Here is a 108749-nt window from a genome sequence, read left to right on the forward strand (position 1 = left end):
GCGGCCCAGGGCAAGGATGGCAAGCCATGCTCGACAGCAGTGCGCATCAACTGGTGATAGGCCGGATGAAATTCGACCAGGTCGATGCGATGGCCATAGCGGTCGTGGCTGTGGAACTCGGGCTTGTGCGCGTTGGCCAGAAACCCCGCCGCCATCAGCGGCCCACCGGCCAGCGCGCCATAGCTGTCCAGCTGCGCCTGCGCCCAGCCCGCGCCAAAGCGCTGTGACCATTGCTGCAACGGCAGATCGAGCCGGTACAGGTTGGCGCCATCCAATGAAGGCGGCTGGTTGCTGACCTGGTGAGTCTCGGCGTACTGGTGCAGGTTCATGGGCGCGCTCCTCGTGCCGTGCTGGCCTTGGACTGCCAGTGAAGCACCGTTGCGCGGTCAGTCAAAGTGACGAATCGGCCTATCGCGGCGGCGCTTTACGACAACGCCGTGCACTCAGAACCTGGCAACGCGGCCCGGCGGCGCCTGTACCTGGGCCGCGCTCAGGTTCAGGGTAAGTTCGAAACGGCTGCCCAGTCCGCGGGTCGACTCATGCGACAGGCTCGCTTCAAGCAAATCGCCCAACTGCCGGCAGATCGACAGGCCGATGCCCAGCCCGCCATAGCGCCGGGTCATCGAGCCATCGACCTGGAAGAAGCGCTGATAAAGCGTGGCCTGATCAAGGTCATCAAAACCAATGCCGCTGTCACTGACGATAAACGACAGCGCCAGGCTGTGCGGGCCAACCCGGCGGCCACGGACCTTGATCATCACCCCACCCTGCTCGGTGAACTTCAAGCCGTTGTCGACCAGGCAACGCAGGCAGCGCATCAGCTTTGGCGCATCGCCGACCAGCTCGTCGGGCAGGTCGGCCGGGATATCCAAACTCAGGTACAGGCCTTTGCTCAAGGCCAGCCCGGCAAAGCTGGCGCGCAGTTCCTGCAACTCGCGGCGCAGGTTGAACGGCAAGGGATGCGCACGCAGCCGGCCCGCCTGCAGTTCGCTCAGGATGAGGATGTCGTCGACCATCACCATCATGTCTTGGGCGGAGCGTGTGGCAGTGTGTTGGTACTGGCTGAGTTCGCTGTCCATCGGCAGGGTCTGCATCAGCTGCAGCGAGCCGATCACGCCATTCATCGGGGTGCGCAGCTCGTGGGTCACGGTCGACAGGAACTCGTCCTTCAAACGGTTGCTGCGGGCCAGTTGCTGGTTGAGCTGCTCCAAGGCCTGGCCGGTGTCGCGCAGGGTCTGCGCCTGCTGCTCGCGCAAGCTGTTGATGCGATCGGCCAGAGCCAGCGACAGCAAGGCAACTTCCAGCGCGGAGCCGAGCTGGCTGGCGTACATGGTGATGAACACGTTGGGCAGATAGCCCAGCACCATCAAGGTATTGACCAGCCCGCCGAGCAAAAACGCCGACCAGGCGATGATGAACCAGCGCGCCACCCGCAGCCCGCGCCACCAGGCATACAGCCCGGCGCTGAAGATACTCACGGTGAACAGCAGCGCCAGCACCGTGGCCATGCGCAGAGCCACGCCGTAGCGCAGGGTCACCGCCAGCACCATGACCAGCGCGCCGCCGAGCATCAGCACTTGCAGCAGCCGGTCGAAGCCGCGGCTGAGCAGGCCCATCTGCAGGAAGTGGCGGGCAAACTGGCAGCCGAACAAGCCGGCGGCACCGATGAACAGCGGTGTCGCCGCGTTTGCCCACCACGGGCTGTCCGGCCAGAAATACGCCACTCCGGCGCCGTTGACCGACACCTGGTACAAGCCGAACGAGGCTATATAGAGGATGTAATAGAGGTAGCTGACGTCGCGCACACTGATGTAGATGAACAGGTTGTACACCAGCATCACCAGCAACACGCCGTAGATCATCCCCAGCACATACAGGCGGGTAGGCTGATCCTCCATGTAGGCATTCACCGACCATAGCGTCAGCGGCGCCTGAACCGAGCCTTCGCTCTGCAGGCGCAGATACACCGTGGTCGGCTGGCCGGGCTGCAGCGGTAGTTCGAACAGGTAGTTGTTCTGCTGGATCTGCCGGCTGGCATACGGCAGGGCATCACCGGTGCGCTGCGCCAGCTTGAAATGGCCGCGGGCGTCGGCCAGGTATAGCTCGAGGTGATCGAGCGGCGGGTAGGCGAGTTCCAGCAGCCATTGCCGGGCGGCCTGGCTGGCCGGCGCGACGTAGCGCAGATCAAGGCGCAGCCAGAACACCGAGTTGGAATAACCGGCGTTGAGCACGTCTTCTTTATGGGTGACAAAACGCTCGGCAAATTCCGCCGAGCTGACCTCGGCAATGGTCGCACTGGCCGTGCGGTCCTCATACACCTGCATGATTTTGCCTAGCGGCAGATGCCGGGTCGCGTCGTCAAAATCCACAGCTGCGGCGAGCGCGGGCAAGCAGCCCAGCAAGATGATCAGCAAATAGCGCATTACAGCCCCAGCATGGCCCTTTCGGTTGCGTCGCGTTGGCCCCCTTTCCCTTTGAGGCGACGTAATCCGGTAGAGCCCGTTATCGAATTATTTGTGCACTCTAGCATAGCCATCAGTGATGGCGATCAAGTCCGCATTATTTTGACTGAACAGCTCTAGCACGCCATTTACAGGCGAAATAACCGTCCCATCCCGAGCAACGCCCTGCACTATCGACACGCGGGGCGCTTCGCCGAAATAGGTTTGGTGGTAAGCTCGCCGACCATGAATATCTACAGCTCCCGCCCCGTTGTCCTCTGTCTCTCCGGCCACGACCCCAGTGGCGGCGCCGGCCTGCAGGCAGATATCGAAGCCCTGATCGCCCAAGGCTGTCACGCCGCGCCCGCCGTGACCGCTCTGACCGTGCAGGATACCGTCAACGTCTCCGACTTCCGCGTGCTCGACCGCGAGTGGGTGCTGGCCCAGGCCAACGCCGTACTCAACGACTCGCAGGTGGCGGCGGTGAAGCTGGGCATGCTCGGCTCGATCGAAATGGTCGACACCGTGGCCGAGCTGCTGGCAGCGCACCCGCACCTGCCGCTGGTCTGTGACCCGGTACTGCGCGCTGGCGGCGGTGGTCGGCTGGGCAAGGATGAGGTCGGCTATGCCGTGCGCGAACGGCTGTTGCCGCTGGCGACCATCGCCACGCCCAACCTGCCCGAGGCACGCATTCTCGCCGAGCTGCCCGAAGGCACTGCCGACGAGTGCGCAGCCAAGCTGCTGCCGTTCTGCAAAAACCTGTTGATTACCGGCGGCCACGGTGACGAAGACGCCATTCATAACCGCCTGTACAGCCGCGATGGCAGCAGCCAGACCTGGCTCTGCCAGCGCTTGCCGGGCAGCTATCACGGTTCCGGTTGCACCGTGGCCAGCGCCCTGGCCGGTCGCCTGGCCCTTGGCGAAGAACTGCAAAGCGCCGTACGCAGCGCCCTCGACTACACCTGGCGGACTCTGCGCGACGCCGAACAACTGGGCCGTGGCCAATTCGTGCCGCGCCGCCTGCCGCTGGATTTCTGCTCCTGAGCTACGCACACGAGGCCTGACATGAAGCTACGCGGTCTGTACGCGATCACCGACAGCCAGCTGCTCGCTGGCCGCTTTGAATCCCATGTAGAAGCGGCGCTGGCCGGCGGTGTGCGCCTGCTGCAGTACCGCGACAAGAGCGACGATGCGGCCAAGCGCCTGCGCGAAGCGGAAGCCTTGAAGGTGCTCTGCGAGCGTTACGGCACCCAACTGATCATCAACGACGACGCCGAGCTGGCCGCGCGCCTGGGCGTCGGCGTGCACCTGGGCCAGACCGACGGCCCGCTGACACCTGCCAGAGCCTTGCTCGGGCGCAATGCAATCATCGGCTCGACCTGTCACGCTCAACTCGACCTGGCCGAGCAGGCCGCCCGTGAAGGCGCCAACTATGTCGCTTTCGGGCGCTTTTTCAACTCCGTGACCAAACCCGGCGCGCCGGCTGCCAGCCTGGAGTTGCTGGCCCAGGCCCGCGCCACGGTGAAACTGCCGATCGCCGTGATCGGCGGCGTCACCCTCGACAACGCCTCGGCATTGATCGACCACGGCGCCGACCTGCTGGCCGTCATTCATGGCCTGTTTGCGGCTGACGACGCCCACGAAGTCACCCGCCGGGCCCGCGCGTTCAACGCGCTGTTCGCTTCCTGAATTCGAGAGAAAACCATGTCCCGTTCCGAACTCCTTTTTGCCCAGGCCCAGAAGCACATCCCCGGTGGCGTCAACTCGCCGGTGCGTGCCTTCAAGAGCGTCGGTGGCACGCCGCTGTTCTTCAAGCACGCCCAGGGCGCCTACGTCATCGATGAAGACGACAAGCGCTACGTCGACTATGTCGGCTCGTGGGGGCCGATGATTCTCGGCCACAGCCACCCGGACGTGCTCGACTCGGTGCGCAAGCAGCTCGAACACGGCTTGTCGTACGGCGCGCCGACCGCGATGGAAACCGAGATGGCCGACCTGGTCTGCTCGCTGGTGCCGTCGATGGAGATGGTGCGTATGGTCAGCTCCGGCACCGAAGCGACCATGAGCGCCATTCGCCTGGCTCGTGGCTACACCGGCCGCGACGCTATCATCAAGTTCGAAGGCTGCTACCACGGCCACTCCGACAGCCTGCTGGTCAAGGCCGGCTCCGGCCTGCTGACCCAGGGCGTGCCGAGTTCGGCCGGGGTCCCGGCAGACTTTGCCAAGCACACCCTGACCCTGCCGTTCAACGACCTCGCCGAAGTCGAAAAGACCCTCGCCGAAGTCGGCCAGAGTGTCGCCTGTATCATCGTCGAGCCGGTTGCCGGCAACATGAACTGCGTACCGCCGGCGCCGGGCTTTCTTGAAGGCCTGCGCGAGCAGTGCGACAAGCATGGCGTGGTGTTGATCTTCGACGAAGTGATGACTGGCTTCCGGGTATCGCTGGGCGGCGCCCAGGGTCATTACGGCATCACCCCGGACCTGTCTACCTTCGGCAAGATCGTCGGTGGCGGCATGCCGGTCGGCTGCTTCGGCGGCAAGCGCGCGATCATGGAATGCATCGCCCCGCTCGGCCCGGTCTACCAGGCCGGTACCCTGTCGGGTAACCCACTGGCCATGGCCGCCGGCCTGACTACCCTCAAGCTGATCAGCCGTCCGGGCTTCCACGATGAGCTGAGCCGCTTCACCAGCAACCTGCTCGACGGCCTGCAACAGCGCGCCGATGCTGCGGGCGTGCCGTTTGTCACCACTCAAGCGGGTGGTATGTTTGGCCTGTACTTCACCGGCGCGGACGATATCGTCACCTTCGACGACGTCATGGCCAGCGACACCGAGCGCTTCAAGCGCTTCTTCCACCTGATGCTGGAAGGCGGTGTGTACCTGGCGCCAAGCGCGTATGAGGCTGGTTTCACCTCGATCGTGCATGGCGATACCGAGCTGAAAATCACTTTGGATGCGGCCGAGCGGGCGTTTGCCAAGCTGAAGTAAATCAGCGCGGCTGAGGGCCTTTTCGCGGCGGTCCGCCGCGAAAAGGCCCCCGCAGACCCACCTTCAACAGAAAATCGAGTAAAACTTTGTAAGGTTGGCGCTGCTTATCCCATAATGTGCCACCAGAGACATCGGACAGCTTGCAGAGGTAAGTCGATCCCCATGAACCGCACCGGCCGCGCCCTGACCCTGGGCTGCCTGTTGCTCCTTCAGCCCCTGCTGGCCTTGGCAGAGGGCGGTAACTCGTTGCTGATTCCAGCGACGGGCCGCTGCACTCTCAACGTTCAGCCAGAGGACCTGCAGAACGCCATCAAGGCGTGCGAGCACACTGCCGAGTCTGGGGATGCCCAGGCGCAGTACGAGCTGGGCGAGTTCTACTACAGCGGTAACGGCGAGCAAGCCGCACGCGACCTCAACAAAGCCCTCAACTGGTTCCAGCAAGCCTCGTTGCAAGGCCATGCTCAGGCCCAGTATCGGCTTGGCTCGATGTTCTTCCATGGTGAAGGGGTCAAAGCCAACAATGTCCAGGCGTACATTCTGCTGAAGATGGCCGCGGTCAACGGTGCCGAGGATGCCCTCGACCTGGCTGACGAAGTCACCGAGCAGATGCCCCGCGACGAACTCGAGCACGCCACCCAGGTGCTCGGCCAGATCTTCCGCAAATACCTGCTCGAACTGCAGAACGCCGAGGGCCGCAGCCCTTTCGCCCCGCTGCCGTAAGGATTATTTGGTAGGTATTGGCATCGGGAACGGCATCACGTTGCCGGTGATCTTGGCTTCGCTGATCTTCGCCGTACCCAACCGCTCGACTTCATCGATGCGCACGATCGAGTGCATCGGCACGAAGCTGCGGATCACTCCCTCAAACTGGGCCTTGAGCTTTTCTTCGCTCGGATCGACCACCACCTGGGTGCGCTCGCCGAAGACGAACTCTTCGATTTCGAGAAAACCCCAGAGGTCGCTCTGGAAGATCTGCTTGGCGTACATTTCAAAGACCTGCCCCTGATTGAGGAAGATCACTTTGTAGATCGCGGGTTCGCTTTTGCTCATGATCGGCGTATAGGCACACTGGTCTGAAAATGGCCCGCATCATAGCAGAGCCCGGCTCACTACGAGGCCTCACATGGCACCGACGGCGGGTCAATTGGTCGGCAAAAGCGCCTGCACCGACCCTTGATCGTTTCAGTGCTTTCGCCACTGTCAGACAAGGGTTATTCTTGAGTTCACCTCTATAGCCGGCGAGCGGCCTAAAACGACCTTGAACGCACCCATAGAACCCCATCGTTTCATCCTCGAACCCTTCGAGGCCCATCGTTTCGCCAACCTGTGTGGCCAGTTCGACGAGCACCTGCGGCTCATCGAGCAGCGTCTGTCCATCCAGATCCGCAACCGCGGCAACCAGTTCGAACTGGTCGGCGAACCCAAGACCACCTCCGCTGCCGAACAGCTGCTGCGCCGTCTCTATCGTGAGACCAAGGCCACCGAGCTGTCGCCGGAAACGGTCCACCTGTATCTGCAGGAGTCGGCGGTCGAACACATCGCCAACCCGGCGGTCAACGAGGTCAGCGTTTCGCTGCGCACGCGCAAGGGCAAGATCACCCCGCGCGGTGCCAACCAGCAACGCTACGTCAAAGAGATCCTCGCCAACGACATCAACTTCGGTGTTGGCCCGGCCGGTACCGGCAAGACCTACCTGGCCGTAGCCTGCGCAGTCGATGCGCTGGAGCGCGAACAGGTGCGGCGCATCCTGCTGGTGCGTCCGGCGGTCGAAGCGGGCGAAAAGCTCGGTTTCCTGCCCGGCGACCTGTCGCAGAAGATCGACCCGTATCTGCGTCCGCTGTACGACGCTCTTTACGAAATGCTCGGTTTCGAGCATGTGGCCAAGCTGATCGAGCGTCAGGTCATCGAGATCGCGCCGCTGGCGTACATGCGCGGTCGCACCTTGAACAACAGCTTCATCATCCTCGACGAAAGCCAGAACACCACGCTCGAGCAGATGAAGATGTTCCTCACCCGGATCGGCTTCGGCTCGACCGCGGTGATCACCGGTGACATCACCCAGGTCGACCTGCCACGCGGCACCAAGTCGGGCCTGACCCATGTCATCGATGTGCTCAAGGACGTGCAGGGCATCAGCTTTACCCACTTCCAGTCCAAGGACGTCGTGCGTCACCCATTGGTGCAGCGCATCGTCGAGGCCTACGACCGTTTCGAGAGCCGCCAGGCCGAGGCACCCGCACGCGATGCTTGAACTCGACCTGCAACGGGCTACCGATGCGGCCAGCCCTGATGACGCCGACTTCCGCCGCTGGTGTGAGCTGGCCTTGCGCCAGCGCACTGCCGATTCGGAAATGACCATTCGCCTGGTCGATGAAAGCGAAGGCCGTGAGCTCAATCACACCTACCGTCATAAAGATTACGCAACCAATGTGTTGTCATTTCCTGCCGACGTCCCCGACGAACTGCTCGATATTCCCCTGCTGGGCGATCTGGTGATCTGCGTGGCCGTGGTCGAGCGCGAAGCGGCCGAACAGGGCAAGGCACTTGAAGCACACTGGGCACACCTGGTTATCCATGGTTGCCTGCATCTGCTTGGCTACGATCACATCGATGATGACGAAGCCGAAGAGATGGAAGCACTGGAACGAACATTGCTGGCAGAACTGGGTCACCCTGACCCGTATGCCGACGACCACCTCCCTACTACCGACATCAGCAAGGAACACGAGTAACCGCCATGAGCGAAGACCGATCGAGCAACGGGCAAAAGTCCTGGCTGGGCAAACTGACCCAGGCTTTTGCCCATGAGCCGAAAAACCGCCAGGAGCTCCTCGAGCTGCTGCGCGAAGCCCATCAGAACAAGCTGCTCGACAGCGAAGCGCTGACTATCGTCGAAGGTGCAATTCAGGTCGCCGACCTGCAGGTACGCGACATCATGGTGCCGCGCTCGCAGATGATCAGCATCAAGGCCAGCCAGACCCCGCGCGAGTTTCTGCCGTCGGTGATCGATGCCGCGCACTCGCGTTATCCGGTGGTCGGCGAAAGCCATGACGATGTGCTCGGGATCCTCCTGGCCAAGGATCTGCTGCCGCTGATCCTTCAGGAGAACGGCGACAGCTTCAACATCAAGGACCTGCTGCGCCCGGCCACTTTCGTGCCGGAGTCCAAGCGCCTGAATGTGCTGCTGCGCGAGTTTCGCGCCAACCACAACCACATGGCCGTGGTGATCGACGAATACGGCGGCGTCGCCGGCCTGGTCACCATCGAAGACGTGCTTGAGCAGATCGTCGGCGACATCGAAGACGAACACGATGTCGAAGAAGACAGCTACATCAAGCCGCTGCCAAGTGGCGACTTCCTGGTCAAGGCGCTGACGCCGATCGAGAACTTCAACGAGTTCTTCGACAGCGAGTTCTCCGATGACGAGTTCGACACCGTCGGCGGCCTGGTGATGAGCGCCTTCGGTCACCTGCCCAAGCGCAACGAAACCACCGAAATCGGCGCGTATCGCTTCCGCGTGCTCAACGCCGACAGCCGCCGCGTGCACTTGCTGCGCCTGACCCCGATTAGCCGTTAAGGAACACCATGCGTTGGATCACCCGCCCCGGCTGGCGCGGTAACCTGCTGGCCATGGCGGCCGGCGCGTCTACCCTGCTGGCCCTGTCGCCGTTCGACCTGTGGCCGCTGGCCCTGCTTGCCGTCGGCCTGTTCTACGCTGGCCTGCGCGAGCTGAGCCCACGCCAGGCCATGGGTCGCGGCTGGTGCTTCGGCTTCGGCCTGTACGGCGCCGGCACCAGCTGGATCTACATCAGCATGACCACCTACGGCGGCGCCTCGCCGTTGTTGGCGGTACTGCTGCTGGTGGCATTCTTTGCCGCCATTGCCTGGTTCTTTGCCCTGCCCGCCTGGCTCTGGGCGCGCTGGCTGCGCCGTAACGAAGCGCCGCTAGCCGACGCCTTGTGCTTTGCCGCGCTGTGGCTGCTGCAAGAGGCCTTCCGCGGCTGGTTCCTGACCGGCTTCCCGTGGCTGTACTCCGGTTACAGCCAGCTGCATGGCCCGCTAGCCGGCCTCGCGCCGCTCGGCGGGGTGTGGCTGATCTCGTTTGCCCTGGCCCTCAGCGCTGCATTGCTGTGCAACCTGCACCGGCTGCGCGCACGCCCGGCATTCATGGCAGTTGGCGCACTGTTGCTGGTGGCGCCATGGGTACTCGGCATGGCCCTCAAGGACCACGCCTGGACGCGCCCTGCCGGCGAGCCGCTGAGCGTCGCCGCCGTGCAAGGCAATGTCGAGCAGGACCTGAAGTGGGACCCAGCACACATCGACGCGCAACTGGCGCTGTACCGCGACATGAGCTTTACCTCCAAGCGAGTGGATCTGCTGGTCTGGCCCGAGACGGCCGTGCCGGTCCTCAAGGATCAGGCCCAGGGCTACATCGACGTGATGGGACGCTTTGCCGCCGAGCGCAACTCGGCCTTGATTACCGGGGTACCGGTGCGCGAAGTGGTGCATCAGCAACGGCGCTACTTCAACGGCATCACCGTGACCGGTGAAGGCGATGGCACCTACCTCAAGCAGAAGCTGGTGCCGTTTGGCGAGTACGTGCCGCTGCAGGACATGCTGCGCGGGGCGATCGAGTTCTTCAACCTGCCGATGTCGGACTTCGCCCGCGGCCCGGATGACCAGCCGCTGCTGCAGGCCAAGGGTTATCAGATCGCCCCGTACATCTGCTACGAAGTGGTCTACCCCGAGTTTGCCGCCAGCCTGGCGGCGCGCAGCGATCTGCTCCTGACCATCAGCAACGACACCTGGTTCGGCACCTCGATCGGCCCGCTGCAGCACCTGCAGATGGCGCAGATGCGTGCGCTTGAAGCGGGGCGCTGGATGATCCGTGCGACCAACAATGGCGTTACCGCGCTGATCGACCCGTTTGGCCGCATCACCACGCAGATCCCGCAGTTCCAGCAGGCGATCCTGTATGGCGAAGTGGTGCCGATGCAGCAACTGACGCCCTACCTGCAATGGCGCTCGTGGCCGCTGGCGATTGTTTGTCTGTTGCTGATGGGCTGGGCGTTGGCCGCCAGGCGCATAGCCAAAACCGTGTGAGCAAACCGCGCAACACCTGCCTGCGCGGTCCCCTGTAGGAGCGGCCTTGTGTCGCGAAAGGCCCGCAAAGCGGGCCCGGGGATCTCGGCGGCGAAGCTGAAATCTGGGGCCGCTACGCAGCCCTTTCGCGACACAAGGCCGCTCCTACAAGGGGCGGTGTAATGAGCGGAAGGCGCATTGCCTCAGTAGAACAGCCGATAACCGATCATACCCGCCACCTCATTGAGCAATTGCCCGCTCTGCCAGACTGCTCTGCTTTCAGGCAGCAGCCCGGCAAACGGCCGCGCATGATCCTGGCCGAGGAAGCCCACCGGCGCCGGCACTACCTCGAAGCCCGCCTGCTCGAAGCTCCAGCGCGAGCGCTGCATGTGCCAGGCCTGGGTCACTACCACCACCCGGCGAATGCCCAACGGCTGCAACAGTTGCGCGCTCATCTGGGCGTTTTCCCAGGTGGTACGGCTGGCCTGCTCCTGCCACTTCACCGTAACGCCAAAGTCATCGCGCAGCCGATCGGCCATCAACTGCGCCTCGCTGGGCGGGGTACCGTAGTGCAAGCCACCGCTGGTCAATACCGGCAAACCAGAGGCCTTGGCCAATTGCGCGGCATAGCGCATGCGCTCCAGCGCGTGCCCGGTAGGTTGATCCTGACCACCCCAGGCAGGATCGCCGCGCTCGCGGCCGGCGCCGAGTACCACGATCGCATCTGCCCGCTGGGCCAGCCCCGACCACTGCGCCAGACTCAGCGGCGTTTCGGTTTCCAGCTGGCGCGCGACCTGCTCCACCACCAGCGGCAGGCTCATCAGCCATAAACCGCCCAGCCCCAACGTAAAGCAGGCAAATGCCAGCCGCGGCCGGCGCTTGCGCAACCACCACGCGGCCAGCAGCAAGATGAACAGCAAGCCAGGCGGCATCAGCCACTGCTTGATAAAGAATCGAATAGGCATTGCCTGCACCTCCTGTGAAGGCGTGCAGACTAAGAGGATCGACACCGAGCGACAAGTAGCGCCCGGCGCCGATCATGCTATGTAGATGATTGAACCGGCGCGCGGCGTTTTGCGCGCCAGCAGGCCAGCACGGCTACCGATGCGGCAGCGTCCTGGATCCGACCGGGGCGACGGAGCGCTTCCTGTCCTTGAGCCAGATGATCTTGGCTGAGCTCGGCTCCGCTGGTTTGACCGCAGCGGCGCTGGCAATGCGGCTCTCTGGAAAGATCTCCAGATAGGCCTTGATCACTTCGAACTCTGCGGGGCTCAGGCCACGCAACTCAAGTTCCGCTGGCATCTCGTCGCGCAATCGCACCGCCGTGCGGGCAGCTTCCAAGGCCAGCCCAAGGCGGTCGATCAAGCGTTCATACAGCTCCGGTTTGCTTGCGGGTAACTGCGACTCTCCCATCCGTTCACCTCATTGAAGATAACGATATCTCCCCCCACACCTGAGCTTAGCGGCGTTGTGCAAAGCAGCAGAGCGCTGCGACCAACGGCCCCCGGCACCGCTGCGGGCCAATTGGGTTTCCCACGATACACAGCGCTCATGTATGCTACGGCGTTCACTCTCACCGACACCGGAGTGCCGGATGCAGCGAGGTTCCGCTGCCGGGAACAAGGTCTTCTCTCTCTCAGCCAAAAGTAGCCATGCACGAACAATACACGCCCCGTGACATAGAAGCCGCCGCCCAGAAATCCTGGGACGAGCAACAATCGTTCGCTGTTACCGAACAGCTAGGCAAAGACACTTTCTATTGCCTATCGATGTTCCCGTACCCGAGCGGCAAGCTACACATGGGCCACGTGCGCAACTACACCATTGGTGACGTGATCGCGCGCTACCAGCGCATGCTCGGCAAGAACGTGCTGCAGCCGATGGGCTGGGACGCCTTCGGCATGCCGGCGGAAAACGCCGCGATGAAGAACAACGTCGCCCCGGCCAAGTGGACCTACGAAAACATCGACTACATGAAGACCCAGCTCAAGAGCCTGGGTCTGGCCATCGACTGGTCGCGTGAAGTCACCACCTGCAAGCCGGACTACTACCGCTGGGAACAGTGGCTGTTCACTCGTCTGTTCGAAAAAGGCGTCATCTACCGCAAGAACGGTACGGTCAACTGGGACCCTGTCGATCAGACGGTACTGGCCAACGAACAGGTTATCGACGGCCGTGGCTGGCGTTCGGGCGCGCTGATCGAAAAGCGCGAAATCCCGATGTACTACTTCCGCATCACCGCATACGCAGACGAGCTGCTGGAAAGCCTCGACGAGTTGCCGGGCTGGCCTGAACAGGTCAAGACCATGCAGCGCAACTGGATCGGCAAGTCGCGCGGGATGGAAGTGCAGTTCCCCTATGACCAGGCAAGCATTGGTCATGCCGGTGCACTTAAAGTCTTCACTACCCGCCCCGACACGCTGATGGGCGCGACCTACGTCGCCGTCGCCGCCGAGCACCCGCTGGCTACCCAGGCTGCCCAAGGCAACCCGGCGCTGCAGGCGTTCATCGACGAATGCAAAGGCGGCAGCGTTGCCGAGGCCGACATGGCCACCCAGGAAAAGAAAGGCCTCGCCACGTCGCTGTTCGTCGAGCACCCACTGACCGGTGAGAAACTGCCGGTCTGGGTCGCCAACTATGTGCTGATGCACTACGGCGACGGCGCTGTCATGGCGGTGCCGGCCCACGACGAGCGTGACTTCGAGTTCGCCCAGAAGTACTCGCTGCCGATCAAGGCCGTGGTGCGCACCAGCGCTGGCGACGAAGTCGGCAGCACCTGGGAAGCCGCCTACGGCGAGCACGGCACCCTGATCAACTCCGGCGCCTTTGACGGCCTCGACTTCGCTGGCGCGTTCGACGCCATCGAAGCCGCGCTGATCAGCAAGGAGCTGGGCAAATCGCGCACGCAGTTCCGTCTGCGCGACTGGGGCATCAGCCGCCAGCGCTACTGGGGCTGCCCGATCCCGATCATCCACTGCCCATCGTGCGGCGACGTGCCGGTGCCGGAAGACCAACTGCCAGTCACCCTGCCAGAGAACGTCGTACCCGATGGCGCCGGCTCGCCACTGGCACGCCTGCCTGAGTTCTATGAATGCAGCTGCCCCAAGTGCGGCGCTGCGGCCAAGCGCGAAACCGACACCATGGACACCTTTGTCGAGTCGTCCTGGTACTTCGCCCGTTACGCCTCGCCGAACTACGAAGGTGGCATGGTCGACCCGAAAGCGGCCAACCACTGGCTGCCAGTCGATCAGTACATCGGTGGTATCGAGCACGCCATTCTGCACCTGCTGTATGCGCGCTTCTTCCACAAGCTGATGCGCGATGAAGGCCTGGTCACATCTAACGAGCCGTTCAAGAACCTGCTGACCCAGGGCATGGTCGTTGCCGAAACCTACTACCGTGTAGCCAGCAATGGCGGCAAGGACTGGTTCAACCCGGCTGATGTCGAGCTGGAGCGCGACAGCAAGGCCAAGGTCATCAGTGCTCGCCTCAAGACCGACGGCCTGCCGGTGGAAATCGGCGGCACCGAGAAGATGTCCAAGTCGAAGAACAACGGCGTCGACCCACAGTCGATGATCGACGTCTACGGCGCCGACACCTGCCGCCTGTTCATGATGTTCGCCTCGCCGCCGGACATGAGCCTGGAATGGTCCGATTCCGGCGTTGAAGGCGCAAGCCGCTTCCTGCGTCGCGTCTGGCGCCTGGCCCAGGCCCATGTGAGCCTCGGCTTGCCGGGCAAGCTGGACACTGCGGCACTGGATGACGGGCAAAAGGCGATCCGCCGCGCGATTCACGTGGCGATCAAGCAAGCCAGCAGCGATGTTGGCCTGCACCATAAATTCAACACTGCCATCGCCCAGGTGATGACCGTGATGAACGTGCTGGAAAAAGCCCCGACCGCTACCGCCCAGGACCGTGCCCTGCTGCAGGAAGGCCTGGAAGCAGTCACCCTGCTGCTGGCACCGATCACCCCGCACATCAGTCATTCGCTGTGGCAGCACCTGGGCCACAGCGAGGCGGTGATCGACGCCACCTGGCCGAGCGTGGATGAAAGCGCCCTGGTGCAAGACAGCGTGACACTGGTGGTACAGGTCAACGGCAAGCTGCGTGGTCAGGTCGAAATGCCCGCCACTGCCAGCCGCGAAGAAGTCGAAGCTGCGGCGCGCGCCAACGAAAACGTGGTGCGCTTCACCGACGGCCTGACCATTCGCAAGGTCATCGTGGTTCCAGGCAAACTGGTCAACATCGTCGCCAACTGATGGCAACGCTCGCCCGCAGGCACTGCGGGCGAGCGGAATCGGCCCACAAGGGAGCTTCAACATGATCAAACGCAATCTGCTGGTAATGGGCCTGGCCGTCATGCTCAGCGCCTGCGGTTTCCAGCTGCGCGGCACCGGCACTACCGAGCTGACCATCAAGGAACTTGATGTCAGCGCGCGTGACGCCTACGGCCAGACCGTTACCCAACTGCGCCAGGTACTTGAGCGCAGCGGCGTCAGCCTGCGCAGCGGTGCGCCGTATCGCCTGTCGCTCGACAACGAGCAGCAGACCCAGCGCGCAGTCACCTACAGCAGCGGCAGTCGCTCGGCCGAGTACGAACTCACCACCGTGCTCAACTACAGCATCAACGGCCTGAACAACGTGCCGCTGCTAAGCGACAAGCTCGAAGTGCGCAAGATCTACGTGCGTGACGGCGACAACATCACCGGTTCCGACCAGGAAGGCACCCAGACCCGCGACGAGATGCGCCGTGATCTGGTCCAGGCCATGGTCGTACGCCTGCAGATGCTGACCCCAGCTCACCTCGACGAACTGCAGCAGCAAGCGGATCAACGTGCCAAGGCTGAAGCCGAAGCCGCCGAAGCCGCGCAGCGCTATCGTGACGAAACCCCGCAGCAGTCGCCACTGGAAATCCCGGGCACCTAAGCCCGTGCGGGGCACCGCCAGGTGCCCCGACCTCTGCTCATGAAGCTCGCCCCCGCCCAACTCAACAAGCATCTGCAAGGTACTCTTGCGCCTGTCTATATCGTCAGCGGCGATGACCCGCTGCTGTGCCAGGAGGCCGCCGACGCGATTCGCGCCGCCGCCCGCCAGCAGGGTTTTGACGAGCGCCAGGTGTTCAGTGCCGATGCCAACTTCGACTGGGGTACGCTGCTGCAAGCCGGTGCCAGCCTGTCGCTGTTCGCCCAGCGGCGCCTGCTCGAGCTGCGCCTGCCCTCGGGCAAGCCTGGTGACAAGGGCGCGGCGGCGCTGATCGAGTACTGCTCGCGGCCCGCTGAAGACACTTTGCTGTTGATCAGCCTGCCCAAGCTCGACGGCAGTGCGCAGAAAACCAAATGGGGCAAGGCGCTGGTCGAGGGCAGTCAGTGCCAGTTCATCCAGATCTGGCCGATCGATGCGCAGCAGTTGCCGCAGTGGATCAATCAGCGCTTGGCCCAGGCCGGGCTGTCGGCCCAGCGGGATGCGGTCGACCTGATTGCGGCGCGGGTCGAGGGCAACCTGCTCGCAGCCGCCCAAGAGATCGAAAAGCTCAAGCTGCTCGCCGAAGGCAACCAGATCACCGTCGAAACCGTGCAGAGCGCGGTGGCCGACAGTGCTCGCTTCGATGTGTTTGGCCTGGTCGATGCCATTCTCAAAGGCGATGCGACCCATGCCCTGCGCATGCTTGAAGGCCTGCGCGGCGAGGGCGTCGAGCCCCCGGTGATTCTCTGGGCGCTGGCCCGCGAGCTGCGCCTGCTGGCGGGTATCGCCTTGCAGTTCAGCCAGGGCATCCCGCTCGACAAAGCCTTCAGCCAGGCGCGTCCGCCGGTATGGGACAAGCGCCGGCCACTGGTCAGCAAGGCCCTGCAACGGCTGTCGGCGCAGCGCTGGGCGCAGTTGCTGCAGGATGCTCAGCGTATCGATGCGCAGATCAAGGGCCAGGCGCCTGGTTCGCCCTGGACGGGGTTGACGCGGTTGGCGCTGTTGATGGCTGGGCAGCGATTGGTATTGCCTTCGGAATAGCCAGGGCCGCTTTGCGCCCCTTCGCGGGTGAACCCGCTCCCACAGTGTTTTGCAGCGCCGCCGTACCTGTGGGAGCGGGTTCACCCGCGAAGGGGCGCAAAGCGGCCCCAACAATCTCGACCATATACACAATCAATTGGCCCCACCCCGCGCCAAGCCCTAAAGTCCGCCCCGCACACCCACCCAAGCCGGGGAACCCCGCCATGAGCAAAAAGCCGCAAAAGCACCGCCCCAACAAAGCCAAGTCGATCATTGCCCAGCCGCTGTTTCGCAGCCGCCAGGAGCAACCAGACAAGGGCAAAGGCAGCTACCGCCGCGAAGCCTTCCAATCGAGAGATTGGGAGGTTTCTTACTTTTTGGCCGCATGAAAGCATCCAGCGCGCAGGCATGATATGGTCGCTACCTGACCTGTAATTCCTGGATCTGTGCATGTCCCTCAGTCTGTTCCCACGCTGGCAGCCACGCCAGCTGATCGCGGCCTCCAGCCTTATCCTGCTGGTCGCCTGTGCGGAAAAACCTACCGCCGCCGACGCCGTGCCACTGGCTCCTGCCCAGCCCGCACCGGTGGTTACCCTGCCCACCAGCAACGCCGACATCAACGCTGAAATCCAGCCAGTGCAGAGCTTTGCCCAGTGGCAGGCCGGTTTCCGTCAACAAGCGTTGCAGGCCGGCATTGATGCCGGGCTGTTCGACCGCGTGTTTGCCGGTGTCACGCCGGACATGGACGTGATCAAGGCCGATCGCAGCCAGCCCGAGTTCAGCCGCCCGGTGTGGGAATACCTCGACGGCGCGCTGTCGCCGCTGCGGGTACGCAACGGCAAGAAGCTGCTGGAACAGAACGCCGAGCTGCTCACGCGCCTGGAACAACGCTATGGCGTGGACCGCCAGGTGCTGGTGTCGGTGTGGGGCATGGAGAGCAACTTCGGCCAGTTCCAGGGCAGCAAATCGGTAATCCGCTCGCTGGCGACCTTGGCCTATGAGGGCCGCCGCCCACAGTTTGCCCAGGACCAGCTGATCGCGGCGTTGCAGATCCTGCAGAACGGCGACATTCAGCCTGAGGCCATGCGTGGTTCGTGGGCCGGGGCGATGGGCCAGACTCAGTTCATCCCGACCACCTACAACACCCATGCCGTCGACTTCGACGGCGACGGCCGCCGCGACATCTGGAACAGCACAGCCGATGCCCTCGCATCGACCGCACATTACCTGCAAAGCTCGGGCTGGAAGCGTGGCCAACCGTGGGGCTTCGAAGTCCAGGTGCCGGCCGATTTCGACTTCTGGATCGCCGATGGCGCCCAGCGCAAGACCGTCAGTGAATGGCTGCAACTGGGCGTCAAGCTGCCCAATGGCACCCAGCTGCCAGCGGGCAGCAATCAACTCTCGGCGGCGCTGCTGCTGCCGGCCGGCGCACGTGGCCCGGCGTTCCTGGTGCTGGACAACTTCCGCGCCATTCTCAAGTACAACAACTCGTCGTCCTACGCGCTGGCGGTAAGCCTGCTGGGCGATCGCTTCTCCGGTTGGGGCTTCATTGCCGGCAGCTGGCCCAAGGATGACTTGCCACTGAGCCGCAGCGAGCGCATCGAACTGCAGAACCTGCTCAATGCCCGCGGCTATGACGCGGGCAATGCCGACGGCATCATCGGCGCCAATACCCGCAAGGCCATCCGTACCGCTCAGCAGGCGCAGAACATGCCCGCTGACGGCTACCCGACGCACAAGCTGCTCGAGAGTTTGCGTCAGTAGTGAGATTGCCGGGGGCTGCTTCGCAGCCCTTTCGCGACACAAGGCCGCTCCTACAGGGACCGCGTAAAATTGACGTGCGCGGCCAACTGTAGGAGCGGCCTTGTGTCGCGATAGGGGCGCAAAGCGCCCCCGGCAATCTCAAGCCCTGAACAAATCCTGCTGCAGCACCAGTGTCTGCATGTCGCTGTCGAGCCGCACCTGAGCGCCCAGCGGCAGGCACAGGTTCGGATCGCAATGGCCACTGCGCCAACCGGCCAGTACCGGCACCCCCAGCGGCGCAAAAATGTCCTGCAACAGCGGGGTCATGGCGGCTACGGTAATCCCGGCGAAATCCCCCACCAACACCCCACGCACGCCCCGCAGCTTGCCTGCCAGGCGCAATTGCGTGAGCAGTCGGTCAACCCGGTACAACGGCTCGTTGACGTCTTCGATAAACAGAATGGCGCCGTCGGTGTCGATCTCCCCAAGCGTACTCAGCGTCGCGCCGAGCATCGACAGATTGCCGCCCAGCAGGCGCCCGCTGGCAACGCCTGGCAGCACTGTGGTCAAGGGATATGCATGGGGATGGACGAGTGCATCGCCCTGCCCCACTTCACCGCGCAATTGCCGCAGCAGCGAGCTGACTGTCGGTTCAAGCTTGCCGCCCAGCAGGTCGGCGTTGAGCATGCCACCGTGAAAACTGACCAACCCGCAGTAGCGGTTGATCGCGGTGTGTAGCGCGGTGATGTCGCTGTAGCCAATCAAGGCTTTGGGGTTGCGGGCAATCAGCTCGAAATCGATCTGGTCGAGCAGGCGCATGCTGCCGTAGCCACCGCGCATGCACAGGATCGCATCCACCTGCGGATCGGCGAATGCAGCATGCAGGTCATCCAGCCTTTGCTGGTCAGTACCGGCCAGATAACCCTGGCTGCTGCTCACGCTGGGATATAGCCGGCACCGATAGCCACGCTCGTTGAACCACTGCTGGGCCTTGTCGGCATCCAGCCGCGCCGGCCCTGCCGGGGCAATCACCGCAAAACAGGCATCCGCTGCCAGCTTTCGCGGCAATAGTGAACCTAGGTGTTCAGCACAGTCCATCCAGCAACTCCTTGAAAGCATTTGCAGATCAATGGGCAGCAACAATGGGCCAGCCCGAGATCGTTGCCCACAGGGTACACATCCCCCAACAAAAATGCCGATGGCACCTCCCGGCGCGCATCGGCATTGGCCCAGCGGATCAGCTTACAGCTTGATCTTGGCTTCGTGCGCCTGCTGGTCAGCGTGGTACGAGGAACGCACCAGCGGCCCGGAGGCGACGTTCTTGAAGCCCATCTTGTGGCCTTCTTCAGCGAACCAGGCAAAGGTGTCCGGGTGCACGAAACGCTGCACCGGCAAGTGGCTGCGCGATGGCTGCAGGTACTGGCCGAGGGTCAGCATGTCGATGTCATGCTCGCGCATGCGCTGCATCACTTCGATCACTTCTTCGTCGGTTTCGCCCAGGCCGAGCATCAGGCCAGACTTGGTCGGTACGTGCGGCACCAGTTGCTTGAACTTCTGCAGCAGGTCCAGCGACCAGTCGTAGTCCGAACCCGGACGCGCGGCCTTGTACAGGCGCGGTACCGTTTCCAGGTTGTGGTTGAACACATCTGGCGGCTCTTGAGCGGTGATCGCCAGGGCCACGTCCATGCGCCCGCGGTAGTCCGGCACCAGGGTCTCGAGCTGCACGCCCGGGGACAGCTTGCGGATCTCGCGAATGCAGTCGGCGAAGTGCTGGGCACCGCCGTCACGCAGGTCGTCGCGGTCTACCGAGGTGATCACCACGTACTTCAGACGCAGGTCGGCGATGGCTACGGCAAGGTTCATCGGCTCGTCGGCATCCAGTGCTTTCGGCCGGCCATGGCCAACGTCGCAGAACGGGCAACGACGGGTGCAGATGTCACCCATGATCATGAAGGTGGCGGTACCACCCGAGAAGCACTCACCCAGGTTCGGGCACGAGGCTTCTTCGCAGACGCTGTGCAGCTTGTGCTTGCGCAGCAGTTGCTTGATACGGTCGACTTCCGGCGAAACCGGGATGCGCACGCGGATCCAGTCAGGCTTCTTCGGCAGCTCGTCGGTAGGGATGATCTTTACCGGGATGCGCGCGACCTTGTCGGCGCCACGCAGCTTGACCCCGGCTTCGACCTTCTTCGGCGCCGGGCGCGGGGTCACGTCATGGGTGGTGATCAGGTTCGGCACGGCTTCTTGCACAGTTGTCATATTCAGTCGATTCCGCCCGTAAGGGTCGTCTGCTCAGCATAGTCGAGGTGCTTGACCAGCTGTCCACGCAGCCTTGTCCTGACCTCGGTGAGTTCGATCGGACCTGCCAGATCACGCAGCTGGGTCATCGCCAGCCCCGCATAGCCGCAGGGATTGATTCGGCGGAATGGCGCAAGGTCCATGTCCACGTTCAGAGCAAGGCCGTGAAAGGTACGGCCGTTGCGGATTCGCAAGCCGAGCGAGGCGATCTTGGCCCCGTCAACATAGACTCCGGGCGCATCGGCCTTGGCCGCCGCCACAACGTCATAACTGGCCAGCAGATCGATCAGGCTGTTTTCGATCCGGGTAACCAGTTCACGCACGCCAAAACCAAGCCGGCGCACATCAAGCAACAGGTAAGCCACCAACTGCCCGGGGCCATGGTAGGTCACCTGGCCACCGCGGTCGCTCTGCACCACCGGGATATCACCCGGCACCAGCAGGTGCTCGGCCTTGCCAGCCTGGCCCTGGGTGAACACCGGCGGGTGCTCGACCAGCCAGACTTCGTCCAGGCTGTCGGCACCACGCTGCTCGGTAAAACGCCGCATGGCCTCCAGCACCGGTTCATAGGGCTGCAGGCCAAGCTCGCGGATACCGAGGCTGGCCGGCATCAGAGCACCATTTTCACAATGCCGGTAGCACGCAGGGCGCTGTTGATGTCGTGCAACTGGTCTTCGCTGGTCGCCACGATGTGCAATTGCACGGTGGTGTACTTGCCTTCCTTGCTCTGGCGCTCGGCCAGGGTCGACATGTCGACCTCAGCGTGTTTCTTCAAAATCTCGATGACCGTGTTCTTGAAATTGACCACGGTATCGCCGATCACCTTGATTGGGTAATCAGCGCAGGGGAATTCGATCTTGTGCGACTTGACGTCAGCTTCGCTCATGCGGAAACGGCCTCGTAAGCCGTGGCAACAACAACGCTCCCGCCGGATTGGCGGGAGCGTGGCAGGTCACGTTATCAGTTGAACAACCCGTAGAAGAATAGACGAATGCTATCCCACATACGGCGCAAGATACCACCTTCCTCAACGCCGTCGAGGGCGATCAGGTCGGCGCTGTGAACCACTTTCTCGTCAAGTTTGACTTCGACTTTACCGATCACGTCACCTTTGGCGATGGGCGCGGTCAGCTGTGGGTTCATGGTCATCGAGGCGGCCAGGCGCTTCAATTGGCCTTTAGGCATGGTCATGGTCAGGTCGTTGGCCAGACCGGCCTTGACCTGGTTGGTCGCGCCTTTCCATACCGGCGCCTGAGTCAGCTCGGTGCCCTTCTGGTAGAAGGTCTGGGTCTCGAAAAAGCGGAAGCCATAGGTCAGCAGCTTTTGCGTTTCGGCGGCACGCGATTGCTCGCTGTTGGTACCGAACACCACGGCGATCAGGCGCTGGCCATCACGTACGGCGGAGGCGACCATGCAGTAGCCGGCTTCGTCGGTGTGGCCGGTTTTCAGGCCATCGACGGTCTTGTCACGCCACAGCAGCAGGTTGCGGTTGGGCTGCTTGATGTTGTTCCAGAAGAATTCTTTCTGCGAGTAGATCGCATAATGAGCCGGGTCTTCGTTGATGATCGCGCGAGCCAGCAGGGCCATGTCGTGGGCCGACGAGTAATGCTCGGGGTGCGGCAGACCGGTCGGGTTCATGAAGTGGCTGTTGCTCATGCCCAGATCGGCAGCAGTCTTGTTCATCATGTCGGCGAAGGCATCTTCGCTGCCGGCGATGTGTTCGGACAGAGCGACCGAGGCATCGTTGCCCGACTGGATGATGATGCCGTGCAGCAGGTCGCTGACGGTGACCTGGCTGCCTACCTTGATGAACATCCGCGAACCGCCGGTACGCCAGGCGTTTTCACTGACGGTAACCGGGTCGTTCTCGCCGATCTGGCCACGACGAATGTCGAGGGTAGCGATGTAGGCGGTCATCAGCTTGGTCAGGCTGGCTGGCGGCAGGCGCTCGTCACCGTTGTTTTCGACCAGCACGTTGCCGCTGGACGCGTCCATGAGTACGTAGGACTTGGCTGCCAGCTGTGGTGGGGCTGGCATCATCTGCTCTGCTGCAAAGGCAGCAGGGGTGATCATCAGCAGGACAGGCAGGCAAAGTCGTTTGGCAAGGTTGGTGATGTTCATCCGTCTCTCGAAAATCGCTAATGGTCTGATGTTCCGTGGGCTCGAAGCCCAACGCCCAGTCAGTCTAGTTATGTGAGCTGCGTGGCAGCCCAGGAGCCTGGCGCGGGGCCTGGCGGGGCAAAAACGGCCATTGTACATGGCCGCGCCGGGCAATTCATGACAAAACGGACAGCCCGGCGCCCACTTCAGGCCGCAGCGGGCGCCGTGAGTTCCGCGTTCAGTCGGTGACCAGCTTGGCCTGGCCGAGATTGGCCAGGCGCACGCTGTCTTGAGTCTGCTGCACTTCACCCTGGCTGCTCATCGGCCCCAGGCGCACGCGGTGCAGGGTCTGCTGGTTACGCACGATCGAGCTGATGAACACCGGTGCGCTGACCATGGTGCTCAGTTTCGAGCGCAGCAGCTCGGCGGCATCCGGGTTGGCGAAGGCGCCGACCTGGAGGAACATGCCGCCGGTGTTGCTCGGCACGCTGTTGCTGGCGATCTGCACCGGCACCACGGCAGCGGCATGCTGCTGCGCTGGCGGTGTCCACTGCTCGACCTTGCCGGTGCTGGCGGGCAGCGGCTGCGTCTGCGCGACCTGCGGCTCTTTCAGCACCAACGGCGCCTGCTGGCCGCGCTGGGCCCACCACTGCTGCGGGTCGATGCCTTCAACGCGCACCCGCGCGGTGCCGGTTTCGGCGTAACCGAGCTTCTTGGCGGCGGCGTACGACAGGTCGATGATCCGGTCCGAATAGAACGGGCCGCGGTCGTTGACCCGCAGGATCACGCTGCGCTGGTTGTCGAGGTTGGTCACCTTGACGTAGGCCGGCAACGGCAGGGTCTTGTGCGCCGCGCTCATGCCGTACAGGTCATAGACCTCGCCGTTGGCGGTGTTCTGACCGTGGAACTTGGTGCCGTACCACGATGCAGTACCCTCGGCGCGGTAGTTGCGCGATTCCTGGATCGGGTAATAAGTCTTGCCCAGCACCGTGTACGGGTTGGCCTTGTAGTTGCCGGTGTGCACGGTCGGGGTGGCGTCGGGGATCTTGTTGACGTCGACATCCCACCATGGTGCGCCGTCTTTATGCGCGCGGTTGATGTCCAGGCCCGGCTGCGAGCGGATGACGTTGCCACCCGCACCGCTGCTCTTGGGTGCAGGCCGGCTCGATGAGCAACTGACCAGGACCGCACTGATGGCGATGCAGGTCAGCAGTTTGAAGGAATGAGTAGTAAACAATCCGCGCATTACTTGACGCCCCGTGCAATGACCAGCTGTTGCGAAAGCTGATGCACGGCCATGGCGTACATCACACTGCGGTTGTAACGCGTGATCGCATAAAAGTTCTTCTGGCCCATCCAGTATTCAGGGCCGTTGTCGCCTTCCAGTTTGAAGGCGGTGACCGGCAGATCATCGCGCAGCGCATCATTGCTCGACCAGCCCAATGCGCGCAATTCGGCGACGGTCTTGACCGGCTCGATGCCGCTGGTCAGGCCTTCGTCGGCACGCTCGCCGCGCACCTGGGCGCGGCTGACCACGCCTTCCCCGGCAACCCAGCCGTGGCGCTTGAAGTAGCTGGCGACACTGCCGATGGCGTCATCCGGGTTGTTCCAGATATTGATATGGCCGTCACCGTCGAAGTCCACTGCGTAGGCGCGAAAGCTGCTCGGCATGAATTGCGGCAGGCCCATGGCGCCGGCGTACGAGCCTTTCAGGGTCAGCGGGTCGAGCTGCTCTTCACGGGCCAGCAGCAGGTACTCGCGCAGCTCCTTGCGGAAGAATTCAGCCCGCGGCGGGTAGTCGAAACCCAGCGTCGACAGGGCATCGATCACCCGGTAGTTGCCGGTGTTGCGACCAAAGAAGGTTTCCACGCCAATGATCGCCACGATCACCTGGGCCGGCACGCCGTATTCCTGCTCGGCACGCGCCAGGGTTGCCTCGTGCTGGCGCCAGAAGTCGACACCACGGGCGATGCGCGCATCGGTGAGGAACATCGGCCGGTATTCTTTCCACGGCTTGACCCGCTCCGCCGGACGCGAAATCGCGTCAAGAATCGACTGCTTGCGCTGCACCTCGCGGAACACGCCCATCAGCTGTTCGCCGGCAAAGCCGTGGTCGCGGGTCATTTCGCCGACAAACTCGGCCACCTGCGGCGAGCCGTCGTAGTCGCCGGCACTGGCCTGCTGGACTGCGCCGAGCAGGCCCATTGCGCCGATCCACGGCGCCCAACGGGCCGCCCAGCTACGCACTGCTTGCATGAAATTGTTCACCTTATTCAAACTTGCGCGATCCATTTGCGGTGGGTGTGGATCGACATCAGAACGCCAAACGCTGACAGCAGCGTCACCAACGAAGTTCCGCCATAGCTAATGAAGGGCAGCGGCACCCCCACCACCGGGAGCAAGCCACTGACCATACCAATATTGACGAACACATAAACAAAGAAGGTCATCGTCAGGCTGCCCGCGAGCAGCTTGCCGAACAGGGTCTGCGCCTGTGCGGTGATGACCAGGCCGCGGCCGATCAGCAGCAGATAAACGATCAGCAGCATGCAGATGCCGACCAGGCCGAATTCCTCGCCGAGCACGGCGATGATGAAGTCGGTGTGGCTCTCCGGCAAAAAGTCCAGGTGCGACTGCGTACCGAGCAACCAGCCCTTGCCGAATACCCCGCCAGAGCCGATCGCGGCCTTGGACTGGATGATGTTCCAGCCAGTGCCGAGCGGGTCGCTCTCAGGATCGAGGAAGGTCAGCACGCGCTGTTTCTGGTAGTCGTGCATGACAAAGAACCACATCGCCACCGCCACCGGCACTGCCGCGGCGATCACACTGATGATCCAGCGCCAGCGCAGGCCACCCATGAACAGCACGAACGCGCCGGAAGCCAGAATCAGCAGCGCAGTACCCAGGTCCGGCTGGCGCACGATAAGAATGAACGGCACGCCGATCAGCACCAGGCTGATCGCCACATGCTTGAGATCAGGCGGCAAGGTGCGCTTGGACAGGTACCAGGCCAGGGTTGCCGGCATGATGATCTTCATGAATTCCGAAGGCTGGAAGCGGATCACTCCGGGAATGTTGATCCAGCGCGTGGCGCCCATGGCGTTGTGACCCATGACGTCGACCACCACCAGCAGCAACACCCCGGTCAGGTACGCCAGCGGCACCCAGCGGGCCATGAAGCGTGGCTCGAGCTGGGCAATGATGAACATCGAGACCAGGCCGATGCCGAACGAGGTCGCCTGCTTGCTCAGCAGGTCCCAGTTCTTGCCGCTGGCCGAATACAGCACGAACAGGCTGCCGGCGGCGAGGGTCAGCAGAATGATCAGCAGCGGGCCGTCGATGTGGATGCGCTGAAGAAAGCTCGCGCGCCGACGCATGACGTCTTCGCTGGAGAGCATGCGATCAAAATTGTTAATCACTGGGCCTTTTCCTGAGCGACGGTGGCGGGAGCAAACTCGGTTTTCAACTGGCCGTTGGCGTCGAGCAGCCAGGCGTCCATGATCTGGCGCATCACCGGCGCCGCCACGCGGCCACCAGCCTCGCCGTTCTCGATCATCACCGAGACGACGATCTTCGGATCGTCAGCCGGGGCGAAACCGACGAACAGGGCGTGGTCACGGTGACGCTCCTGGACTTTGTTGCGGTCATACTTCTCGCCCTGCTTGATCGCCACCACCTGAGCAGTACCGCTCTTGCCGGCGATGCGGTACTGCGCGCCGGTGGCAGCCGCGCGGGCGGTGCCGCGGGCGTTGTGCATCACCTGCTCCATGCCGTGGGTGACCTTGGCCCAATCGGACGGGTCACGCAGGACGATGTCCTCGATCGGGTTTTCGTCGACCGGCGGCTGGCCCTCGATGGTCTTGGCCAGGTGCGGGCGGAACCACTTGCCCTTGCTGGCGATCAGCGCGGTAGCCTGGGCCATCTGCAACGGCGTGGTCTGCATGTAGCCCTGGCCGATGCCGAGGATCAGCGTTTCGCCCGGGAACCACGCCTGGCGGCGGGTGGCGCGCTTCCACTCACGGGTCGGCATCAACCCGGAGGATTCCTCGAACATGTCCAGCGACACGCGCTGGCCGAGGCCGAACTTGTTCATGTAGGTCGACAGGCGATCGATGCCCATCTTGTGCGCAAGATCGTAGAAGTAGGTGTCATTGGAACGCATGATCGCCAGGTCAAGATCAACCCAGCCGTCACCGGTGCGGTTCCAGTTACGGTATTTGTGGTCGTAGTTGGGCAACTGGTAATAGCCCGGGTCGAACACCCGGCTGCCGGCTGTCACGACACCGCTGTCGAGGCCGGCGATGGCCACTGCGGGCTTGATCGTCGAACCGGGTGGATACAGCCCGCGCAGGACCCGGTTGAACAGCGGCCGGTCGATCGAATCGCGCAGGTCAGCATAGGCCTGAAAGCCAATGCCGGTGACGAACAGGTTGGGGTCGAAGCTTGGCTGGCTGACCATCGCCAGTACTTCACCCGAGCGTGGATCAAGCGCCACGATAGCGCCACGCCGACCACCCAGAGCCAGCTCGGCGGCTTCCTGCAGTTTGATGTCCAGGCCCAGCACGATGTCCTTGCCGGGGATCGGGTCGGTGCGTTTGAGCACGCGCAGCACGCGGCCGCGGGCGTTGGTCTCGACCTCCTCGTAACCGACCTGACCGTGCAGGGCATCTTCATAGAAGCGCTCGACGCCGGTCTTGCCGATATGGTGGGTGCCGCTGTAGTTGACCGGATCAAGGGTCTTCAGCTCTTTCTCGTTGATCCGCCCGACATAACCGACCGAGTGGGCAAAGTGCGCACCTTGCGGGTAATGCCTGACCAACTGCGCAGCCACTTCCACGCCCGGCAACCGGAACTGGTTGACGGCGATCCGGGCGATCTGGTCTTCGCTGAGCTCGAACAGGATCGGCACGGGCTCGAACGGCCGCCGACCCTGCTTCATGCGCTTCTCGAAGAGGGCACGGTCGTCCGCTGTGAGCCCCAGCACCTCAACGATGGCGTCCAGCACCTCTGGCCATTTGCCGGCACGTTCGCGGGTCATGGTCAGGCTGAAGCTGGGCCGGTTGTCGGCGATGATCACCCCGTTGCGGTCGAAGATCAGCCCGCGGGTCGGCGGGATCGGCTGCACATGCACCCGGTTGTTCTCCGACAGCGTCGAGTGATAGTCGTACTGGATGATCTGCAGGTAGTACAGCCGAGCAATCAGCACGCACACCAACAACATGATCGCCACAGCGCCGACCACGACGCGGTTGCGCACCAGACGGGCGTCTTTCTCGTGGTCTTTGAGGCGGATCGGCTGCGACATCGGGCGGGCTTACAGGCTCATTTGTGGTAGGGATGCCCGGACAACACGGTCCAGGCGCGGTAGATCTGTTCGCCGATCAGTATCCTTACCAACGGGTGCGGCAAGGTCAGCGGCGACAGCGACCAGCGCTGTTCGCTGCGCGCACACACCTCAGGCGCCAGGCCTTCCGGCCCACCCACCATCAAATTCACCGTCCGCGCATCCAGGCGCCAGCGATCCAGCTCGACCGCCAACTGCTCGGTGCTCCACGGCTTGCCGTGGACTTCGAGGGTGACGATGCGTTCGCCGGGCTGAACCTTGGCCAGCATGGCCTCCCCCTCCTGACGAATCAGGCGAGCCACGTCGGCGTTCTTGCCCCGGGTGTTCAGCGGGATTTCCACCAGCTCGAGCGGCAACTCAGCAGGGAGGCGCTTGGCATATTCATGCCAGCCTTCCTCGACCCACTTGGGCATGCGCGAGCCGACCGCGATCAATCGCAGACGCACGGCGCTTCCTTATTGCTTGTTGAGCTTGTCGAAGTACTCGTTGGCGCCGTTCTCGGAGCTGTGGTGCTTGCCATCGGCAGCACGGCTCTGCTCGGCACCCATCCACAGGCGCTCGAGGTCGTAGAACTGACGCGCAGCGGCGGTCATCATGTGCACGATGACGTCGTTCAGGTCGAGCAGCACCCAATCGCTTTCGCCTTTGCCTTCTTCGCCCAGCGGCATGACGCCCTTGGCTTTGACCAGCTCGCGAACCTTGTCCAGCATCGCGTTGATCTGGCGATTGGAGGTACCGGTAGCGATGATCATGTAGTCGGTCAGGCTGTGCTTGTCACGCACGTCGATCACCTGGATATCCAGGGCCTTGACCTCTCCCAGCGCTTCCTTGGCCACTTCGACCAGTTCTTCGGCAGTGATGTCGTTTTGCTTCTTCATAGTTACTCGTTCAACTCGTTTTGAATGAGGCGCCCCAACGGCGCCCTCAGTTGGACCCACGATATAGATCGTGCGCCTCTATGTAGGCCAGTACTGCATCCGGCACCAGAAACCGTACCGACTTGCCGCTGGCCAGCAGCTGTCGGATTTGCGTGGCCGACACCGCAAGCGGGGTCTGCCAGACGAACGAAATGTGACCCGCCGGGCCGGACATGGCAGTGGGATCGCTTTGCGAGCGCGCAGCCAGCAGGTTGCGCAGCTCGTCTGGTGGTTCGACATCCGCATCCGGGCGTTGCAGCACCAGGATGTGGCAATGTTGGAGCAATTCTTCCCAGCGGTGCCAGCCCGGCAGGCCGCAGAACGCGTCCCAGCCCAGGACCAGAAACAACTGGTCATCGCCGCTCAGCTCGGCCCGGATCGATTCCAGGCTGTCGATGGTATACGACGGTTTGTCACGGCCCAGCTCGCGCGCATCGACGCTCAGGCAGTCAACCCCGCTGACCGCGCTCTGCACCATCGCCAGGCGCGCCTGAGCGTCTACCTGTGGCGTGTCGCGGTGCGGCGGGCGGGCGTTGGGCAGCAGGCGCAGCTCGTCCAGGCCCATCAGCTCGGTCACTTCCAGCGCACTGCGCAGGTGGCCGATATGAACCGGGTCGAAGGTACCGCCGAAAATGCCGACGCGCCGCACTGCAGGGGCCTGATTCAACTCAGCTCGGCTCCTGGCCGCGCAGCTGGCCATCGCCAATCACTACGTATTTTTCGCAGGTCAGGCCTTCGAGGCCGACCGGACCACGCGCATGCAGCTTGTCGGTGGAAATACCGATCTCGGCACCCAGGCCATACTCGAAGCCGTCGGCAAAGCAGGTCGGGGTGTTGAGCATGACCGACGCCGAGTCGACCTCGGCGATGAAGCGCCGGGCCTGACCCTGGTGTTCGGTAATGATCGAGTCGGTGTGGTGCGAGCCGTAGTGATTGATGTGCTCGATGGCCTGCTCGAGGCCGTCGACCACGCGAATCGACAGGATCGCGTCGAGGTATTCGGTGTGCCAGTCGTCTTCGCTGGCAGGTGCTGCCTGGATGATCGCCCGGGCGCGCTCGCAGCCGCGCAGCTCGACGCCGTGTTCCTGGAAGCGCCGGGCCATTTCCGGCAGGAAGTCTGCAGCAATGGCCTGGTCGACCAGCAAGGTCTCCATGGCGCCGCAGATACCGTAGCGGTAAGTCTTGGCGTTGAAAGCAACGCGCCAGCCCTTGTCGAGGTCGGCGTGCACGTCGATGTACACATGGCAGATGCCATCGAGGTGCTTGATCACCGGTACGCGGGCATCGCGGCTGATCCGCTCGATCAGGCCACGGCCGCCACGCGGGACGATTACGTCGACGTACTCGGGCATGCTGATCAGTGCACCGACCGCTTCACGGTCGGTAGTTTCCACAACCTGCACCACTGCCGCTGGCAAACCTGCGGCAGCCAGGCCGCGCTGGATGCAGGTGGCAATCGCGCGATTGGAATGAATCGCCTCGGAGCCGCCACGCAGAATGGTCGCGTTACCCGACTTCAGGCACAGGCTGGCAGCATCGATGGTCACGTTCGGCCGCGACTCGTAGATGATCCCGATCACGCCCAGCGGCACGCGCATCTTGCCGACCTGAATGCCCGACGGGCGGTAGCTCATATCACGCACGGCGCCGACTGGATCGGGCAGGCTGGCCACCTGGCGCAGGCCGGTGATCATGCCGTCGATACGAGCAGGAGTCAGCGCCAAACGATCGAGCAGCGCCGCTTCCAAACCATTGCTGCGGCCATTGGCGAGGTCCTGCTCATTGGCGGCAGTGAGCTCGGCGCGGGCGGCGTCCAGCGCATCGGCAGCAGCCTGCAAGGCACGGTTCTTCTGTGCGGTGCTGGCGCGGGCGATCACGCGCGAGGCCTGGCGGGCAGCGCGACCCAGGCGGGTCATGTAGTCAAGAACGGACTCAGTCATGGGCTCGGTGTCTTGGCGAAAGGGGAAATCGGCTGATTATAACTGGCGGGCACCAGTACGCCCAGCGGCGGGTGGCGGATGGTAGAAGATGACGAGGTTAATGGACAGGAAAGATGTAACCTGGCTTGACCAAAATGCTACGTGCGAGGTCTGAAGGCCCCGTGGTTACTGGGCGCCAGCGGTTCGCGCCGGCAGGCAGCCATCTGCAGCAGCGTTCAGCCTCGATTAAGCGATTAATTGCTATGATCGCGCCATTCAATCACGAACAGCCAGCATGCCAGACCCAGCCCCCTGCCCGGCCCGCGCCCTGCCAGACAGCTTTTTCGACCGTGATGCCCAGACCCTGGCCAAGGCGCTGCTGGGCAAAGTCATTCGCCACCGTCAGGGCGACCTGTGGCTGGCTGCGCGGATCATCGAAACCGAAGCCTATTACCTGACCGACAAGGGCAGCCACGCCTCGCTGGGCTATACCGAAAAGCGCAAGGCGCTGTTTCTCGACGGCGGGCACATCTATATGTACTACGCCCGCGGCGGCGATTCGCTGAACTTCAGTGCCCACGGCCCGGGCAATGCGGTGCTGATCAAGTCAGCCTACCCGTTCACCGACGCGCTCTCGGACGCCAATAGCCTGGCCCGGATGCAACTGAACAACCCCGATGCCAGCGGCCAGTTGCGCCCACCCGAGCGCCTTTGCGCCGGGCAGACCCTGCTCTGCCGCGCGCTGGGCCTGAAGGTGCCGCACTGGGACGGCCAGCGCTTCGATCCGCAGGCGCTGTATGTCGAGGATTGTGCGCTGGCAGTGCCGCAGATCATCCAGTGCGCTCGCCTGGGCATTCCCCATGGCCGCGACGAGCACCTGCCGTACCGCTTCGTCGATGCTCAATTCGCCCGTTTCTGCACACGGAACCCGCTGCGTCGGGGCCAAGTCGAAGGCCGGGACTACTCAACTCTCGTACAAGGAAGCTGACCATGGGCCAATGGCTCGACAGCCTGACCGGCTGGCTCAGCGCCAATCCACAATGGCTTGGCGTGGCAATCTTCGTGGTGGCCTGTGTCGAATGCCTGGCGATTGCCGGGATCATCGTGCCGGGCACGGTATTGCTGTTTGCCGTTGCGGTGCTGGCCGGCAGTGGCGCATTCACCCTGGGCGAAACACTGCTGCTGGGCTTTGCCGGCGGCTTGCTCGGGGATGCGATGTCCTATGCCATCGGCAAGTATTTCCACCAGAACATCCGGCGCTTGCCGCTGATCCGCCATCACCCGGAGTGGATCGGCCGCGCCGAGACCTACTTCCAGCGCTATGGCATCGCCAGCCTGCTGGTGGGGCGCTTTATCGGGCCGTTGCGGCCGATGCTGCCGATGGTCGCCGGCATGTTCGACATGCCGTTGCCGCGCTTCATTGCGGTGAGCCTGGTGGCCGGCGCCGGCTGGTCGGTGGCTTATCTGCTGCCTGGCTGGGCGACCGGCGCGGCCATGCGCCTGCCGCTGCCGGAAGGTTTCTGGCTGGATGCAGGGATCATCGCCGGCACCTTGGCCGTGTTGATCGGCCTGAGCCTGAGCAGCAGCATTCGCGACCAGCGCCACGGGACCCGGCTGATCGCCGGGATGAGTTTTCTGGCGTTGGCCGGGGTGTTTCTCGGCTGGCCGTTCCTGCATGAGTTCGATCAGGGCGTGATGACTCTGGTGCAGGAGCACCGCAGCCAGGCGTTCGACGGCATCGTGGTGATCGTCACCCGCCTGGGCGACTTCCGCACTCAACTGTTCCTCGGCGGCTTGCTGACCGGCCTGCTGTTGCTGGCCCGGCAATGGCGCCATGCGGTCTTCGCCGGCAGCGCCCTGATGGGCACCGCGATTGCCAATGGCACGCTGAAGTGGCTGTTTGCCCGAGCCCGACCAGAAGTGCTCAGCGACCCGCTGACCACTTACAGCATGCCCAGCGGGCACAGTTCGGCCTCGTTTGCGTTCTTCCTGGTGATGGCGGTACTGGCCGGCCGCGGGCAACCGCCGCGGATGCGCCTGACCTGGATCATGCTCGGCTGCATCCCGGCGCTGTCCATCGCCCTGTCGCGGGTCTACCTGGGCGCGCACTGGCCGACCGATATCCTTGCCGGGGCCCTGCTGGCCTGCTGTATCTGTGCCCTCAGCCTGACCCTGGTGCAGTGGCGCCAGCCTTTGACGGCGCTACCGCTGCGGGTGTGGTGGCTGATCCTCCCGGCGTGCGTGGCACTGCTGGCGTTTTTTGCCCTGTACGCCCTGCCCCACGCACTACTGCGCTATCAGTACTGAGTGTGAAGGAGCGCCTGGCCAGGCGCTCCTGATCAGGCAAACAGCTCGCCTTGCATGCGCTCGAGCAGCGATTGAATCGCGGCCAGGCGCTGCTGCGGCGAGTCCATCGCCAGCAGCTCGAGCTTGTCTTCTTCGATAAACGGCAGCAGGTAGGCCAACTGGTTGGCCAACGCCTGGCGCCCCTCGGCGCGCGGCATATCCAGCGCCGCGACCATTGGATGCTCACCAAGGGCCAGCAGCAGCGCCACCAGGTCATCATCTTCCTCGCTCAAGGCGCTGTCGGCGCTGTCGGCCAGCCAGTTCACCTCGGCCAGCAGCAGTTGGTCTTTCTGCACGTTGGTCTGGCCGACCTCAAAGCGACGCACGCCCTCGACGCGAATGCCCAGCAGGCCGTTGTCCTGCTGTTCGAAGTCGCGGATCAGCGCTTCGCAGCCAATCGGCGCAACACCCATTGGCGCCTTGCCGACCTGCTCGCCCTCGAGGATGCACACCACGCCAAAGCCAGCGCCCTGCTTCATGCAGCGGCCGATCATGTCCAGGTAACGCGCCTCGAAGATCTGCAGATCGAGCATGCACCCGGGAAACAGCACGGTGTTGAGCGGAAACAGCGGTAGCGTCATGTTCAATCCTCAAGCCACCAGGCTAACCGCCAACGGCAGGAATACCGCCGTGGCCACACCCATCAAACTCATCGCCAGCGCCGCAAAGGCGCCGCATTCGTCACTTTCCTGCAGGGCCACCGAGGTGCCTACCGCATGTGCGGTAATCCCCAGCGACATCCCCCGCGCCTCGGCGCTGTGCACACCACAACGGCTGAGCAGCGCCGGGCCGAAAATCGCCCCGATCACCCCGGTGATCAACACGAACACCGCCGCCAGCGCGGCCACGCCGCCGATCTGCTCGGCCACCAGCATGGCAATCGGCGAGGTCACCGACTTGGGCGCCATGGTCATCAGGATCATGTGCTCGGCACCGAACCACCAACCCAGCAGCACACAGGCACCAGTGGCGAACACCCCTCCGATTACCAGCGTAGTAAAGGTGGGCCAGAACAACTGGCGAATCCGCCGCAGGTTCAGATACAGCGGCACCGCCAGCGCGACCGTGGCCGGGCCAAGCAGGATATTCATGATCTCGGTGCTCTTGCGGTACTCGCTGTAATCGATGCCGCACAGCAGCAGGATAGTAATCACCACCACCATCGAGACCAGCACCGGCTGCAAAAAGATCCAACGGGTCTTCTCGAAGGCCGCCAGCACCAACTGGTAAGCACCCAGGGTGATGCCGATGCCAAACAGCGGATGGTGCACTACGGCATCCAGTGCGCCTTGCCAATCGAGGATCATGGGTGCTCCTCCGGCTTGCTCTGGCGCTGGATCAGCTTCTGCATCAAGACGCCGACGAATACCAGGGTCAGCAGGCAAGACAGCACCAACGCGCCGACGATGGCCCAGAAGTCAGCAGCAATGTCTTTGGCATAGACCATCACCCCAACGGCAGGCGGCACCAGCAGCAACGGCAGGTAACGCAACAGGCTGGAGGCCGCTTCGTTCAACGGTTTGCCGACTTCGCCGCGGGCGATGAGAAATACCAGCAGCAGCAACAGGCCGATGATCGGCCCAGGCAGAATCGGCACCAGCAGGTGATTGAGTGCCGTACCCAGCAACTGAAACAACACCAGCCAGGTCAATCCACGCAACAGCATAAGCTTCTCCTTGGGGCATGGCGGCCATTATAAACACGCGTGGCCGGGCGCGTGGCCAGCACATGGTTGCTTGACCGCGCGCTGCCAACATGATGATCTTGCACGCGCGTACCACTTGAGCAGACACGACAACCTGGAGAGTCACGATGCCCTATGTACCTGTTGCAGCGCTTTCGCAGTATGTTGGTAAGGAACTGGGACGTTCCGCCTGGCTGACCATCGATCAGCAACGCATCAGCCTGTTCGCCGAAGCCACTGGCGATTTCCAGTTCATCCACGTCGACCCGGAACAAGCCAGCAAGACTCCGTTCGGCTGCACCATCGCCCATGGCTTTCTGACCCTGTCGCTGATCCCCAAGCTGATGGAAGACATCCTCGTGCTGCCCGAGGGCATGAAGATGATCGTCAACTATGGCCTGGACAGCGTGCGCTTCATCCAGCCAGTCAAGGTCGACAGCAATGTCCGTCTCAAGGTCGAGCTGAAGGAAGCGACCGAGAAAAAGCCTGGCCAGTGGCTGCTGAAGATCCTCGCTACCCTGGAAATCGAAGGCGAAGACAAGCCGGCTTATATCGCCGAGCCGTTGACCCTGTGTTTCGTCTGAGCCACTGACGGGGCTGCCACGCGGCCCTGCGATTGCCGGCTGGGCACTGTCTCAGCCCACGCATTGTGCGGCATACTCGGCACATCTATCGCCGAGATCCGCCATGCGTGTACTGCTGCCCCTCGCCCTCACCGTTCTGCTTGCTGCCTGTGGCGATGGCGAACCACTGTCGCCGCCAGACGCCCGCCTGCCTGACGGTGGCCGCTACCGTGGCCAGGTGGTCAATGGCCTGCTGCAGGGCGAGGGCCGCATCGACTACCCCAATGGCAGTTGGTACGCCGGCACCTTCGCCAACGGCCAGTGGCATGGCCAGGGCGAATGGCATGGCAGCAACGGCGAGGTCTACCGCGGCCAGTTCGCCAGCGGCCTGTTCGAGGGCCTGGGCGAGCTGACCACGCCCGGCAGCCACTACTCAGGCACCTTCAAGCATGGCCGGCGCGACGGTGAAGGCACCCTCAAGCAGAACGATCAGGTCTACCGTGGCCAGTTCAAGGACGACCAGTACCATGGCGCCGGCGAGCTCAAGTTGACCGACGGCAGCCAGTACCAGGGCCTGTTCGCCAAGGGCCAGCCGAACGGCGCCGGGGTGCGCAGCGATGCCAGCGGCAATCAGTTCAGTGGCTACTTCGTCGATGGCCAGCTGCAAGGCAGCGGCACTTACGACAGCGCCGATGGCGAGCAGTACATCGGCGAGTTCAAGGACAACCGCCTGCAAGGCCGCGGCCGCTTCGAAAACGCCGACGGCGACGTCTGGATCGGTGAGTTCAGCGATGGCTCGCTGGACGGCCAGGGCGAGCTGCTGGGCAGCGATGGCAGCCGCTACAAGGGCGGCTTTCGCAACTGGCGGTTCTCGGGCGAAGGCCGCCTGCACCTGGCGGACGGCAGCCAGTACATCGGCGGTTTTGCCGACGACGCCTACCAGGGCCATGGCCGCCTGATCCACGCCGACGGCCGCATCGAGGGCGGCTACTGGGTCAAGGGCGTGCGTGTGCGCGACGAACAGAGCAAGCTGCTGCCCGACCCGCTCGACCTTGCCCTGCTCAATCAGGGCAAGCTGCTCAAGGATGCGCTGGCCCAGGTGCCGCCATCCAAGGCGCCGATCCAGCTGTACAGCCTGGTGCTGGCCGGTGATGGCCAGCAAAGTGTGTTCATGCGTGAAGCCGACTATGTCAGCAACATGCTCAAGGTGCGCTTTGGTGCCAGCGGCCAGATCACCCTGGTCAACCACCGCGATCACCTGGCCGATCGGCCAATGGCCACCCGCCAGAACCTCACCCGCGCCGCCACAACCCTGGCCGAGCGCAGCGGCCCGGAAGACCTGATCTTCATCTACCTGACCAGCCACGGCAGCGCCGATCACCAGCTGGTGCTCGACCAGCCGCGCCTGCAACTGGCCGATCTCTCCGCCGATGAGCTGGCCAGCGCCCTCGCGCCGCTCAAAGACCGCGACAAGGTGGTGGTGATCTCGGCCTGCTACTCCGGCGGTTATATCCCGCCACTGAAAGATGAGCGGACCCTGATCATGACCGCCGCGCGCCCGGACAGGGTGTCATTTGGCTGTTCGGAAGAGGCCGACTTCACCTATTTCGGCGACGCCCTGTTCGCTGAAGCCCTGAATCAGACCGACGACTTGAAACAGGCGTTTGAACTGGCGCGCGCCAGCGTTGCCGAACGGGAACGTAGGGAAGGTTTCGAGGCCTCTGAACCGCAGCTGTGGGCGCCGCCCGCAGTACTGGCACACTGGCAACGGCTGCGCCAGCAGCAGGCCGAAGAAGCCTTGCGCAATGAAGCTCAGACAGCCGTACCGCCGCAGGCAAAACCACCTGCCAGGCGCTAAGCTGTGTGTAACAAGGGAGAGACATCATGTACTTGACGCCTCAGCATGTCCTGATCGCCGGCGCAACTGGCCTGACAGGTGAACACCTGCTTGACCGGCTGCTCAATGAACCCACCATCAGCCGCGTGCTGGCGCCAACGCGCCGGCCGCTGGCAGAGCATCCACACCTGGAAAACCCGGTCGGCGACCCTGCGGTGTTTCTGCCGCAACTGGGCGGCCGAGTCGATATCGCCTTCTGCTGCCTGGGCACTACCATCAAACAGGCGGGCTCGGAGTCGGCGTTTCGCGCTGTCGATCTGGACATGGTGGTGGCCTTCAGCAAACGTGCGCGGGAAATGGGTGCACGCCATCTGCTGGTGGTCAGCGCCATTGGCGCAGACCCCAAGTCGTCGGTGTTCTACAACCGGGTCAAAGGCGAAATGGAAGAGGCGCTGAAAGCGCAGGACTGGCCACAGCTGACCATCGTGCGGCCATCGCTGTTGCTCGGTGAGCGGATTGAACCGCGCCTCGCCGAGCGCCTGGCCGCGCCGATTGCCCGGCTGCTGCCTGGCAAGTACGGTGGCATCGAAGCGTGTACCCTGGCCCGGGCATTGTGGCGCCTGGCGCTGGAAGAAGAAGACGGTATCCGCGTGATCGAGTCGGACGAACTGCGCAAACTGGGTAAAAACTAAGCAATTGCCGGGGGCTGCCCCGGCAATCTCACAGCCCACCTGATGCGTTGAAGCCCACGCCAAGTGCAGTCAGCAACGACAGCGGCAGCAACAGGGTATCGAGCAGCGCGCTGCCGGGCAGGTCCAGCGCCGGATAAGCCGGGGCTTGCGCTCCAAAGCGATCCGCAGGGCAGCAGCCACCCTTCATCACATACCAATCCAGACGGGTGCCGGCGTATACCACCGGCGCCCCAGGCTTGTTCGCATCCAGCGTACGCACGGTGGCGCAGCCGCCCAGCGAAGTAGCGACCAGCAAGGCCAGCAGAGCCCGCCTCAATCATCCACTCCGTAGTGATGCTCGCCCCAGCGCGGCAGCATGTCCTGAGGGATGTTCAGCAGGTTGAGAATCCGCGCGACGACAAAGTCGACCAGGTCATCGATGGTCTGCGGCTGATGGTAGAACCCAGGCGCTGCAGGCAGAATCACCGCGCCCATCTGCGACAGCTTGAGCATGTTCTCCAGGTGAATGGTCGAGAACGGCGCCTCACGCGGCACCAGAATCAGCTGGCGGCGCTCCTTCAAAGTGACGTCGGCGGCACGCTCGATCAGATTGTTGCAGGCACCTGTGGCAATCGCCGACAAGCTCCCGGTCGAGCACGGCACCACGACCATGGCCGCAGGCGCGCCGGAGCCGGACGCAACCGGCGACATCCAGTCTTCCTTGCCGTACACGCGAATCTGCCCGGCGGCAGCGCCGGTGTATTCGGTGAGGAAGGTCTGCATCGCCTGCGCCTTGGGCGGCAGTTGCACATCGGTCTCGGTGGCCATTACCAGCTGGGCGGCCTTCGAGATCAGAAAATGCACCTCGCGGTCTTCCCGTACCAGGCAATCGAGCAGGCGCAGGCCGTATTGCGCGCCGGAGGCGCCGGTCATGGCCAGGGTAATGCGCTGCGGGCCGTTCACTTCAAGGCCTCGGCCAGCTTGCCGTGCAGGCCGCCAAAGCCGCCGTTGCTCATGATCACCACATGGGTCCCGGGGCGCGCCTGGCCCTTGACCCGCTCGATGATCGCCTCAAGGCTGTCGGCGACAATCGCCGGCACCTTGCACTGCGCGGCAGTCGCGGCGAGATCCCAACCGAGGTTGGCCGGGGCATACCAGATCACCTGGTCGGCATCGTTGACGCTCTCGGGCAGGCCGTCGCGGTGCGCACCGAGCTTCATCGAATTGGAACGGGGCTCGATCACGGCGATCACCGGCGCCTCACCGACCTGCTTGCGCAGGCCATCGAGGGTGGTGGCAATCGCGGTCGGGTGATGAGCGAAGTCATCGTAGATGGTCACGCCCTGTACTTCAGCAACCTTCTCCATGCGCCGCTTGACGCTCTTGAAGGCATTCAGTCCGTCGATGGCCATCGCCGGGACGACGCCGACATGACGCGCCGCAGCCAGCGTCGCGAGGGCATTGGCAACGTTGTGCTGGCCAGTCATCGGCCAATTGACGGTGCCCTGCACCACGCCTTCGAACAGCACTTCAAACTGCGAGCCGTCGGCGCTGAGCAGGCGCGCCTGCCACTGCCCGCCAGCACCGGTGGTCTGCACCGGCGTCCAGCAGCCCATGCCGATCACCCGCTCCAGGGCTTGCTCGGTGGTCGGATGAATGACCAGCCCTTCACTCGGGATGGTCCGCACCAGGTGATGGAACTGACGCTCGATGGCGGCCAGGTCGGGGAAGATATCGGCGTGGTCGAACTCAAGGTTGTTGAGGATCGCGGTACGCGGGTGGTAATGGACGAACTTCGAGCGCTTGTCGAAGAAGGCGCTGTCGTATTCGTCGGCTTCGATCACGAAGAACGGCGTATCGCCGAGACGCGCCGACACCGAGAAGTTCTGCGGCACGCCACCAATGAGGAAGCCCGGGCTCATCCCCGCATGCTCCAGCACCCAGGCGAGCATGCTGCTGGTAGTGGTCTTGCCATGGGTGCCGGCGACAGCCAGGACCCAGCGGCCTTGCAGCACATGGTCGGCCAGCCACTGCGGGCCGGAAACATACGGCAGGCCTTTGTTCAGCACATATTCGACTGCCGGGTTGCCACGCGACATGGCGTTGCCGATCACCACCAGATCAGGGGCTGGCTCCAGCTGCGCCGGGTCATAGCCCTGGATCAGCTCGATGCCCTGGGCTTCGAGCTGGGTGCTCATCGGCGGATAGACATTGGCATCGGAGCCGGTGACCCGATGGCCGAGCTCTTTCGCCAGCACGGCCAGGGAGCCCATGAAAGTACCGCAAATACCGAGAATATGAATGTGCATGATCGACCTCGCAAAACGTCGAGGCAGGGTAGCCCAGGGCGCGCCAATTCGCACCCGCTGATTCAGCTTCAACTGACTCGGGTGATGCCGTGTTTGCGCAGTTTGCGATACAGGGTGTTGCGGCTGATGCCCAGGTGGCTGGCGACATGGGTCAGGTGCCAGCGCAGTTGTTCAAGGGTGGCCAGCAGCGCTTCGCGCTCGGCATCGGCCAACGGCGCGGCCACGCTGGCATTAGCCGTTGCCGGAGCGGTGCGGGTGATGATCGCCGGCAGGTCAGCCAGACCGATGCGCCGATCGTCACACAGCGCCACCAGCGTACGCAGCACGTTGCGCAACTGGCGCACGTTACCGGGCCAGGCGAAGGCCAGCAGCGCCTCGCGGGCCGCCGGCGCCAGCTCAAGCGGCTGGCCATCGGCCTCCTGCGCCAGGATGAAGTCGAGCAACTGGCCCTTGTCGCTACGCTCGCGGACTGCTGGCAAAGGCACTTCGAGGCCGTTGAGGCGGTAGTAGAGGTCTTCGCGAAAACTGCCCTGCTCGACCCGCTCGAGCAGATCGCGGTGGGTGGCGCTGATGATGCGCACATCCACGGCCTGCGCCTCGCCGCCGATGGGCACTACCTGGCGTTCTTCCAGCACGCGCAGCAGGCGCGTCTGCAAGGCCAGCGGCATGTCACCGATCTCGTCCAGCAGCAAGGTGCCGCCATCCGCCTGGAGCAGCTTGCCGCGCATGCCTTCCTTGCGCGCGCCGGTAAAGCTGCCGCCGCGATAACCGAACAGCTCGCTCTCGATCAGGCTCTCCGGGATCGACGCGCAGTTGATCGCCACAAACGGCTTGTGCCGGCGCTGGCTGGCCTGGTGCACCGCCTGGGCAAAGGCCTCCTTGCCGCACCCGGTTTCACCACGCAGGAGCAATGGCACATCGCGCTCGAACACGCGCAGGGCGCGGCCAAAGTCGGTTTGCAGGGCCGGGTCGAGCAGGCAGATCTGCGCTGCTGGCGCCACCACCGGCAAGGGCTGCGCGGCGGGCACGGCCCAGGCCGCTACCGGTGCCTGCCCGCGCAGGCTGGCATAGACCTGACGGCCATCGCGGGTGTGCAGGGGCCAGGCGGTACTGCCCTGCGGCGTCGCGCGGCCGAGCAACTCGTCGAGGTTGCAGGCAAAGAACATATCGATCGGTTTGCCCAGCACGCCACTGCGAATGCTGCCCAGCAGGTTCAGCGCGCTCTGGTTGGCCGCGCTGATCCGGCCATCGCCATCAAAGGCAAGCAAGCCTTCACTGAACAGCCCGACCGACTCTGCCTGCAGGTGAAAACGCAGCAGCCATTGGTGCTGGTAGTGGCGCAGGAAGTAGCAACTCTCGATCATCTTCGCCGACAGGTTGACCAGCGCCATGGTGTGGAACTGGCTCTGACGCGACACGTCGGCCCGCGCCGAGGACACGTCGAGCACCGCCAGCAGTTCGCCGTGCGGGTCGAATACCGGGCTCGCCGAGCAGGTCAGGCCGGTGTGGCGGCCACGAAAGTGTTCATTCTGATGAATGGTCAGCGCCTGGCGCTCGACCAGGCAGGTGCCGATGCCGTTGGTGCCCTCGCTGGCTTCGCTCCAGTCCGCCCCCAGCCACAGCCCGGCGCGCTCGAAGATACGCCGCTCGGTGGGCGCCGTGACACAGTTGAGGATCACCCCGTGGGCATCGGTGAGCAGCACCGCATGGCCGGCGCCAGAGAGCTGCTGGTGCAGACTGTTCATCTCGCCGTCGGCAATGTGCAGCACCTGGCGCAGGCGCTCGCGGGTCTCCAACAGGCGCCCGTGCTCAAGCACCACCGGCGCCTGGCTGCGCGCAGGATCAAGGTGGTAGTCCTCCAGGCAACGCAGCCACGAACGGGCAATGGAAGGGTCACTGGCCGGGCCGTTGCCTTCACCGCGGGCGGTGGTCAGGACCTGCTGGGCATGCTGGCTGAACGTGGTGTTCTGCATTTGTTGTTGGACTCCGCAGATACAGTCTGTGGCCAGCATCCTCCACCCGGCAAGCCTTTGCAATGGTGCGCTGGCGTGGCCGGCACAGGCTGTACCGCCAATGGTACAAAGTGTCACCCAGCGCGTGCCAGCCCTGGCACAACGGCTGGCCATGACGCCCGCAGCACTGGGCCAAGCCCTTGATCTACAAGGCCTGGCAGGCGCTGGCCCGCCCTTTGCTCTACGCTTGATAACTCCCTAACAAACATAACTAACCAGGAGAGACACCATGCGTTACGCACATCCCGGTACCGACGGCGCCAAGGTCAACTTCAAGCGTCAGTACGGCAACTTCATCGGTGGCGAGTTCGTAGCTCCGGTCAAAGGTCAATATTTCGAAAACACTTCGCCGGTCAACGGCAAGCTGATCGCTGAATTCCCGCGCTCGACTGCCGAAGACATCGACAAGGCGCTGGACGCCGCCCACGCTGCTGCCGATGCCTGGGGCCGCACTTCGGTACAGGATCGCTCCAACGTACTGCTGAAGATTGCCGACCGTATCGAGCAGAACCTCGAACTGCTGGCCATCACCGAAACCTGGGACAACGGCAAGCCGATCCGCGAAACCCTCAACGCCGACATCCCGCTGGCAGTCGACCACTTCCGCTACTTCGCGGGCTGCATTCGTGCCCAGGAAGGCGGCGCTGCCGAAATCAATGAAAACACCGTGGCCTATCACATCCACGAACCGCTGGGCGTGGTCGGCCAGATCATCCCGTGGAACTTCCCGATCCTGATGGCCGCATGGAAGCTCGCCCCGGCCCTGGCTGCCGGCAACTGCGTGGTGCTCAAGCCCGCCGAGCAAACCCCGCTGGGCATCACCGTGCTGGTCGAACTGATCGGCGACCTTCTGCCACCTGGCGTGCTCAACGTGGTGCAGGGCTATGGCCGTGAGGCCGGCGAAGCGCTGGCGACCAGCAAGCGCATTGCCAAGATCGCCTTCACCGGCTCGACCCCAGTCGGTTCGCACATCATGAAGTGCGCTGCCGAGAACATCATCCCGTCCACCGTCGAACTGGGCGGCAAGTCGCCGAACATCTACTTCGAAGACGTCATGCAGGCCGAGCCGAGCTTTATCGACAAGGCCGCCGAGGGCATGGTGCTGGCGTTCTTCAACCAGGGCGAAGTGTGCACCTGCCCATCGCGGGCGCTGGTCCAGGAGTCGATCTATCCGCAGTTCATGGAAGCGGTGCTGAACAAGGTCAAGCAGATCAAGCGTGGCGACCCGCTGGACACCGAGACCATGATCGGCGCTCAGGCCTCGCAGCAGCAGTTCGAGAAGATTCTCTCCTACCTGGACATCGCCCAGGCCGAAGGCGCCGAGCTGCTCAGCGGCGGCAAGGTGGAAAAACTCGAAGGCGCCCTGGCCACCGGCTATTACATCCAGCCGACCCTGCTCAAGGGCAACAACAAGATGCGCGTGTTCCAGGAAGAAATCTTCGGCCCGGTGGTCAGTGTCACCACCTTCAAGGACGAAGCTGAAGCGCTGGCGATTGCCAACGACACCGAGTTCGGCCTCGGCGCCGGGGTCTGGACCCGCGACATCAACCGCGCCTACCGCATGGGCCGTGGCATCAAAGCCGGCCGGGTATGGACCAACTGCTATCACCTGTACCCCGCGCACGCCGCGTTTGGTGGCTACAAAAAGTCCGGGGTTGGCCGCGAAACGCACAAGATGATGCTCGATCATTATCAGCAGACCAAGAACCTGCTGGTGAGCTACGACATCAATCCGCTGGGCTTCTTCTAAATACGCCCGGGGCTGCTTTGCAGCCCTTTCGCGACACAAGGCCGCTCCTACAGCCGACTGTGGGAGCGGGCTTGCCCGCGAAGGGCCGCAAAATGGCGATGACACACCACCCCCCCCAGAGCAGCAACCGCTCTGGCGCGCTTCATGCAAGACAAATCACCAAGTGGCCGCACTCCCTTCGGCCCCCAAAAAAAATAACTGGTGAATCCAATGCCAAGCGATCATCCCGCCGGTACGCCGGCTACTTCTTCCGTCGATTTCGAAAAGGTCGGCTCCGACTATTTCCAGCAACGCGAATTGAAAAAAGGCGCCGCCGGCTGGGTCCTGCTGGTCGGTCTCGGGGTCGCCTATGTGATCTCCGGTGACTACGCCGGCTGGAACTTCGGCCTGGCCCAAGGCGGCTGGGGCGGCATGTTCCTCGCCACCTTGCTGATGGCGACGATGTACCTGTGCATGTGCTTCTCGCTGGCCGAACTGTCGTCGATGATCCCTACCGCCGGCGGTGGCTACGGCTTTGCCCGCAGTGCGTTCGGCCCGTGGGGCGGTTTTCTCACCGGCACCGCGATCCTGATCGAGTACGCTATTGCCCCCGCGGCGATTGCGGTGTTTATCGGCGCCTACTGCGAGTCGCTGTTCGGCATTGGCGGCTGGATGATCTACCTGGCCTTCTACATCATCTTCATCGGCATCCACATCTTTGGGGTCGGCGAGGCATTGAAGCTGATGTTCATCATCACCGCGGTGGCAGCGATTGCCCTGGTGGTGTTCCTGCTCGGCATGGTGCCCCATTTTGATGCGGCCAACCTGTTTGACATCGCTCCAACCAACGCCGCCGGCGCCAGCAGTTTCCTGCCGTTTGGCTACCTCGGTGTGTGGGCGGCAATCCCCTATGCGATCTGGTTCTTCCTCGCGGTCGAAGGCGTGCCGCTGGCTGCCGAAGAAACCAAGAACCCGAAACGTGACCTGCCGCGTGGCCTGATCGGCGCGATGCTGGTGCTGCTGGCGTTTGCCCTGCTGATTCTGGTGATCGGCCCGGGCGGTGCCGGCTCGGAAGCGCTGAAAGCCTCGGGCAACCCGCTGGTTGAAGCCCTGTCGAAAGCCTACGGCGGTTCGACCTGGATGGGCGGCTTCGTCAACCTGGTCGGCCTGGCCGGTTTGATCGCCAGCTTCTTCTCGATCATCTATGCCTACTCCCGGCAGATCTTCGCCCTGTCGCGCGCCGGCTACCTGCCGCGCAAGTTGTCGCAGACCAACAAGAGCAAGGCGCCGGTGCTGGCGCTGATCATCCCGGGCATCATCGGTTTCGCGCTGTCGCTGACCGGTCAAGGTGATTTGCTGATTCTGGTCGCGGTTTTCGGCGCGACGCTGTCGTATGTATTGATGATGGCGGCGCACATCACCCTGCGTATCCGCCGGCCGAAAATGGACCGCCCGTACCGCACCCCGGGCGGCATCTTCACCTCGGGCGTGGCGCTGGTGCTGGCCTGCGTGGCGGTGATTGCCGGGTTCCTGGTCGATCCGCGAGTGGTAATTGGCGCTGCGGTGATCTATGCAGTATTGATTGCCTACTTTGCGTTCTACAGCCGTCACCACCTGGTAGCGGGCACACCGGAAGAAGAGTTCGCTGCGATCCAGAAGGCCGAAGAGGCCTTGCACTGATTGCCGCTATGCGCCGCAGGCCCTGCCTGCGGCGCTCTGGAGAGTCTGTATGGCAAGTTTCGTACACACGGTAGGCCATCTGGTCTACCGCTTCGACAGCCTCAAGGAAGTCATGGCCAAGGCCAGCCCGGCCCGCTCCGGTGACTTCCTCGCCGGAGTCGCCGCCGAAAATGACGGCGAACGCGTCGCCGCGCAGATGGCCCTGGCCAATATCCCCCTCACGCACTTTTTAAGCGAAGCGCTGATCCCCTACGAAGAGGACGAAGTTACCCGACTGATCATCGACAGCCACGACGCTGAGGCCTTCGCCCCGGTCAGCCACCTGACCGTCGGCGGCCTGCGCGACTGGCTGCTCGGCGAGCAGGCCGATGAAGACAGCCTGCGCGCCCTCGCCCCTGGCCTGACCCCGGAAATGGCCGCGGCGGTGTCGAAGATCATGCGGGTGCAGGACTTGATCCTGGTCGCGCAGAAGATCCGCGTAGTCACTCAGTTTCGCGGCACCATGGGTTTGCGCGGACGCCTGTCGACCCGCCTGCAGCCCAACCATCCGACCGATGAGCCAGCCGGGATCGCCGCGAGCATTCTCGACGGCCTGCTGTACGGCAACGGCGATGCGATGATCGGCATCAACCCGGCCACCGACAGCATTTCGTCGATCTGCGCCATGCTGGAAATGCTCGATGCGATCATCCAGCGCTACCAGATCCCGACCCAGGCCTGCGTGCTGACCCACGTCACCACCTCGATCGAGGCGATCAACCGCGGCGTGCCGCTGGACCTGGTGTTCCAGTCGATCGCGGGCAGCGAAGCGGCCAACGCCAGCTTTGGCATCAACCTCAATGTCTTGCAGGAAGGCTATGAAGCCGGCCTGTCGCTCAAGCGTGGCACCGTCGGGCAGAACCTGATGTATTTCGAGACCGGCCAGGGCAGCGCGCTGTCGGCCAACGCCCACCATGGCGTCGACCAGCAAACCTGCGAAACCCGCGCCTACGCCGTGGCGCGCCACTTCAAGCCGTTTCTGGTCAATACCGTGGTCGGTTTCATCGGCCCGGAGTACTTGTACAACGGCAAGCAGATCATCCGTGCCGGCCTCGAAGACCACTTCTGCGGCAAGCTGCTCGGTGTGCCGATGGGTTGCGACATCTGCTACACCAACCACGCCGAAGCCGATCAGGACGACATGGACACCCTGTTGACCCTGCTGGGGGTCGCCGGGATCAACTTCATCATGGGCATCCCCGGTTCCGACGACATCATGCTCAACTACCAGACCACCTCTTTCCACGACGCCCTCTACGCGCGCCAGACCCTTGGCCTCAAGCCCGGGCCGGAATTCGAAGCCTGGCTGGAGCGCACCGGCATCTTCACCCAGGCCGATGGCCGCATTCGCTTTGGCGACAACCTGCCGCCCGCTTTCCGCCAGGCCTTGGCGCAGCTCGCATAGGGATGACCATGGATCAGCACACACCAACCACCGACAACCCCTGGCTGGCCCTGCGCAGCCTGACTCCGGCGCGCATCGCCCTGGGCCGCAGCGGCATCAGCCTGCCGACCAGCGCCCAGCTGGATTTCCAGTTCGCCCACGCCCAGGCCCGCGATGCCGTGCACCTGCCGTTCGACCACGCCGGGCTGCGCAGTCAGCTCAGCGACCGCGGCCGCGAAAGCCTGCTGCTGCACAGCGCCGCCAGTGATCGCGACCAGTACCTGCAGCGCCCTGACTTGGGTCGACGGTTGAATGAAGCCTCGGTCGAACAACTGCGCGAGCACGTAAAGGCCAACCCCGGCGGGGTCGATCTGGCTATCGTCGTGGCCGATGGCCTTTCTGCGCTGGCGGTGCATCGGCATACCCTGCCGTTTCTCAGCCGCTTTGAAGAGCAGGCCGCAGCCGATGGCTGGAGCAGCGCACCGGTGGTGCTGGTCGAACAAGGCCGCGTCGCGGTCGCCGACGAGGTCGGCCAGCTGCTCGGTGCACGCATGACGGTCATGCTGATCGGCGAACGACCGGGGCTGAGCTCGCCCGACAGCCTGGGCCTGTACTTCACCTTCGCGCCCAAGGTCGGCCTGACCGATGCTTATCGCAACTGCATCTCCAACGTGCGTTTAGAGGGGTTGAGCTACGGCATGGCCGCGCATCGCCTGTTGTATCTGATGCGCGAAGCGTGTCGGCGCCAGCTGTCGGGCGTGAACCTCAAGGACGAAGCCGAGGTACTGAGCCTCGACTCGTCAGACCCCAGCGCAAAACGCGTTAACTTTTTGCTCGGCGAACAGTAGTTATCACTGCTGGCGGCTGGATTGCGCTTCGCGCCTGCTTTGGGGCAGCATGGGCGCGAACGTTGTCGGCAACCTGTCGTTTGCCTAAATGGACTCTGAGGGCCGTACATGCGCATCATCAAGGCAACCCTGGCACATCTCGACCTGCTCAACCCATTGTTCGTCAAATACCGCGAGTACTACGGGCAACTGCCCTACCCGGACAGCTCACGCAGCTTTCTCGAAAAGCGCCTGCGGCTGGAGGAGTCAGTGATCTATCTGGCCTTCGCCGATGACGATGTCGACGACAGCAAGCTGCTGGGCTTCTGCCAGCTGTATCCAAGCTTCTCGTCGCTGTCGCTCAAGCGTGTGTGGATCCTCAATGACATCTATGTCGCCGAAGATGCCCGGCGAATGCTGGTAGCCGACCACCTGATGCGTGAAGCAAAGAAGATGGCCAAGGAAACCAACGCCGTGCGCATGCGCGTATCGACCAGCACCGACAATCAGGTCGCCATGAAAACCTACGAGTCTATGGGCTTTCGCGAGGACACCGAGTTCAAGAACTACACCCTGCCGATCAACTCGGATTGATCGCGCTGTGGCAGCGGCGTGCAGCCGCTGCTGCAGACACCAGCGCCACGGCCTTTGCCGCCGGCCGGTAATCCGCCGCTACAATCTCCCCGGGCACGATCCCAGCTTGTCCGTATAATCCCTTTTTTACATGTGTGAAAGTTTACCTACGCTCACACATGGGTAGCCGATTTCCGTCTTTGCGCGCCCGTTGTCGCGGGTCAAGAACACAGGTGCTGTACATGGATTTCAACCCGCTTGACCTCATCCTGCATCTCGATGCCTACCTTGATCTGCTGGTGAACAACTACGGCCCGTGGATCTACGCCATTCTCTTCGCGGTGATCTTCTGCGAAACCGGGCTGGTGGTGATGCCATTCCTGCCGGGCGACTCGCTGCTGTTCATTGCCGGTGCAGTGGCGGCCGGTGGTGGCATGGACCCGGTGCTGCTGGCCGGCCTGTTGATGGCCGCAGCGATCCTCGGCGACAGCACCAACTACGTGATAGGCCGCACGGCCGGTGAACGCTTGTTCAACAAGCCCAACTCGAAGATCTTCCGCCGCGACTACCTGCAGCGGACCCATGATTTCTACGACAAGCATGGCGGCAAGACCGTGACCCTGGCGCGCTTCCTGCCGATCCTGCGCACCTTTGCGCCGTTTGTAGCCGGCATTGCCCATATGCACTACCCGCGTTTCCTGACTTTCAGCGTGGCCGGTTCGCTGCTCTGGGTCGGCGGCTTGGTCACCCTGGGCTACTTCTTCGGCAACGTGCCGTTCATCAAGCAGCACCTGTCGCTGATGGTGGTGGTGATCATCGTCCTGTCGCTGGTGCCGATGCTGCTCGGCCTGCTGCGTGGCCGCTTCGGTCGCGCGGCCAAGGCGCACTGATCGGCACATGTGGTCGTTACGCGCCTGGCGGCGCCGGCGCACCCTGGCGCGCTATCCAATCGACGCGCAGTTGTGGCAGGCCGTGCGCCAGCGCCTGCCGGTGCTCGATGGCATAACCGCCGAGGAAGACCACTGGCTGCGTGAGGCCTGCGTGCTGTTTCTGCATGCCAAACACCTGACCTGCCTGCCCGGGGTCGAACTGGATGACGAGCAGCGCCTGCTGCTCGCCGCCCAGGCGCAACTGCCGTTGCTGCACCTGGGCGACCTTGACTGGTATCAGGGTTTTCACGAGATCATCCTCTACCCCGACGACTTCAAAAGCCCCCAGCGCCACCGCGATGCCAGCGGCGTCGAGCACGTCTATGACGGCGAACACAGCGGCGAAGCCTGGCAACAGGGGCCGGTCATTCTGGCAATGGACGGGGTGCTCGCCGGTGGCGGCTGGGAGGCCTACAACCTGGTGATCCACGAGCTGGCACACAAGCTCGACATGCTCAATGGCGATGCCAACGGCCTGCCGCCACTGCACCACGGCATGCACGTCGGCGACTGGTCGGCTGCGATGCAGAGCGCCTACGACGACCTCAACCGCCAGCTTGATGCCAACCCGGATGCCGAGACCGCAATTGACCCGTATGCCGCGGAGAATCCTGCAGAGTTTTTCGCCGTCACCAGCGAATACTTCTTTAGTGGGCCTAACCTGCTACAACAGGCATATCCGCAGGTCTATCAGCAATTGGTCCAGTTCTACCGGCAGGACCCGCTGGCCCGCCTGACCCGGCTGCAGGCCGAAGATCCGCAGTATTGCGCCAGTCAGCCCTGAGCTGGCCACACATCAGGCAGGGCGTGGCGTGCACTGGCGGAATATGCCTATAATCGCCGCCAATTTTCTGAACAGACACGGGGGCCCTGCCCAATGAGCTACAGCAAGATTCCGGCTGGCAAAGACCTGCCGAACGACATCTACGTCGCCATCGAAATCCCGGCTAACCACGCCCCGATCAAATACGAGATCGACAAGGACAGCGACACCCTGTTCGTCGACCGTTTCATGGCCACCCCGATGTTCTACCCGGCCAACTACGGCTTCATCCCCAACACCCTGGCCGACGACGGTGATCCGCTCGACGTGCTGGTCGTGACTCCGTACCCGGTAGCGCCAGGCTCGGTCATCCGCGCCCGTCCGGTCGGCGTGCTGAACATGACCGACGATGGCGGCGGCGACGCCAAGGTCATCGCGGTCCCGCACGACAAGCTGTCGCAGCTGTACGTCGACGTCAAAGAGTACACCGACCTGCCAGCGCTGCTGATCCAGCAGATCGAGCACTTCTTCGCGAACTACAAAGATCTCGAGAAGGGCAAATGGGTCAAGATCGAAGGCTGGGCCGGCGCCGATGCCGCTCGTGAAGCGATCACCAAATCGGTTGCTGCCTACAAGGGCTGAGCCGAACAAGTCTGAGCGGTGATGCCGTTCAGACCATGTGTCTAGGGGCGCTCTGCGCCCCTTTTCATGCCTACTCTTCCCTGCTGCAGATTCCCTCGCACAAAATCCGTCCTAGGATCCTTCCTACAAACCCTCTGTTTTCCCACAACAAAATCAAACCCTCAGTTCATTTTCCTGCCGCTCTGCCCCCGTTAAACTTCGCCCATGACGACATCCGGCGACCGCCTCAAGGCACTCCTGCAAGAATGCGACCTGACCCCTTCCGATTTCGCCGCCCAGCGTTGCGTTACCCCCCAACACGTCAACAATTGGTTCAAACGCGGTGTGCCTCTGGCACGCATGGACGAAATGGCCGATCTGTTCTGCGTGCACCGGCGCTGGCTGATGAACGGCGTAGGGCCCAAATACCACAGTGCCATCCTGCGCCAGAGCGGCGTCTGCGCCGAGGCAGTGCACCAACCCACCTCGCTGCTCGACCTGGACGGCCGGCTGCTGCGGATCTCCCTGTACCGGCTGCACGGCAACCAGCTGTCACCTGACATGCAGGGCCACCTGACCCTGCCGGCACAATCTCTGGAAACCCTCGGCGTGTTCCCTCAGCGAGCGATATGCATGCTCATGCCCGCCGGCAACATGGCGCCGATGATCCCGCAGGACGCGATCATTGCCATCGACCGCGGCAGCACCCATGTAGTCGATGGCCAAACCTATGCCCTGCTGCACAACGGCCAGCTCAAGGTGCACAGTCTCAGCCTCGAGCACGACGACACCCTATGCCTGCACAGCCATGACCAGCGTAACTACGCGGTCGAGCGCTACACCTTCGCGCAACGTCAGGAGCAAGGGCTGGAAATCATCGGCTGGGTATTCCACTGGTCATATTTCAACCAGCGGGCCAGCTCCTGAAATACCCCGTGCAATTTTTTGCTGGGCATCGGCTGCCAGCCCTAGTATGCTTCGGCCCACATTACGCCCCACACCGGCCCAGGCCGCGTTGCAGAGGGCTCGGCGACGCCTGACACAGCCGTCTGCCTTCTTTTCATGGCCCTTGAGGTCATACCGTTTAAGGCGGTTGCGGCTTACCAAAAATGAGCCAAGATCGTCCCCGAGAAGCCGGCCACAAGCCGGCTTTTTAATGCCCGCAATTCACCCGCCCTCCCGCAGGTAGCCCATGATGAAAATCGTCCCGCTGCTGATTACCCTCCTGTTCGGCCCCGTCGTCATTGGCCAGACGCTTGCAGCGCCTCCCGCCCGCGAGCAGACGGTCGATTCGAGCCGGCTGCAAAGCGACAGTCAGGCCTATCGCTTCAGCACCTTCAGGCTGGACTCCGACGATGGCAAGCGCCACTACCAATTGTGGGTCGGTCAACCCAACAGCCCGGCCCCGGCTGCCGGCTACCCGGTGCTTTGGATGCTCGACGGCAATGCAGCGATGGCTGTGCTGCAACCGGGGCTGTTGGAGAAACTCGCCAACGGGCAAGCCCCACTGCTGGTAGCCGTGGGTTATCAGGGTGAGCAACGCATTGACCGAAACGCGCGCAGCTTCGATTACACGCCACCGTTACTGGCTTGACCGAACAGCTCGACCCTCTAACGGGCCTGCCCAGCGGTGGTGTCGATGCGTTTCTGGACCTGCTCAGCCAGCGCATGCGCCCGCTGGTCGCCAGTGTCGCGCCAATCGACACCAACCGGCAGACGCTGTGGGGCCACTCCTACGGCGGCCTGGCGGTCCTGCATGCGCTGTTCACCCGCCCAGGCGAGTTCAGCCACTACGCAGCCGCCAGCCCCTCGCTGTGGTGGCATGACGGTGCGATTGGGCGTGAAGCGCATGGCCTGCAGCAGCGTCTTGGTCAGGCTCGACCGTCCCTGCTGCTGATGCGTGGCACAGCCGAACCAGCCAGCCCGCGCGGACAGCAGCAGGCGGATGCCGAGCGGCCGATGCGTGAGCTGGCGACCGAGCTTGGCCAGGTAAACGGCCTGCACGTCTCTTACCAACGCTTCGATGACCTGAGCCACGGAGCAATGCTGCCTGCATCGCTGGCGCATCTGCTGGAAACGCTTTCAAAGTAATCAGCAGGCGGTGTGCTGCGTTATGGATGGACGTACTTGAGCACATACATGGACAAGGCGCGGAACACCTCAGCCGGAATCGCGGGCATCAGCGGGTGGGCTTTGGCCAATGTAGCGCAACACTTCTGAACCATTTTCTGGCGCACCTCTTCGCTTATCAGCCCAGCGTGAACGACTTGCGCATACTGCAGATAAGCGCATGGGGAGTTGGCCTGAGCATTGCGCAGGATGCCAAACTTAACGCCCAGCTGTGGCACCTGAGCGAACGGCTGGCCCTTGAAGTCCGCCTGCGGCGTGAGCTCTGCATAGCTGTCGCAGGTACTGTGGCAGAGCACTTGGCGCTCCATGTTGGTCGGCAGGTCGCGCTGGTAGAGCGTGATTTCCGAGCCGGGCACTTGAGTGCAGGCATTCTCGAAGGCATCCAGAATCGCCTTGGCGTTGAACTGCGCCTCCTCGATCTGGGTCAATGACACCACTCGTTCAAGCTCGCTGGTTTCGATACTTTTGACCACTCGATCAAGCGTTGCCCAATGGCTGAGTTCCTTTTGGCAGGCGATCATATGGACCTCGAAACGGTAGCCCGCTGCCGTTGCCGCCGGTGGAAATCTGGCAAATTCGATGTTATCCAGCGCCGACTCCATGATGATGTTGTACTTGTTGGCAAAGGCGTACGCGAACACTTTTTCGCCCAGTGCCCAGATGAACTTTTCGGTGTGCTCGTACACATGGAGCACACCCTGCGCCTGCATCTGCGCGTAACTGGGGTGCAACTCACGAAACGCCGGCAGGTATAGGCGTACGTAGTTCTCATAGGACCCACTGGGTAGCAGGGTTTTTTCCAGCAGGAAGGTTTTGCCCGAGCCCTGCGCACCGGCGACGATCAGTATTTTCGGGCTCGGCAACTGGTGGTCGTCAGGGTCGAAATCACGTTGTACGTCGAACAGCGTCACGCTGAGTTGATCGAACGCTTTCTGCACATCGTCATCGCTGAATGGGTATTGACTGGTCATGCGCGTGTGCTCCTTGAGGATCAGCCCGATGTCGGGCGGGTCGATAGGCTGCAGCACGCTCGCCAGGCTGAGGCGGTAAATAATTGCCACCGCCGACTACGGCGAAAGTCGCAGAGCCGGCGCTTGCCAGCCCGGTGCCTCGGTGCTGTATGCTGAGCCGGTCTTCAGGGCGGGGTGCAAGTCCCCACCGGCGGTAAATCGAAAGATGAGCCCGCGAGCGCCCCGACCCGGTCGGGGGACAGCAGATCTGGTGAGATTCCAGGGCCGACGGTCATAGTCCGGATGAAAGAAGGCGTTTGGCAGGGGCCATCAGGTGCCCCTGTGCGCGCGTTTTGTTCGCCCCGAGACGTTCATCGATTTTTCACGAGGAGCGTTTCATGTCACCCAAGCACCAACAGCAATTCCCCAATGTTGCCGCCGCACTGGCTGCATTCCAGGGAGGCCGTCCGGTCCTGTTGCTCGACGACAATGACCGCGAGGACGAAGCGGACATCATTGCCGCCGCCGAAAACATCTCGCTGCAAACCATGGCCATGATGATCCGCGATTGCAGCGGTATCGTTTGCCTGTGCCTGGACGAAGCCACGGTCGACGCGCTCGAGCTGGCGCCGATGGTGAAGAACAACCAGGCCCGCCATGGCACCGGTTTCACCGTCACCATCGAGGCAGCCGAGGGCATCACCACTGGTGTTTCTGCGCATGATCGGATCACCACCATTCAGGCGGCTTTGAGCTCGAGCGCCGAACAGCGTCATATCGTCAGCCCGGGCCATGTGTTCCCGCTGCGGGCGCGCAATGGCGGCGTGCTGACCCGCCGTGGTCACACCGAAGGCACGGTCGACCTGGCGCGCCTGGCCGGGCTGCGGCCGGCCGGCGTGCTGTGCGAACTGATGAACCCGGATGGCAGCATGGCCCGCGGCGAGCAGGTGGCCTTGTATGCGCGTGAAAACAGCATGCCGATGCTGACCATCGAGGAGTTGGCCCAGTACCGCGTGGCGCTGACCCAGCTGGAAGCCGTCGCCGTCTGATCGCAACCTGACGCGGGGCGAGCCGGTATCTGCGGCCTGCCCCGTGCCAGCATGAGCGCGCTAGCGCAAGCCTAGCGGACCTTTCAGGAACTGGTACAAGCCCGCCGCACTCTTGCGATAGCCATCTGCGGTCAGGTGCACCAGATCACCCCGCGCCAGCCCCTGTGCCTGCCAGGTTGCAATCGAGCACGGCCCACCCATGTAGCCCTGCCAATCCCAGAACAACGCCTTGTGCTTCTGCGCCAGCTGACGCTGGATGCGCACAACTGCGGCCAATGGCTGCGGCTGCCGTGCTGCACAGCTGCGCGCCTTGCGCTGCTTGATCGAGTCCGGCGGGCCGACCAGCAGGATCGCGCTGCGCGGCATGTCCTGCCGCAAGCGCGTCAGGGTGGTGTCCAGTTGCGTCTGGTACAGCGCCAGATCAAGGGTGTCGTCAAACGCCTCGTTGGTGCCGTAGGCGAGGATTACCAGGTCGGGGCGCAGCGCCTTGAGGCTGTCTTGCCAACCTGGCTGCCACTTGTCGACCACCTCCAGGCGGGCGCCGTTGATACCCAACGCCGACAAGGTCACCCCGCTGTTCTTCTGCCCTTGGATGTACCAGCCACCGAGCAGTACGCCCTGGCTGGGCTGCAAGCTCATCTGCACGGGCAAGCCGAGGTTGGGGAAGGCCGGGCTCAGTTGCCACTTGCCGGCGGTGGCCGGGAGCATGCGCCGCTGCGTGCCATTGGCCACCAGCGTGCTGTTGCTGGCTGCCTGGTACAACGCAGAGATGCGATAGCGCTGGTGGTCATCATCACGCGCCTTGAGGGTGACCACCGGCTGCGCCGCTTGCGGGATGGACAAGTAACCACCCAACGGAAACTGGCTGCTCTGCTGGTTGCGCGCCGACACCAGCGTCCACTGCCGCGGCTCGCTGTTGATGATCACCCGGTCATGGCGGATGCCGGGCACGGCGGTGGCCGGCACCAGGCCAATGCCACCGTCACCGTAACGCGCCTGCAGCAACCGGCGCAGCTCGCCGCTGAACAAGTCTGCAGCGGTATGCGAGTCGCCCAGCTGGACAATCGCCACCGGCGCTCGGCCGGCGTTGCGCAGCTTGCCCGCGAGCAGGCTGACGTTGCCGTCCCGGGTCGGGCTGGGGTTTTTTGCCTGTTTGACCGGCTGCGGCTGTGGCGGCGCGGTTACGCCAGCGCTGCAGCCTTGCATGCTGCTGATCAACAGGGCCAGGCCCAGCAAGTGACGCCATGGGCGCATATCAGTGTCCTGTAACGGTCAGGCCAGCAAAACTGATCAACGACAGTACCTGTGCAGCGATCATTTTCTGGCCGGTAATGGTGAAGTGCACACCGTCGTCGTAGCGCACCTTGACCCGCTTGCCTTCCGGCGTTTGCACGGTGAAGGAGAACTGTTCGTCGGGGTAACCCAGAAAGGGGTTGGCGGACACGAAGTGCTGGCCGAACAGCGCCGTCTGTTGTTGGTACAAGCCACTCAGGTAAGCCATTGCAGCAGACAGCCGCGGCTGGTTCATGTTCGGTGGCCCGACCCAGATTACCTGCACATTTCGCGCGCGGGCCTGTTCGAGGATAGCGTCGATCCGGGCACGGTAGGCCAGCTCCCATTCCGCTGACTTGAAGCGCAGGAACGGCTTGCCCTTGCCTTGCGGCATGTCCCAAGGATCGTTGGGGCCAAGGAACACCACCATCAGGCGGATGTTCGGCTCCCGCGCCAGCGTGTCGGCGACGGTTTGCGGCCAGTTGAAAAAGCCCGGATAAGCCAGGCCGGTACTCTGCCGGCTGAGGTTGACGGTGTTGATCTGGTAACGCTTGCGCAGGCTGTTGGCCAGGTGAGGGGCGACCCCTTGCATCAACGAGTCACCGACCAGAAACACCTGGTCACCGGCGGCCAGAACCACGCTGCTAGCAGTTTGCGCCAAAGGCACTGGCGCCTGCTGGATAACCGGCAGCGGCGCACTTGCGCCAGGCTCGGCCACCCTGTGCAAAGGCTCGGGCCTGCCCACAGGCAGCGGTTGTTCAAGATCGACTGTCACCACCGGCATGCTCGGCGCCAGCACGGTTGTGGCTGGCGCCGCGACCCCCTGCTTGTCGCCCTCCAGGCTGGCGATGAAACTGTCGCGCGCCGCGCCCAACGCTGTGGTCAGGCTGGCCCCTAAGCGCCAGGCCGGCGCTTGCCCAACCAGCGGCAGCTCGCAGCTCTGGTGATATTTTTGTTGGCAGTAGAGCTTGATCGAGTCCTGGTTGAGCCAGAACAAGATGCCCATCACCACCACGATCGCGTAAAGCGCCTTGGCCGCGTCCAGCTGCACGCGCAGCAATTGCCCTGAATTAGAAGCTGGCATAGATGAACCCCGGTACGCCCGACTGCGAGGCGAAGATGATCAACGACACGAACAGCGCCAACGGCACCGGGTACAACTGCCACGGCAGGCGTTGGCTGGCCGCCAGGCTGCGCTCGAGCAGCTTGAGCAACTGTGGATAAATGGCCAGATACAGCACGCACGCAAGGATCAGCACGCCGCTGGACGAGTGCAGCCCGGCCAGGCTGACATGGGCGATATCCGCCAGCATCTCCAGGGCGCCGTCGAGGGTCGGGCTGCGGAAGAAGATCCAGGCAAAGGCCACGTAGTGGAAGGTCAGCAAGCGCGCCAGCAAGCCCGCCCCGGGCACCTTGGCGAAGCCCGGCGCCGATTGTGCGAACAGTTTGTAGATCGCCAGACCAATGCCGTGCAGCGCGCCCCAGATGAGGAAGTTGGCGCTGGCGCCGTGCCACAAGCCGGACACCAGCATGGCCAGCAACATGTTCAGGTTGCCGCGCCAGGCGCCGTGGCGGTTGCCGCCCAGCGGGATATAGACATAGTCACGTATGAACCGCGACAGGCTGATATGCCAACGCCCCCAGAATTCCTTGAGATTGTGCGCAGCGTAGGGTGCGGCGAAGTTGTCCGGCAGGCGGAAGCCCAGCAGCAGGGCAATGCCGGTGACCAGATTGGTGTAGCCGCTGAAGTTGAAGTAGATCAGCAGGCTGTAGCCATACACGCTCAGCAACACCTGCTCGGGGCTGGCACTGCCCGGAGTGTCGAACACCGGATCGACCCACTCGCTGCCAAGCCAGGCGCTGAGGAAGAACAGCTTGACCACCGCCATGGCGATCAGCCCCAGCGCCCGTTGCGGCTCCAGCACCTGACGCATCGCCTCGGGGCGAATCTGCGGCAGCATGTGCAGGGCCCGATTGACCGGGCCGGCCACCAGGCTTGGGAAAAACGCCAGATACAGGGCAAGGTCCAACGGCGCCGCCGTGCTCAGCTCGCGACGGTTGATCGAGACCAGGTAACTGACCGAGTGAAAGGCATAGAACGACAGCCCGATCGGCACCAGCAGTTCGACGATGGGCAACGACACATCAAGGCCCAGCGCAGCCAGGGCGTTTTGTGCGCCGCTGACGAAGAACTCCTGATACTTGAATAGATAGAAGCAGCCCAACACCAACGTCAGCAGCAAACCGCTGATGAACCAGCGCCCGGGATAGCGCGCCGCGAGCAGCCCGAGGGCGTACACCAGCACGCTGTAACCGAGCAGGATATACAGCGACTGCAGGCTGAAGCTGGCCACCAGGCCATAGCTCGCCGCCAACAGCAGTGCGTTCTGCAGACGCAGGCTCCAACACAGGCTCCAGTAGAGCAGGAAGAACAACGCAAAGCAGAGGCCAAATTCGATCGAAAGGAAGCTCACAACGTAGTCCGTTACGTGACGTGGAGAGAGGGGCGGTAAAGCACCGGAATAGAGCGCGCGGGATTATGTCAGAGGGACCAGAGGGCGACAATTGGACAAGTCTGTAAAACGCAAGATGAGCACACCAAGGTAAATGCTACAAAATGCGACAGCATTTATTGCATGCCAGTAGGTCCGCTCACGCCCGTCCAATTTGCTCCGCATGCCTGCCTCTGCTAGTGTCGCGCCGTTAAGATCGCCACCGAGACCGTCGCCATGGCCCGCAAAAAAACCTCCATCGATTTCGAGCAGTCCCTCGCCGACCTGCAAACCCTGGTCGAGCGCCTGGAGAACGGTGAACTGTCGCTGGAAGAGTCGCTGGCCGCCTTCGAGCAAGGCATCGCCCTGACCCGTGACTGCCAGGGCGCGCTCGCCCAGGCCGAACAAAAGGTGCAGATTCTGCTCGAGCGCGACGGCGAACTTGCCGCGCAGCCGTTCGACGCCGAGCCCGAAGCATGATCAAAGCCTATCAGGCCAGCTGCCAGGCCCGCGTCGACGCCGCCCTCGAACCGCTGCTGCAAGCGCCTGCCGAACAATTGCAGCGCCTGTATGCGGCCATGCGCTACAGCGTGATGAACGGTGGCAAGCGCGTGCGGCCATTGCTCGCCTATGCCGCCTGCGAAGCCTTCGGCACGCCGGCCGAGCAAGCCAACGGCGCAGCCTGTGCGGTCGAGCTGATCCACGCTTATTCGCTGGTTCATGATGACCTGCCGGCGATGGACGATGACGACCTGCGCCGCGGTCAGCCGACCACCCACAAGGCGTTTGACGAAGCCTGTGCGATTCTTGCCGGCGACGGTTTGCAGAGCCTGGCCTTCACCGCCCTGCTCGACCCGGGCCTGAGCCCGCAAGCCGACTCGATCCGCCTGGCCATGGTGCAAACCCTGGCCAACGCTGCCGGCCCTGCCGGCATGGTCGGCGGCCAGGCCATCGACCTCGGCTCGGTCGGGGTCAAGCTGGATCAGCAGGCGCTGGAATACATGCACCGGCACAAAACCGGTGCCTTGATCGAAGCCAGCGTGCGCCTTGGCGCCCTGGCCAGCGCCCGCGCCGATCAAGCACAGCTGGATGCATTGCAGGTGTATGCACGCGCGGTTGGCCTGGCCTTCCAGGTGCAGGACGACATTCTCGATGTCGAGAGCGATACCGCGACCCTGGGCAAACGCCAGGGTGCTGACATAGCCCGTGACAAACCAACATACCCGGCCCTGCTGGGGCTGGACGCAGCCAAAGCCTATGCCGGCGAACTGCGTGACCAGGCCCTGGCGGCGCTGAGCGGCTTTGGCGAGCACGCCGAACCCCTGCGTGCGCTGGCCCGCTATATCGTCGAGCGCCGCCACTGACAGTACTGGCAGTACCCGCTCGCGTTGCATTGGCAGCGCGGCGGCTGAACCTGTGTGAATGGGCAGTTTGCCGAACAATGGGGTAAACTGCCGGGTCTTCAAACCTATAACGACTCGCCTGATGCCCACGACGTTTCAAGAGATCCCCCGCGAACGCCCGGCCACTCCGCTGCTGGACCGCGCCGACACGCCCGCCGGCCTGCGCCGGCTGGCCGAAGCCGACCTGGAGAACCTGGCCGACGAGTTGCGCCAGGAGTTGCTCTATACCGTAGGCCAGACCGGCGGGCACTTTGGTGCCGGCCTCGGTGTGATCGAGCTGACCGTAGCCCTGCACTACGTGTTCGATACCCCCGATGATCGTCTGGTCTGGGACGTCGGCCATCAGGCCTATCCACACAAGATCCTCACCGGCCGTCGCCAGCGCATGCTCAGCCTGCGCCAGAAGGACGGCATCGCCGCCTTCCCGCGTCGCTCCGAGAGCGAGTACGACACCTTTGGCGTGGGCCATTCCAGCACCTCGATCAGCGCTGCGCTGGGCATGGCCATCGCCGCCCGCCTGCAAGACAGCGCGCGCAAGTCGATTGCGGTGATCGGTGACGGCGCACTGACCGCTGGCATGGCCTTCGAGGCGTTGAACCACGCCCAGGAAGTCAACGCCGACATGCTGGTGATCCTCAACGACAACGACATGTCGATCTCGCGCAACGTCGGTGGCTTGTCCAACTACCTGGCCAAGATCCTCTCCAGCCGCACCTATGCGAGCATGCGCGAAGGCAGCAAGAAGGTCCTCTCGCGCCTGCCCGGCGCCTGGGAAATCGCCCGCCGTACCGAAGAGTACGCCAAGGGCATGCTGGTCCCTGGCACCCTGTTCGAAGAGCTCGGCTGGAACTACATCGGCCCGATCGATGGCCACGACCTGCCGACCCTGATCGCCACCTTGCGCAACATGCGTGACCTCAAGGGCCCGCAGTTCCTGCACGTGGTGACCAAGAAGGGCAAGGGTTTCGCTCCGGCCGAGGTCGACCCGATCGTCTATCACGCCATCACCAAGCTCGAACCCGCCGACAAGCCAGTAGTGCCGCAGCAAGCCAGCGGGCCGAAGTACTCGGCAGTGTTCGGCCAGTGGTTGTGCGACATGGCGGCTGCCGACCCGCGCCTGGTGGGTATCACCCCGGCGATGAAAGAAGGCTCCGACCTGGTTGCGTTCAGCGAGCGTTACCCCGAGCGCTATTTCGACGTAGCTATCGCCGAACAGCACGCGGTGACGCTGGCTGCCGGTATGGCCTGTGAAGGCGCCAAGCCGGTGGTGGCGATCTACTCGACGTTCCTCCAGCGTGGCTACGATCAGCTGATTCACGACGTGGCCGTGCAAAACCTCGATGTGCTGTTCGCCATCGACCGCGCCGGCCTGGTCGGCGAAGACGGCCCGACACACGCTGGCGCTTACGATCTGTCGTACCTGCGCTGCATCCCCGGCATGCTGGTGATGACCCCGAGCGACGAGAACGAGCTGCGCAAGATGCTCAGCACCGGCCACCGTTACAACGGCCCGGCTGCTGTGCGTTACCCTCGCGGGACCGGCCCGAACACGCCGATCAGTGCCGACCTCGAGCCCATCGAGATCGGTAAAGGCGTGGTTCGCCGCCAAGGCAAAACCGTGGCCTTGCTGGTGTTCGGCGTGCAACTGAGCGAAGCCCTGCAAGTGGCTGAAAAGCTCGATGCGACCGTGGTCGACATGCGTTTCGTCAAACCACTGGACGAGGGCCTGGTGCTGGAACTGGCGGCCAACCACGAGCTGCTGGTGACCATCGAAGAAAACGCCATCATGGGTGGCGCTGGCGCTGCGGTTGGCGAATTCCTCAGCCGCGAAGCGGTGCTCAAGCAATTGTTGCACCTGGGCCTGCCAGATACCTACGTCGAGCACGCCAAACCTGCGCAGATGCTGGCTGAATGTGGGCTGGACGCGGCTGGCATCGAAGCTTCGGTGCGGGCCCGGATGGTCAAGCTCGGCTTGTGATTGCTGGGGCCGCTTTGCGGCCCCAAAGCGCCGTACGGAACTGTCATGAAACTCGCAACCCTGGCCACCCTCCTCTCCCTCCCCAGCACCCTGCTCGCCGCCGAACCCAACCGCGATGACGCCCTGAAGCTGCCAGACGTACTGATCAGCGCCAGCCGCCAGGTCGAATCGCGCACCAGCACCGCCGCCGCCAATACCGTGTTCACTCGCAGCGACATCGACCGCCTGCAACCCTCCAGCGTGACTGACCTGCTGACCCGCGTGCCCGGGGTGCAGGTTGCTCCCACCGGCGGACGCGGCAGCCTGCCCGGGATATTCATCCGCGGCACCAAGGCCGCCCAGAGCCTGGTACTGGTCGATGGCGTGCGTATCGCCAATGCCACCTCCGGCGACAGCGGCCTACAGTTTCTCGACATCGATCAGATCGAGCGCATCGAAGTGCTGCGCGGCTCGCGTTCGGCGGTGTACGGCAGCGATGCCATCGGCGGAGTCATTCAGATCTTCACCCGGCGCAGCGGCGGCCCCGGCCTGCAGCCACGTCTGCGCGTTGCGGCCGGCAGCAACCAGACCTGGCAGCGCAGTCTGGGCTTGTCTGGGGGCAGCGACGCGACCCGTTTCAACCTTGGTGCCAGCCTCGACGAAACCGCCGGCATCGACTCGACCGGGCCGTCGCTGGCAAGAGATGGCGACCATGATGCCTACCGTAACCGTTCGCTCAACCTGAGCCTCAGCCACACGTTCAACGAGCGCTTCGAGGCGGGCCTGAACCTGCTCGACAGCCAAGGCCGCAGTGAATACGACAACCCGTTCGGCCGTTATGACTTCGCCAGCGGCCAGACCTTCGGCCAGCAGCCCTACACCGACTTCAACGTCAGCAGCCTGGGCAGCTATTTCGATGCACAACTGAGCGATTTTTGGCATTCGCGCCTTGAGCTGGCACACAGCGAGAACCGCGACGACAAACGCGACAAGTTCAGTGACGAGCGCTTTGTGTTCAACACCTACCGCGACCAACTGACCTGGCAGAACGACCTGACCCTGAGCGAGCAGCACGCGCTGCTGCTGGGTGGTGACTGGTATCAGGACCGCGTGCACGCCAACACCGAGCTGGATCAGGACAGCCGCTGGAACCGTGCCGCATTTGTGCAGCATCGCTATCAGGGTGAGCACTTCTCCAGCGAGCTTGGCGTGCGCCGTGATCAGAACCAGCAGTTTGGCGGCCAAACAACCTGGAGCGCCAGCCTGACGTTACCGGTCAATCAGGCCAACGATGTGCTGCTGTCCTACAGCGAAGGCTTCCGTGCGCCGACCTTCAATGACCTGTATTACCCGTCGTACAGCAATCCCGACCTCAAGCCTGAGCATTCCAAGACCGTCGAGCTGCAGTGGCGCAGCCAGCTCGGCAGCGACAGCCAGCTGGAGGCGTCGCTGTACCGCACCGAATTGAGCGATGCGATCATCTTTGGCCAGGGCTCGATCCCGCGCAACGTTGCCAGCGCTCGGATCAACGGTGCCGAACTCGCCCTCAAACAGACGTGGGGTGCCTGGCACAGCCAACTCGGCCTGGCCATGATCGACCCGCGTGACCGCGACAGTGGCCACACCCTCGCCCGCCGCGCGCGCCGCACGCTGAGCCTGGACCTGGACCGCCAGTACGAGCGCTTCGGCGTGGGCGCCAGCTGGCAAGCCGTCAGCAGCAGCTTTGATGACGAAGCCAACCGCAACAGATTGGCCGGCTATGGCTTGCTCGGCCTGCGCAGTAGCTGGGCCGCGAGTGATGAACTAAAGCTGGAGCTGAAGCTGGATAACCTGCTCGACAAAGGCTACAGCCGCGCGCTCTACAGCTACGACAACAGCGCCTACGCCTACCGCGAAGAAGGCCGCCGCTGGCTGTTCAGCGTGACCTGGACGCCGGCATTGTAGCGTCGAGCAAGGCGCACAGCTTGGCGGTAGCTTCGATCATCTGCCCGCTTGGGCGCTCCAAACCGTTGTCCGGCAGTACCAGCAGGTGACCGCCAGCCGTGGCCTTGAGCTGCGGCCAGGCCCGCCAGCTCGCCAGTTGGGCCTGGTCGCCCGCGACAATCACATCAGGGTTGCGCGCCAGCACCGACTCCACACTAACCAACGGCGCCGGCTGCGGCAGGTCGGCGAACACGTTGCGCGCGCCACATACACTCAGCGCATCGCTGACGATCTGCTTGCCGCCCAAGGTATACAGCGGCTTGTCCCAGACCTGATAGAACACCGTCAGCGGCTGCTCGCGATGGTAGCGTTGCCGCAGCTCTTGCAGGCGCTGGCGCAAGCCCGCCGCGTAGCGCTGGCCCTGTTCGGCCCGGCCGATACGGCTGGCGATGGCTTCGATGTGGCTGAGCAATTGTTCGAGCGTGGCCACTTCGCCATCGTAGCTGGCGATGCCCAGCCGGCGCAGTTGCTCGCGCTGGGCGGGGGCCACGGCGCCGGGCCACAACAACAGCAAGTCAGGCCGCAGGCTGAGCAGGCGCTCCATGTCCAGTTGGCCCTGGCGACCCACCGACGGCAGCTGACGCAGCGCCGCTGGCCGCTCGCCGCCGTCGAGCACGCCCACCAGCAGGTCATCGGCGTGCAGTTCGAGCATGATTTCGCTCATCGACGGCGCCAGGCTGACCACCCGCAGTGGCTCGGCGGCAACGGTGCTGCCGAGCATCAGCAGCAGGCAGCAGAGCAGCCGCATCAACCCAGCTGACGCGGGATGCGATAGAGGTACAGGATCACCACGGTGGACAACGCCAGCAGCACCTGGGGCACTGCCTCCAGCCCGACCAGCACCGACAGTGCGGCGACCCAGGCGGGGATGCAGGCGTACAGCATGGCCAGGCGGCGTACCCGCGCCAGCTCGATCCAGGCCGCGGGCTCTTCGACGCTGCCGAGCACCTTGCTGGTGTGGATCAACGCGCGCTTGTACGCGGCAAACCGAGCGAGGCTAAGAAACATGGTCGCGGCGCCGGCGATGAACAGCGGCATCGCCAGCACCGGAATCAGGTCGTCACCGCCGCCAAACGCCCAGGCCATGATCGGCAGCGGCAGCAAGCCCAGTGCCAGGTACTGCCACCAGGTCAGGGCCAGCCGTCGCTTGACCTCGCTGCGGGTCACGCCTGCGGCACCTCACCCTGGTGCTCGGTGCCCATCATGTGGCCGAGCTTGCCGGCCTTGGTGGCCAGGTAGTGGCTGTTGTGCGGGTTGTGACCGGTATGCAGCGGCACGCGCTCGGCAACATTGATGGCCATGGCAGTCAGCGCCTTGACCTTGCGCGGATTGTTGGTCATCAGGCGCAGCGACTTTACGCCCAGGTGCTCGAGCATCGGCAGGCAGATGCCATAGTCGCGCTGGTCGGCGGCAAAGCCCAGGCGCTCGTTGGCCTCGACCGTGTCGGCGCCGCCATCCTGCAGTTCGTAGGCGCGAATCTTGTTCAACAGGCCGATACCGCGGCCTTCCTGACGCAGGTACAACAGCACGCCGCGGCCTTCGCGGGCAATCGCCTGCAGCGCAGCTTCAAGCTGCGAACCGCAGTCGCAACGCTGGCTGAACAGCGCATCCCCAGTCAGGCACTCGGAGTGCAGACGCCCGAGCACCGGCTCGCCATCAGCGATATCACCCAGGCTGAGCACGACGTGCTCGCGGCCCGTGGCTTCATCAAGAAAGCCATGCATGGTGAAGGTCGCAAAAGGAGTCGGAAGTTTCGAGGCGGCAACAAAGACGACGGGCACGTTGTGCTCCTGATTAGTAACTTGGAATTTCACGTGGGCCGATTGTATCAGCAGGCTGACAAGCGTGCGCACGGTGAATACCGTCGGTTAAGATCGAAAGGTTCGATGCTTAGCGAGGATGTGCTCAGCGAGGCTGGCTGTCGGCAGTGAACGGATAGGGCTGCTTCCACTTCTTGAAGACCGCTTCCAGCTCGCCGCTGCGCACCAGTTGCTGCATGCGTTGGTCAAACAGCGCACTCAGCGCCTTGCCTTGCTCATTGTGAGCAAAAGCAAGATAGAGCGGCAATTCTGCTACATGAGTGCGGCGAAAGCTGTCCGGCTTGGGCGCCTGGGCCTGGACGTACTCGACTTCTGTGAGTGAATCGACATAGAAGTCGACCCGGTTATGCTCGAGCATTGGCAGAATCCCTTCGCGGCGCTGGATTTCCCTGAACTCATGAACATTCGGCAAGTAACTGCCGTAGTCGTAGCCGCGCACCCAGGCCAGGCGATAGTCGCCGATATTGGCGGGGGTCGGCACGGGCTTGCTGGTCAGGCCCAGCGCATAGATATGATCGACATCGAAGTGCCAGCGCGGGTAGAGGTTGTCGTCGCTCTCCTGCTTGTAGGAGCCGACCCAGGCATCCGCCTCGCCACGTTTGACCAAGCCAATGGCACGGCTGTAAGGCGCGCTCTGGATGGACACCTTGACCCCGGCGGGCTCGAACACCTGGCGCAACACATCCCACGCCAGGCCAGTGCCGTCGGCGTTGGTGTAGTCGAGCCAGTCTTCACTGACCAGATGGATCTGGCCCAACTGAGGCTTGTCGCTGGCGTTGGCAACAGCGCCGCCAAGCAGCATCAGCAACAGCAGCACCGTCGTCCTCAACCCCATCTGCCACTCCCGTATCAGGCTACCGCCCAAACTAGAACCTGCATGCCCAGCCAGGCGAACACACCGGCGAGGATATCGTCGAGCATGATGCCGAATCCACCATGCACATGTTTGTCGATCCAGCGAATCGGCCACGGCTTGAGGATGTCGAAGAAGCGGAACATGAGGAACCCGGCCAGCAACCACTGCCAACCCTCCGGCACCAGCCACAGGGTGATCCACATGCCGACCATTTCGTCCCAGACAATGCCTTCATGGTCGTGAACGCGCAAGTCGGTGGCGACCTTGCCGCACAGCCAGAAGCCGAACAGCATGGTCATACCCAGCAGCAGCCAGTAGCCCCAGTCGGGCAACATCTGCCACAGCGGAATGAACGGCAGCGCCACCAGCGAGCCCCAGGTGCCGGGGGCCTTGGGCAAAGTGCCGGAACCGAAGCCAAAGGCGATGAAGTGCCACGGGTTGCGCCAGACCGAAGGCGGAACGAACTCCGCAGGCACCTGATTGGGGTGGTCGGTCACGGTGTCTCCCTAAAATGTTGATAGCCGCGTTGTCGCGGGGTGATGTCCTGGCCGTGTTCGTCGCGCAAAATCACGCCTTCGCCAGCCACTGCCCGGCCGATGACATGCACCGCCAGGCCAGCGTCGCGCAGCGCGGGCAGTTGCTGCGCGGGCAAGGTGAACACCAGGACATAGTCGTCGCCACCGGTCAGCGCCGCCTGGCGGGCTGCCGCAGGCCCTGAAAAAGCCACTAGAGCAGGTGACACTGGCACCTGGGCCAGGTTCACCTCGAGCGCCAGCCGGGATGCCTTGGCGATATGGCCGCAGTCGGCCAACAAGCCATCGGAGATATCCAGCGCCGCGGTGGCCTTGCCGCGCAGGGCCTGGCCCAAGGCAAACTGCGGCGAAGGTGACCAGTACTGTGCCAGCAGCGGCGCACTGATCTCGACCGCCGCTTCGCGCTCGCCCAGCACCAACGGCAAGGCGCCGGCGGCATTGCCCAGCTCGCCGCCCACACAGAGCAAGTCACCCACTTGCGCGCCCGAGCGCAGCAGGGCCTGCCCGGCCGGAACCCGGCCAAACACAGTCATGGTGATACTCAGTGGGCCGCGGGTGGTGTCGCCGCCAATCAGGCTCAGGCGGCAATGTCGCGCCATGCGATCGAGGCCTTCGGCATACGCCTTGAGCCACTGTTCGCTGACCTCGGGCAAGGTCAGCGCCAGGGTAAAGCCGACGGGCGTGGCACCCATGGCTGCCAGGTCACTGGCCGCTACGGCCAGCGAGCGCTGGCCCAGTAGCGAGGGGTCGCAGGCGTGCGGAAAATGCACGCCGGCGACCAAGGTATCGGTAGACACTGCCAACTGCGCGGCAGCCGGCAGGTCAAGCAGGGCACAGTCGTCGCCGATCCCCAACGCAACACCTGCGCCGCCCTGCGCACAGGGCGCGGCGGCGAAGTAATGACGGATCAGCTCGAACTCACCCATGGCTGGTCAGCGCCGCAATCAGCGCTTGAACGCCTTGACTTCCGCTTCACGGACCTGCGGCGCCAGCTTGTCGAGTACACCGTTGACGAACTTGTGGCCGTCGGTGGCGCCGAAGATCTTGGCCAGTTCGACGCCTTCGTTGATCACGACCCGGTAAGGTACGTCAACGCGCATCAGGAACTCCCAGGTGGACAGGCGCAGAACCGCCAGTTCAACCGGGTCGAGCTCTTCAAGCGGGGTGTCCAGGCAAGGCTTGAGCGCGGCATCGATGTCGTCTTTCTTCGCCGGAACCCCGTGCAGGATCTCGCGGAAATAAGCGCCGTCGATGTCGGAGAAATCGTTGTCGACGCGGAACTGCGCCTCGATTTCATTCAGCGATTGCTTGGCCATGTGCCACTGATAAAGCGCCTGGGTCGCGAGCTTGCGTGCTTCGCGACGCTTGGCGCTTTTCGATGGTTTGCCAGCATCCGCAGGTTTTGGATCGCGCGGGTTGAAACGATCGCTTTCGTCGCTAATCACTTGGCCTCCAACTGCGCCAGCAGGCTGACCATTTCCAGTGCGGACAGGGCAGCTTCAGCGCCTTTGTTGCCGGCTTTGGTGCCGGAACGTTCGATGGCCTGCTCGATCGAGTCGACGGTCAGTACGCCGAACGCGACTGGCACACCGAACTCCATCGACACCTGGGCCAGGCCCTTGGTGCATTCGCCCGCAACGTATTCGAAGTGCGGAGTACCACCACGGATCACGGCGCCCAGGGCGATGATCGCGTCGTAAGCGCCCTGCTGGGCGACTTTCTGTGCAACCAGCGGGATTTCGAAGGCGCCAGGAGCACGGATGATGGTGATGTCGCTTTCGCTGACGCCATGGCGTACCAGCGCATCAACGGCACCGCTCACCAGGCTTTCGACGACGAAGCTGTTGAAGCGGCCAACCACCAAAGCATAGCGACCTTTGGGGGCGATGAAGGTACCTTCGATGGTCTTCAGGGTCATTGCGGTGTTCTCATTTTAAAGAGCGAGGCCGCCCTAGGCGGCCTGCAGGAGGGTTTGGACACGAGCGCCAGGGCGATTGGCGCGCCTGTGTCACTCAGAGGGCACGTATTCTACAACTTCCAGATCGAATCCGGATATCGCATTGAACTTCATCGGCGAGCTCATCAGGCGCATCTTGCGCACACCGAGGTCACGCAGGATCTGCGAACCGGCGCCAACCGTGCTGTAGGTGCTCGGCGTCTTGACCTGGGTTTCGCCGGCGCTTTCGCGGATATGCGCCAGCACCACGTCGCCATCGAGCGGGTGACCGAGCAGCAGCACTACGCCGCTGCCGGCCTCTGCCACGGCGCTCATGGCGGCGCGCAGGCTCCAGCGGCCGGGCTGTTTGACCATCAAGAGGTCGCGCAGCGGGTCCATGTTGTGCACCCGCACCAGGGTCGGTTCTTCGGCGCAGATCTTGCCCAGGGTCAGTGCCATGTGCACATCGCCTTCGACCGAATCACGGTAGGTGACGAGGTTGAACTGGCCCAGTTCGCTGTCCAGTGGCTGCTCGGTGACCCGCTGAACGGTACGTTCGTGGATCATGCGGTAGTGGATCAGGTCGGCGATGGTGCCGATCTTCAGGCCGTGCTCGGCGGCGAACACTTCCAGCTCGGCGCGACGCGACATGGTGCCGTCGTCGTTCATCACTTCGCAGATCACCCCGCTCGGCTCGAACCCGGCCATGCGCGCCAGGTCACAGGCCGCTTCGGTGTGGCCAGCGCGGGCCAGGGTGCCGCCAGGCTGAGCCATCAGCGGGAAGATGTGGCCAGGGCTGACGATATCGTCTGCCTTGGCATCCTTGGCTGCCGCGGCCTGCACGGTGCGCGCACGGTCGGCTGCGGAGATCCCGGTGGTGACGCCTTCGGCGGCTTCGATCGAGACGGTGAACTTGGTGCCGAAGCCCGAGCCATTGCGTGGCGCCATCAGCGGCAGCTTCAGGGTCTCGCAGCGCTCGCGGCTCATCGGCATGCAGATCAGGCCACGGGCGTGCTTGGCCATGAAGTTGATGTGCTCAGGCTGGCAGCACTCGGCGGCCATGATGATGTCGCCTTCGTTCTCGCGGTCTTCGTCATCCATGAGGATGACCATCTTGCCTTGGCGGATGTCTTCGACCAGCTCTTCAATACTGTTGAGCGCCACGCGGCACCCCCTTCTCGATCAGGATTTCAGGTAGCCGTTGGCGGCCAGGAAGCTTTCGGTGATGCTACTGCCCTTGCTCGGTGCGGCAGCCTTGTCACCCAGCAGCAGACGCTCCAGGTAACGGGCCAGCAGGTCGACCTCAAGGTTCACCCGACGCCCGCTGCGGTAGTCGGCCATGATGGTTTCGGACAGGGTATGCGGCACGATGGTCAGCTCGAATTCGGCGCCATCGACCTCATTGACCGTCAGGCTGGTGCCGTCGACGGTGATCGAGCCCTTGTGGGCAATGTACTTGGCCAGCTCCTTGGGTGCGCGCACGCGGAACTGGATCGCGCGGGCGTTATCGCTGCGCGAGATGATTTCGCCGACGCCGTCGACGTGGCCGCTGACCAGGTGGCCGCCCAGGCGGGTGGTCGGGGTCAGGGCTTTTTCCAGGTTGACCGGGCTGCCGCTTTTCAGGTCGTTGAATGCGGTGCAGTCGAGGGTTTCGCGGCTGACGTCAGCCCAGAAGCCGTCGCCAGGCAGTTCCACCGCAGTCAGGCAGACGCCATTGACGGCAATGCTGTCGCCCAGTTTGACGTCACCCAGGTCGAGCTTGCCGGTCTGGACGTAGACACGCACGTCACCGCCCTTGGGGGTCAGGCTGCGGATGGTGCCGATCGATTCGATGATGCCGGTGAACATTGGGTTCTCCTCGGAAACTGGGCGGCGTTGGGCCAGCCGGGCATTATACGCCGGTGGCCGGTTGGGGGATGGCTGTGACTCGCCAGTCATCGCCCACCGCGCGCATTTCGGTGATTTTCAGTCGCGGCGCTTCGCTCATCTTCGCCAGCGGCCAGTCCAGCAGTGGCCGGGCCTGGGAGCCGAGGAAGGTGCCGGCAACAAACAATTGGTATTCGTCGATCAAACCGAGCTGGGCAAACGCGCCGACCAAACCGGCGCCCGCCTCCAGCAGAATCTCGTTGGTCCCGCGCGCCGCCAGGGCGCTGAGCAGGGCTGGCAGATCCACCCGGCCATCGGCGCCGGGCAACTGCAGCAGCTCATGGCCGGCCTCGGCATAGCGTGGGTCAGCGGCGGCGCCGGTGACCACCAGTACCGGCCCGGCCTGGAACAAAGGCGCAGTCAGCGGCAGGCGCAGGCGGCTGTCGATCAGCACCCGCAGCGGTGGCCGTGACAAGGCCAGGGCGGTGGTATCAGGGTCCAGGCCCAGCTCGCCGCCGCGCACGGTCATCCGCGCATTGTCGGCCAGCACACTGCTGGCGCTGGTCAGCACCACGCTGGAGCGCGCACGCAGGCGTTGTACCGCTGCGCGGGCGGCAGCGCCGGTAATCCACTGGCTTTCACCACTGGCCATGGCGGTGCGTCCGTCCAGGCTCATCGCCAGCTTGGCGCGGACGAACGGCAGGCCGTGCTCCATGCGTTTCAGGAAGCCGGGATTGAGCGCACGCGCTTCTTGCTCGAGCACGCCACTGACAACCTCGATACCGGCCTCGGCCAGGCGCCGCAGACCTCGCCCGGCGACTTGCGGGTTAGGGTCCTGCATGGCGACGACCACCCGGGCCACCCCGGCCTTGACCAGCGCTTCGGCGCACGGCGGGGTGCGCCCGTGGTGGCTGCACGGTTCAAGGGTGACATAGGCGCAGGCGCCCTGGGCGCGCTCGCCGGCCTGGCGCAGGGCATGCACTTCGGCGTGCGGCTCGCCGGCGCGCACATGCCAGCCCTCGCCGACCACCTCGCCATCACGCACGATGACGCAGCCAACGCGCGGGTTGGGATGGGTGCTGTACTGGCCTTTGCGGGCCAGTTGCACGGCCAGGGCCATGTAGTGGGCGTCGAGAATTGCGGTCGGGCTGGGCATGTTTACTCTTTGCCCGGCTGGCGCGCCAGGCGGTCGATTTCTTCGCGGAATTCGTCAAGGTCCTGGAAACGCCGGTAGACCGAGGCAAACCGAATGTAGGCGACTTCGTCGAGTTGACGCAGCGCCTCCATGACCAGCTCACCGACCACCAGCGACTTGACCTCGCGCTCGCCGGTGGCGCGCAGCTTGTGCTTGATCTGCGCCAGCGCTGCTTCCAGGCGCTCGACGCTGACCGGGCGCTTTTCCAGCGCGCGCTGCATGCCGGCTCGCAGCTTGTCTTCGTCGAATGGCTGGCGGGTGCCGTCTTGCTTGATCAGCCGCGGCAGTACCAGTTCGGCGGTTTCGAAGGTGGTGAAGCGCTCGCCGCAGGCGACGCATTCGCGCCGGCGACGCACTTGTTCGCCCTCGGCGACCAGGCGCGAGTCGATGACCTTGGTGTCGTTGGCACCGCAAAAGGGACAGTGCATGGTGGCAGGCAACAAAAAAAGGGAGGGCCATGGTAGCGCATCCGACTGGCAAGACAAGCCAAAGGGGTTACCATCCACTCAAATCTGCCCCTGAAGGACTTCTCCATGCACTTTCGAGCGCTCGTCGTGCTCTGCCTCGCTGGCCTGATGACGGCCTGCAGCAGCGATAAACCTAAAAACGAACCGGTGCCCGCAACGCCGGCGCCGAAAACGGTGAAAAAGGCCCCGGCGCTCGGCCCACTGCCGGCTTATCAACGGGAAATCAGCGGCAGCCTGCAAGACGTGCCAGCGGGTGCCGAGGTCGAGCTGGCATTGCTGGTGATCGACGAACGTGATCGCCCGCAGCGGCTGCTGGCCAGCAGCACCCTGACCGGTACCGGTCAGGACCTGCCCTACCAACTGCGCTTCAACCCGGAAGCGTTCCCGGCCGGTGCCCGGGTCGAGTTGCGCGGTCGCGCCAGCCGCTCGGGTCAGTTGATCATGCACCTGCCGCCACAGCGCATCGTCCAGGCTACGAGCCAGGCCACCGGCCCGCTGCGCTTCGAGAAAGCCCCGTAAATGGCGCCAGTGCAGTTGCAGCATGCGCTCAGCGGTCTGATCGGCGAAGCGCAGCTGGTTGCCACTGCGCTGCCGGAGTGCGCGCTGAAACTGTGGCTGCTCGGCGCCGACAACATGCACCGCGCATTCACCCGCGAAGAGACCCAGCGCATCCTCGAAGAGCCGCCGTACTGGAGCTTCTGCTGGGCCAGCGGCCTGGCCATGGCCCGCTACCTGGCGGCCAATCCACAGTGGGTCGAGGGGATGCGCGTGCTCGACTTTGGCGCCGGTTCGGGCATTGCCGGGATCGCCGCAGCGCGGGCGGGTGCTGTCGAGGTGGTTGCCTGCGACCTTGATCCGCTGGCCTTGGCTGCGTGCCAAGCCAATGCTGCGCTGAACCAGGTCGAGCTCGGTTACAGCAGTGATTTTTTTGCCGAAGCCGACCGCTTCGATCTGATTCTGGTGGCTGATGTGTTGTACGACCCGGCCAACCTGCCGTTGCTCGATGGTTTTCTCAGCCGTGGCCGCCAGGTGCTGGTGGCCGACTCGCGGGTGCGCAATTTCAGCCACCCGCTGTACCGTCAGTTGGACGTGCTCGAAGGCTTGACCCTGCCCGACCTGGCCGAACCGCACGAATTCCGCCGGGTCAGCCTGTACCACGCCAGCCGCGAGCCTTTATAGTGGTGTCATTCAGAGATTTGCGAGAGTTGCGATGAGCCAAGCCCCCGATACCAACGCCCTGCCGTACATTTTCGATGCTACCGACGCCAACTTTCAGCAGTTGGTCATCGAGAACTCCTTCCACAAACCGGTGCTGGTGGATTTCTGGGCCGAGTGGTGTGCGCCATGCAAGGCGCTGATGCCGTTGCTGGCCAAGATAGCCGAGGGTTATCAGGGCGAGCTGTTGCTGGCCAAGATCAACTGCGACGTCGAGCAGCAGGTGGTTGCCCAGTTCGGTATCCGCAGCCTGCCAACCGTGGTGCTGTTCAAGGACGGTCAGCCGGTCGACGGCTTTGCCGGTGCGCAGCCCGAATCGGCGATTCGCGCCCTGCTCGAGCCGCACGTGCAGATGCCTGCCGCGCCGACTGCCTCGCCACTGGAAGAAGCCAAGGCGCTGTTTGCCGAAAGCCGCTTTGCCGAGGCCGAAGCGACCCTCAAGCTGTTGCTGGGCGAAGACAACAGCAATGCCGAGGCGTTGATCCTGTACGGCCGTTGCCTGGCCGAGCGTGGCGACCTGAGTGAAGCTGAGGCCGTGCTGGGTGCGGTCAAGAGCGACGAGCACAAGGCAGCGTTGGCCGGCGCCAAGGCGCAGCTGACCTTCTTGCGCCAGGCCGCCAGCCTGCCGGAAGCCGCCGAGTTGAAGAGCCGTCTGGCGCAAAACCCTGAGGACGACGAAGCCGCTTATCAGCTGTGCATTCAGCAGTTGGCGCGCCAGCAGTACGAAGCGGCGCTGGATGGGTTGCTCAAGCTGTTCCAGCGTAATCGGGGTTATGAAAGCGGATTGCCGCACAAGGCGCTGTTGCAGGTGTTCGAGCTGCTCGGCAATGAGCACCCGCTGGTTACCGCGTATCGGCGCAAGTTGTTTGCCTTGATGTATTGAGGCGCATATCGGCCCGACGGTCTGCGGGGCCGCACAGATCCTTGGGCCGCTGCGCGGCCCTTTCGCGACACAAGGCCGCTCCTACAGGCCGGCGGTGAGCCATGAGCAACTCGGTCGCCTGTAGGAGCGGCCTTGTGTCGCGAAAGGCCAGCGTAGCTGGCTCACTATGCTTCAACCGATCCAGTGATAAACAGGCGCATCCCCCGCGCTTTCCACCCTCACCTCAGCACTGTGACGCAAGCGCACCAGCAGCCGCTTGCCCGCCGCCGTGCTGCCGGTCAACTGCTCCAGTTGCTCAAGTAATTCTGGCCCAGTCATCTGTCCGGCCACGCGCAAGGCTTCGCGCGCAGCTTGCCACTGGTCATCGTTCTGCCGCACCGCCGGTGCCGGCGTTGCCTTTTCCACCGGCGCAGCCAACTCCACCTGACGCCCAAGCTGCGCCCATTCCGCCGGCTCCAGCTCGATGGTCAGGTCCACCGGCCACTCGCCGATCGTTCCTCGTATTCTCACCTTGGCTTCCTCGCTCACAATTGCCTGGCGCCCATGCTCCCACGACATGAAACCTTCGCCAAGCGGCTGGCACTCGCCAGAAAAACTGTTATAACATTACCAAATAATTCGCCCTGCTCTCTGGAGTTGACCATGCGCCGTCTGTTGCTTGCACTGCCCTTCGCCCTGCTGCCCCTGGCCGTGGCGTATGCCCACGATGAGCATGATCACGATCACGATCACGACCACACCGCGCTGGGCGCCCATGAACACGGCGTGGCCAAACTCGACGTAGTACTGGATGGCAACACCCTCGAGCTTGGCCTGGACAGCCCGGCGATGAACCTGGTGGGCTTTGAACACGCCGCCAGCAGCGATGCCGACAAGGCCAAGGTAGCCAGCGTACGCCAGCAACTGGAGCAGCCACTGCAGCTATTGGGTCTGGCCAAGGACGCTGGCTGCAGCATCGACGCGCAGGAGCTGCAAAGCCCGCTGTTCGACGCACCAGCAGCCGCTGCCGGCAAAACCGAGAAACACGCCCACAGCGATATCGAAGCGCACTATCAGTTTACCTGCAGCAACCCCGGCAAACTCGCCAGCATCGACCTCGCGCCGCTGTTCAAGGCTTACCCGGCGATGCAGAAGATCAACGTGCAGTTGATTGGCCCTAATGGCCAAAAAGGCCTTGAAGCAACGCCGACCACCGCGACGGTCGCGTTCTGAATGAGCCAGGCGTTGATCGAACTGCGTGATCTGCTGTTCGCCTGGCCCGGCCAGGCGCCGCTGCTGGATATCCCGCAGTTTCGCCTGGAAGCGGGCGAAGCGCTGTTTCTCAAGGGCCCCAGCGGCAGCGGCAAGACCACCCTGCTCGGCCTGCTTGGCGGTGTGAACCTGCCGGCGCAGGGCAGCGTGCGCCTGCTCGGTCAGACCTTGGCCGAGCTGGGCCAGGGCGCGCGCGATCGCTTCCGCGTCGATCACACCGGCTACATTTTTCAGCAGTTCAACCTGCTGCCGTTTCTGTCGGTGCGAGAAAACGTCGAACTGCCTTGTCGTTTTTCTGCCAGCCGCGCCGAGCGTGCCCGCCAGCGCCATGGCAGCGTCGATCAGGCCGCCACGCAACTGCTCGCGCACCTGGGCCTGACTGACCCGGCAATGCTCGCGCGGCGCGCCGATAGCCTGTCGATCGGCCAGCAGCAACGAGTAGCCGCGGCCCGGGCGCTGATCGGCCAGCCGGAGTTGGTGATCGCCGACGAGCCAACCTCGGCGCTCGATGCCGACACCCGCGAAGCCTTTATCCGGCTGCTGTTCGACGAATGCCGCGCTGCCGGCTCCAGCCTGTTGTTCGTCAGCCACGACCAGAGCCTGGCGCCGCTGTTCGATCGACACCTGTCACTGGCCGAACTCAATCGCGCCGCCGCGCCCCGGGAGGCCTGATGTACCTGCTCCGCCTTGCTCTGGCCAGCCTCGCCAACCGGCGCTTCACGGCCTTTCTTACCGCCTTCGCGATTGCCCTGTCGGTCTGCCTGCTGTTGGCCGTGGAACGGGTCCGCACCGAAGCCCGCGCCAGCTTTGCCAGCACCATCAGTGGCACCGACCTGATCGTCGGCGCCCGCTCGGGCTCGGTCAACCTGCTGCTGTACTCGGTGTTTCGCATCGGCAACGCCACCAACAACATCCGCTGGGACAGCTATCAACACTACGCCAGCGACCCGCGGGTGAAGTGGGCGATCCCGATTTCGCTGGGCGACTCGCATCGCGGCTATCGGGTGATGGGCACCAGTACCGATTACTTCAGCCACTACCAGTACGGCCGGCGCCAGCACCTGGAACTCAGCCAGGGCCGGCCGTTTGCCGATAACCCGTTCGACGTGGTGCTGGGCGCCGAAGTCGCCGAGGCACTGCACTACAAACTCGGCGACAAGCTGGTGCTGGCCCATGGCGTAGCGGCGATCAGCCTGGTCAAACACGATGACAAACCGTTCACTGTGGTCGGCGTGCTCAAACGCACCGGCACCCCGGTTGACCGCACCCTGCACATCAGCCTGGCCGGCATGGAGGCCATTCACGTCGACTGGCACAACGGCGTACCGGCTCGCGGCACCGGCCGCATCAGTGCCGAGCAAGCGCGCGGCATGGACCTGCAACCGACTGCGATCACCGCCTTCATGCTTGGCCTGAACAACAAGATCGCCACTTTCAGCATGCAGCGGGAGATCAATCAGTACGCCAACGAGCCGCTGCTGGCGATTCTCCCGGGCGTGGCCCTGCAGGAGCTGTGGAGCCTGATGGGGACCGCCGAGCAAGCCCTGTTCGTGGTGTCGTTGTTTGTCGTGCTGACCGGCTTGATCGGCATGCTCACGGCGATTTTGACCAGCCTCAACGAGCGCCGCCGGGAGATGGCCATTCTGCGCTCCGTGGGTGCTCGGCCCTGGCATATTGCCGGCCTGCTGGTCCTCGAGGCGCTGGCGTTGGCGGTAGCCGGTATCGTCGCCGGGCTTGGCCTGCTGTATGCCGGCATCGCTTTGGCTCAGGGCTACGTGCAGGCCAACTATGGTTTGTACCTGCCACTGGCCTGGCCGAGTAGCCATGAATGGACGCTGCTGGCTATCATCCTCGGCGCAGCGTTGCTGATGGGCAGCGTGCCGGCCTGGCGTGCCTATCGGCAGTCATTGGCTGATGGTCTGTCGATTCATTTGTGAGTGATTACCATGCGTATGCCCCGCCTTAGCGCTCAGTTCCCGCGCTGCCTCATGCTACTGGTGCTGCTCTTCAGCTCGCCGGTGTGGGCGGCTGAGCCGCGCGAGCTGGATTGGCCGGCATTGATCCCCGAAGGCGCGCCAGTGCAAGCCCCGCAGCTGGCGCCGCTGCACGACCTGTCGCAGATCGGCAACGCGCTGGCGGCCGAGTCCGCGCCGCCAGTACCACAGCAATCGGCCAATGCTCCGGTGGTGCAGGCGCTGGACAATCAGCAGGTCAAGCTGCCGGGCTATATCGTGCCGCTGGAAGTCAGTGAAGAAGGCCGTACCACCGAGTTTTTGCTGGTGCCGTATTACGGCGCCTGCATTCACGTGCCGCCACCGCCGTCGAATCAGATCGTGCATATTTTCAGCGAGATGGGCGTACGCGTCGAAGACCTGTACCAACCGTACTGGATCGAAGGGCGTATGCAGGTCAAAGCCAGCAGCAGCGAGCTGGCTGACGCCGGATACCAGATGGAAGCCGAAAAAATCTACGCCTACGAGCTGAAATAAGCCCGCAGGACGGCTATGCCGCGCTTCGTTGAGCTGGGTCAAACATTTGGTTTAAGCGCCTCCGTACCATTAGGCCATTGATTACCAATGTCCTTTCGGAGCTTCCATGAACAAGTCCTTGCTCGGCGCCTCGCTCGTCGCCCTGGCCCTCGTTGCGCCTGCTGCCCACGCTCACCAGCCGGGTGATTTCATTGTCCGCGCCGGCGCCATCACCACCGCGCCCAACGAAAGCAGCGGCGACTTGCGCTTCGACGGCAACAAGGTAGCCGGCACCAAGGCAACCCTGACCAGCGACACGCAGCTGGGCCTGACCTTCGCTTACATGCTCAGCGATCACATCGGCGTCGAGCTGCTGGCGGCCACGCCGTTCCAGCACACCGTTGGCGTCAAGGGCCTGGGCGGCGGCCTGGATGGCAAGCTGGCCGACATCAAGCAACTGCCACCGACCCTGTCGCTGCAGTACTTCCCGATGGACCCAGCCTCCAAGTTCCAGCCGTACGTAGGCGTGGGCATCAACTACACCCTGTTCTTCGATGAAGACCTGAGCAGCGCGCGCAAGCAGCAAGGCTTCAGCAACTTGAAAATGCAGGACTCGATCGGCATCGCCGGCCAGGTCGGCATGGACTACATGATCACCGACAACGTGCTGGTCAACGCCTCGGTCTGGTACGTCGACATCGACACCAAAGCCACCGTCGACGGCCCTGCCGCACTGGGCTACAGCAAGACCAAGGTCGACGTTGAAGTCGATCCATGGGTGTACATGGTCGGTATTGGCTACAAGTTCTGATCGTTGCTGCATGACAAAGCCGTTGCCATCAGGCAGCGGCTTTTTGCTGTCAGCGCTGGCCATTGCCTGTTTGCCAGCGCAGATACAGCCAATAAATCAAGGCCAGTGCGCTGAACCCCGCGCCCACTGCGCACACGGCCATCCAGCCCCAGCGCGCATAGACCCAGCTCGCCGCTACCGCCCCCACCCCGCTGCCCAGCGAATAACAGCACATATAGGCCCCGATCAGGCGGCTTGCCATCTCACTGCGCCCTTTCAGCAGCAATGTCTGGTTGGTGACGTGCACCGCCTGGACGGCAAAATCGAGCATTACTACGCCCAGCACCAGTGCCAGCAATGAGTATTCAAGAAAGGCCGTGGCTACCCACGACAGCAGCAACAGCAGCAAGGCCATGCCGGTGCTGCGCTGCGCGTAGCCCTGGTCAGCCAGACGCCCGGCACGTGACGCTGCCATCGCACCGGCGATTCCGGCCAGGCCAAACAGCCCGATCTGGGTATGGCTCAGCGCCAGCGCTGGTGCGCTCAGCGGCAGTACCATTGCACTCCACAGCACGCTGAAAGCGGCGAAGGTCAGCAAGGCCAACAGCCCACGCTGGCGCAACAGCCGATCGTGTCGATACAGACTGACAACCGACGCCAGCAATTGCCTATAGCTGGCGCTGCGGGCGCCTGGCTGCGCGCTCGGCAACTTGCGCCAGAGCAGCAAAGCCATCAACAGCGCCAACCCAGCAGCAACAAAATAGACGCTGCGCCAGCCGGCAACGTCGGCGAACGCACCAGCCACCAGCCGCGCCAGCAAGATGCCCAGCACCACGCCGCTGGTGACCTGGCCGACCACGTGCCCCTGCTCCTGCGCTGTCGCCAAGGTCGCGGCATGCGCCACCACCACCTGCACCACGACCGCCAGCAGCCCGACCAGACTCATCGCCAGCAGCAATACGGCCCAGTCCTGCGCCAGCCCGACCGCCAGCAGCGCCGCGGCCGAGAGCAGCAGTTGACAGACGATCAAGCGCTTGCGCTCGAACAGATCGCCCAATGGCACGACCAGCAACAGGCCAACCGCATAGCCGGCCTGAGTCGCGCCGACGACCAGCCCGACCTTGCCCGTTGCCACCCCCAGGCTGGTCGCCATCGACTCGAGCAACGGTTGAGCGAAATACACCGAGGCCACAGCCAGTGCACAGGTCACGGCAAGCAACAGAGTGAGTGAGCGAGTAAGTGGCGCAGGGCTGAACGCGGTCATGGCAGGCACTCGACAACTGGTTTCATATTGAAACCACTTACTGGCTTTCTAGCAAATGTGGTTTTAATCTGCAACCAGATAAACAAGCGAGGTTTTCGCCATGCTGGACCCGATCAACGACCAATGCCCCGTGGCACGCGCGCTGCTGGTGCTCGGTGATCGCTGGGCGCTGATGATTCTGCGTGATGCGTTCGATGGCCTGCGCCGCTTCAGTGAGTTGCAGAAGAGCCTCGGCCTGGCGAAGAACATTCTCTCCTCGCGCCTCAAGCTGCTGGTAGAAACCGGCCTGCTGACCCTGCAACCCGCCTCGGATGGCAGCGCGTACAAGGAATATGCACTGACCGACAAGGGCCGCGCGGTGTTTCCCATCGTGATTGGCCTGCGCCAGTGGGGCGAGCAATTTCTATTCGAAGCCGGCGAAACCCGCTCGCAACTGCTCGACAGTGCCCACGGCCAACCTTTGCAGACACTGCAGGTGCAAGCCAGGGATGGCCGCGTGGTGGGGCCGGACGATTGCCTGCGGCGGGTGGTGCGGCATGGGGTGAAGCCAGGTCGCGGCTAATTACGTAGCCAGGGAGCCGGGAATTATCCGCGAGCAGTCGGGTCGTTAGCGCGGTGTCGAGTGCGCTGGGGCCGCTGCGGGCGCCAGCGATCTCAAGCCAGAGATAAACACAGAGACCTTGAAGCGGATGGGTTTCAGTGCGAAACCAGTGCTCTGCTGACACCCAGCTCCATATCATCGATCAGGGCCTTGGCGAGCTCACTCAATATTCGTACAGCGCTCCCTGCTTGCCGATCATTCTCCATCTCCGCCTCTGTAGCGAGATGGCGGATACAGCCCAGGAGTACGGATAGCTCCGAGAACGCCTGATCAAGTGGCACATCACGCTGTACGCAGAAAAGGTTCTGGCAAGGTGTCTGGCCTTGAGTTTTGCGGTGCTTGATATCGGTTTTCATGACACCGCCTCCTTGTCCCTGGCATGCGCAACCAACGCAAGTATCAACTGGTTGAGCACCTCTATGACCTCCAGCAAGTACTTGTGGATGCCAATAGGCTCACCGAAAAGATTGGCTTTGATTGTTCCGTTCAAGCAGTCGAGCAGCTTGTCGACCTGGGCGAGCGCATCTTCCACGCTGAGTTCGGCGTTAATCAGGAAATAGGGTACTGGCGGATCCGGGACGAGCTTTTTCATGGTCAGGTCTCTTGTGTGTTCACAGAAAACCACCACCGTCGCTCTTCTCACGGATTGAGGGTGGCAGCCGTGCACAGGGTGAGAAACCGAGACACAAGAGAAACCCGGCCAGACCGAAGTCTGCCCGCGCACGGCTGCCATAAACTGGCCGTAATTTGTGTTGTCGGGTTCTCACACCCGGTCACCACTTCTGGCGACCCTGTGACATTAGGACTGAGGTGATTCCCCGACAACTGAGCTGCTTCCGAAAGACGCGTAGGATAATTCCTAGACGGGCTTTTGCAGAAGCATTTGGATTTGATTTCAGAAAGGTCTGACGCGCAGATGGGTTTCCCGCAGGCCTGAGCGACCTGCAGAACGGTGCTTAGCCCCTGCCCAACAGCTTGGCCAAACCTTCGACCATCGGCGTTGGTTGAGGGAAGTCGAAGCGTGCCAGCAAGCGCGCGTTGTCGGCACGGGAGTGGCGGATGTCGCCCGAGCGGGCTTCGCCGTAGCTGATTTCCGGCAGGCTGCCAATGACGTCGCGCAGCGCGGCCAGTAGCTGATTCAGCGAGGTGGCCTGGTTCAGGCCGATGTTCACTGCGCCCTCTTCCACCTGCGGTTGCTCGAGGGCCTGGACCATGACCTGGACCAGATCACCAACATAGAGGAAGTCGCGGGTCTGCTCGCCGTCGCCAAATACCTTGATCGGCAAGCCTTGGGTAGCGCGCTCGCTGAAGATGCTGATCACCCCGGAATACGGCGAGGACGGATCCTGGCGCGGGCCGAAAATGTTGAAGAAGCGGAAGATCACCGGCTCCAGGCCATGCTGGCGGCGGTAGAAATCCAGGTACTGCTCGCTGGCAAGTTTGTCCACTGCGTAAGGCGTCAGCGGCGCCTTGGGGGTATCTTCGGCAATCGATTGGCCTTCGCCATTGTTGCCATACACCGCGGCGCTGGACGCAAACAGCACCCGACGCACGCCATTCAGGCGCATGGCTTCGCAGACATTCAGCGTGCCGATGAAATTGCTCTGGTGGGTTTTCACCGGGTCATCCACCGAGGCCTGCACCGAGGCCACGGCAGCCAGATGCACAACGGCGCGGCAGCCAGCGGCAGCACGGGCGACCAGAGCGGCGTCGGCGACATCGCCTTCGATCAGCTCCAGGCCGGGATGCTGCAACTGCAGGTTGGCGCGCTTGCCGGTGGACAGGTCGTCAAGGATACGCACCGCATAGCCTTTGCCCAGCAAGGCGTCGGACAGGTGCGAGCCGATGAAGCCCGCGCCGCCGGTGATCAGAATAGGGGCGTCAGCCATGTCGGTAGAATCGGTCCAGTAAAGGCGCCAGGCCCGAGCGCCAGGCGCGCGGCTTGATGCCGAAGGTATGAAGGATCTTCTTGCAGGCCAACACCGCATTTTGCGGCTCTTCGCTGGCATCCGGCCGTGCCGCATGGGCCTGGGCGGTCGGTGCCTGCACTGCGAGCTGGCGCCATTGCTGTGCTTCGGCAAGGATCGCCTGGCCCAGCGCCAGCGGCGTGGTCGCCTCGTTGCCGGCGTAGTGATAGGTGCCCCACAGCGGCGCGGCGCAGTCGAGTTGCTTGAGTACCGAGAGGATGACCCGGGCCGCATCGTCCACTGGCGTCGGATTGCCGCGGCGATCGTCCGCCAGGAGCAATTCCTGCGGCTGCTCGGCGCGGGTCAGGAAGCGCCCGAGGGTGCCATCGATGCTCTCGTCCAGCACCCAGCCAAAGCGCAGCAGCACATGCTGCGGGCAAGTTGCGCGCACGCTCTGCTCGACCCGCCACAGCGCCTGGCCGCGGCTGCCCAGGGGCACCGGCTCGTCCTTTTCGCTGTAGGCAGTGGCCCGCGAGCCATCGAACACGCGATAGCTGGAAGGTTGCACGAGGATCATTTCGTGGTGCTGGCACAGCTCGGCCAGGCGCTCGACTGCGCGCTCTTGCTGGGCGAGGCGCTGTTCGCTGACCGCCTCGGCCTGGAACCAGTCGAAGTAATAGGCGAGGTTGATCACCACGTTGGGGCGGTGTTCGTCCAGCAGCAGGGTCAGGCTGGCCGGATCCCAGCCGTTGTCCGGCGGACGCGGCGCCAGGAATCCGATGTCTTCCTCGGCCCCGAGACGAATCAGCGCTTGCCCGAGGGCATTGCCACCACCCAACAGCATCAGGCGCATACGCATAGGGTAAAAAAGTCCGCTCAGATCGTTGGAAGAAAAAGCATTTTGCGGTTTCCGACAGGGGAAGTCCAACGCCTGCTGGATTGCGGCGTTGCTCGGCACTGCGGTAGCGCACTGTGCGGGGCTTTTATCGACCTATACTGAGCGCGCCATCCCCTGCTCAGCGCGAAGGTCCAAATGCCCACCGAATCCATCGCTGCACACCGTTCGACCTGGCAGTATGACGAGGCAGCGCCCGGCGCAGAGCGGTTCATCGAACAGTCATTCGACGGCTATCGGCAGCAGGCACGACTGCTGGTGCCCGATGTTGCACACGCCCCGCCCGCCTTTATCGTCGGTGGCGCACGCTCGGACTTCACCCGCCTCAACCCGTTGCTGTATCGCCTGCAGGCGCAGGGCATCGGCTCGCTCAGCGGTAACCTGTCCGGCCACAGCCTGGCCAGCCAACCGGGCGCCGCCGCGCCGTCGCTGCACACCAATCTGCACGAGGCACTGAGCTTTCATCAGCATATCGCCGAGCAGTGCCATACCCTGATCGGCCATAGCCTTGGTGCAGCCATTGCGCTGAAGATGGCCGCGCAGTTGCCAAGCATCTCCAAACTGGTGCTGATCTGCCCGGCGGTTTACCCTGACGCGGCGCACCAGGCGCCGTTCGGCCCGGCGTTCACCGCAGCGATTCGCCAGCCGTTCGCCTTTCTGCAATGTGACAGCTATGAATTCTTGCGCACCTTTACCGGCCAGGTATTGCTGGTGATCGGTGAGTACGACGGGCTTAATTCGCGTGCTTATGGCCAAGGCGCGGGGACCTCGGCGGGGACGCGCTGGGTGTCTGGCGTGCAGCGCTACAGCCCGATCCCGGAAGAAGTCACCCATACCCTGCTGCGCTCAGTGCCGGCGCCACATGTCGAGTGCCTGCTGCTGACCGACTGCGACCACGGCATCGCCGCTCACCTGCGAGACAATCCGCAAGTCGCCGACCAGGTGGCAGAGGTGACCGCAGCGTTCATTCGCGGTTGAGGCGGCCTACTCGATCTCGAACAGGCCGTTGCTCAGCGGGCCGACGCTGAGGCGCTCGCGCACGTCATCGTCGATGCGCGGATCATCCGGGCGGTACAGCTTGACCTGCCGGTAGGCATTGATGCGGTTGATCTCCTCGCCGAGAAACTCCCAGACCACGCGGGTACAGGCCGGGTTGCGCCGGTCGCCGCTGGAGACTCCGGTCTTGAGCCCGTTCAAGCGGGTAATGCGGCTCTTGAAGCTGGGGATGAGGATGGTCTGACTCATCTCGTTGAGGGTCAGTGATTCGTAGTCGATCAGGAACATGCGGTCCTGCAGCTGGAACGCCGCACCAAGGTAGCGGCAGCGCACTTCGGCATGCAGGTCGGTGGCGCTGCTGCGCTCCTGGCGTTCCTGGCGCTCGAATAGAAAGCTGCCGCGCTCCTCCCGCAAATGCACCAGCGACACCAGAATGGTACCCGGCACCGACATGCAGTTGGAGTATTCGAAGTAGTAGCCGCAATAGCGCGAGAGATTGCCGGCATGCGCATGCAAAGGCTTGAACAGCTCACTGATGGGGTCGTTCAACGGCCCGTTCTGCTCCGAAGGAATGCGCGCACCTATCAGCCGGGCAAACTGCTCGGGCGGCAAATTCAGCTCGTAATCCTCGACCCCGAAGAAATCGCCGATGCGCTTGAGGTTGTAGGCCGTCGGACGGCTCTGCCCGCTCAAATACTTGTTGAACTGGGCGCGGTTGATCGACAGCTGCCGGCAAACCTCGGAGATAGAGCGGTAGTGGCTACAGGCCAATTTCAGGTTGCTAGCGAAATGATCGCTCATGTACGAGGTCCAGCTGATGCGAGTGATGCAAGCATAGCATCAAGTCGCGCCAACTGAGAGCAACCCGCGAAATTGTAACGACTCTTGTCATGGCCAACCATGCGCCCAACGAAAAGCGGCGCGTCGTTGCCGCCGCTGGTCATTCCACGCGAAGAATAAGAATCGAGGTCATTTGCCATGCTCGAAGTACTCAACGATTTCCTTTCGGGGAAGCTGCTCATCGTCCTTATCGTCGGACTTGGTAGCTACTTCACCCTCCGCTCGCGGTTCGTCCAGTTCCGTCACTTCGGCCACATGTTCGGTGTGTTCAAAGAATCCCTGCGTGGCCAGGCTGGCCAGCTGAGCTCGTTCCAGGCACTGATGCTGAGCCTGGCCGGCCGAGTTGGCGCCGGTAACATCGCCGGTGTCGGCATCGCTGTGACCCTCGGCGGCCCAGGCGCTGTGTTCTGGATGTGGGTGACCGCGCTGGTTGGCATGTCCAGCAGCTTCTTCGAATGTACCCTGGCCCAGGTGTACAAGCGCGCCGATGGCGATGGCCTGTACCGTGGCGGCCCGGCGTACTACATCTTGCATGGCTTGAAATTCAAGCGCATAGCGGTGGTGTTCTCGCTGCTGTTGCTGGTGACCTACGGCTTCGCCTTCAACGGCCTGCAGTCGTACACCGTGACCCACTCGCTGCAAAATGCCTTCGGCTTCCCGCCGCAGCAGACCGGTATTGCCCTGGCAGTGCTGCTGGCGATCGTCTTCCTCGGTGGTATCAAGCGTATTGCTTCGGTGTCCGACCTGCTGGTACCGGTCAAGACTCTGGCCTACATCGGCGTCACCCTGTATGTGATCGGCAGCCAGATCGAGCACGTGCCAGCGATGCTGGAAACCATCTTCAAAAGCGCCTTCGGCCTTGACCCTGCGTTCGGCGGCCTGCTCGGCAGCGCGATCGTGATGGGCGTGAAACGTGGCGTGTTCGCCAACGAAGCGGGCCTGGGCAGTGCGCCCAACGTTGCTGCCGTGGCCGCGGTCAAGCACCCTGGCGCACAGGGCGTGGTGCAGGCGTTCAGCGTGTTCCTCGACACCTTCGTGATCTGCACCTGCACCGCACTGCTGATCCTGCTGTCGGGCTTCTACACCCCAGGCTTCGAAGGTGACGGCATCGTCCTGACCCAGAACTCGCTGGCCGCTGTAGTCGGTGACTGGGGTCGTCTGTTCGTCAGCGTCGCGCTGTCGCTGTTCGTCTTCACCTGCATCCTCTACAACTACTACCTGGGCGAAACCAGCCTGCAGTTCCTGACCCGCAAGCGTTCGGTGCTGATGGGCTACCGCGGCCTGGTCCTGGCGCTGATCGTATGGGGTTCGGCGCAAGACCTGTCGACCGTGTTCGCCTTCGCCGACATCACCATGACCTGTCTGGCCTTCGTCAACCTGATCGCCCTGACCCTGCTGTTCAACATCGGCCTGCGGGTCATGCGTGACTACGATGTGCAGCGCAAGGCTGGCATCAAGCAGCCAGTGTTCGATTCGAGCAAGTTCCCTGACCTGGACCTGGACCGCAACGCCTGGCCAGTTCCGGCAGCCGCTGAAACAACCGCTGACAACACCGTCGGTCAGGTTCAGACCCAGCGCTGATATCCTCCCCTGCCAGCCGCCCCGTTCGCGGGCGGCTGCTTCTCTCTCCGCTCATCGTTACGGAATGCGCCATGCGTGCAGTCAAGAATCTTCTCGTCCTCTATACCGGTGGCACCATCGGCATGCTCGAAACACCCCAGGGCCTCGCCCCGGCGGGCGGCTTCGACGTGCGCATGCGCGAGCATCTGGCGCAACTTGACGATGCTCCGCAGATACAGTGGACACTGCGTGAAATGAACCCACTGCTGGACAGCGCCAACATGCAGCAAGCCAACTGGCTGGCCATGCGTGACGCGATTGTCGAAGCGGTGGAACGTGACGGCCACGACGGCGTGCTGGTGCTGCACGGTACCGATACGCTGGCCTACACCGGTGCAGCCTTGTCGTTCGTGCTGCTCGGTTTGCCGGTGCCGGTGCTGCTGACCGGTTCGATGTTGCCCGCCGGCGCGCCAGACAGCGACGCCTGGGACAACCTGATCGGCGCCCTGCGCCTGCTCGAAAGCGGCATCGAGGACGGCGTGCAGCTGTACTTCCACGAGCAGTTGCTGCACGGCTGCCGCGCCTCCAAGCTGCGCAGCGAGGCATTCGACGCCTTCGCCGCCCTGCCCCGTCATCGCGACAGCGAGCGCGCGCCAGCCATCCCGGCTGTGCTTGACTACCGTCAGCTGCGCCAGCCGGTAAAGCTGGCGGTATTGCCGGTGTTCCCCGGCCTGCAGGCAGAACACCTGCGCGGCCTGCTCGACAGCGGCGTGCAAGGGTTGGTGCTGGAGTGCTACGGCAGCGGCACCGGGCCGTCCGACGACCAGGCCCTGCTGGATGTGCTGCATGACGCCCACCAAGGCGGCGTGGTGATCGTTGCGATCAGCCAGTGCCCGGTCGGCTCGGTGGTATTTGACACCTATGCCGCCGGTAGCCGGCTGCGTGACACTGGCCTGATCAGCGGCGGCGGCATGACCCGCGAAGCGGCGCTGGGCAAGTTGTTTGGCTTGCTTGGGGCGGGGCTGGATGCGCAGGCGACGGAGCATTGGTTTGCGCTGGATCTGTGTGGGGAGCGGGCTTGAAGGCCTGATTGCCTAAAGAAAGCATCGGCAGCTTCAGATTCGCCGCCGATGCCCGCTCTAGCGCTGAGCAGAGCGGGCGGTACACCACTGCCGAAGCATCCCGGCAAACATCTGCGCTACGTCAGACAGCGGCCGATCAGTCGCTGAAGTAAGGCCAATCGGTGCGCGCAGCAGGGAACTGCTGAAAGGCAATTGCTGCACCAGCCCCAAGCGCAGATCCAGGTCGATCACCCCGCGTTGCACAAACCACACGGCGTCATAGTCGTGGACGTATACCCGAGAAAATGTCTCGCTCAGCGATTCCTGAATCTGAAAGCGTTGAACGCCACCACTGCTGAGCAGGAAGTTGTCGATGCTGGTTCGCACCAAGGTACCTTGCGGGGATGCCAGCAGTACGTGCGCGCGCAAATCATCCAACTGCAGTTGCTCGCGCTGGGCCAGCGGGTGTCCCGTGCGCACCACCAGCAGCAAATCCTCTTCATATAACGCCTCGAACATCACTCCGAGCATGTCTCGACCAATCAGCCGTCCGACGATCAGATCGAGTTCGCGGGTGCGCAGCTTGCCCACCAGGTAGTCATACATACCGGATTCCACGCGAACCTGTACATGCGGGTAGCGCTCGCGCATCTGCGCCACCACGGGTGCGAGCATGTAGCCCGCAGCTGTCGGCAACGCTCCAACCTTGAGAATCTGCGGTGCCGGCGCAGCCGTCTGGCCTTCGTCCATGGCCAACCGAAAGCTGGCCATGGTCTGCGCTGCGTGTTTGTTGAAGGCCTCACCGGCCTGGGTCAACTGCACACCCTTACGCCCGCGCAGCAGCAACTGCACATCCAGCTCTTGCTCTAGCTCCTTGAGGCTTTTCGATACGGCTGAAACAGTGATGTGCAGCAGCTTGGCGGCAGTGACCAGGCTGCCAGCGCTGACCACGGCAAGAAACACCCGAAAGTGGCGCAGGTTGATGGCATTAAGGTGCATGACTGGCTCCTTGTTCAACCCACAAGTTAACCAAGCGCTGATTTTATATCAATTTATTCAACAAAAAGTTTGCTCTAGCATCGACCTATCCACACGGAACCGATAACCAGGGCAATCATATGATTTCAACCTCACCGCCACGGCTCGGCGCGTCCAGCGCATCTTTGCCAAGCCTGGCTCCCGAAGCCTTGGTTGAGCAACTGGCCGAGCACGGCTATCAAGGCGTTGAGTGGCGCGTTGCCGATACCTCTGGCCTGGACTTTGCTCGCGCCTGGGATGCCCGCAGCAACAATCGCTGCACCATCGCCCCGACAGTACACGCGGTCGAGGACATCTACCGGCGCTGCCAGGCCGCCGGCCTGGAAATCTTCTGCCTGAGCCCTTACCTGGCGGTTGGCGACATTGACCAGGCGCAGCACATGATCGACCTCGCCGCTCGGGCAGGTCAGGCTCGCTTGCGCTTATGGGCACCTGGCTACGTGGATGAGCGCTATCCAGCGGCCTATGCGCGCATGCGCCGCTTCCTTGACCAGATCCTGCCACTGGCCGAACAGGCCGGCGTGCGTCTGGCGCTGGAGGTGCATCAACGCACCATCTGTTCCAGCCCTTCGCTGGCCATGCGCGTGGCCGAACATTACCCCGCCGAGCGGTTAGGCATCATCTATGACCTCGGCAACCTGGCCATCGAAGGCCGCGAGGATGTGCAGATGTCGCTCGACCTGATGGGTGCGCATCTGGCCCATGTGCAGGTCAAGAACGTCGCGTACCAACCACTCGGCCCCGGCCAAGGCTGGCAGTGGCAATGGTGCCCTCCCGATGAAGGCGTACTGCCGCTGCCGGCAATGCTCGCTACCCTGCGTGCCAACGGCTTTGCCGACTGGATTTCGGTAGAAGATTTCGATGCCCGCCACAGTGACCTGCACAAGCTGCGGCGTAACCGCGACCTGATCGGCCGCTACCTGAACCTGACACCTTTCGTCCCTGCTGCCAGCCAAGAGGTACCTTGCCAATGAACACTTCCACCGACCCGCGTCGGGTTGCCTTGGTCACCGGCGCCGCTGGCGAACTGGGCCGGGCCATCTGCGCTCGCTTGAGCCAGGACGGCCTGGACCTGGTCGCGGCGGACCTCGACCTTGAGGCAGCGCAGAGCCTGGTCGCGCAACTGCCGTTGTCCCCGGGCCAGAGAGCGTTGGCAGTGCACGCCGATCTCGGCGATCCGGCCTCCATCGCTACCTTGGTGGAGCATGTTGGGGCTGCCTTTGGCCGCATCGATGTCGTGGTGAACAACGCAGCGGTCAATCACCGCGGCTCGATCTACGATTTCGACGTCGCCAAGTGGGATCACATGATGGCTGTCAACCTACGCGGTCCGGCCCTGCTGTGTCAGCAGGTTGCACCCTACTGGCAGCGGCAGAACAGCGGCCGAGTGATCAATATGGTCTCGCGCTGCTGGGTGGCCGGCGGCCCACCGGCCTATGTCGCCTGTAAGGCGGGCCTGGTCGGGTTGACCCGCTCGATGGCGCGCGAGCTGGCGCCACACAACGTCACCGTCAACGCCATCGCGCCTGGACTATTGCCCTCGGCTTTCACGCTCGATGGCCGTGATGCCGATAGCTTCGAGCAGATGGCCCAGGGTTCGATCAACAGCACACCCTTGAAGCGCCTGACCACGCCCGAGGACATTGCGGGCACCACTTCATTCCTGGCCTCGAGAGATGCCGCTTTTATCACTGCCGAGGTGATTCACGTCTGTGGAGGCAGCCAATTGGCGCCGTTCGGCAGCCGCTGACCTGTTGCAAGCCCCGTTCACCACAATTACAAGAAAGGCTAACCCATGCAAACTCACGCGACCGACAATCGGCGCATGGCCCGCAGAGCTGCATTCGGCAGTTTTCTGGGCAGTGTCGTCGAGTATTACGACTTTTTTATCTACGGCTCTGCTGCCGCGCTGGTCTTCAGCACGCTGTTCTTTCCCTCGTCTGACCCGATGGCGGGGACGTTGGCAGCCCTGGCCACGTTCGGCGTCGGTTACCTGGCCCGGCCCGTAGGCGCGCTGGTCTGCGGCCACCTTGGCGACCGCTTCGGGCGTAAACAGGTACTGATGATGACCCTGATGCTGATGGGCATCGCCACGTTCACCATCGGCCTGCTGCCCACCTACGCCAGCATCGGCGCATGGGCGCCAGCGTTGCTGGTGCTGTGCCGCCTGCTGCAGGGCTTTTCTGCTGGCGGCGAGCAGGTCGGCGCCAGCCTGCTGACCATGGAGCACGCTCCGGGCAAGAGCAAATCGTTCTACACCAGCTGGCTGATCAATGGCGCATCGATGGGCTCGATCCTCGCCACGTCAGTATTCATCCCACTAACGATGCTGAGTGAGGAACAGTTGCTGAGCTGGGGCTGGCGGATCCCGTTCCTGCTCAGTGCAGTAATGGTCATCATCACCTGGATAATCCGCCGCGGCGTCGAAGAAAGCCCGGAATTCAAAGCCAGTAAAGCCAAGCCAGAACACTTGCCTGTCGCTGATCTGTTCCGCCATGAAGGGCGCGCCTTCATCATTGTGTTCTGCTGCGCCCTGATCTGCTCGGTGTCGTCGCTGGTGATGATCTTTGGCTTATCCTGGGCGACCAACAATCAGGGGGTCGAGCGCGCGTCGATGCTCACGGCCATTGCCGCGAGTCAGGCCGTCGCCCTCCTCTGCCAACCGCTGTTCGGCCTGCTGGCTGACCGCATCGGCCGCAAGCGTATCTTCACCCTGGGCGCGTTCGCCTGCAGCGCTGGAGTGTTCTTGTTCCTGTGGTCGATCACCACCGGGAACATCGGCCTGATCATGTTTAGCACCGTGCTGCTCAAATCTGTGCTCTACAGTGCGCCGAATGCACTATGGCCATCCTTCTATGCCGAGATGTTCAGCATCCGTGTGCGCTATACCGGGGTTGGCCTGGCGACCCAACTGAGCTTCATCATCGCCGGCTTCTCACCAAGCATTTGCTATGCGCTGATGGCTGATAACCACGACTGGTTGCCGGTAGCCTGCTTCATTGGTGGCCTTGCACTGATTGCGGCAATTGCTGCGCTGGTATCGCGGCCAGCGGGCGAAGCCGCTCCTGCGACGCATCAGCCGATGCAGCAACACGCGCGGCACTGAGCCGAAAACCCAACCTTCAGGAACTGAACCATGCAATTTGCGCTTATCGCCTACGATTACCACGATGCCCTTGAACGCCGCCTGCAGTGCCGTGAAGAGCATGTGGCGCGCTTGCACGCGCTGGCCGCCAGTGGCAATTTCCTTGGCGGCGGAGCACTGCTCAACACCGAGGGCAAGATGATCGGCTCCAACGTGCATATCGCTTTTGAGTCCCGCGCCGCACTCGATATCTGGCTGCAGAGTGAACCCTACCTTGAGCAGAAGGTGTGGGAAAAGGTCGAAGTGCTGGAAATCAAGCGACTGCAGATTGGTTGAAGCTGATCGGCAGCGTGTTTGAAGTCTAAATTACATGAGCCCAAAAGGCCCTCGGCGCGTTGCAGCGCTGGGGGCCTTCGCTACTCCTGACAAGCGCGGAACTCCAAGACGCTCAGCAAGCGAATCATTGATTCAATGTAATCTCAAATTTATCTTCACCCAGGTGAGTGATCTTGACGGTATTAGACACATCATGACCGTCTTCAGACTTTAACTGATAGTTGGCCTGCAAATAGGACTCGCAGGTCATGATTTCCTTAGAACCCAACTTGCTGCCCACAGCCATGCACACACTACCAATCGTTGCGATAGGCCCCGGATAGATCTGTATATACTCGAATAACGTCGGCCCAGCCATGCTGTTATACGTTATGGTTTCCGGGCCGAAGATCATGGTGATGACACCGATGGCTGTCACGAGAAAGCCCACGCCTACCAACAGCCAGTAGGCATACACTGCGCCGCCCTCCTCAGCGTTGACGTATGCCTGATAGGCATCGACAAAGCCGGCAACGCAATACTCGCTTTGCGAGTCTTTGATTGTAATTCGACTTGAAGAAATGATGTCCTGCATGGGCCCGCTCCTTGAAAAAGCGGATTGTACTTAATAAATTCGGGCATTGATTACCAAGCAAGCAACCTCAGAAACTTCCTACACTAAAAGTTATCTTTGAAGCACACCTGAAACTTCCACTAACAAACCATCGAAACATTGACATCGAGCCAATAAAAAAGCCCGCAGCATAAGATGCTGCGGGCTTTTTATTACGACAAGACTATTGATTAAAACGGAATATCGTCATCAAAGCTGTCGAAGTCAGCCGCCGGCTGTGGCGCTGGCTGTTGCGGCGCCGGGCGCTGCTGAGCCTGCTGCGGGCGTGGTGCCTGCTGACGCGGTGCCTGCTGCTGTGGCTGCTGGTTGTACTGCTGTGGCTGACCACCGCCCTGGTTGTAGTTGTTACCACCACCCTGGTTGTACTGATCACCGCCGCCTTGTTGGTTCTGCGGGCGGCCGCCGAGCAGCTGCATGGTGCCTTGCATGTCGACGATGATTTCAGTGGTGTAGCGCTTGATGCCGTCTTTTTCCCACTCGCGGGTCTGCAGCTTGCCCTCGATGTAGACCTGGGAACCCTTGCGCAGGTACTCACCGGCGATTTCGGCAACTTTGCCGAACATCGACACACGGTGCCACTCGGTACGCTCGACCTTCTGACCGGACTGCTTGTCGGTCCACTGCTCGCTGGTGGCCAGGCTCAGGTTGGTCACGGCGTTACCGTTGGGCAGGTAGCGGACTTCGGGATCCTGACCACAGGTACCGACCAGAATGACTTTGTTAACCCCACGGGCCATAACGTTCTCCTAGGCTTCGCACGCCGATGAGGCTGGATTTACCAGACGCTCGAGGGTCGCACGGTCCAAAATTTTCGTATCCAGTTTGATATAGATGGCGGCTTCTTCTGCCACCACCACGGCGTCGGTCACACCCGGCACGGCCATCAGGCGCTCGGTCAACCCGGCTTCCCGGACTGCCTCAGGCGTCAGTGGCATGCGCAGGCTGGTCACATAGGGCGGCTCGTTCATGCTCAAGGCGACGACCAACCACACAGCACACAGCAGCGCACAACCGACGAACACCATGCCCAGACCACCATGCTGGAACAACCAGCCACCGATGATTCCTCCCAGCGCGGCACCGAGGAACTGGCTGGTGGAATAAACCCCCATGGCCGTTCCCTTGCCGCCGGCGGGCGACACCTTGCTGACCAGCGAAGGCAAGGATGCCTCCAGCAGGTTGAAGGCAGTAAAGAATATCACGGTGCCGATCACCAGTCCGTGCAAGTTGTCAGCCCACTGCCAGAAGAACACCTCGACCAGCAGCAGAACGCTCACCGCGCCGAGCAACACACGCTTCATCTTGCGCTTTTTTTCGCCGTAGATAATGAACGGCACCATTGCAAAAAATGAGACGAACAACGCGGTCAGGTATACCCACCAGTGTTCTTCCTTGGGCAGGCCGCCGCGCTCGACAAAGGCCAAGGGCAGCGCAACGAAGCTGGCCATGAGGATCGCATGCAGGACGAAAATACCCACGTCCAGGCGCAGAAGGTCCGGATGGCGCAGGGTTGGGCCGATGGCCTTGCGCGCCACCCCCGACTCGCGGTGCTGCAGGGTGCTGTGCGCACGCGGCACGAGGAAGGCCACCAGCAGGATGCCGACCAGGGCAAGTCCTGCAGTCGCGAGGAACAATCCCGACAAACCAAAGGCGCGCGTCAACAATGGCCCCACAACCATTGCCACGGCAAACGACAAACCGATGCTCATGCCGATCATGGCCATGGCCTTGGTCCGGTGCTGTTCTCGGGTCAGGTCGGAGAGCAGGGCCATGACCGCTGCCGAGATCGCCCCGGCGCCCTGCAGAATGCGCCCGGCGATCACGCCCCAGATCGAGTCGGCCTGGGCTGCCAGCACACTGCCGAGGGCGAAGATGATCAGCCCAAGGTAGATCACCGGGCGCCGGCCGATGCGGTCGGAGATCATCCCGAACGGGATCTGCAGCACCGCCTGGGTCAGGCCGTAGGCACCGATGGCCAGGCCGATCAGCGCAGGCGTGGCGCCGGCCAGGTCCATGCCGTAGGTGGCAAGTACCGGCAGCACCATGAACATGCCCAGCATACGAAAGGCAAAGACCAGGGCCAGGCCACCGGCGGCGCGAGTCTCGCTACCACTCATGCGCTCGTTGTGGGTGTCGTGCATGGATAAACCTCGTGTGAACCGGCGGCGATTCTATCAGTCCCACGCCTTGACGGCATATACGCGACGCTTTGCCGCGTAATGGCAGCGCGCCGTATACTTCTATGTTTATGCCCGCCAAGCGAGGCCGCAGTGGACAAGATTCTGATTCGTGGGGCACGTACCCACAACCTGAAGAACATCGACCTGACCCTGCCCCGGGACAAGTTGATCGTGATCACCGGTTTGTCCGGTTCCGGCAAGTCATCGCTGGCTTTCGACACCCTCTACGCCGAGGGTCAACGCCGTTATGTCGAGTCGTTGTCGGCTTACGCCCGGCAATTCCTGTCGATGATGGAAAAGCCCGACGTCGACACCATCGAGGGCCTTTCTCCGGCAATCTCGATCGAGCAGAAATCAACCTCGCACAACCCGCGCTCCACGGTCGGCACCATTACCGAAATCTACGACTACCTGCGTCTGCTGTATGCACGGGTAGGAACCCCGCGCTGCCCGGACCATGACATCCCGCTGGAAGCGCAAACGGTCAGCCAGATGGTAGACCTGGTGCTCGAGCAACCTGAGGGCAGCAAGTTGATGCTGCTGGCGCCGGTCATCCGCGAGCGCAAGGGCGAGCACCTGGCGGTGTTCGACGAGCTGCGCGCGCAGGGCTTTGTGCGCGTGCGGGTCAACGGCAAGCTGTACGAGATGGACGAGCTGCCGACCCTCGAGAAACAGAAAAAACACAGCATCGATGTCGTGGTCGACCGTTTCAAGGTCCGCAGCGACCTGCAGCAGCGCCTGGCCGAGTCGTTCGAGACCGCGCTGAAGCTGGCTGACGGCATTGCCTTGGTAGCGCCGATGGACGACGAGCCCGGCGAAGAAATCATCTTCTCTGCGCGCTTTGCCTGCCCGGTCTGCGGCCATGCCATCAGCGAGCTGGAACCCAAGTTGTTCTCCTTCAACAACCCGGCTGGCGCGTGCCCGACCTGCGATGGCCTGGGCGTGAAGCAGTACTTCGACACCAAGCGCCTGGTCAACACCGAGCTGACCCTGGCCGAGGGCGCGATCCGTGGCTGGGACCGGCGCAACGTGTACTACTTCCAGATGCTTGGCTCGCTCGCCGCGCATTTTGGCTTCAGCCTGGAACAACCGTTCGCTGAACTGGCAGCAGAGGATCAAAAGATCATTCTGCAGGGCAGCGGCAAGCAGAACGTCGACTTCAAATATCTGAATGACCGTGGCGATATCGTCAAGCGCTCGCACCCGTTTGAAGGCATCGTGCCGAATCTGGAGCGACGTTACCGCGAGACCGAGTCGGCCACGGTGCGTGAAGAGCTGGCCAAGTTCCTCGGTACGCAGCCATGCCCGGACTGTCGCGGCACGCGCCTGCGCCGTGAGTCGCGGCATGTATGGGTTGGCGAGAAAACCCTGCCAGCGGTGACCAACCTGCCGATTGGCGATGCCAGCACCTACTTCAGCGAGCTGACCCTGACCGGTCGCCGCGGCGAGATCGCTTCGAAGATCCTCAAGGAGATTTGCGAGCGTCTGCAGTTTCTGGTCAACGTCGGCCTTGATTACCTGACCCTGGATCGCAGTGCCGACACCCTCTCCGGTGGCGAAGCGCAGCGTATTCGCCTGGCCAGCCAGATCGGCGCGGGCCTGGTCGGCGTCATGTATATCCTCGACGAGCCTTCGATTGGCTTGCATCAGCGCGATAACGACCGCTTGCTCGGCACGCTCAATCACTTGCGCGACCTGGGCAACACGGTGATTGTGGTGGAGCACGACGAGGACGCCATTCGCCTGGCTGACTACGTTGTCGACATCGGCCCGGGCGCTGGTGTACACGGTGGCCAGATCGTTGCAGAGGGCACGCCACAGGAGGTCATGGACCACCCTGATTCGCTGACCGGTGCCTACCTGTCCGGGCGCAAGAAGATCGCTGTGCCGGCCAAGCGCACTCCCCGTGACAAGAAGCTGTCGCTCAAGCTCAAAGGCGCGCGTGGCAACAACCTGCAGAACGTCGATCTGGAAATCCCGATAGGCTTGCTGACTTGCGTGACCGGTGTCTCCGGGTCGGGCAAGTCGACGCTGATCAACAACACGCTGTTCCCGCTGGCGGCGACTGCGCTGAACGGCGCTACCAGCCATGAGGCCGCCGCACACAGCAGCATGGACGGCCTGCAGCATCTGGACAAAGTGGTCGACATCGACCAGAGCCCGATTGGCCGCACCCCACGCTCCAACCCGGCGACCTATACCGGCATCTTCACGCCGGTGCGCGAGCTGTTTGCAGGGGTGCCCGAGTCGCGTGCGCGCGGTTATGGTCCGGGACGGTTCTCGTTCAACGTCAAGGGCGGCCGCTGCGAAGCGTGTCAGGGCGATGGCCTGATCAAGGTCGAGATGCACTTCCTGCCGGACATCTACGTGCCCTGCGACGTCTGCAAGAGCAAGCGCTACAACCGCGAGACGCTGGAGATCAAGTACAAAGGAAAGAACATCCACGAGGTGCTGGAAATGACCATCGAGGATGCCCGCGCATTCTTCGATGCAGTGCCGGCGCTGGCGCGCAAGCTGCAGACGCTGGTGGATGTCGGCCTGTCGTACATCAAGCTTGGTCAGTCGGCCACGACCCTCTCCGGGGGCGAGGCGCAGCGGGTCAAGCTGTCACGCGAGCTGTCCAAGCGCGATACCGGCAAGACGCTGTACATCCTCGATGAACCGACTACCGGCCTGCACTTCGCCGATATCCAGCAGTTGCTCGATGTACTGCACCGCTTGCGCGATCACGGCAACACCGTAGTGGTGATCGAACACAATCTGGACGTGATCAAGACCGCCGACTGGCTGGTCGACCTCGGCCCGGAGGGCGGCTCCAAGGGCGGCCAGATCATCGCGGTGGGTACGCCTGAAGAGGTGACCAAGATGAAGCAGTCGTATACCGGCCACTACCTCAAGCCGTTGCTGGAGCGTGACCGGGCGTAAGCCTACAAAAAAAGCCCCCGGTAGCGAGCTACCGGGGGCTTTTTTACAACCATGCAGCCCGTTACGGCAAGCTGATTACATCTGCGATTGCAGGTAGTTCTGCAGGCCGATGACCTTGATCAGACCCTGCTGCTTTTCCAGCCAATAAGTGTGATCTTCTTCGGTATCTGCCAACTGCTGACGCAGGATGTCGCGGCTGATGTAATCCTTGTGCGTTTCGCACAATTCAATACCTTTGCACAACGCTGCGCGCACCTTGTACTCGAGGCGCAAGTCGGCTGCGAGCATTTCCGGCACAGTGGTACCCACGTCCAGATCATCCGGACGCATGCGCGGGGTGCCTTCCAGCATGAGAATGCGGCGCATCAGGGCGTCGGCGTGTTGCGCCTCTTCTTCCATTTCATGGTTGATGCGCTCGTAGAGCTTGGACAAGCCCCAGTCTTCGTACATGCGCGAATGAATGAAATACTGATCACGTGCTGCCAGCTCGCCGGTGAGCAACGTGTTGAGGTAATCGATTACGTCCGGGTGACCTTGCATCGCCCTGGTTCTCCATGTGAAAGCGCTATGTGCATAGTGTGAACCAGGACTGCTGCAAGGTCACTGAAAAACGCGCAATAACATGCAAAAAAACGCCTAAACAGTAGTGATATTCATTGAAAAACCGCCCAAATGAGGGCGGTTCTACTTATCATTCCGACTCAGGCGAGATTCAGCCCCAACGCCTTGGCAATTCCTTCGCCGTAGGCTGGATCTGCCTTGGAGAAGTGCTGCAACTGGCGCATCACCACAACTGCGCTGACACCTGCCATGGTGCCGGCAATGTTGTTGATCAGCAGTGCTTGCTGCTCAGGGCTCATCAAGCGGAACAAGGCGCCGGCGTGGCTGTAGTAATCGCCGTCCTCACGGTGGTCGTGACGATCGGCTGCGCCGTTCAGGGCAAGCGCCGGCTCGGCGTGCTGCGGCGACTGCTTGGGCGCGTCGCTGTAGCTGTTCGGCTCGTAGTTGGGCGCACTGCCATAGCTACCGGAAGCCATCGCGCCATCGCGCTGGTAGCTGTGCACCGGGCTGCGAGCGGCGTTTACCGGCAGATGCTGGTGATTGGTGCCTACGCGGTAGCGGTGCGCATCGGCATAGGCAAACACACGCCCCTGCAGCATCCGGTCTGGCGACAGGCCGACACCTGGAACCATGTTGCTCGGGCCGAAGGTGGCTTGCTCGACTTCGGCAAAGTAGTTGAGCGGGTTGCGGTTGAGCTCAAGCACGCCAACCTCGATCAACGGGAATTCCTTCTGCGACCAGGTCTTGGTCACATCGAAAGGATTCTCCGCTCGATTGGCTGCCTGCTCCTCGCTCATGACCTGAATGCACACAGTCCAGCGCGGATAGTCACCGCGTTCAATCGCCTCGAACAGGTCACGCTGGGCGTAATCAGGGTCAGTACCCGCCAGACGCGCTGCTTCGGCCGGTGCCAGGTTCTTGATGCCCTGCTGAGTCTTGTAGTGCCATTTGACCCAGGTGCGCTCACCGCTCGCGCTGATCAGGCTGTAGGTATGGCTGCCGAAGCCGTGCATGTGACGGTAGCCGTCCGGGATACCCCGATCAGAGAACAGGATCGTGACCTGGTGCAGCGCCTCAGGCGAATGCGACCAGAAGTCCCACATCATCTGGGCGTTCTTCAGGTTGCTCTGCGGATGGCGCTTCTGCGTGTGGATGAAGTCAGGAAACTTCAGGGGGTCGCGTATGAAGAACACCGGGGTGTTGTTGCCCACGATGTCCCAATTGCCTTCCTCGGTGTAGAACTTGAGCGCGAAGCCACGCGGGTCACGTTCGGTGTCAGCCGAGCCGCGCTCGCCACCTACAGTGGAGAAGCGCAAAAAGGTCTCGGTTTGCTTGCCAACCTTGTCGAACAGTTTGGCGCAGGTGTAGCGGGTGATATCGCGGGTTACGGTGAAGGTACCGTAGGCGCCCGAGCCCTTGGCGTGTACACGGCGCTCAGGGATGTTCTCGCGGTTGAAGTGGGCGAGTTTTTCCAGCAGGTGAAAGTCGTCGAGCAGCAGCGGGCCGCGAGGGCCGGCCGAACGGGAATTCTGGTTGTCAGCTACAGGTGCACCGCTGGCGGTGGTAAGAATCTTGCTCATGGGCTCTCCTTGACGGTCTTGATCTGCCATTTGTCGGCTTGCGGACAGTATTGGGGAGCGGCATGACAAGAGCTAATTCATTGATCGAGTTGAGGCGATAGGAATTAACAATAATTACAGAAACAAAAAACCGGGCACTAGGCCCGGTTTTTTGTAGCAGACAGAACGTCTTACTCGGCAGCTTCTACAGCACCACCGACTGGACGATCAACCAGCTCGACGTACGCCATAGGCGCGTTGTCGCCAGCGCGGAAACCGCACTTCAGGATACGCAGGTAGCCGCCCTGACGGGTGGCGTAGCGCTTGCCCAGATCGTTGAAGAGCTTGCCAACAGCGGATTTCGAACGGGTACGGTCGAAAGCCAGACGACGGTTGGCTACGCTATCTTCCTTGGCCAGGGTGATCAGCGGCTCGGCAACGCGGCGCAGTTCCTTGGCTTTTGGCAGAGTAGTTTTGATCAGCTCGTGCTCGATCAACGACACTGCCATGTTCTGGAACATAGCCTTGCGGTGAGAGCTGGTACGGCTCAGGTGACGTCCACTTTTACGATGACGCATGATTCATTCCTTACCAAACACTACGTTCGGTGATTACGACGATCAGGCAGTCGCCTTGTCGTCCTTCTTAAGACTTGCAGGCGGCCAGTTGTCGAGGCGCATGCCGAGGGACAGACCACGGGAAGCCAAAACGTCCTTGATTTCAGTCAGGGACTTCTTGCCCAGGTTAGGAGTTTTCAACAGCTCTACTTCGGTGCGCTGAATCAGGTCGCCGATGTAGTAGATGTTCTCCGCCTTGAGGCAGTTGGCAGACCGTACGGTCAGTTCCAGGTCGTCAACCGGACGCAGCAGGATCGGATCGATCTCGTCTTCCTGCTCGACCACTACCGGCTCACTGTCACCTTTGAGATCCACGAACGCGGCCAGCTGCTGTTGCAGGATGGTCGCGGCACGACGGATTGCCTCTTCTGGGTCCAGAGTACCGTTGGTTTCCAGATCAATGACCAGCTTGTCCAGGTTGGTACGCTGCTCAACACGGGCGTTTTCGACCACATAGGCGATACGACGCACCGGGCTGAACGAAGCGTCCAGCTGAAGACGGCCAATGCTGCGGCTTTCATCTTCGTCAGTCTGACGAGAGTCGGCCGGCTCGTAACCGCGACCACGAGCTACAGTGAGCTTCATGTTCAGGGCGCCGTTGGACGCCAGGTTCGCGATTACGTGATCGGGGTTGACGATCTCGACATCGTGATCCAGCTGAATATCGGCAGCGGTAACCACCCCCGAACCCTTTTTCGACAAGGTCAGCGTAACTTCGTCACGACCGTGCAGTTTGATAGCCAGGCCTTTCAGGTTCAACAGGATTTCAATTACGTCTTCCTGTACACCTTCGATCGCGGAGTACTCATGGAGTACGCCATCGATCTCGGCCTCGACTACTGCACAGCCAGGCATGGAGGACAACAGGATGCGGCGCAGCGCGTTGCCCAGGGTATGGCCGAAACCACGCTCGAGAGGCTCGAGCGTAATCTTGGCGCGGGTCGGACTGACTACCTGCACATCAATGTGGCGGGGAGTCAGGAACTCATTTACCGAAATCTGCATGGATGCACCTATTTTCTAGCCCTTACTTGGAGTAGAGCTCGACAATCAGGTTTTCGTTGATGTCGGCAGACAGGTCGCTGCGAGCAGGAACGTTCTTGAAAACGCCCGACTTTTTAGCAGCATCCACGTCTACCCACTCAACGCGGCCGCGCTGAGAGCACAGTTCAAGGGCTTGAACAATGCGCAGCTGGTTCAGCGATTTCTCACGAACCGAGACCACGTCACCCGGACGAACTTGGTAAGATGGAATGTTTACAGTCTTACCGTTGACGCTGATCGCTTTGTGCGAAACCAGCTGACGCGACTCGGAACGAGTCGAGCCGAAGCCCATACGGTAAACGACGTTATCCAGACGGCACTCGAGCAGTTGCAGCAGGTTCTCACCAGTTGCGCCTTTTTTCGAGGCTGCAGCTTGGTAGTAACCGCGGAACTGACGCTCCAGAACACCGTAGATACGACGGACTTTTTGTTTCTCGCGCAGCTGGGTACCGTAGTCGGACTGACGGCCACGGCGCTGGCCGTGGATACCTGGGGCTGCTTCGATGTTGCACTTCGATTCCAGAGCGCGAACGCCGCTCTTCAGGAAAAGGTCAGTGCCTTCACGGCGAGACAGTTTGCATTTTGGACCAATGTAACGTGCCATTTATCTGTCTCCTGATTACACGCGACGCTTCTTCGGCGGACGGCACCCGTTATGCGGGATTGGCGTCACGTCGGTGATGCTGGCGATCTTGTAGCCGCAGCTGTTCAAAGCACGAACGGCGGACTCACGACCTGGACCTGGACCCTTGACGTTTACGTCGAGGTTTTTCAGACCGTATTCCAGCGCAGCTTGACCAGCTCGTTCAGCAGCAATCTGAGCTGCAAACGGGGTGGATTTGCGCGAACCACGGAAACCCGAACCACCGGACGTTGCCCAGGACAAAGCATTGCCCTGACGGTCGGTGATGGTCACGATGGTGTTGTTGAAAGACGCGTGGATGTGGGCGATGCCATCAACCACTGTCTTTTTGATTTTTTTACGAGGACGAGCAGCAGGTTTTGCCATGTCTATTTTCCTGTCGATTCGCTGGTGCGATTACTTGCGGATCGGCTTACGCGGGCCCTTACGGGTGCGTGCATTGGTCTTGGTGCGCTGACCGCGAACCGGCAGACCTTTACGATGGCGCAGACCGCGGTAGCAGCCCAGGTCCATCAAGCGTTTGATCTTCATGTTGATGTCACGGCGCAGATCACCTTCAGTGGTGAACTTGGCGACTTCGCTACGCAGCGTTTCAATCTGCTCGTCGCTCAGATCCTTGATCTTTGCGGCTGGGTTAACCCCAGTGTCTGCACAAATCTTCTGTGCAGTTGTGCGACCGACACCATAGATGTAGGTCAGCGAGATAACAGTGTGCTTGTTATCTGGAATGTTGACGCCTGCAATACGGGCCATTCAGTGGGACTCCAATTGACAGCTACCTACGCCCCGGAAGCCAAGAAATAGGGCGCGAGATAATATCGCTGTAGAAACAATTAATCAACCCAGCAGCGCACTAGCTGCTGGGCTTGTAGCGCGGATCACACTCAGCCTTGGCGCTGCTTGTGACGCGGTTCCGCGCTGCAAATTACTCGCACGATACCTTCGCGGCGAATAATCTTGCAGTTACGGCACAGCTTTTTCACCGATGCACGAACTTTCATGACCAACTCCTCGAACCTTAGGGGCCTGTCAGCGCAGCAAGCTGCTGCCGCCATAGCCTTTCAGGTTGGCTTTCTTCATCAGGGATTCGTACTGGTGCGAAACGAGGTGGGATTGTACTTGGGACATGAAGTCCATCACAACCACTACCACGATCAACAACGACGTCCCGCCGAGATAGAACGGCACGTTTGCAGCCACCACAAGGAACTGGGGCAGAAGGCATACGGCCATCATGTAAAGAGCACCGAACATGGTCAGACGAGTCAGAACGCCATCAATGTAGCGCGCCGACTGCTCACCAGGACGGATACCCGGAATAAAGGCACCGGACTTCTTCAGGTTTTCCGCTACGTCTTTCGGGTTGAACATCAACGCTGTGTAGAAGAAGCAGAAGAAAATGATCCCTGCACTAAACAGCAAAATGTTCAACGGCTGACCAGGAGCGATCGACTGCGAGATGTCTTGTAGCCAGCCCATACCTTCGGACTGACCGAACCAGGCACCCAGCGAAGCCGGGAACAGCAGAATGCTGCTGGCGAAAATAGCCGGGATTACCCCTGCCATGTTCACCTTGAGCGGCAAGTGGCTGGTCTGCGCAGCAAAGACCTTGCGGCCCTGCTGACGCTTGGCGTAGTGAACGGCGATTCGACGCTGACCACGCTCAATGAACACCACAAAACCGATAATCGCTACTGCCAGCAAACCGATAGCGACCAGGGCGAAAATGTTGATATCGCCTGTGCGCGCAGACTCGAAAGACTGCCCGATTGCTCTCGGAAGACCGGCAACGATACCCGCGAAAATCAACATCGAGATACCGTTGCCCACACCGCGCTCGGTAATCTGCTCGCCCAGCCACATCATGAACATTGCGCCTGCCACGAAGGTGGAGACGGCAACCACATGGAAGCCAAGGCTTGCAGAGAACGCCACGCCCTGGTTGGCCAAGCCAATGGACATGCCAATCGCTTGAACCAATGCCAGGATTACAGTGAGGTAGCGGGTGTACTGGCTGATCTTGCGACGGCCAGCTTCACCTTCCTTCTTCAACTGCTCCAGCTGTGGGCTGACAGCGGTCATGAGCTGCATGATGATCGATGCCGAGATGTACGGCATGATCCCCAGTGCAAAGATGCTCATGCGCTCCAGCGCACCACCGGAAAACATGTTGAACAAGCTAAGAATGGTCCCCTCATTCTGTCGAAACAGATCCGCCAGACGGTCCGGGTTGATGCCAGGCACCGGGATATGCGCACCTATCCGATAGACGATGATCGCCATGAACAGAAAGCGCAGACGAGCCCAGAGTTCCGACATCCCGCCCTTACCGAGCGAAGAGAGAGCACCTTGCTTAGCCATTTATTCCTCGAATTTGCCGCCAGCTGCTTCGATAGCCGCACGCGCACCTTTGGTGGCTGCGATGCCCTTGATGGTAACTGCGCGAGTGACTTCGCCAGACAGCATGATTTTCACACGCTGTACGTTCTGGTTGATCACGTTGGCATCCTTCAAGGATTGCACGGTGACAACATCGCCTTCCACTTTGGCCAGCTCGGACAGACGCACTTCTGCGCGGTCCATGGCTTTCAGCGAAACGAAGCCGAATTTCGGCAGACGACGGTGCAGCGGCTGTTGACCGCCTTCGAAGCCCGGAGCGATGGTGCCACCGGAACGGGAGGTCTGACCTTTGTGGCCGCGGCCACCAGTCTTACCCAAACCGCTACCGATACCACGACCCGGACGATGCTTCTCGCGACGGGAACCCGGCGCTGGACTCAGATCATTGAGTTTCATCGATTAACCCTCGACGCGCAGCATGTAGTAAGCCTTGTTGATCATCCCGCGATTCTCGGGAGTATCAAGTACTTCTACGGTGTGACCAATGCGACGCAGACCCAGGCCTTTAACACACAGTTTGTGGTTAGGCAGACGGCCGGCGGTGCTTTTGATCAGCGTGACTTTAACGGTGGCAGCCATTAGAAGATCTCCTCAACGCTCTTGCCGCGCTTGGCAGCAATGGATTCAGGAGATTGCATGGCCTTCAGACCCTTGAAGGTGGCGTAAACCACGTTCACTGGGTTGGTCGAACCGTAGCACTTGGCCAGAACGTTCTGGACACCAGCAACTTCCAGGACAGCACGCATAGCGCCGCCAGCGATGATACCGGTACCTTCGGAGGCAGGCTGCATGTAAACCTTCGAGGCGCCGTGGGCGGCCTTGGTGGCGTACTGCAGAGTGGTGCCTTTCAGGTCAACCTGAATCATGTTGCGACGGGCAGCTTCCATGGCTTTCTGAATCGCGGCTGGTACTTCGCGCGATTTGCCACGGCCGAAGCCTACACGGCCCTTACCATCACCAACCACGGTCAACGCGGTGAAGGTGAAGATACGGCCGCCTTTGACGGTTTTGGCTACGCGGTTAACTTGAACCAGCTTCTCGATGTAGCCTTCGTCGCGCTTTTGATCGTTATTTGCCATAACTTAGAACTCCAGCCCGCCTTCACGAGCAGCATCAGCCAGCGCTTTGACGCGGCCATGGTACTTGAAGCCGGAACGGTCAAAGGCAACTTGAGATACACCGGCGGCTTTCGCGCGCTCAGCTACCAGCTTGCCAACCTTAGTGGCCGCGTCGATGTTGCCGGTGGCGCCATCACGCAGGTCTTTGTCCAAGGTAGAGGCGCTTGCCAGAACCTTGCTGCCGTCGGCCGAGATGACTTGGGCATAAATGTGCTGCGAGGAGCGGAACACGCACAAACGCACGGCTTCGAGCTCGTGCATTTTCAGGCGTGCTTTGCGAGCGCGACGCAGTCGAGTAACTTTTTTGTCGGTCATTTGCTAGGCCCTACTTCTTCTTGGCTTCTTTACGACGGACGACTTCGTCCGCGTAACGCACACCTTTGCCTTTGTACGGCTCTGGTGGACGGAAGTCGCGGATTTCAGCGGCCACCTGACCTACCAGCTGCTTGTCGATGCCCTTGATCAGGATATCGGTCTGGCTAGGCGTTTCAGCGGTGATGCCGGCTGGAAGCTCGTAGTCTACTGGGTGAGAGAAGCCCAGAGCCAGGTTCAGGACGGTGCCCTTGGCCTGAGCCTTGTAACCAACACCGACCAGCTGGAGCTTGCGCTCGAAGCCTTGGCTTACGCCTTGGACCATGTTGTTCACCAGAGCGCGGGTAGTACCGGCCATGGCGCGAGCTTGCTGGTCACCATTGCGAGCGACAAAACGCAGCTCACCAGACTCTTCGGTAACTTCAACAGACGAATGAACGTTCAGTTCGAGAGTGCCCTTGGCACCCTTCACCGAAAGCTGTTGGCCGGCGAATTTGACTTCGACACCGGACGGCAGCTTTACGGGGTTCTTAGCGACGCGAGACATGCTTATCCCCCCTTAGAACACTGTGCACAGAACTTCGCCACCAACACCGGCGGCACGTGCAGCACGATCCGTCATCACACCTTTGTTGGTGGAGACGATAGACACGCCCAGACCGCCACGAACTTTCGGCAGATCTGTAACGGCCTTGTACTGACGCAGGCCTGGTCGGCTGGCGCGCTTCAGCTCTTCGATGACCGGACGGCCTTCGAAGTACTTCAGCTCGATCGACAGGGAGGGCTTGACTTCGCTGCTTACCTGGTAACCAGCGATGTAACCTTCGTCCTTCAGAACTTGGGCAACCGCAACCTTCAGAGTCGAAGAAGGCATGCTTACGACGGACTTTTCAGCCATCTGGGCATTACGGATGCGAGTTAGCATGTCCGCTAACGGGTCCTGCATACTCATGGGCTAGATGCTCCTGATACAAGAATTATTAGCCTCTCGGCTATCACAACCACCCAAGCACCCAGGACAAAAGACCCGGGCTCGGGTGAGCCGATCATTCTAGACACAACCTAGAAACGAAACAAGCCCCATATAGGGGCTTGTTTAGAAGCGAGGTCACCGGCGGTCGGAAGATTGCTCCCCTCCCGCCAGAACCCTGGTGCTTACCAGCTGGCTTTAACCAGACCTGGTACGTCACCACGCATTGCAGCTTGACGCAGCATGTTACGGCCCAGACCGAACTTACGGTATACACCGTGAGGACGGCCGGTCAGGCGGCAACGGTTGCGCAGACGAGCGGCGCTGGCGTCACGCGGCTGCTTTTGCAGTGCGACGACGGCGGCATAACGCTCTTCTGGCGATGCGTTCAGGTTGACGATGGTCGCTTTCAGCTCGGCACGCTTTTTGGCGTACTTGGCTACCGTGAGCTGACGCTTCAGCTCGCGGTTTTTCATGCTCTTCTTGGCCATTTTCCTACTCCAATCAGTTGCGGAACGGGAATTTGAATGCACGCAGCAGAGCGCGGCCTTCGTCATCCGAACGAGCAGTGGTGGTCAGGGTAATGTCCAGACCGCGCAGAGCATCGATCTTGTCGTAGTCGATTTCCGGGAAGATGATCTGCTCTTTCACGCCCATGCTGTAGTTGCCACGACCATCGAAGGACTTGGCATTCAGGCCGCGGAAGTCGCGAACCCGAGGCAGGGAGATCGCCAGCAGGCGGTCCAGGAACTCGTACATACGGTCACGGCGCAGAGTAACTTTAACGCCGATCGGCCAACCTTCACGAACCTTGAAACCCGCAATCGACTTGCGAGCGAAAGTCACGACCGGCTTTTGACCGGTGATCTTTTCCAGGTCGGCTACAGCGTTTTCGATGACTTTTTTGTCACCGACAGCTTCGCCCAG

At 62.5% G+C, this 108749-nt stretch carries 118 protein-coding genes, 1 pseudogene and 1 riboswitch (2 of these 120 running past the window's edge); of the genes and pseudogenes, 50 read left to right on the forward strand and 69 right to left on the reverse strand.

Annotated elements, in window-relative coordinates:
- Nucleotides 1-329: the beginning of an acyl-CoA dehydrogenase family protein gene (locus tag ACIOAU_RS20775; RefSeq protein WP_401184363.1), read on the reverse strand. The gene continues 1324 nt to the left of window position 1, outside the view; the window shows 329 of its 1653 coding nt (coding positions 1-329); it begins with the start codon at nucleotides 327-329; the stop codon falls past the left edge of the window.
- 114 nt (nucleotides 330-443) lie between these two features.
- Entirely contained in the window at nucleotides 444-2423 is a 1980-nt protein-coding gene (locus ACIOAU_RS20780) for a 7TM diverse intracellular signaling domain-containing protein (protein ID WP_401184366.1), read from the reverse strand.
- Nucleotides 2424-2687: 264 nt separating this feature from the next.
- Between ACIOAU_RS20780 and ACIOAU_RS20785 the strand changes: the two genes are divergently transcribed.
- The 4 genes from ACIOAU_RS20785 to ACIOAU_RS20800 all read left to right on the forward strand — a co-directional run bounded on the left by ACIOAU_RS20785 (nucleotide 2688) and on the right by ACIOAU_RS20800 (nucleotide 6149).
- On the forward strand, nucleotides 2688-3485 hold the full coding sequence (locus ACIOAU_RS20785; protein ID WP_401184369.1) for a hydroxymethylpyrimidine/phosphomethylpyrimidine kinase: 798 nt from the start codon (nucleotides 2688-2690) through the stop codon (nucleotides 3483-3485).
- Between the two features lie 21 nt (nucleotides 3486-3506).
- Nucleotides 3507-4130, forward strand: a complete 624-nt coding sequence (thiE, locus tag ACIOAU_RS20790) for a thiamine phosphate synthase (RefSeq protein WP_401184372.1) — start codon at nucleotides 3507-3509, stop codon at nucleotides 4128-4130.
- Between the two features lie 15 nt (nucleotides 4131-4145).
- Nucleotides 4146-5429, forward strand: a complete 1284-nt coding sequence (gene hemL / locus ACIOAU_RS20795; RefSeq protein WP_101322245.1) for a glutamate-1-semialdehyde 2,1-aminomutase — start codon at nucleotides 4146-4148, stop codon at nucleotides 5427-5429.
- Between the two features lie 162 nt (nucleotides 5430-5591).
- Nucleotides 5592-6149, forward strand: a complete 558-nt coding sequence (locus ACIOAU_RS20800) for a tetratricopeptide repeat protein (protein ID WP_401184375.1) — start codon at nucleotides 5592-5594, stop codon at nucleotides 6147-6149.
- Nucleotides 6150-6152: 3 nt separating this feature from the next.
- Here ACIOAU_RS20800 and ACIOAU_RS20805 read toward each other — a convergent pair whose 3' ends face one another.
- Nucleotides 6153-6479: a DUF1820 family protein gene (locus ACIOAU_RS20805; protein WP_101322247.1), complete on the reverse strand. Its 327-nt coding sequence runs from the start codon at nucleotides 6477-6479 to the stop codon at nucleotides 6153-6155.
- A 208-nt stretch (nucleotides 6480-6687) separates the two neighbouring features.
- Here ACIOAU_RS20805 and ACIOAU_RS20810 point away from each other — a divergent pair, with 208 nt between their 5' ends.
- The 4 genes from ACIOAU_RS20810 to lnt are packed head-to-tail and all read left to right on the forward strand — an operon-like array spanning nucleotide 6688 to nucleotide 10532.
- Nucleotides 6688-7680 carry a PhoH family protein gene (locus tag ACIOAU_RS20810; RefSeq protein WP_101322248.1) on the forward strand — a complete coding sequence of 331 codons (993 nt, stop codon included), beginning with the start codon at nucleotides 6688-6690 and terminating at the stop codon, nucleotides 7678-7680.
- Nucleotides 7673-8161, forward strand: a complete 489-nt coding sequence (ybeY, locus tag ACIOAU_RS20815; RefSeq protein WP_101322249.1) for an rRNA maturation RNase YbeY — start codon at nucleotides 7673-7675, stop codon at nucleotides 8159-8161. The genes ACIOAU_RS20810 and ybeY overlap by 8 nt, the downstream gene beginning before the upstream one ends.
- Before the next feature lie 5 nt (nucleotides 8162-8166).
- Nucleotides 8167-9006, forward strand: a complete 840-nt coding sequence (locus ACIOAU_RS20820; RefSeq protein ID WP_101322250.1) for an HlyC/CorC family transporter — start codon at nucleotides 8167-8169, stop codon at nucleotides 9004-9006.
- Between the two features lie 8 nt (nucleotides 9007-9014).
- A complete protein-coding gene (lnt, locus tag ACIOAU_RS20825) occupies nucleotides 9015-10532 on the forward strand; it encodes an apolipoprotein N-acyltransferase (protein ID WP_401184380.1) in 1518 nt (505 codons plus the stop codon).
- A 182-nt stretch (nucleotides 10533-10714) separates the two neighbouring features.
- Here lnt and ACIOAU_RS20830 read toward each other — a convergent pair whose 3' ends face one another.
- Nucleotides 10715-11476: a YdcF family protein gene (locus ACIOAU_RS20830; RefSeq protein WP_101322252.1), complete on the reverse strand. Its 762-nt coding sequence runs from the start codon at nucleotides 11474-11476 to the stop codon at nucleotides 10715-10717.
- Between the two features lie 133 nt (nucleotides 11477-11609).
- Nucleotides 11610-11924: a hypothetical protein gene (locus tag ACIOAU_RS20835; protein WP_401184383.1), complete on the reverse strand. Its 315-nt coding sequence runs from the start codon at nucleotides 11922-11924 to the stop codon at nucleotides 11610-11612.
- Nucleotides 11925-12163: 239 nt separating this feature from the next.
- On the opposite strand from ACIOAU_RS20835, the gene leuS reads away from it, so the two are divergent.
- The 5 genes from leuS (at nucleotide 12164) to ACIOAU_RS20860 (ending at nucleotide 18257) form a co-directional block, all read left to right on the forward strand.
- The gene (leuS, locus tag ACIOAU_RS20840) at nucleotides 12164-14770 is read left to right on the forward strand and encodes a leucine--tRNA ligase (RefSeq protein ID WP_401184386.1); all 2607 of its coding nucleotides are present in this window, start codon (nucleotides 12164-12166) and stop codon (nucleotides 14768-14770) included.
- 61 nt (nucleotides 14771-14831) lie between these two features.
- A complete protein-coding gene (lptE, locus tag ACIOAU_RS20845; protein ID WP_401184389.1) occupies nucleotides 14832-15437 on the forward strand; it encodes an LPS assembly lipoprotein LptE in 606 nt (201 codons plus the stop codon).
- A gap of 39 nt (nucleotides 15438-15476) precedes the next feature.
- Complete coding sequence (holA, locus tag ACIOAU_RS20850) at nucleotides 15477-16514, forward strand: DNA polymerase III subunit delta (protein ID WP_101322256.1); 1038 nt, start codon at nucleotides 15477-15479, stop codon at nucleotides 16512-16514.
- Between the two features lie 203 nt (nucleotides 16515-16717).
- Complete coding sequence (gene arfA, locus ACIOAU_RS20855) at nucleotides 16718-16882, forward strand: alternative ribosome rescue factor ArfA (RefSeq protein ID WP_101322257.1); 165 nt, start codon at nucleotides 16718-16720, stop codon at nucleotides 16880-16882.
- 61 nt (nucleotides 16883-16943) lie between these two features.
- A complete protein-coding gene (locus ACIOAU_RS20860) occupies nucleotides 16944-18257 on the forward strand; it encodes a lytic murein transglycosylase (protein ID WP_101322258.1) in 1314 nt (437 codons plus the stop codon).
- 138 nt (nucleotides 18258-18395) lie between these two features.
- Here the strand turns inward: ACIOAU_RS20860 and ACIOAU_RS20865 are convergent, their stop codons facing one another.
- The 13 genes from ACIOAU_RS20865 to ACIOAU_RS20925 all read right to left on the reverse strand — a co-directional run bounded on the left by ACIOAU_RS20865 (nucleotide 18396) and on the right by ACIOAU_RS20925 (nucleotide 30835).
- Nucleotides 18396-19334: an LD-carboxypeptidase gene (locus tag ACIOAU_RS20865; RefSeq protein WP_401184394.1), complete on the reverse strand. Its 939-nt coding sequence runs from the start codon at nucleotides 19332-19334 to the stop codon at nucleotides 18396-18398.
- A gap of 144 nt (nucleotides 19335-19478) precedes the next feature.
- On the reverse strand, nucleotides 19479-20495 hold the full coding sequence (lipA, locus tag ACIOAU_RS20870; RefSeq protein WP_101322260.1) for a lipoyl synthase: 1017 nt from the start codon (nucleotides 20493-20495) through the stop codon (nucleotides 19479-19481).
- 2 nt (nucleotides 20496-20497) lie between these two features.
- Nucleotides 20498-21145, reverse strand: coding sequence for a lipoyl(octanoyl) transferase LipB (gene lipB, locus ACIOAU_RS20875; protein WP_103435110.1), 648 nt, complete (start codon nucleotides 21143-21145; stop codon nucleotides 20498-20500).
- Nucleotides 21145-21420 (reverse strand): DUF493 domain-containing protein, encoded by a 276-nt coding sequence (locus ACIOAU_RS20880; protein ID WP_101322262.1) that lies wholly within the window; start codon nucleotides 21418-21420, stop codon nucleotides 21145-21147. The genes lipB and ACIOAU_RS20880 overlap by 1 nt, the downstream gene beginning before the upstream one ends.
- Before the next feature lie 74 nt (nucleotides 21421-21494).
- Entirely contained in the window at nucleotides 21495-22655 is a 1161-nt protein-coding gene (locus ACIOAU_RS20885) for a D-alanyl-D-alanine carboxypeptidase family protein (protein ID WP_101322263.1), read from the reverse strand.
- A gap of 217 nt (nucleotides 22656-22872) precedes the next feature.
- Nucleotides 22873-23880, reverse strand: coding sequence for a septal ring lytic transglycosylase RlpA family protein (locus ACIOAU_RS20890; RefSeq protein ID WP_150573289.1), 1008 nt, complete (start codon nucleotides 23878-23880; stop codon nucleotides 22873-22875).
- Nucleotides 23880-24890 carry a lytic murein transglycosylase B gene (mltB, locus tag ACIOAU_RS20895; protein ID WP_101323117.1) on the reverse strand — a complete coding sequence of 337 codons (1011 nt, stop codon included), beginning with the start codon at nucleotides 24888-24890 and terminating at the stop codon, nucleotides 23880-23882. The genes ACIOAU_RS20890 and mltB overlap by 1 nt, the downstream gene beginning before the upstream one ends.
- Nucleotides 24891-24907: 17 nt before the next feature.
- Nucleotides 24908-26011, reverse strand: coding sequence for a rod shape-determining protein RodA (gene rodA / locus ACIOAU_RS20900; RefSeq protein WP_178080848.1), 1104 nt, complete (start codon nucleotides 26009-26011; stop codon nucleotides 24908-24910).
- A gap of 38 nt (nucleotides 26012-26049) precedes the next feature.
- The gene (gene mrdA, locus ACIOAU_RS20905) at nucleotides 26050-27939 is read right to left on the reverse strand and encodes a penicillin-binding protein 2 (protein WP_101322266.1); all 1890 of its coding nucleotides are present in this window, start codon (nucleotides 27937-27939) and stop codon (nucleotides 26050-26052) included.
- A gap of 17 nt (nucleotides 27940-27956) precedes the next feature.
- Complete coding sequence (gene rlmH, locus ACIOAU_RS20910) at nucleotides 27957-28424, reverse strand: 23S rRNA (pseudouridine(1915)-N(3))-methyltransferase RlmH (RefSeq protein ID WP_101322267.1); 468 nt, start codon at nucleotides 28422-28424, stop codon at nucleotides 27957-27959.
- A 9-nt stretch (nucleotides 28425-28433) separates the two neighbouring features.
- Nucleotides 28434-28856 (reverse strand): ribosome silencing factor, encoded by a 423-nt coding sequence (gene rsfS, locus ACIOAU_RS20915; protein ID WP_101322268.1) that lies wholly within the window; start codon nucleotides 28854-28856, stop codon nucleotides 28434-28436.
- A gap of 46 nt (nucleotides 28857-28902) precedes the next feature.
- Nucleotides 28903-29595 (reverse strand): nicotinate-nucleotide adenylyltransferase, encoded by a 693-nt coding sequence (gene nadD, locus ACIOAU_RS20920; RefSeq protein WP_401184401.1) that lies wholly within the window; start codon nucleotides 29593-29595, stop codon nucleotides 28903-28905.
- Entirely contained in the window at nucleotides 29564-30835 is a 1272-nt protein-coding gene (locus ACIOAU_RS20925) for a glutamate-5-semialdehyde dehydrogenase (protein ID WP_401184403.1), read from the reverse strand. The genes nadD and ACIOAU_RS20925 overlap by 32 nt, the downstream gene beginning before the upstream one ends.
- Nucleotides 30836-31109: 274 nt before the next feature.
- Between ACIOAU_RS20925 and ACIOAU_RS20930 the strand changes: the two genes are divergently transcribed.
- Both ACIOAU_RS20930 and ACIOAU_RS20935 read left to right on the forward strand, forming a co-directional pair.
- The gene (locus ACIOAU_RS20930; protein WP_101322271.1) at nucleotides 31110-31802 is read left to right on the forward strand and encodes a DNA-3-methyladenine glycosylase; all 693 of its coding nucleotides are present in this window, start codon (nucleotides 31110-31112) and stop codon (nucleotides 31800-31802) included.
- Nucleotides 31803-31804: 2 nt separating this feature from the next.
- Nucleotides 31805-33121 carry a bifunctional DedA family/phosphatase PAP2 family protein gene (locus tag ACIOAU_RS20935; protein WP_150570977.1) on the forward strand — a complete coding sequence of 439 codons (1317 nt, stop codon included), beginning with the start codon at nucleotides 31805-31807 and terminating at the stop codon, nucleotides 33119-33121.
- Nucleotides 33122-33153: 32 nt separating this feature from the next.
- Here ACIOAU_RS20935 and ACIOAU_RS20940 read toward each other — a convergent pair whose 3' ends face one another.
- Genes ACIOAU_RS20940 through ACIOAU_RS20950 form a run of 3 tightly spaced genes read right to left on the reverse strand, consistent with a single transcriptional unit; the run spans nucleotide 33154 to nucleotide 34826 of the window.
- Entirely contained in the window at nucleotides 33154-33741 is a 588-nt protein-coding gene (locus ACIOAU_RS20940) for an LON peptidase substrate-binding domain-containing protein (RefSeq protein ID WP_101322273.1), read from the reverse strand.
- Between the two features lie 9 nt (nucleotides 33742-33750).
- Nucleotides 33751-34467, reverse strand: a complete 717-nt coding sequence (locus tag ACIOAU_RS20945; protein WP_101322274.1) for an LrgB family protein — start codon at nucleotides 34465-34467, stop codon at nucleotides 33751-33753.
- Nucleotides 34464-34826, reverse strand: coding sequence for a CidA/LrgA family protein (locus ACIOAU_RS20950; protein ID WP_101322275.1), 363 nt, complete (start codon nucleotides 34824-34826; stop codon nucleotides 34464-34466). The genes ACIOAU_RS20945 and ACIOAU_RS20950 overlap by 4 nt, the downstream gene beginning before the upstream one ends.
- A gap of 146 nt (nucleotides 34827-34972) precedes the next feature.
- On the opposite strand from ACIOAU_RS20950, the gene ACIOAU_RS20955 reads away from it, so the two are divergent.
- The 3 genes from ACIOAU_RS20955 (at nucleotide 34973) to ACIOAU_RS20965 (ending at nucleotide 37936) form a co-directional block, all read left to right on the forward strand.
- Entirely contained in the window at nucleotides 34973-35428 is a 456-nt protein-coding gene (locus ACIOAU_RS20955) for a MaoC family dehydratase (RefSeq protein ID WP_401184408.1), read from the forward strand.
- A 103-nt stretch (nucleotides 35429-35531) separates the two neighbouring features.
- Nucleotides 35532-37265: a C13 family peptidase gene (locus tag ACIOAU_RS20960; RefSeq protein WP_150570979.1), complete on the forward strand. Its 1734-nt coding sequence runs from the start codon at nucleotides 35532-35534 to the stop codon at nucleotides 37263-37265.
- Nucleotides 37266-37291: 26 nt separating this feature from the next.
- Nucleotides 37292-37936, forward strand: a complete 645-nt coding sequence (locus tag ACIOAU_RS20965; RefSeq protein WP_101322278.1) for an oxidoreductase — start codon at nucleotides 37292-37294, stop codon at nucleotides 37934-37936.
- Between the two features lie 28 nt (nucleotides 37937-37964).
- Here ACIOAU_RS20965 and ACIOAU_RS20970 read toward each other — a convergent pair whose 3' ends face one another.
- From ACIOAU_RS20970 to ACIOAU_RS20985, 4 genes are all read right to left on the reverse strand, one after another.
- Entirely contained in the window at nucleotides 37965-38252 is a 288-nt protein-coding gene (locus ACIOAU_RS20970) for a YceK/YidQ family lipoprotein (protein WP_101322279.1), read from the reverse strand.
- Entirely contained in the window at nucleotides 38249-38878 is a 630-nt protein-coding gene (ubiX, locus tag ACIOAU_RS20975; protein ID WP_101322280.1) for a flavin prenyltransferase UbiX, read from the reverse strand. The genes ACIOAU_RS20970 and ubiX overlap by 4 nt, the downstream gene beginning before the upstream one ends.
- Nucleotides 38875-40224, reverse strand: coding sequence for a UDP-N-acetylmuramate:L-alanyl-gamma-D-glutamyl-meso-diaminopimelate ligase (gene mpl / locus ACIOAU_RS20980; protein WP_101322281.1), 1350 nt, complete (start codon nucleotides 40222-40224; stop codon nucleotides 38875-38877). The genes ubiX and mpl overlap by 4 nt, the downstream gene beginning before the upstream one ends.
- Nucleotides 40225-40292: 68 nt before the next feature.
- Nucleotides 40293-42197 (reverse strand): sigma-54-dependent Fis family transcriptional regulator, encoded by a 1905-nt coding sequence (locus ACIOAU_RS20985; protein ID WP_259078802.1) that lies wholly within the window; start codon nucleotides 42195-42197, stop codon nucleotides 40293-40295.
- A 268-nt stretch (nucleotides 42198-42465) separates the two neighbouring features.
- On the opposite strand from ACIOAU_RS20985, the gene ACIOAU_RS20990 reads away from it, so the two are divergent.
- The 10 genes and pseudogenes from ACIOAU_RS20990 to ACIOAU_RS21035 all read left to right on the forward strand — a co-directional run bounded on the left by ACIOAU_RS20990 (nucleotide 42466) and on the right by ACIOAU_RS21035 (nucleotide 52872).
- A complete protein-coding gene (locus ACIOAU_RS20990; RefSeq protein WP_101322283.1) occupies nucleotides 42466-43986 on the forward strand; it encodes an aldehyde dehydrogenase family protein in 1521 nt (506 codons plus the stop codon).
- 210 nt (nucleotides 43987-44196) lie between these two features.
- Nucleotides 44197-45645, forward strand: coding sequence for an ethanolamine permease (gene eat, locus ACIOAU_RS20995; RefSeq protein ID WP_101322284.1), 1449 nt, complete (start codon nucleotides 44197-44199; stop codon nucleotides 45643-45645).
- 49 nt (nucleotides 45646-45694) lie between these two features.
- Nucleotides 45695-47089: an ethanolamine ammonia-lyase subunit EutB gene (locus tag ACIOAU_RS21000; protein WP_101322285.1), complete on the forward strand. Its 1395-nt coding sequence runs from the start codon at nucleotides 45695-45697 to the stop codon at nucleotides 47087-47089.
- A gap of 8 nt (nucleotides 47090-47097) precedes the next feature.
- A complete protein-coding gene (eutC, locus tag ACIOAU_RS21005; RefSeq protein WP_312391600.1) occupies nucleotides 47098-47916 on the forward strand; it encodes an ethanolamine ammonia-lyase subunit EutC in 819 nt (272 codons plus the stop codon).
- Nucleotides 47917-48024: 108 nt separating this feature from the next.
- Entirely contained in the window at nucleotides 48025-48489 is a 465-nt protein-coding gene (locus ACIOAU_RS21010; RefSeq protein ID WP_101322286.1) for an N-acetyltransferase, read from the forward strand.
- A gap of 221 nt (nucleotides 48490-48710) precedes the next feature.
- A complete protein-coding gene (locus ACIOAU_RS21015) occupies nucleotides 48711-49358 on the forward strand; it encodes a DedA family protein (RefSeq protein WP_101322287.1) in 648 nt (215 codons plus the stop codon).
- Nucleotides 49359-49365: 7 nt separating this feature from the next.
- On the forward strand, nucleotides 49366-50181 hold the full coding sequence (locus ACIOAU_RS21020) for a zinc-dependent peptidase (RefSeq protein WP_401184416.1): 816 nt from the start codon (nucleotides 49366-49368) through the stop codon (nucleotides 50179-50181).
- A gap of 93 nt (nucleotides 50182-50274) precedes the next feature.
- Complete coding sequence (ppa, locus tag ACIOAU_RS21025; RefSeq protein ID WP_101322289.1) at nucleotides 50275-50802, forward strand: inorganic diphosphatase; 528 nt, start codon at nucleotides 50275-50277, stop codon at nucleotides 50800-50802.
- Between the two features lie 204 nt (nucleotides 50803-51006).
- Nucleotides 51007-51708, forward strand: coding sequence for an XRE family transcriptional regulator (locus ACIOAU_RS21030; protein WP_101322290.1), 702 nt, complete (start codon nucleotides 51007-51009; stop codon nucleotides 51706-51708).
- 268 nt (nucleotides 51709-51976) lie between these two features.
- Nucleotides 51977-52872, forward strand: a pseudogene (locus ACIOAU_RS21035) (alpha/beta hydrolase).
- Nucleotides 52873-52892: 20 nt separating this feature from the next.
- Here ACIOAU_RS21035 and ACIOAU_RS21040 read toward each other — a convergent pair.
- Nucleotides 52893-53882 (reverse strand): zeta toxin family protein, encoded by a 990-nt coding sequence (locus ACIOAU_RS21040; RefSeq protein ID WP_150571019.1) that lies wholly within the window; start codon nucleotides 53880-53882, stop codon nucleotides 52893-52895.
- A 156-nt stretch (nucleotides 53883-54038) separates the two neighbouring features.
- A riboswitch (FMN riboswitch) is annotated at nucleotides 54039-54180 on the forward strand.
- Between the two features lie 79 nt (nucleotides 54181-54259).
- Here ACIOAU_RS21040 and ribB point away from each other — a divergent pair.
- The gene (ribB, locus tag ACIOAU_RS21045; RefSeq protein WP_150570986.1) at nucleotides 54260-54910 is read left to right on the forward strand and encodes a 3,4-dihydroxy-2-butanone-4-phosphate synthase; all 651 of its coding nucleotides are present in this window, start codon (nucleotides 54260-54262) and stop codon (nucleotides 54908-54910) included.
- 60 nt (nucleotides 54911-54970) lie between these two features.
- Here the strand turns inward: ribB and ACIOAU_RS21050 are convergent, their stop codons facing one another.
- From ACIOAU_RS21050 to ACIOAU_RS21060, 3 genes are read right to left on the reverse strand one after another with little or no spacing between them, the layout of a single operon-like run.
- A complete protein-coding gene (locus tag ACIOAU_RS21050) occupies nucleotides 54971-56164 on the reverse strand; it encodes an SGNH/GDSL hydrolase family protein (RefSeq protein ID WP_150570987.1) in 1194 nt (397 codons plus the stop codon).
- Between the two features lies 1 nt (nucleotide 56165).
- Nucleotides 56166-57266 (reverse strand): DUF459 domain-containing protein, encoded by a 1101-nt coding sequence (locus ACIOAU_RS21055; RefSeq protein WP_401184421.1) that lies wholly within the window; start codon nucleotides 57264-57266, stop codon nucleotides 56166-56168.
- Nucleotides 57253-58656, reverse strand: a complete 1404-nt coding sequence (locus ACIOAU_RS21060) for an MBOAT family O-acyltransferase (protein ID WP_401184424.1) — start codon at nucleotides 58654-58656, stop codon at nucleotides 57253-57255. Before ACIOAU_RS21060 ends, ACIOAU_RS21055 begins: the two co-directional genes overlap by 14 nt.
- A gap of 255 nt (nucleotides 58657-58911) precedes the next feature.
- On the opposite strand from ACIOAU_RS21060, the gene ACIOAU_RS21065 reads away from it, so the two are divergent.
- From ACIOAU_RS21065 to ACIOAU_RS21080, 4 genes are all read left to right on the forward strand, one after another.
- Nucleotides 58912-59154 (forward strand): exodeoxyribonuclease VII small subunit, encoded by a 243-nt coding sequence (locus ACIOAU_RS21065; RefSeq protein ID WP_101322296.1) that lies wholly within the window; start codon nucleotides 58912-58914, stop codon nucleotides 59152-59154.
- Complete coding sequence (ispA, locus tag ACIOAU_RS21070) at nucleotides 59151-60038, forward strand: (2E,6E)-farnesyl diphosphate synthase (protein ID WP_150570990.1); 888 nt, start codon at nucleotides 59151-59153, stop codon at nucleotides 60036-60038. The genes ACIOAU_RS21065 and ispA overlap by 4 nt, the downstream gene beginning before the upstream one ends.
- A gap of 121 nt (nucleotides 60039-60159) precedes the next feature.
- Nucleotides 60160-62055: a 1-deoxy-D-xylulose-5-phosphate synthase gene (gene dxs / locus ACIOAU_RS21075; RefSeq protein WP_150573573.1), complete on the forward strand. Its 1896-nt coding sequence runs from the start codon at nucleotides 60160-60162 to the stop codon at nucleotides 62053-62055.
- A 45-nt stretch (nucleotides 62056-62100) separates the two neighbouring features.
- Nucleotides 62101-63978, forward strand: a complete 1878-nt coding sequence (locus ACIOAU_RS21080; RefSeq protein ID WP_401184429.1) for a TonB-dependent receptor domain-containing protein — start codon at nucleotides 62101-62103, stop codon at nucleotides 63976-63978.
- On the opposite strand, the gene ACIOAU_RS21085 is transcribed toward ACIOAU_RS21080, so the two are convergent.
- The 12 genes from ACIOAU_RS21085 to nrdR form a co-directional block, all read right to left on the reverse strand.
- On the reverse strand, nucleotides 63950-64765 hold the full coding sequence (locus ACIOAU_RS21085) for a cobalamin-binding protein (protein ID WP_188036746.1): 816 nt from the start codon (nucleotides 64763-64765) through the stop codon (nucleotides 63950-63952). The two genes, ACIOAU_RS21080 and ACIOAU_RS21085, sit on opposite strands and share 29 nt — an antisense overlap.
- Complete coding sequence (locus tag ACIOAU_RS21090; protein ID WP_150573820.1) at nucleotides 64765-65184, reverse strand: MFS transporter; 420 nt, start codon at nucleotides 65182-65184, stop codon at nucleotides 64765-64767. The genes ACIOAU_RS21085 and ACIOAU_RS21090 overlap by 1 nt, the downstream gene beginning before the upstream one ends.
- Nucleotides 65181-65798, reverse strand: a complete 618-nt coding sequence (ribA, locus tag ACIOAU_RS21095) for a GTP cyclohydrolase II (protein WP_101322302.1) — start codon at nucleotides 65796-65798, stop codon at nucleotides 65181-65183. Before ribA ends, ACIOAU_RS21090 begins: the two co-directional genes overlap by 4 nt.
- 124 nt (nucleotides 65799-65922) lie before the next feature.
- The gene (locus ACIOAU_RS21100; protein WP_150570994.1) at nucleotides 65923-66672 is read right to left on the reverse strand and encodes an ABC transporter substrate-binding protein; all 750 of its coding nucleotides are present in this window, start codon (nucleotides 66670-66672) and stop codon (nucleotides 65923-65925) included.
- Nucleotides 66673-66686: 14 nt separating this feature from the next.
- Nucleotides 66687-67190 (reverse strand): phosphatidylglycerophosphatase A, encoded by a 504-nt coding sequence (locus ACIOAU_RS21105; RefSeq protein WP_101322304.1) that lies wholly within the window; start codon nucleotides 67188-67190, stop codon nucleotides 66687-66689.
- On the reverse strand, nucleotides 67187-68152 hold the full coding sequence (gene thiL, locus ACIOAU_RS21110) for a thiamine-phosphate kinase (RefSeq protein WP_401184434.1): 966 nt from the start codon (nucleotides 68150-68152) through the stop codon (nucleotides 67187-67189). Before thiL ends, ACIOAU_RS21105 begins: the two co-directional genes overlap by 4 nt.
- Nucleotides 68153-68170: 18 nt before the next feature.
- Complete coding sequence (gene nusB / locus ACIOAU_RS21115; protein WP_101322306.1) at nucleotides 68171-68671, reverse strand: transcription antitermination factor NusB; 501 nt, start codon at nucleotides 68669-68671, stop codon at nucleotides 68171-68173.
- Entirely contained in the window at nucleotides 68668-69144 is a 477-nt protein-coding gene (ribE, locus tag ACIOAU_RS21120; RefSeq protein ID WP_003255395.1) for a 6,7-dimethyl-8-ribityllumazine synthase, read from the reverse strand. Before ribE ends, nusB begins: the two co-directional genes overlap by 4 nt.
- Nucleotides 69145-69234: 90 nt before the next feature.
- Entirely contained in the window at nucleotides 69235-70326 is a 1092-nt protein-coding gene (gene ribBA, locus ACIOAU_RS21125; protein ID WP_101322307.1) for a bifunctional 3,4-dihydroxy-2-butanone-4-phosphate synthase/GTP cyclohydrolase II, read from the reverse strand.
- 18 nt (nucleotides 70327-70344) lie between these two features.
- On the reverse strand, nucleotides 70345-71010 hold the full coding sequence (locus ACIOAU_RS21130) for a riboflavin synthase (protein ID WP_101322308.1): 666 nt from the start codon (nucleotides 71008-71010) through the stop codon (nucleotides 70345-70347).
- Nucleotides 71011-71053: 43 nt separating this feature from the next.
- Nucleotides 71054-72184: a bifunctional diaminohydroxyphosphoribosylaminopyrimidine deaminase/5-amino-6-(5-phosphoribosylamino)uracil reductase RibD gene (gene ribD, locus ACIOAU_RS21135; RefSeq protein WP_401184439.1), complete on the reverse strand. Its 1131-nt coding sequence runs from the start codon at nucleotides 72182-72184 to the stop codon at nucleotides 71054-71056.
- Between the two features lie 2 nt (nucleotides 72185-72186).
- Nucleotides 72187-72651: a transcriptional regulator NrdR gene (gene nrdR, locus ACIOAU_RS21140; RefSeq protein WP_101323120.1), complete on the reverse strand. Its 465-nt coding sequence runs from the start codon at nucleotides 72649-72651 to the stop codon at nucleotides 72187-72189.
- Between the two features lie 105 nt (nucleotides 72652-72756).
- On the opposite strand from nrdR, the gene ACIOAU_RS21145 reads away from it, so the two are divergent.
- The 3 genes from ACIOAU_RS21145 to trxA are packed head-to-tail and all read left to right on the forward strand — an operon-like array spanning nucleotide 72757 to nucleotide 74788.
- Nucleotides 72757-73209: a YbaY family lipoprotein gene (locus ACIOAU_RS21145; protein WP_103435141.1), complete on the forward strand. Its 453-nt coding sequence runs from the start codon at nucleotides 72757-72759 to the stop codon at nucleotides 73207-73209.
- A complete protein-coding gene (locus ACIOAU_RS21150; RefSeq protein WP_188036750.1) occupies nucleotides 73210-73869 on the forward strand; it encodes a methyltransferase in 660 nt (219 codons plus the stop codon).
- A 31-nt stretch (nucleotides 73870-73900) separates the two neighbouring features.
- Nucleotides 73901-74788: a thioredoxin gene (gene trxA, locus ACIOAU_RS21155; protein WP_101322312.1), complete on the forward strand. Its 888-nt coding sequence runs from the start codon at nucleotides 73901-73903 to the stop codon at nucleotides 74786-74788.
- Between the two features lie 171 nt (nucleotides 74789-74959).
- Here trxA and ACIOAU_RS21160 read toward each other — a convergent pair whose 3' ends face one another.
- On the reverse strand, nucleotides 74960-75298 hold the full coding sequence (locus tag ACIOAU_RS21160) for a hypothetical protein (protein ID WP_101323121.1): 339 nt from the start codon (nucleotides 75296-75298) through the stop codon (nucleotides 74960-74962).
- Nucleotides 75299-75430: 132 nt separating this feature from the next.
- On the opposite strand from ACIOAU_RS21160, the gene ACIOAU_RS21165 reads away from it, so the two are divergent.
- From ACIOAU_RS21165 to ACIOAU_RS21185, 5 genes are all read left to right on the forward strand, one after another.
- The gene (locus ACIOAU_RS21165; protein WP_401184444.1) at nucleotides 75431-76000 is read left to right on the forward strand and encodes a DUF2796 domain-containing protein; all 570 of its coding nucleotides are present in this window, start codon (nucleotides 75431-75433) and stop codon (nucleotides 75998-76000) included.
- Nucleotides 76001-76711: an ATP-binding cassette domain-containing protein gene (locus ACIOAU_RS21170; RefSeq protein ID WP_101322314.1), complete on the forward strand. Its 711-nt coding sequence runs from the start codon at nucleotides 76001-76003 to the stop codon at nucleotides 76709-76711.
- Nucleotides 76711-77976 carry an ABC transporter permease gene (locus tag ACIOAU_RS21175; protein ID WP_401184447.1) on the forward strand — a complete coding sequence of 422 codons (1266 nt, stop codon included), beginning with the start codon at nucleotides 76711-76713 and terminating at the stop codon, nucleotides 77974-77976. The genes ACIOAU_RS21170 and ACIOAU_RS21175 overlap by 1 nt, the downstream gene beginning before the upstream one ends.
- Nucleotides 77977-77985: 9 nt before the next feature.
- Nucleotides 77986-78528, forward strand: a complete 543-nt coding sequence (locus tag ACIOAU_RS21180) for a DUF3299 domain-containing protein (protein WP_401184450.1) — start codon at nucleotides 77986-77988, stop codon at nucleotides 78526-78528.
- A gap of 106 nt (nucleotides 78529-78634) precedes the next feature.
- Entirely contained in the window at nucleotides 78635-79318 is a 684-nt protein-coding gene (locus tag ACIOAU_RS21185; RefSeq protein WP_101322316.1) for an OmpW family outer membrane protein, read from the forward strand.
- A gap of 49 nt (nucleotides 79319-79367) precedes the next feature.
- Here ACIOAU_RS21185 and ACIOAU_RS21190 read toward each other — a convergent pair whose 3' ends face one another.
- Entirely contained in the window at nucleotides 79368-80561 is a 1194-nt protein-coding gene (locus ACIOAU_RS21190) for an MFS transporter (RefSeq protein ID WP_401184453.1), read from the reverse strand.
- Between the two features lie 100 nt (nucleotides 80562-80661).
- Between ACIOAU_RS21190 and ACIOAU_RS21195 the strand changes: the two genes are divergently transcribed.
- Entirely contained in the window at nucleotides 80662-81123 is a 462-nt protein-coding gene (locus tag ACIOAU_RS21195) for a winged helix-turn-helix transcriptional regulator (protein WP_401184456.1), read from the forward strand.
- Between the two features lie 134 nt (nucleotides 81124-81257).
- On the opposite strand, the gene ACIOAU_RS21200 is transcribed toward ACIOAU_RS21195, so the two are convergent.
- The 4 genes from ACIOAU_RS21200 to ACIOAU_RS21215 all read right to left on the reverse strand — a co-directional run bounded on the left by ACIOAU_RS21200 (nucleotide 81258) and on the right by ACIOAU_RS21215 (nucleotide 83928).
- Entirely contained in the window at nucleotides 81258-81518 is a 261-nt protein-coding gene (locus ACIOAU_RS21200; protein WP_150571006.1) for a DUF3077 domain-containing protein, read from the reverse strand.
- The gene (locus ACIOAU_RS21205; protein ID WP_150571007.1) at nucleotides 81515-81754 is read right to left on the reverse strand and encodes a hypothetical protein; all 240 of its coding nucleotides are present in this window, start codon (nucleotides 81752-81754) and stop codon (nucleotides 81515-81517) included. Before ACIOAU_RS21205 ends, ACIOAU_RS21200 begins: the two co-directional genes overlap by 4 nt.
- A 364-nt stretch (nucleotides 81755-82118) precedes the next feature.
- Nucleotides 82119-83051, reverse strand: a complete 933-nt coding sequence (locus ACIOAU_RS21210) for an NAD-dependent epimerase/dehydratase family protein (RefSeq protein WP_150573709.1) — start codon at nucleotides 83049-83051, stop codon at nucleotides 82119-82121.
- Nucleotides 83044-83928 (reverse strand): sugar nucleotide-binding protein, encoded by an 885-nt coding sequence (locus ACIOAU_RS21215; protein ID WP_101322320.1) that lies wholly within the window; start codon nucleotides 83926-83928, stop codon nucleotides 83044-83046. The genes ACIOAU_RS21210 and ACIOAU_RS21215 overlap by 8 nt, the downstream gene beginning before the upstream one ends.
- Before the next feature lie 174 nt (nucleotides 83929-84102).
- On the opposite strand from ACIOAU_RS21215, the gene ACIOAU_RS21220 reads away from it, so the two are divergent.
- The gene (locus ACIOAU_RS21220; RefSeq protein ID WP_101322321.1) at nucleotides 84103-84942 is read left to right on the forward strand and encodes an alpha/beta hydrolase; all 840 of its coding nucleotides are present in this window, start codon (nucleotides 84103-84105) and stop codon (nucleotides 84940-84942) included.
- 6 nt (nucleotides 84943-84948) lie between these two features.
- Here ACIOAU_RS21220 and ACIOAU_RS21225 read toward each other — a convergent pair whose 3' ends face one another.
- Complete coding sequence (locus tag ACIOAU_RS21225; RefSeq protein WP_101322322.1) at nucleotides 84949-85761, reverse strand: helix-turn-helix transcriptional regulator; 813 nt, start codon at nucleotides 85759-85761, stop codon at nucleotides 84949-84951.
- 177 nt (nucleotides 85762-85938) lie between these two features.
- Here ACIOAU_RS21225 and ACIOAU_RS21230 point away from each other — a divergent pair, with 177 nt between their 5' ends.
- Together ACIOAU_RS21230 and ACIOAU_RS21235 are read left to right on the forward strand one after the other, a co-directional pair.
- Nucleotides 85939-87381 (forward strand): alanine/glycine:cation symporter family protein, encoded by a 1443-nt coding sequence (locus ACIOAU_RS21230; protein ID WP_401184462.1) that lies wholly within the window; start codon nucleotides 85939-85941, stop codon nucleotides 87379-87381.
- A gap of 71 nt (nucleotides 87382-87452) precedes the next feature.
- Nucleotides 87453-88442 carry an asparaginase gene (locus tag ACIOAU_RS21235; RefSeq protein ID WP_150571011.1) on the forward strand — a complete coding sequence of 330 codons (990 nt, stop codon included), beginning with the start codon at nucleotides 87453-87455 and terminating at the stop codon, nucleotides 88440-88442.
- A gap of 57 nt (nucleotides 88443-88499) precedes the next feature.
- On the opposite strand, the gene ACIOAU_RS21240 is transcribed toward ACIOAU_RS21235, so the two are convergent.
- Entirely contained in the window at nucleotides 88500-89420 is a 921-nt protein-coding gene (locus ACIOAU_RS21240) for a LysR substrate-binding domain-containing protein (protein WP_101322325.1), read from the reverse strand.
- Nucleotides 89421-89539: 119 nt separating this feature from the next.
- Between ACIOAU_RS21240 and ACIOAU_RS21245 the strand changes: the two genes are divergently transcribed.
- The 4 genes from ACIOAU_RS21245 to ACIOAU_RS21260 are packed head-to-tail and all read left to right on the forward strand — an operon-like array spanning nucleotide 89540 to nucleotide 92880.
- Nucleotides 89540-90433, forward strand: a complete 894-nt coding sequence (locus tag ACIOAU_RS21245; RefSeq protein WP_401184466.1) for a sugar phosphate isomerase/epimerase family protein — start codon at nucleotides 89540-89542, stop codon at nucleotides 90431-90433.
- Complete coding sequence (locus tag ACIOAU_RS21250; RefSeq protein WP_150571012.1) at nucleotides 90430-91209, forward strand: SDR family NAD(P)-dependent oxidoreductase; 780 nt, start codon at nucleotides 90430-90432, stop codon at nucleotides 91207-91209. Before ACIOAU_RS21245 ends, ACIOAU_RS21250 begins: the two co-directional genes overlap by 4 nt.
- Before the next feature lie 45 nt (nucleotides 91210-91254).
- Nucleotides 91255-92565 (forward strand): MFS transporter, encoded by a 1311-nt coding sequence (locus ACIOAU_RS21255; protein ID WP_224785599.1) that lies wholly within the window; start codon nucleotides 91255-91257, stop codon nucleotides 92563-92565.
- Nucleotides 92566-92595: 30 nt separating this feature from the next.
- Complete coding sequence (locus ACIOAU_RS21260; protein ID WP_401184470.1) at nucleotides 92596-92880, forward strand: YciI family protein; 285 nt, start codon at nucleotides 92596-92598, stop codon at nucleotides 92878-92880.
- 124 nt (nucleotides 92881-93004) lie between these two features.
- Here the strand turns inward: ACIOAU_RS21260 and ACIOAU_RS21265 are convergent, their stop codons facing one another.
- From ACIOAU_RS21265 to ACIOAU_RS21275, 3 genes are all read right to left on the reverse strand, one after another.
- Nucleotides 93005-93454: a hypothetical protein gene (locus ACIOAU_RS21265; RefSeq protein ID WP_401184473.1), complete on the reverse strand. Its 450-nt coding sequence runs from the start codon at nucleotides 93452-93454 to the stop codon at nucleotides 93005-93007.
- 209 nt (nucleotides 93455-93663) lie between these two features.
- Nucleotides 93664-94230 carry a single-stranded DNA-binding protein gene (locus ACIOAU_RS21270; RefSeq protein ID WP_101322330.1) on the reverse strand — a complete coding sequence of 189 codons (567 nt, stop codon included), beginning with the start codon at nucleotides 94228-94230 and terminating at the stop codon, nucleotides 93664-93666.
- A gap of 9 nt (nucleotides 94231-94239) precedes the next feature.
- Nucleotides 94240-95634, reverse strand: coding sequence for an MFS transporter (locus tag ACIOAU_RS21275; protein ID WP_150571014.1), 1395 nt, complete (start codon nucleotides 95632-95634; stop codon nucleotides 94240-94242).
- 129 nt (nucleotides 95635-95763) lie between these two features.
- Between ACIOAU_RS21275 and uvrA the strand changes: the two genes are divergently transcribed.
- On the forward strand, nucleotides 95764-98598 hold the full coding sequence (gene uvrA / locus ACIOAU_RS21280; protein WP_178080799.1) for an excinuclease ABC subunit UvrA: 2835 nt from the start codon (nucleotides 95764-95766) through the stop codon (nucleotides 98596-98598).
- Nucleotides 98599-98673: 75 nt separating this feature from the next.
- Here uvrA and bfr read toward each other — a convergent pair whose 3' ends face one another.
- The 17 genes from bfr to rplE form a co-directional block, all read right to left on the reverse strand.
- On the reverse strand, nucleotides 98674-99138 hold the full coding sequence (gene bfr, locus ACIOAU_RS21285; RefSeq protein ID WP_101322333.1) for a bacterioferritin: 465 nt from the start codon (nucleotides 99136-99138) through the stop codon (nucleotides 98674-98676).
- Nucleotides 99139-99299: 161 nt separating this feature from the next.
- A complete protein-coding gene (locus tag ACIOAU_RS21290) occupies nucleotides 99300-100739 on the reverse strand; it encodes a catalase (RefSeq protein WP_150571016.1) in 1440 nt (479 codons plus the stop codon).
- 170 nt (nucleotides 100740-100909) lie between these two features.
- Entirely contained in the window at nucleotides 100910-101296 is a 387-nt protein-coding gene (gene rplQ, locus ACIOAU_RS21295; RefSeq protein WP_003255451.1) for a 50S ribosomal protein L17, read from the reverse strand.
- Nucleotides 101297-101338: 42 nt separating this feature from the next.
- Nucleotides 101339-102340 carry a DNA-directed RNA polymerase subunit alpha gene (locus ACIOAU_RS21300; protein ID WP_003255452.1) on the reverse strand — a complete coding sequence of 334 codons (1002 nt, stop codon included), beginning with the start codon at nucleotides 102338-102340 and terminating at the stop codon, nucleotides 101339-101341.
- Between the two features lie 22 nt (nucleotides 102341-102362).
- The gene (rpsD, locus tag ACIOAU_RS21305; protein ID WP_101322335.1) at nucleotides 102363-102983 is read right to left on the reverse strand and encodes a 30S ribosomal protein S4; all 621 of its coding nucleotides are present in this window, start codon (nucleotides 102981-102983) and stop codon (nucleotides 102363-102365) included.
- A 15-nt stretch (nucleotides 102984-102998) separates the two neighbouring features.
- The gene (gene rpsK / locus ACIOAU_RS21310; RefSeq protein ID WP_012270237.1) at nucleotides 102999-103388 is read right to left on the reverse strand and encodes a 30S ribosomal protein S11; all 390 of its coding nucleotides are present in this window, start codon (nucleotides 103386-103388) and stop codon (nucleotides 102999-103001) included.
- A gap of 30 nt (nucleotides 103389-103418) precedes the next feature.
- Complete coding sequence (rpsM, locus tag ACIOAU_RS21315) at nucleotides 103419-103775, reverse strand: 30S ribosomal protein S13 (RefSeq protein WP_101322336.1); 357 nt, start codon at nucleotides 103773-103775, stop codon at nucleotides 103419-103421.
- Nucleotides 103776-103906: 131 nt separating this feature from the next.
- On the reverse strand, nucleotides 103907-104023 hold the full coding sequence (gene rpmJ / locus ACIOAU_RS21320) for a 50S ribosomal protein L36 (protein WP_011531897.1): 117 nt from the start codon (nucleotides 104021-104023) through the stop codon (nucleotides 103907-103909).
- 28 nt (nucleotides 104024-104051) lie between these two features.
- Nucleotides 104052-105383, reverse strand: a complete 1332-nt coding sequence (gene secY, locus ACIOAU_RS21325; RefSeq protein WP_101322337.1) for a preprotein translocase subunit SecY — start codon at nucleotides 105381-105383, stop codon at nucleotides 104052-104054.
- Entirely contained in the window at nucleotides 105384-105818 is a 435-nt protein-coding gene (gene rplO, locus ACIOAU_RS21330; RefSeq protein ID WP_010220318.1) for a 50S ribosomal protein L15, read from the reverse strand. It abuts the gene before it with no gap.
- A 3-nt stretch (nucleotides 105819-105821) separates the two neighbouring features.
- Nucleotides 105822-106001 carry a 50S ribosomal protein L30 gene (rpmD, locus tag ACIOAU_RS21335; RefSeq protein ID WP_101322338.1) on the reverse strand — a complete coding sequence of 60 codons (180 nt, stop codon included), beginning with the start codon at nucleotides 105999-106001 and terminating at the stop codon, nucleotides 105822-105824.
- Complete coding sequence (gene rpsE / locus ACIOAU_RS21340) at nucleotides 106001-106501, reverse strand: 30S ribosomal protein S5 (RefSeq protein ID WP_003255465.1); 501 nt, start codon at nucleotides 106499-106501, stop codon at nucleotides 106001-106003. The genes rpmD and rpsE overlap by 1 nt, the downstream gene beginning before the upstream one ends.
- 3 nt (nucleotides 106502-106504) lie before the next feature.
- Nucleotides 106505-106855, reverse strand: coding sequence for a 50S ribosomal protein L18 (gene rplR, locus ACIOAU_RS21345; RefSeq protein WP_029614571.1), 351 nt, complete (start codon nucleotides 106853-106855; stop codon nucleotides 106505-106507).
- Between the two features lie 10 nt (nucleotides 106856-106865).
- Nucleotides 106866-107399, reverse strand: coding sequence for a 50S ribosomal protein L6 (rplF, locus tag ACIOAU_RS21350; RefSeq protein ID WP_003255469.1), 534 nt, complete (start codon nucleotides 107397-107399; stop codon nucleotides 106866-106868).
- A 12-nt stretch (nucleotides 107400-107411) separates the two neighbouring features.
- Entirely contained in the window at nucleotides 107412-107804 is a 393-nt protein-coding gene (gene rpsH / locus ACIOAU_RS21355) for a 30S ribosomal protein S8 (protein WP_101322339.1), read from the reverse strand.
- A gap of 203 nt (nucleotides 107805-108007) precedes the next feature.
- A complete protein-coding gene (gene rpsN, locus ACIOAU_RS21360; RefSeq protein ID WP_101322340.1) occupies nucleotides 108008-108313 on the reverse strand; it encodes a 30S ribosomal protein S14 in 306 nt (101 codons plus the stop codon).
- A gap of 13 nt (nucleotides 108314-108326) precedes the next feature.
- Nucleotides 108327-108749: the 3' portion of a 50S ribosomal protein L5 gene (gene rplE, locus ACIOAU_RS21365; protein ID WP_101322341.1), read on the reverse strand. 117 nt of this gene lie beyond the right edge of the window; only the last 423 of its 540 coding nucleotides appear in the window; its start codon lies beyond the right edge, outside the window; the stop codon is at nucleotides 108327-108329.

This window comes from Pseudomonas sp. NPDC088322, assembly GCF_044740745.1.
GTDB classification, from domain to species: domain Bacteria; phylum Pseudomonadota; class Gammaproteobacteria; order Pseudomonadales; family Pseudomonadaceae; genus Aquipseudomonas; species Aquipseudomonas shirazensis.

Excerpts from the sequence above, each read along its gene's own strand:
- ACIOAU_RS20780 (WP_401184366.1), bottom strand. The coding sequence starts at position 2,423 with ATGCGCTATTTGCTGATCATCTTGCTGGGCTGCTTGCCCGCGCTCGCC.
- ACIOAU_RS20785 (WP_401184369.1), top strand. The coding sequence starts at position 2,688 with ATGAATATCTACAGCTCCCGCCCCGTTGTCCTCTGTCTCTCCGGCCAC.
- thiE (WP_401184372.1), top strand. The coding sequence starts at position 3,507 with ATGAAGCTACGCGGTCTGTACGCGATCACCGACAGCCAGCTGCTCGCT.
- hemL (WP_101322245.1), top strand. The coding sequence starts at position 4,146 with ATGTCCCGTTCCGAACTCCTTTTTGCCCAGGCCCAGAAGCACATCCCC.
- ACIOAU_RS20800 (WP_401184375.1), top strand. The coding sequence starts at position 5,592 with ATGAACCGCACCGGCCGCGCCCTGACCCTGGGCTGCCTGTTGCTCCTT.
- ACIOAU_RS20805 (WP_101322247.1), bottom strand. The coding sequence starts at position 6,479 with ATGAGCAAAAGCGAACCCGCGATCTACAAAGTGATCTTCCTCAATCAG.
- ybeY (WP_101322249.1), top strand. The coding sequence starts at position 7,673 with ATGCTTGAACTCGACCTGCAACGGGCTACCGATGCGGCCAGCCCTGAT.
- ACIOAU_RS20820 (WP_101322250.1), top strand. The coding sequence starts at position 8,167 with ATGAGCGAAGACCGATCGAGCAACGGGCAAAAGTCCTGGCTGGGCAAA.
- lnt (WP_401184380.1), top strand. The coding sequence starts at position 9,015 with ATGCGTTGGATCACCCGCCCCGGCTGGCGCGGTAACCTGCTGGCCATG.
- ACIOAU_RS20830 (WP_101322252.1), bottom strand. The coding sequence starts at position 11,476 with ATGCCTATTCGATTCTTTATCAAGCAGTGGCTGATGCCGCCTGGCTTG.
- ACIOAU_RS20835 (WP_401184383.1), bottom strand. The coding sequence starts at position 11,924 with ATGGGAGAGTCGCAGTTACCCGCAAGCAAACCGGAGCTGTATGAACGC.
- leuS (WP_401184386.1), top strand. The coding sequence starts at position 12,164 with ATGCACGAACAATACACGCCCCGTGACATAGAAGCCGCCGCCCAGAAA.
- lptE (WP_401184389.1), top strand. The coding sequence starts at position 14,832 with ATGATCAAACGCAATCTGCTGGTAATGGGCCTGGCCGTCATGCTCAGC.
- holA (WP_101322256.1), top strand. The coding sequence starts at position 15,477 with ATGAAGCTCGCCCCCGCCCAACTCAACAAGCATCTGCAAGGTACTCTT.
- arfA (WP_101322257.1), top strand. The coding sequence starts at position 16,718 with ATGAGCAAAAAGCCGCAAAAGCACCGCCCCAACAAAGCCAAGTCGATC.
- ACIOAU_RS20860 (WP_101322258.1), top strand. The coding sequence starts at position 16,944 with ATGTCCCTCAGTCTGTTCCCACGCTGGCAGCCACGCCAGCTGATCGCG.
- ACIOAU_RS20865 (WP_401184394.1), bottom strand. The coding sequence starts at position 19,334 with ATGGACTGTGCTGAACACCTAGGTTCACTATTGCCGCGAAAGCTGGCA.
- lipA (WP_101322260.1), bottom strand. The coding sequence starts at position 20,495 with ATGACAACTGTGCAAGAAGCCGTGCCGAACCTGATCACCACCCATGAC.
- lipB (WP_103435110.1), bottom strand. The coding sequence starts at position 21,145 with ATGCCGGCCAGCCTCGGTATCCGCGAGCTTGGCCTGCAGCCCTATGAA.
- ACIOAU_RS20880 (WP_101322262.1), bottom strand. The coding sequence starts at position 21,420 with ATGAGCGAAGCTGACGTCAAGTCGCACAAGATCGAATTCCCCTGCGCT.
- ACIOAU_RS20885 (WP_101322263.1), bottom strand. The coding sequence starts at position 22,655 with ATGAACATCACCAACCTTGCCAAACGACTTTGCCTGCCTGTCCTGCTG.
- ACIOAU_RS20890 (WP_150573289.1), bottom strand. The coding sequence starts at position 23,880 with ATGCGCGGATTGTTTACTACTCATTCCTTCAAACTGCTGACCTGCATC.
- mltB (WP_101323117.1), bottom strand. The coding sequence starts at position 24,890 with ATGCAAGCAGTGCGTAGCTGGGCGGCCCGTTGGGCGCCGTGGATCGGC.
- rodA (WP_178080848.1), bottom strand. The coding sequence starts at position 26,011 with ATGCGTCGGCGCGCGAGCTTTCTTCAGCGCATCCACATCGACGGCCCG.
- mrdA (WP_101322266.1), bottom strand. The coding sequence starts at position 27,939 with ATGTCGCAGCCGATCCGCCTCAAAGACCACGAGAAAGACGCCCGTCTG.
- rsfS (WP_101322268.1), bottom strand. The coding sequence starts at position 28,856 with ATGAAGAAGCAAAACGACATCACTGCCGAAGAACTGGTCGAAGTGGCC.
- nadD (WP_401184401.1), bottom strand. The coding sequence starts at position 29,595 with ATGGCCAGCTGCGCGGCCAGGAGCCGAGCTGAGTTGAATCAGGCCCCT.
- ACIOAU_RS20925 (WP_401184403.1), bottom strand. The coding sequence starts at position 30,835 with ATGACTGAGTCCGTTCTTGACTACATGACCCGCCTGGGTCGCGCTGCC.
- ACIOAU_RS20930 (WP_101322271.1), top strand. The coding sequence starts at position 31,110 with ATGCCAGACCCAGCCCCCTGCCCGGCCCGCGCCCTGCCAGACAGCTTT.
- ACIOAU_RS20935 (WP_150570977.1), top strand. The coding sequence starts at position 31,805 with ATGGGCCAATGGCTCGACAGCCTGACCGGCTGGCTCAGCGCCAATCCA.
- ACIOAU_RS20940 (WP_101322273.1), bottom strand. The coding sequence starts at position 33,741 with ATGACGCTACCGCTGTTTCCGCTCAACACCGTGCTGTTTCCCGGGTGC.
- ACIOAU_RS20945 (WP_101322274.1), bottom strand. The coding sequence starts at position 34,467 with ATGATCCTCGATTGGCAAGGCGCACTGGATGCCGTAGTGCACCATCCG.
- ACIOAU_RS20950 (WP_101322275.1), bottom strand. The coding sequence starts at position 34,826 with ATGCTGTTGCGTGGATTGACCTGGCTGGTGTTGTTTCAGTTGCTGGGT.
- ACIOAU_RS20955 (WP_401184408.1), top strand. The coding sequence starts at position 34,973 with ATGCCCTATGTACCTGTTGCAGCGCTTTCGCAGTATGTTGGTAAGGAA.
- ACIOAU_RS20960 (WP_150570979.1), top strand. The coding sequence starts at position 35,532 with ATGCGTGTACTGCTGCCCCTCGCCCTCACCGTTCTGCTTGCTGCCTGT.
- ACIOAU_RS20965 (WP_101322278.1), top strand. The coding sequence starts at position 37,292 with ATGTACTTGACGCCTCAGCATGTCCTGATCGCCGGCGCAACTGGCCTG.
- mpl (WP_101322281.1), bottom strand. The coding sequence starts at position 40,224 with ATGCACATTCATATTCTCGGTATTTGCGGTACTTTCATGGGCTCCCTG.
- ACIOAU_RS20985 (WP_259078802.1), bottom strand. The coding sequence starts at position 42,197 with ATGCAGAACACCACGTTCAGCCAGCATGCCCAGCAGGTCCTGACCACC.
- ACIOAU_RS20990 (WP_101322283.1), top strand. The coding sequence starts at position 42,466 with ATGCGTTACGCACATCCCGGTACCGACGGCGCCAAGGTCAACTTCAAG.
- eat (WP_101322284.1), top strand. The coding sequence starts at position 44,197 with ATGCCAAGCGATCATCCCGCCGGTACGCCGGCTACTTCTTCCGTCGAT.
- ACIOAU_RS21000 (WP_101322285.1), top strand. The coding sequence starts at position 45,695 with ATGGCAAGTTTCGTACACACGGTAGGCCATCTGGTCTACCGCTTCGAC.
- eutC (WP_312391600.1), top strand. The coding sequence starts at position 47,098 with ATGGATCAGCACACACCAACCACCGACAACCCCTGGCTGGCCCTGCGC.
- ACIOAU_RS21010 (WP_101322286.1), top strand. The coding sequence starts at position 48,025 with ATGCGCATCATCAAGGCAACCCTGGCACATCTCGACCTGCTCAACCCA.
- ACIOAU_RS21015 (WP_101322287.1), top strand. The coding sequence starts at position 48,711 with ATGGATTTCAACCCGCTTGACCTCATCCTGCATCTCGATGCCTACCTT.
- ACIOAU_RS21020 (WP_401184416.1), top strand. The coding sequence starts at position 49,366 with ATGTGGTCGTTACGCGCCTGGCGGCGCCGGCGCACCCTGGCGCGCTAT.
- ppa (WP_101322289.1), top strand. The coding sequence starts at position 50,275 with ATGAGCTACAGCAAGATTCCGGCTGGCAAAGACCTGCCGAACGACATC.
- ACIOAU_RS21030 (WP_101322290.1), top strand. The coding sequence starts at position 51,007 with ATGACGACATCCGGCGACCGCCTCAAGGCACTCCTGCAAGAATGCGAC.
- ACIOAU_RS21040 (WP_150571019.1), bottom strand. The coding sequence starts at position 53,882 with ATGACCAGTCAATACCCATTCAGCGATGACGATGTGCAGAAAGCGTTC.
- ribB (WP_150570986.1), top strand. The coding sequence starts at position 54,260 with ATGTCACCCAAGCACCAACAGCAATTCCCCAATGTTGCCGCCGCACTG.
- ACIOAU_RS21050 (WP_150570987.1), bottom strand. The coding sequence starts at position 56,164 with ATGCGCCCATGGCGTCACTTGCTGGGCCTGGCCCTGTTGATCAGCAGC.
- ACIOAU_RS21055 (WP_401184421.1), bottom strand. The coding sequence starts at position 57,266 with ATGCCAGCTTCTAATTCAGGGCAATTGCTGCGCGTGCAGCTGGACGCG.
- ACIOAU_RS21065 (WP_101322296.1), top strand. The coding sequence starts at position 58,912 with ATGGCCCGCAAAAAAACCTCCATCGATTTCGAGCAGTCCCTCGCCGAC.
- ispA (WP_150570990.1), top strand. The coding sequence starts at position 59,151 with ATGATCAAAGCCTATCAGGCCAGCTGCCAGGCCCGCGTCGACGCCGCC.
- dxs (WP_150573573.1), top strand. The coding sequence starts at position 60,160 with ATGCCCACGACGTTTCAAGAGATCCCCCGCGAACGCCCGGCCACTCCG.
- ACIOAU_RS21080 (WP_401184429.1), top strand. The coding sequence starts at position 62,101 with ATGAAACTCGCAACCCTGGCCACCCTCCTCTCCCTCCCCAGCACCCTG.
- ACIOAU_RS21085 (WP_188036746.1), bottom strand. The coding sequence starts at position 64,765 with ATGCGGCTGCTCTGCTGCCTGCTGCTGATGCTCGGCAGCACCGTTGCC.
- ACIOAU_RS21100 (WP_150570994.1), bottom strand. The coding sequence starts at position 66,672 with ATGGGGTTGAGGACGACGGTGCTGCTGTTGCTGATGCTGCTTGGCGGC.
- thiL (WP_401184434.1), bottom strand. The coding sequence starts at position 68,152 with ATGGGTGAGTTCGAGCTGATCCGTCATTACTTCGCCGCCGCGCCCTGT.
- ribE (WP_003255395.1), bottom strand. The coding sequence starts at position 69,144 with ATGACCCTGAAGACCATCGAAGGTACCTTCATCGCCCCCAAAGGTCGC.
- ACIOAU_RS21130 (WP_101322308.1), bottom strand. The coding sequence starts at position 71,010 with ATGTTCACCGGCATCATCGAATCGATCGGCACCATCCGCAGCCTGACC.
- ribD (WP_401184439.1), bottom strand. The coding sequence starts at position 72,184 with ATGCCCAGCCCGACCGCAATTCTCGACGCCCACTACATGGCCCTGGCC.
- nrdR (WP_101323120.1), bottom strand. The coding sequence starts at position 72,651 with ATGCACTGTCCCTTTTGCGGTGCCAACGACACCAAGGTCATCGACTCG.
- ACIOAU_RS21145 (WP_103435141.1), top strand. The coding sequence starts at position 72,757 with ATGCACTTTCGAGCGCTCGTCGTGCTCTGCCTCGCTGGCCTGATGACG.
- ACIOAU_RS21150 (WP_188036750.1), top strand. The coding sequence starts at position 73,210 with ATGGCGCCAGTGCAGTTGCAGCATGCGCTCAGCGGTCTGATCGGCGAA.
- trxA (WP_101322312.1), top strand. The coding sequence starts at position 73,901 with ATGAGCCAAGCCCCCGATACCAACGCCCTGCCGTACATTTTCGATGCT.
- ACIOAU_RS21165 (WP_401184444.1), top strand. The coding sequence starts at position 75,431 with ATGCGCCGTCTGTTGCTTGCACTGCCCTTCGCCCTGCTGCCCCTGGCC.
- ACIOAU_RS21170 (WP_101322314.1), top strand. The coding sequence starts at position 76,001 with ATGAGCCAGGCGTTGATCGAACTGCGTGATCTGCTGTTCGCCTGGCCC.
- ACIOAU_RS21175 (WP_401184447.1), top strand. The coding sequence starts at position 76,711 with ATGTACCTGCTCCGCCTTGCTCTGGCCAGCCTCGCCAACCGGCGCTTC.
- ACIOAU_RS21180 (WP_401184450.1), top strand. The coding sequence starts at position 77,986 with ATGCGTATGCCCCGCCTTAGCGCTCAGTTCCCGCGCTGCCTCATGCTA.
- ACIOAU_RS21185 (WP_101322316.1), top strand. The coding sequence starts at position 78,635 with ATGAACAAGTCCTTGCTCGGCGCCTCGCTCGTCGCCCTGGCCCTCGTT.
- ACIOAU_RS21190 (WP_401184453.1), bottom strand. The coding sequence starts at position 80,561 with ATGACCGCGTTCAGCCCTGCGCCACTTACTCGCTCACTCACTCTGTTG.
- ACIOAU_RS21195 (WP_401184456.1), top strand. The coding sequence starts at position 80,662 with ATGCTGGACCCGATCAACGACCAATGCCCCGTGGCACGCGCGCTGCTG.
- ACIOAU_RS21200 (WP_150571006.1), bottom strand. The coding sequence starts at position 81,518 with ATGAAAACCGATATCAAGCACCGCAAAACTCAAGGCCAGACACCTTGC.
- ACIOAU_RS21205 (WP_150571007.1), bottom strand. The coding sequence starts at position 81,754 with ATGAAAAAGCTCGTCCCGGATCCGCCAGTACCCTATTTCCTGATTAAC.
- ACIOAU_RS21210 (WP_150573709.1), bottom strand. The coding sequence starts at position 83,051 with ATGGCTGACGCCCCTATTCTGATCACCGGCGGCGCGGGCTTCATCGGC.
- ACIOAU_RS21215 (WP_101322320.1), bottom strand. The coding sequence starts at position 83,928 with ATGCGTATGCGCCTGATGCTGTTGGGTGGTGGCAATGCCCTCGGGCAA.
- ACIOAU_RS21220 (WP_101322321.1), top strand. The coding sequence starts at position 84,103 with ATGCCCACCGAATCCATCGCTGCACACCGTTCGACCTGGCAGTATGAC.
- ACIOAU_RS21225 (WP_101322322.1), bottom strand. The coding sequence starts at position 85,761 with ATGAGCGATCATTTCGCTAGCAACCTGAAATTGGCCTGTAGCCACTAC.
- ACIOAU_RS21230 (WP_401184462.1), top strand. The coding sequence starts at position 85,939 with ATGCTCGAAGTACTCAACGATTTCCTTTCGGGGAAGCTGCTCATCGTC.
- ACIOAU_RS21235 (WP_150571011.1), top strand. The coding sequence starts at position 87,453 with ATGCGTGCAGTCAAGAATCTTCTCGTCCTCTATACCGGTGGCACCATC.
- ACIOAU_RS21240 (WP_101322325.1), bottom strand. The coding sequence starts at position 89,420 with ATGCACCTTAATGCCATCAACCTGCGCCACTTTCGGGTGTTTCTTGCC.
- ACIOAU_RS21245 (WP_401184466.1), top strand. The coding sequence starts at position 89,540 with ATGATTTCAACCTCACCGCCACGGCTCGGCGCGTCCAGCGCATCTTTG.
- ACIOAU_RS21250 (WP_150571012.1), top strand. The coding sequence starts at position 90,430 with ATGAACACTTCCACCGACCCGCGTCGGGTTGCCTTGGTCACCGGCGCC.
- ACIOAU_RS21255 (WP_224785599.1), top strand. The coding sequence starts at position 91,255 with ATGCAAACTCACGCGACCGACAATCGGCGCATGGCCCGCAGAGCTGCA.
- ACIOAU_RS21260 (WP_401184470.1), top strand. The coding sequence starts at position 92,596 with ATGCAATTTGCGCTTATCGCCTACGATTACCACGATGCCCTTGAACGC.
- ACIOAU_RS21265 (WP_401184473.1), bottom strand. The coding sequence starts at position 93,454 with ATGCAGGACATCATTTCTTCAAGTCGAATTACAATCAAAGACTCGCAA.
- ACIOAU_RS21270 (WP_101322330.1), bottom strand. The coding sequence starts at position 94,230 with ATGGCCCGTGGGGTTAACAAAGTCATTCTGGTCGGTACCTGTGGTCAG.
- ACIOAU_RS21275 (WP_150571014.1), bottom strand. The coding sequence starts at position 95,634 with ATGCACGACACCCACAACGAGCGCATGAGTGGTAGCGAGACTCGCGCC.
- bfr (WP_101322333.1), bottom strand. The coding sequence starts at position 99,138 with ATGCAAGGTCACCCGGACGTAATCGATTACCTCAACACGTTGCTCACC.
- ACIOAU_RS21290 (WP_150571016.1), bottom strand. The coding sequence starts at position 100,739 with ATGAGCAAGATTCTTACCACCGCCAGCGGTGCACCTGTAGCTGACAAC.
- rplQ (WP_003255451.1), bottom strand. The coding sequence starts at position 101,296 with ATGCGTCATCGTAAAAGTGGACGTCACCTGAGCCGTACCAGCTCTCAC.
- ACIOAU_RS21300 (WP_003255452.1), bottom strand. The coding sequence starts at position 102,340 with ATGCAGATTTCGGTAAATGAGTTCCTGACTCCCCGCCACATTGATGTG.
- rpsD (WP_101322335.1), bottom strand. The coding sequence starts at position 102,983 with ATGGCACGTTACATTGGTCCAAAATGCAAACTGTCTCGCCGTGAAGGC.
- rpsK (WP_012270237.1), bottom strand. The coding sequence starts at position 103,388 with ATGGCAAAACCTGCTGCTCGTCCTCGTAAAAAAATCAAAAAGACAGTG.
- rpsM (WP_101322336.1), bottom strand. The coding sequence starts at position 103,775 with ATGGCCCGTATTGCAGGCGTCAACATTCCAGATAACAAGCACACTGTT.
- rpmJ (WP_011531897.1), bottom strand. The coding sequence starts at position 104,023 with ATGAAAGTTCGTGCATCGGTGAAAAAGCTGTGCCGTAACTGCAAGATT.
- secY (WP_101322337.1), bottom strand. The coding sequence starts at position 105,383 with ATGGCTAAGCAAGGTGCTCTCTCTTCGCTCGGTAAGGGCGGGATGTCG.
- rplO (WP_010220318.1), bottom strand. The coding sequence starts at position 105,818 with ATGAAACTCAATGATCTGAGTCCAGCGCCGGGTTCCCGTCGCGAGAAG.
- rpmD (WP_101322338.1), bottom strand. The coding sequence starts at position 106,001 with ATGGCTGCCACCGTTAAAGTCACGCTGATCAAAAGCACCGCCGGCCGT.
- rpsE (WP_003255465.1), bottom strand. The coding sequence starts at position 106,501 with ATGGCAAATAACGATCAAAAGCGCGACGAAGGCTACATCGAGAAGCTG.
- rplR (WP_029614571.1), bottom strand. The coding sequence starts at position 106,855 with ATGACCGACAAAAAAGTTACTCGACTGCGTCGCGCTCGCAAAGCACGC.
- rplF (WP_003255469.1), bottom strand. The coding sequence starts at position 107,399 with ATGTCTCGCGTCGCTAAGAACCCCGTAAAGCTGCCGTCCGGTGTCGAA.
- rpsH (WP_101322339.1), bottom strand. The coding sequence starts at position 107,804 with ATGAGTATGCAGGACCCGTTAGCGGACATGCTAACTCGCATCCGTAAT.
- rpsN (WP_101322340.1), bottom strand. The coding sequence starts at position 108,313 with ATGGCCAAGAAGAGCATGAAAAACCGCGAGCTGAAGCGTCAGCTCACG.